This is a genomic window from Arthrobacter sp. Y81 (genome assembly GCF_002929335.1).
Classification (GTDB): domain Bacteria; phylum Actinomycetota; class Actinomycetes; order Actinomycetales; family Micrococcaceae; genus Arthrobacter.
Map to the genome: position 1 here is coordinate 1 of NZ_PJIL01000006.1, position 115343 is coordinate 115343.

The following is a 115343-nucleotide window of genomic DNA, read 5'->3' on the forward strand; positions in this document are numbered from 1 at the left end:
CAAGCCCCACTCCACTCGGAGGTCTTCTTTTTGTCACCTAACCACGCCGCACGTTCCTAACGTCCGTGGACAATACACCTAGGCTTTTAGCTGGCGTTGTCCGCGGGAAGGGGGCGGCGCCGTCGTTCTCCTGACGATCAGCTGGTGCGGCGCTACCGTCGAGTGGACCGAACCGATGGCACCGTCAAGCTCATCCAGCAGCATCTTGGTGCCGAGTTCAGCCTGTTCGTCAGGCCGCTGCCGCACGGTGGTCAGTCCCATGGCGTCCGAGAAATCGTGGTCGTCGATCCCGATGACGGACAGGTCTTCGGGCACGCGGACGCCCACTTTGTAGGCTTCGAAGATCACGCCCATGGCCATCTCGTCCGACGCACAGAAGATTGCGGTGGGTTTCGGCCCGGGCCGGGCCCACATCCGGGTGAACGCATCCTGCCCGCTGCGGACCGTGAAGTCGCCCCACTCATCCCATTCCGGCCGTACCGTCAGCCCGGATCCGGCCATGACGTCCTGGAACGCCTTGATGCGGACACGGGGAACGTCGAAGTTCAGGTCGGTTTCGTCGTCGCCATGCAGGAGGGCGATGTCCTTGTGGCCCAGGCTGATCAGGTGCCGCACGGCGGTGGACGCAGCAGCGTAGTCATCGATGCCGATGTAGGGGCACTCCTCCACGTGGCCGCCGACCACCACCAAGGGAATGTCGATTTTTTGCAGGTGCTCGATTTCGTCGTGCGTCAGCGCCATACAAAGCACCAGGAGGGCATCGATCTGCTTGTAGACCATGGTCTTGCTGAAGAGCCGCTCACGGTTGCTGCCGTGCCCGCCCAGATTGAACAGCGAGAGGTTGTACTGGCGGGCGTGCAATTCCCGGTCCGCGCCCTCGATGGCCTTCGAGAAGAACCAGCGGCTCACGAACGGCGCCAGCACACCGATGGTCTTGGTCCGCCCGGTGGCCAGCCCCGAGGCGGACGAGGATGCCACGTAGCCCAAGGCACCGGCCACCTCGAGAATTTTTTCCCGGGTGGCCGGTGAAACCCTGGGCAGTCCGCGGACTGCGCGCGAGACGGTGGCGGTGGAAACCCCGGCGGCTGCGGCAACATCCTCAATGCTGACGCCGGAATGGCCGCCCCGTTGAGCCCTGTCAGATGTGCGTGCCACGGTATTTCCCCTTGTCAGCTGTCCGCAGAGTCTTGCTACCTGGTGTTCTGCGGCAACAAACCAGTCTATTCCGCTCAGCCGTTGAGCTCTTGATCAGCTCCTATTTCTTACGCGTAGCGGTCCTGGCGGGCAGCCTGCGGCGAACCCGTACCATCCCGTATAGCGCCAGCAGCGTGGCCAAGAGGCCCAGCGCCCAGCCGAGGGCCGGCTGGGCGGTCACCTCCATCCAGACGGTAACCACCAGCAGGACGACGGCCCAGAACCCCAGGAATCCGATGATGATGTCGAAATCTTCCCCGGAGCGGGCCCGCTTGTGTTCACTGCGGACCCGTCCGTGGTTCTGTTCCGCGCCCATAGCCGTACCTGTCACTTGACGGATCACTTGACGGCGCCGGCGGTGAGGCCGGCAACAATCTTGCGCTGGAAGACCAGGACCAGGATCACCAAGGGAATGGTGACGATGGTTCCGGCGGCCATGATGGCCGTGTACGGAATCTGGTTCGGTTGTGCCCCGGCGAAGCTCGCGATGGCCACCGTCACCGGCTGGGTCGCGTCGCTGGAGAGCTGGCTGGCGATCAGGAACTCATTCCAAGAGGAAATGAACGCCAGAATGGCCGTGGTGAAGATGGCCGGCGCCGCCAAAGGCATGATCACCTTCCGGAACGCCTGCCCCTGGGTGCAGCCGTCCACGCGGGCCGATTCCTCCAGCTCCCACGGCATTTCGCGGAAGAAGGACGTCATGGTGTACACGGTCAGCGGCAGCACGAACGAGATGTTCGGGATGATCAGCGCCTGGTAGGTGCCCATCCAGCCGATGTTGGTGAACAGCTGGAAGAGCGGGGTGATGAGCGCGACGCCCGGGAACATGGATGCGCCCAGGATGAAGCCCAGCACCAGGTACTTGAACCGGAAGTTCAGGCGCGCCAGGGCGTAAGCGGCGAACACGCCGATCAGCAGCGAGATGACCGTCACCGTGACGCCGATGAAAATGCTGTTGATCAGCGCCTGGCCGAACCTGTTGCCAAAGGAGGTGTCGAACGCGGTGATGAAGTTGTCCAGCGTGACGTGGGTTGGCAGCAGCGAGGTGTCGTAGGTAAAGCCCACTTCCCTGAACGCTGTCACCACCATCCAGTACGCGGGCGCCAGGCACCAGATCAGGATCACGGCGGCGCTGATGTACGTGCGCCCCTGTGCCCATTTTTCGCGGTTCTGGGAGGCCTTGCGGCCCCTGTCCTGTTCGGCACGGAGGGCTGTCCCGGTGCTCATTTCTTCCCCTTACCCGTGGCGCCGCTTTGTTCCACAACATTGGCGCCCAGGAAGCGGACGAAAATGAAGGCGACGATGAAGATGATGATGAACGTGATGGTGGATAGCGCCGCGGCCGCGTTGAACCCTTGCCTGATCTGGTTGATCACCAGGATGGACAGTGTGGTGGTGTTGTTCGCACCGCCCGTCAGGATGTAGGGCAGGTCGAACATGCGCAAAGCGTCCAGGGTACGGAACAGGACGGCCACCATCAGGGCAGGCTTTACCAGCGGGAGCGTGATCAGCCGGAACCGCTGCCAGGCAGTGGCGCCGTCCACCTTGGCCGCTTCATAGACCTCGGCCGGGATCATCTGCAGGCCGGCCAGGATCAGCAGCGCCATGAAGGGCGTGGTTTTCCACGTATCGGCAATGATCACCGCCCATTTGGCCGGCCATTCGCTGCCGGTCCAGAGGATGCTGGCGTTGAACAGGTTGTTGGCGATGCCCTCGAAGGCGAAGATGAACAGCCACAGCTGCGCGGTGACGGCGGTGGGGATGGCCCACGGCACCAGGACAGCCGCACGGACCAGGCTGCGGCCCTTGAACGTGCGGGCCATGATCATGGCCATCCAGAAGCCAAGGATTGTCTCGAACGTCACCGTGATGACAGTAAAGAGGAACGTGGTTGCCGTTGCCGACCAGAACTGTGCACCGAGGGTTCCGGGAGGACAAGCGACAGTTCCGCCGCCGGGAGCCGCACACTGCTGCGCGATCCAGTTGACATAGTTTTGGACGCCCGCCGGACCGCCGGCGGTGAACAGCCCAGTGACGGGATCCAGTCCGGCGTCCTTCTGGAAGGACATCACGATGGCACTGATGATCGGGTAAACGATCACCATTGCCAAGGCAATGACGGTGGGGGCAAGGAGCCAGGAAGCCCATTTGCCCTGGCTCAGGATCTTGTTGTCCTCGCCCACGCCCTTGGGGCCGTGGTGGACCGGGGTACCGCCCGACGCCGGTGACTTGACCGGCGTCGGGCCCAATTCGGTTGCCATGGCTAAACTACGATCCCGCACCGGCGGTTTCGATGGACTTCTGCATGTCAGACAGAGCCTGTTCCACCGACTTTTCGCCCTTGAGTGCTGCGTAGGAGTTTTCCTGGATGGCCTGGGTGACGGCCGGGTAGAACGGCGTAACCGGACGCGGCACGGCGTTCTCGATGGAGGTCTTCAGCACCGGCAGGTACGGCAGCTTGGCCACGAGTTCCTTGTCCTCGTACAGGTCGCCGAGCACGGGGGCCAGCGAGCCCTGGGTGGCGAAGAACTTCTGCTGCTCTTCCTCGACCAGGAACTTCACGAAGTCATGGGCCGTGGCCTTGTTCTTCGAGTACACGCTGATGGCTGCGCTGTGTCCGCCCAGTGACGAGGCGCCGGGGCCGTCCTTGCCCGGGAGCGCTGTCATGCCGAGGACGTCCTTGACCTTGGACGATCCTTCAGTGGTGGCCAGGTTGTAGACGTACGGCCAGTTGCGGTGGAACAGCAGGTTGCCGTCCTGGAACGCGCGGCGGCTTTCCTCTTCCTGGTAGGTGATGGCTTCCTTCGGGATGTTGCCGTCGGCGAAGGCCTTCACCAGGTTCTCAAGGCCTTCCTTGGCCTCGGGCGTGTTGAGGCTGGGCTTGCCGTCCTTGTCCAGGACAGAGCCGCCGAAAGAGTTGATGGCCTCGGACGCGTTGACCGTAAGGCCTTCGTACTGCTTGTACTGGCCCGAGTAGCAGCCGATGTTGTTCGCCTTGGCGATGGAGCACATCTCCATCATTTCGGCCCATGTGGTGGGCGCCGTAGGAACAAGGTCCTTGCGGTAATAGAGGATGCCACCGTCGGAGGAAACCGGTGCCGCGTACAGGGTGCCCTTGTAGGAACCGGCTTCAACAGTGGGAGCCAGCATGCCCGCCGTGTCCACTGCCATCTTGTCCTTGAGCGGCTGGAGCCAGCCCTTGGCAGCGAATTCAGCAGTCCACACAACGTCGACACTGGCGACGTCGTAGTTGGCGTTCTTCGCCTGGTAGTTCTGGACCAGGTCATCGTGCTGCTGGTCGGCCTGGTCGGTCTGCTCCTTGAAAGTGACCTTCTCATTCGGGTGGGCCGCATTCCACTTTTCGACCAGCGGACGGACAACATTGCTGTTGTCCTTGCCCTGGACGTACGTGATGGGGCCGCGGCCGTCGAGGCCCTGTTCGGCGTCGCCGCCGCCTCCGCCGCCCGTGGTGCCGCCTCCGCCACCGCAGGCGGAGAGGGTTAACGCCAGTACGCCGGCGGCAGCGGCCGGCAAAAGGAACTTAGGGGATTTCATAAAAAGAGACTCCTCGCTGAGTGTCGAGCAAGATCGGGGGTGCGGTTGAAGTGGTGCCCATCACACTAGTAACGTTGCGGTGAGAAATGCAAGCGTTTACACCGAAGTTTATGGAAAGGATATCTGTGGCATACAGCCCAGTCCCCACTGCCGGCTCCTCGATCAAGGCTTGGTGGGCCAGCGCCGTTGTTTACCAGGTCTACCCCCGGTCCTTCGCCGACGCGAACGGGGACGGGATGGGCGATCTCCGCGGTGTTACGGCGCATTTGGACCATTTGCACAAGCTCGGGGTTGATGCCGTCTGGCTGTCCCCCTTCTACAAGTCACCGCAGGCCGATGCCGGGTACGACGTCGCCGACTACCGCGAAGTGGACCCGCTGTTCGGCACCCTGGCGGACTTCGACGAAATGTTGCAGAAAGCTCACGGCCTGGGGCTCAAGGTGATCGTTGATCTGGTCCCCAACCACACCTCGGACGAACACGCCTGGTTCCAGGAGGCCCTTGCAGCGGCCCCGGGGTCCCGTGAACGGGACCGGTACATGTTCCGGCCCGGCAAGGATTCAGTTCCCGGTTCCGGCGACGGCGACCTGGCACCGAACAACTGGAAGTCCATCTTTGGCGGCCCGGCCTGGACCCGCGTGACGGAGGCCGACGGCGCGCCCGGCGAATGGTACCTGCACCTGTTCGACACCAAGCAGCCGGACCTGAACTGGGAAAACGCCGAGGTCAAGGAGGAAATGCGCTCGGTGCTGCGGTTCTGGCTGGACCGCGGCGTGGACGGGTTCCGCGTGGACGTGGCCCACGGCATGGTCAAGGAAGCGGGACTGCCCGATTGGGAAGGCTCCGCGGCCATGGTGGAAGGGGCCACCGAACTACCCGGCGATGCCCACGGCGGCCATACCGAAGCGGAGGAACCGCACCGCGCCCACGCTGCTGCCGCCGGTAGCACTGCCCCTGCCGCTGCCGGCGGCGCCGCCGTCACCGCAGCCACAGCCGGCGAAGGTGACGGGCACCAGCCGGTCTCGCCGCTCTATCCGCCGTCGCCGTTCTTTGACCAGGACGGCGTCCACGACATCTACCGTGACTGGAACCGGGTGCTGGCCGAATACGACGGCGACCGCATGCTGGTGGCCGAGGCCTGGGTGGAGCCGGCCGAGCGGCTGGCCCGGTATGTCCGGCCGGATGAAATGCAGCAGGCATTCAACTTCGACTTCCTGCTGGCCGGCTGGGATGCCGCACGGACTGCCGTGGCCATTGAGGCTTCACTGCGCGCTGCCGCCACCGTGGGTGCCACCACCACGTGGGTGCTCAGCAACCACGACACCGTCCGGCATAGCACACGCTTCGGGCTCAAGGACCCCACCACGTTCCCGAAGGGCATTGCCGCCGAGGATGAGCAGCCCGACGCCGGACTGGGCCTGGCACGTGCCCGGGCCGCCACCATGGTTTCGCTGGCCCTCCCGGGTTCGGCCTACCTGTACCAGGGCGAGGAACTGGGCCTACCCGAGCACACCGCCGTCCCGGCCGAAGCCCGCCAGGACCCCACGTTCTTCCGGACCAACGGCGTGGAACGCGGCCGCGACGGCTGCCGTGTCCCGCTTCCGTGGAAGTCCGGGGAACCGGGCTACGGGTTCGCGTCGGCAGCCGGAACAGGAACAGGAGCCGGAACAGGAGCAGCCAACGCGCCGGCCGCCCCCTGGCTCCCCCAGCCCGAGTCGTTCGGTGTATTGGCCGCGGACCGTCAGGACGGCGTCGCCGGTTCCACCCTGGAGCTGTACCGTGCGGCACTGGCCCTCCGCCGCGAACACCGGCTGGGCGCCGGGAGCTTCGTCTGGGCAGCTTCGCACGAGCCCGCCGACGGTGTCCTCGCCTTCCGCAACGGGGACGTCCTGGTGATCGCCAACATGGGCATTGCCGCAGCCCCGCTGCCGGACGGATACCGGGTCGCCCTGGCCAGCATGCCGGATGCTGTGACGGGTGGCGACGCCGAAGCGAAGACGGACCTGGCCGGCGCACGGAAGCTGGCACCGAACTCCGCCGCGTACCTCCTCGCCGGCTAAAGCACACGGCTCAAGCACACAGCTCCCGCACAAGGCAGCAGGGGCTCCCTTCCGGAACGGAGCCCCTGCTGCGTTCGGGCTTTTCGCGCTTGGGCCCTGCCGGGCTTGGGCCCTGCGGCCGGGCCCGCGTGTCAGCGGACGCGTTCGGCCCGGCTGAACCGTGAACGGGCACCCGCACTTATGTGGATCAGCACTGGCGTGCGTTTGCCGACGACGGCGTCCAGCGCCTCCACGAGGGCGGAAACATCCGCGGCAAGGAGGTGCGGGGCCACACCGTGGCGCGGCTGCAGCCGGATCTTCAACGCGGGCTCGCCGCGGATCTCGTAGGTGGCTACCATGGCGCCGGCGAGGTCCTGCCGTTCGGCCAATGCCGCCCGCAGCGCCTGTTCGGCCACGCCGCCGCCGATCCGCACGTTGCCGGGGAAATCGCCGGCGTCGTCCTCGGCGACAATCAGGCCGGAGCGGCCTTTGCCCTGCTGAGCCACCCACGCGATCATCGCGGCAATGACCCCGACCAACAGCAGTGCGAGCACGGCCCACAGCCAGCTTTCCTCACGGCCCGGAACTCCGGTGTGCTGGAAGAGCTGGCTCATTCCGCTCCACACGCCGGCGGACCACTGCTGCCACCACGGTCCCGCGGCCGGCACGGTGGCCAGCGTGACCAGGAGCAGTCCGATGACCAGCAGTTTCAGGCCCAGGATTCCGATCAGGATCCGGTTAAGTACTCTGGGGGTGTTGTTCATGCCCCGATCACCCCGGACGTGGCCACGCTGACGCGTACTTCGGGCATGGGAGCGGGGGCCATCTCCCGCAGTTCCTCCAGCACCGACGCCAGGACGGCGTTTTCGCTGACCGGCACCCCGGACGTGGGACGCACGCTGACGGTTACCTGCCGCTGCGAAACTACCACCATCACCTGTTCCGGGGTGACGTTCGCGGCCAGGCGGGCACGGCGGGCAAGCGCGGAGGCGATCACTTCGTCGTCAACCACCACTCCGGCGCGGGGATCCGAGAGCAGGTGCCTGGCCCGCCGTCCGGGCAGCACCGCATTGAGGAAGAAGAACAGCCCCACCATGGCCGTGACGGCTCCGATGACACCGAGCAGCAGGGGTGGTATGCCCTGCGGGAGGGCGACGATGCGCTCCGCCGCAGTCTCCGGATCGATGAGCCACGGCGGCTGCCCGATGGCGCGCACCGCAGCTTCGAGGAGACCGTAACCGCACAGGAGCACCACCAGGACCGCGGCGATGCCGGACACTCCGGCCCGGGAAGAGCGCGTTTCGCGGTCCAGGATCCGCCGCATTCCGGTGCCGCGGGAATCCGCGGCAGGGCCAGCGGAGGCGGTATCCGCGCCGTGACCCGCGGAGTGGCTGCCCTTTGGGCGGACGTCCGTTGCGTCGTTCACTGGACCCTTCCCCCTTCGCTGATGGCGGCGCCGCTGATCCGGATGTCGACCCGGCTCAACTGCGCCCCGCTAAGTTCCGCAACGCGGTGCAGGATGACGGCTTTGGCCGCAACGGCGCGCTCCCAGATGGATCCGCCGAATCCGGCGACGCGGCCCGGATCGCGCAGGACCGTTGTTAATGGCGGGATCCTGATAGGCAGGACGAGCGACAAGGCCAGCAGGCCGTCGTCGTCGGACCAGTCAGCCCGGACGTCGTGCGCCGGGACCCCCAGGGCCTCAGCGGCAGCCGCCCTGGCAAGGCTGGTGAGCGCCTGCGTACTGATGCGGTTGTGTCCGGCCATCACGGAGCCACCGGCCACGGTTCCGGCCGCGCTGCTCATGAGGACGAGCGCCGGCCAGTGATGGCATCGAACACGCTGCGCAGGTCAAGTTTCCCTTCCGCGGCGCGGCCAAGAAGGGCACCGATCCCCATGAACAGCAGCGAAACCAGGAAGCCCCAGACGCCGAACTGGAACGACATAAAGGCCACGAAGGCGCCCACTGCAATTCCCACCACGGTCAGGTTCACTGGATGGCCTCCTTTTCAGTCCGGGCTTCCACGGGCAGGCCGGGCTTTGCCGGACCTGCCACGTAGACGTCGTTGATCTCCACGTTGACCTCGATGACCTGCAGGCCCACGAGCTCTTCCACGGCGGTATAGACGGCGGCGCGGACCTGGTCCGCCAGGGAGTGTAACGGCGTCCCGTAGACGGCAACGAGGTTGATGTCCACTGCCACCTGCGTCTCGCCGACTTCCGCGTGGACTCCGGCGGCGTGGTCCGAGCTGCCCACGGCGTCCCGGATGGCTCCGAGGGCACGGGACGGTCCGGTGCCGAGCGAATAGACGCCCGGCACGGCGCGGGCGGCGATGCCGGCTACCTTGGCAACTGCCGTTTCGGAAATGACGGTACGTCCGGTGCCGGCCGGCAGGGCACTGCCTGGTTCAGCGTGGGCCCCCGGCGCGGGATGTGGATTCTGGTATTCCATCAGGCACTCCCCTTCTCTTGAACACCACCCTATCCCTTGGCCGGGGGAAGCGGCTGAACGCCAGTGGAAATTGCTGAGCCGAAATCCGCTACTTGCAGTTGGCGGCGAGCCAGGCCGTAACCGGGGTCATGGCGGCGTCGAACTTTCCGCTCGAGTACACCGTCTGGTCGCTCAACCCGGCGACGGCTACATCGTTGAGGTTGGCGAAATCGGCTTTGAGCTCGTCCGGAACCCGTTCGGCGGTTTCGCTGAGCTCAGCCTTGAGCTGCTCCAGTTCCGCCGTTTTGCCCTGGGCGGCCGAGAGCGGGAACAGTGAGGCGCCGGTGGCCTGCTGGGAGATGGTGGTGCACGCCTCCGCTGCGGAAGGGAAGTCCCCGTACGGCCCGGAACTCTTGCTGGGTGTCGCCGTTGCCGTGGCGGTTGCGGGAGCGGACGACGACGGCGCGCTGCCGGCTTCGGGTGCGGAGCATGCGGTGAGTGCCAGTGCGGCAAAGAGGGCGGCTGCGGTCAGAGGGCGTGCAAGGTTTTTCAAAAGTCACTTTTCTGGTTGAGATTGCGCCGCCCGCTCCGTTCCGGCAGCTGGCGGCATTGGCGTTCTGTCCCCGGCGTGCGAGTCTAGCCCGGATGACGTGCGGGATTCCATGCGGGACTGCTGACGCTTCCCCTTGAACGAGGCAGGCTTCCCGTTTTCGGCCGCAGATGCATCCGTATATAAGAGGTACAAAATAAGAGGCACAAAAAGGAACAGGGGCGTCCGGATAATTCCGGACGCCCCTGCTGCTGCGGGTGTGAAGCTACCCGGCGGTGTTACTTGTAGAGACCTTCGCCGCCAACCTTGAGGTTGGTGGGCAGGTAGCCGAACGGGCCGAGGCCGTTCTTGCCAAAGCTGCGGTCCACCTGGGACACGCCGTCACGGAAGTTGATCTTCACGGTGGGCGAGAGTGAGCCGCCGCGGACGCCGTTCACGTTGTCGATGAAGGACTGCACCAGGCCGCCCGGCTGTACGTAGTGCGAGTAGGCCTGGAACTGGCGGCCGTTCTGGTTCGGGGTGGGAGCCTCCGGGGACTCGGACGGGAGGTTGAGGTCCGTCGGTGAGCCCAGGGCCAGGCCGCTGTTGTTCATCGGCTGGTAGTCGGAACGGACGCCGTCGCCGACGAAGCCGTAGACACCGTCCGGTCCACGCATGCCGGCTGCGTAGGTGAACTGGTGGCTGATGGTGAACAGGTAGTACTTGTTCTTTCCGCCTTCGTTCTGGATGAAGATCTGCGGACGCTCAGTCTGGTCGTTCACGCAGTTGGCGGAGAGAACCGGCGGCAGGAAGGACCACTTGGTCAGGTCCTTGTTGTCCGCCACGGCCAGCCCGACGTTGGCGGTCTGGTAGTAGGCGCCGCTGCTGTTGACCTCGTTGAGGTTCTCGGCGTTGGGGTCGCCCGGCTTGTAGCCCAGGTCCTCGGGCTTGCACTCGTATTCGCCGCGCTTACCGCCGGTGTTGCCTTCGAAGACCATGAAGGTCTTGCCCGGGTGGGCCGGGTCCGCGAACGTGTAGGGGTCGCGGAAGGCGAAGCCCGGGTTCTGTGCCTTGTTCTGGTACATCTTGCCGTCCGGCTCAAGCAGCTTGGTGTGCTGGAAGCCGTCGAACGTGACGCCGTTCTTGTCGGCGTGGATGTTGCCCAGCGCCTTGGCGATGGCTGCGTCCGGCGCGATGCCGCCGCCGCCGGCGTTCCGCTCGGCCACGTCGTAGAACGTGGTGGCGGTGTAGAACACGTTGACGTGGTTGCCCTGCATCAGGCGGGTGGAGCCGGACCATTCGGTGTTGCCGATGGAGGTGTTGTCCAGGAACAGGTGTCCGCCGTAGTTCCACTTGTCCTTGGCCGGGTCGGCGTTGGTCTTGCGGAAGAAGTAACCGATCCGGGCGTTCCAGTGGCGCTGGTCGAAACCGTAGCCGGCGTGCCGGTCGGCGACCAGGGAGAAGATGACGTCGTAGCCCTTGTAGCTGATCTGGTTGGCGTTCTCGTCAGTCAGGGACCAGGTGTCCCAGACCCAGACGTCGTCATTCATGGCGGGGAAATCCTCGGGGATTTCCGGCATGGTGACGTCGGGGCTCATGGAGTTCTGGCCGGGCGTCACTGTGGAATCGCTCTGCGCCATGATCTGCTTGGCGTCGGCGCGGGTCCACTTCGAGGTGAAGTCCGCCGCCGGGTCGTAGGCCTTCTGGCTGTGATCGGTGGGCAGCGGGAAGCCGGGGGTGGGGGCAGGCATCTGCTCAGCGGCGGGCGGGTCCGCGGGTTCGTTGGCCTGGGCCGACGGAACCGCAAGGAAGGCAGAGGCCGCCACGGCCGCTGCCAGTGCTGCGGCGGCGGGGCGCCACCGCAGCATCCGGGGTGTGTTGGGGTGCTTGTGCATTTTTTGCTCTTCTCGCGGAGTAAGACCATTCGTGGAAGACGGGCATATGCCCTTTTCCCGAAACTCCGGCGTTCCCGACAACGCGCAGGCGTCATCGAGGACGCCTTTGTGTCGAGGGGTACGGGGCTTGGGTAGTGCCCCGCGAGGCGACCCGGAAGATGATCTCTTCCGGCGCCGGTTTCCACGCTAGGCGGGCCGCGGCCTGCTTATCAAACCGTGTTTCGGGCCGCCCAAAACCGAGTTTCGCTCCATTTGTGCAAGCGCTTACATTGCCCATTGCGCGCGCGTGCCACAGGAAATTTTCCACGTCAAATGTTGCATCTTAAATCAGATTTAGTGTGAAATGTCACCCTCCGGCCACCAGCGGTTCACCTTCCTCCACGGCTTGGAGCACGCTTATCCGGAGCCTGTCACCAGCACATCCTGATACGCTGCCCGGCCGTCGAACACGTTCAGGCCCACCCTTCCGGATGCCAGCGAAGCGTCATCGACGGCCAGGATTTCGGCGCCGTCGAGCGTCACGGTCAGCCGCTCCCCCGCGGCCCGGGCCTCCAGGCTGTAGCTGACGCCGTGGTTCAGCAGCAGCGGGACACTGGCAAGGACGCTGTTGGCGGGATTGAAAACGCCGTCCTGGAGCTTGAAGATCCGCGCCAGCCGCAGGTTCGGGTCCAGGTTGACGTAATACGCTGTGGAGCCGTCGGCCGAGGCACGCAGGAGCACCGAACCGGCGCCGCCGTAACCGTGGCCGGGCACCTGGTCGCTGTTACGCATGGCTCCGGCGTAGGGCACACCGCCGAACCGCACGGTCGCCGCCACCCGGACGTCCGAGTAGGTGGCCGCACTCATGGCTGTGGAGTCTTTGTCGAACATGCCGGCCAGCCCCGCTCCCGTGCTTTCCCAACGGCCGCCTGGAACCATCGAGTAGGAGCCGAGGTTGTGCCTCGCGGTGCCGGTTGCTGCGGGAAGGACGGCCGACGGCGGCGCTCCGGTGAGGCGCGCGGTGTCCGCCAGCTGGTGGACTTTCGCGGAGACCAGCCTGGCGTTGCCGCCGCTTGTGCTGAAGGTCAGCCCCGTGGAGGCCGGGTCCGGGAAGACCAGGGTTGTTATGGCTGCCGTGCCGTCTCCGCCGAAGACTTCAACCGAGGATGAATCCACCAGCGCCCTCAGCTTCACGCGGCGCTCGGTGCCGCCCCCGGAAGCTGCCACGGTTTCGGAACTCCACGCCGTGCTGGAGTTGTCCGCCGCCGCACCCGCGAAATATCGGGTGAAGTCCGCCCTGCCGGACTGTCCGCGGTCTAGCGTCATGGTGCCGGCTCCCGTCCCAGCGCCGGTGGCATAGCGGAGCAGCGTTTCCTGGACGGTGCCGCCTGCCGGGCCTTTCCGGAGCCCGAAAGTGAAAGCCGAGGCGCCGCCGGAGGAGGGGATCGCCACTTCGGCTTCCAGTTCGAAGGACCGGCCGGAGGCGGCCGCGAGCGGGTTGGCTGATGTTGGTGTGACGGTGACCTCGGACGCCTGCCACGTGGACGTCCGCAGGCCGGCCAGTTCGGCCACCGGTTCCTGCCCAAGCCGGAGTCCGGCGCCGGGAACATCCTTCAGGCTGAGCTGCCGCGGGACGCTCAGCTGCCCGTTCCACCGGCCGGTGGGCGGGCTGAAGGCATAGTCCCAGTTGCTCATCCAGCCCAGCATGATGCGCCGGCCGTCCGGGACACCGAAGAAGCTCATGGCCGCGTAGTAGTCGCGGCCGGAATCGGCCTGCAGGACCTGCTCCGGACCGGTGTCCGCGGTGAATGCGGTCCCGTTCCACGTCCCGGTGACGTATTGCGCGGCGGAGCCGTTGGTTGGCCTGACGGCACCCGTGCTCCACCACAGCACCCAGCGTTTGACGCCGGGCTGTCCTTCCACCGGCAGTTCAAAGAAGTCCGGACATTCCCAGACCCCGCCGCGGACCCAGTCGCCGTAGCCGAACGCGCTGGTGAACGTCCAGTGGACCAGATCCGTGGACGTGTGGAAGCGCAGGTGGTCGCCGCCGGCCACCACCATGATCCACTTGCCGCCCGCCGCGTCCCAGGTGACCTTGGGGTCCCGGAAGTCCCAGCCGCCATCCGGACCACCGGGGTTTTCCACGACGGGCGCGGCTTGCACCAGCGCCCAGGTGCGGCCGTGGTCCTTGCTGTACACGGCGCGCACGGACTGGTTTCCGTTGGCGGCGTCGTGGTTGAAGCTCGTGTAGAACGCCACGAGCCCCTGGCCGCCGTCGAACAGCCCGCTGGCATTGGTGGCGTCCACCACGGCGGAACCGGACCACGACTCGCCGGCCGCCAGGTGCGGCAACGCGATGGGCAGCTGTGTCCAATGCAGCAGGTCGGTGCTGACGGCGTGCGCCCAGCGGCCGCGGTCCTGGTGGAAGAGGTGGTATTCGCCGTCGAAATAGACCAGTCCGTTGGGGTCGGAGCTGTTGCCGGAATTCTGGCTGTAGTGGTATCCGGGCTGGTAGAGGCCGTTCATGTAGCTGGCAACATCGTCTGCCCGGACATTTTGGAAGTAGGCTCCGCCGCCGCTGACGCGCAGCCCGAAGCCGCTGCCCGTTCCCGTCCCGGCCGGCCCGGAGACGGCCTGGACGCCATTGATCAGGACTGTTGCCTGCGTGCCCCGGACCGTGAGCTGGACGCGGTTGAACTGGCCCGCGGCAAAGCTGTCCCGCGGAACGGCCCCGCTGGCCAGGACGGATCCCGTGGTGCGGTCTTTCAGGAGCACCGTTCCTGCGCCGGGGTCCACCCGGAGTTCGGTGCCGCCGGTGCCGTCGGCTGCGCTCCGGACCACGACGGCGGCCGTTGCCGGTGCGGCGACGTCGAGGTCGAGGGAGGCGACGACGTCGGACGCTGCCGCCGGAACGAAGCGTGCGGCTTCCGTACCGGCCGGCAGGCCGTCCGTTGCGCCGCGGATGCCGCGGGCATCCGGCTCCCAGCTGCCGGACGAGGTGTGCCAGCCCTGCAGGGACGTGTCGAGGCCCTTGAGGTCCATCCCCTGGAACACGGTGGCGCCGTTGAAGGTGAGCAGACCAACGTGGCCGGAGCCGTGCGCGGTGTCAGTAGCCGTGATCACCGGGGCATAGCCGTTCGGGTCCAACAGGTCCGTCTGCCAGCGCACGGCGAGCTGCCCGCCGTCGGCCGTCACCCGCAGCCGGTACACAGTGTTGACGGTGACGCCCGTGGCGTAGCTGCCGAGGGTGGCGTTGTCCTCGAGCCGGTACAGCCGCAGCCGGCCCGCGTTGGCGTCCACTTCGGCCGCGTAGCCGGCGGTTCCGGCAGCGTTGGAGCGGAACAGGACTGCACCCACGGCATGCGCCGACGTCACCTGGAGGTCGGCGGTGAAGTCCGTGACCTGCGGGGACTGGCCGGTGGCGACGGCCCTGATGTTGGCGCCGCCGGGAGCAGCACCCCGGAAACCGGTGGCGGTGGCAGTCCAGCCGGAAGCGTCGGCCAGCCAGCCGCTGACGTTGGCGTCGATGGTGCGGACCTGGGGCTGGCTGAAGTTCACTGCGCCGTTGTAGGCGTGGAGCCCCACATGGCCGTCCTGGTACCGCTGGTCCGAGGTGTCGATCCGGGCCACGCCGTCCACTGCCACGTAGATCCGCGGTCCGTCCACGTGGACGTCCACGGAGTAGCTCCGCCCGGTATCCAGCGTGACTGCCGCGGACGGCGCCACATCCTCGCCGGTGGCCAGATCGAAAAGCCGGACCCGGTCAAGGTTCGGATCGATGGTGGCCGCGTAGCCGCTGCTGGCATCGGCCGCGCCGCGGAACACCAGCGCTCCCACGGCGTGGGGGCTGCCCGGGTCCACGGACACTTCGGCCGTATACCTCGCGGTCCCGCTGATGCGCTGCTCACTGATGGCAGCGGCGTTCTGGTCCGGCGGGGCGACGGCGGTCTGGCCGCCGCCGGACGTCCGGGTCCAGCTTCCGCTGACGGGCACCACGTCGGGCATGGGGCTGGTGCTGCTGCCCAGCGTGATGGGCCCTGTTCCCGGAACAGCACGGGCGGGCGGGGCCATCATGGCCGGGGCCAGAACGGAACCCGCAGCCAGGGTGCCAAGGCCGAGCGCGGCCACGGTAAAACCTGCAACGAACCTTTTGGACATTCAGATCGCCTTTGATCTTGGAAAATGCTCAGGATGGGGGTGTTTTAGGGCCATCGATTGCTCCGTAACGGCCCTTATGAAGCCCCAAAAGGGCCGTTACGGAGCAACCGACGATGGCAGGGCTAGGGGAACAACGGGCGCGGGCCGCCGAAGACTCCCTCCATGCGCCAGGCGTCCAGCTGCTGCAGCCGGACCGTTCCAGCCGCCGACAGCCGGACGGCCTCCCCGCCGAGGGTTGGATACGCCCGGGCCGTCAGCGGCTTCCCGTTGGCGAAGATCTCCAGCGCCGAGCGGTCCACCAGGACACGCAGGTGCAGCTTGCCGCCGGGCAAATGCACCGGGCCGGATTTCTCCTCGGCATCCACGGTCCGGTCCAGGCTGCTGTGCTCGCGGTCCAGGAGCACATAGGACTGCGGGAAGCCGCCGCTGCCGACGTCGTATCCGACCTCGATGACTGTTTCCTCGGCCCCGGTAGCCAGGATCCCCAGCCGGAAGACACTCCCGGGCTCCATTTCGAGGTCCAGTTCAAGGTCCAGCTGGTGTCCCGCAACTCCGGCGAGCACCTCGCTCGCGCCAACGGTGCGGGGACCGATCCGGACATGGTCACGCCGCAGCGACGCCACCTCAGGCACCGGCGCGAAAGACAGTTCCCCGTCCGGGTCGAGGGTGGCCACCCGGGGCAGGCTCATCACGCCCGACCAGCCGGCCTCCACCATGGCGGCCTCCGTCCGGCCCTCCTGCAGCCAACCGAACATGACCCGGCGGCCGGATCCGTCGGCAAAGGACTGCGGGGCGTAGAAGTAGCGTCCGCCGTAGTCGAGCCGGTGAAGTTCCCGGGGCGTGTACGAATCCCCGGCGTAGCGGCCCGTCCAGTAGAGCGGGTGGCGGGTGTCGCCGTCGTGCCAGGCTGAGAAGACGAACACGTCGGTGCCGGGTGTCCGGTCACCCAAAGCGCCGGCCCCCAGGGTCCCCCCGCCCGCGCGGAACAGGTCCACGCACTCCCACATGGTGCCCTGCCAGTCCGCGGCTGCCTGGTCGCCGGAGGCGGCATCGCCGATGAACAGCGGACCGATGTACTCCCAGCGGCGGAGGTCGGCGGACTCATACAGGAAGGCCGTGCCCCCGCGGCCGCGGATTCCGGATCCCACGAGCTGGCGCCAGACTGTGCCCTGCCGCCAGACGCAGTGGTCACGGTAGGCGGTGATGTCCACACCGGCCGGCGGCGCCGGAATCACCGGGTTTTCGGGTGCTTTGGTCCAGGCCAGGAGGTCCGGCGAGCCGACCGCCACGCAGGGCAGTTCGCGCTCCCCGAGCCGGCCGGAGTACACCAGGGTGGGCGTGCCGCCGTCGTTCACCAGCACACCGGACCAGCAGCCGTCGGCGTCCGGCCCGTCGGAAGGCTCCAACGCCACGGGTTGGTCGGCCCAGTTGACCAGGTCCGGGCTGGTGGCGTGGCCCCACAGGATGCGGTGGTGGAAGGCGCCCTCCGGGTTGTACTGGTAGAAGAGGTGGTAGGTTCCGTTCCACTGGCTCACGCCGTTGGGATCGTTGAGCCAGCCTGCGGGTGAGACGAAGTGGAAGCGCGGCCGGTGCGGGTCTGCCTCGGCCCGTGCCACGAGCTCATCCCGTGGCACGGTGGCCAGGGGGTGGGTCAGTTCGGTCATGCGGAAGCCTTGTTTTCTGTGCGGGAGTCGTCGGTTGGCGACGCGTCCGGGGATTCGAGGGGCTCGGCGGACAGGGCATGGCTGGCTGCCGTTGCCGGTGGCCGGTACAGGTGGCAGCGGACCCAGTGCTCGTTGGCGGGATCGCCCACGCGGTGCCGGACGGGTTCGGTGGCGGAACAGCGCTGCTCCGCGTCGCCGTCGAACGCGCACGACGCCGACTCCATCACCGCGGCGCGCAGCGCCGCACGCTCGTGCGGGTCATAGGACCCGGTGCGGGCGGGATCCGGCACGGCCGAGACCAGCAGCCGGGTGTAGGGGTGGGCCGGGTTGGCCAGCAGGTCCAGCGATTCGCCTTCCTCTACGAGTTCCCCGGCGAACATCACGGCGATCCGGTCCGCCAGGTAGCGGGCGGAGGCGAGGTCGTGGGTGATGTAGAGCATCGAGATGCCTTGCTTGTCCCGCAGCTGGCGCATCAGGTTCAGGATGCCGATCCGCACGGAGACGTCCAGCATCGAGGTGGGTTCATCCGCGAGGATCACCTCGGGTTCAACGGCGAGCGCCCGGGCGATGGCCACGCGCTGCCGCTGCCCGCCGGAGAGTTCGTGCGGGTAGGAGTTGAGCATGTCCGGGGTGAGTCCCACCGTCGTCATCAGCTCATCCAGGCGGCGGCGCAGCTGATCCGGTGTCCCTGCCTTTCCGTGCAGCGTCAGGGAGCGGGTGAGGAAGTGTTCGATCCGGTGGACCGGGTTGAGCGAGCCGAACGGATCCTGGAACACCATCTGCAGCCGGGACCGGTATTCCCTGGATGCCTGGAACCGGTCGCGTTTGAGGACGTCCGTTCCGTCGATCAGGATCTGGCCGGCGGTGGGCTTCTCCAGCCGCGCGATGCAGCGGGCCAGGGTGCTCTTGCCTGAGCCGGACTCCCCCACGAGCGCCACGATCTCGCCTTTCCTGATGGCGAGGTCCACGCCGCCGAGCGCCCGGACCGAGGCCCGTGAGAACAGGCCGCCGCTGTGGAAGTCCTTGACCAGGCCTTTCACTTCGAGGGCGGGAGCTCCCGTTTGGGTGAGGTCCTGCTCCTTGGCTGCCGGTGCCGGCCGTGCTGAAACCGGGGTGCTCATGGCTGTGCTCCTTGGAGGGCGGGAAGGGGGGACACGAAGTGCGCGGGCGACACTTCCTGGAGATCGGCGATGTTGCTGAACTTCACGCCGTCGGCCAGGCCCGTCAGGGGAACACGGGGTCCGGTAAGCGGCGGGAACGCCCCCATCAGTGCCTGCGTGTAGGGGTGGAGCGGGGCGGCGTGGATGTCCTTGGCTTTGGCAGTCTCCACGATCCGGCCGCCGTACATCACTGCCATCCGGTGCGAGAGCTCCACCATGAGGGACATGTCGTGCGTGATGAACAGGACGGAGAAGCCCAGTTCGCGCTGCAGCTCCTTGATCTGGGCCATGATCTCCTGCTGCACCACCACGTCCAGCGCGGTGGTGGGCTCGTCCAGGATCAGCAGTGAGGGCTTGAGCGCGACGGCCATCGCAATCACGGCGCGTTGCCGCATGCCGCCCGAGAGCTGGTGTGGGTAGGACTTCAGCCGCGCGGGGTCGATCCGGACGAGTTCGAGCAGTTCAGCTGCCCGCCGCAGCGACTCCTTCCGGGTGTAGCCGGCATGGGTGGTGTAGATATCCACGATCTGGTCGCCGATGGTCATCACCGGGTTCAGCGAGTTCATGGCGGATTGGAAGACCATGGCCACGTCCTGCCAGCGGAAGCGGCGCAGCTCTTCCGGCCTCATGGCAAGGACGTCCTTGCCGCCGAAGCGGATGCTGCCGCCGGAGATTTCCGCCGGGTCCCGCAGCAGCCGCATGATGGCGTTGGCAATGGTGGATTTACCGCAGCCGGATTCGCCGGCCAGGCCGAAGATTTCGCCGACGCCGATGCTGAAGGAGACGCGGTCGACGGCGGTGGTGGAGCGGGTGTCGCCGCGGTACTTCACGGTGAGGTCCTTGATTTCCAGGACCGGTTCGTGGGAACCGAAGGAGGTCTGGGAGACGGTCATGCCGATGCTCGCTTTCCGGGTTTTGCCGGCTTGGGCTTGCGGATCTTCCTGAGGCGGGGATTCGTGACCTCGTCCACCGCGTAGTTGACCAGGGACAGCGAGAACGCCACCAGCGCGATGCACAGGCCGGAGGGCACAAAGACCCACCAGCTGCCGGTGAGCAGGGCGCCCTCGTTGCCGGCCCAGTAGAGGTTGTTGCCCCAGGAGACCGTGCTGACGTCACCAAGCCCCAGGAACTCAAGGCCCGCCTGGGCGCCGATCCCGTAGATGATGCAGGCCAAAAGCGTGCCCATCACGATGGAGGCCATGTTGGGCAGGATCTCGCGGAACATGATCCGCAGGGGCCGTTCACCCGTGACCACGGCAGCGGCCACGAAGTCCTTGGAACGGATGGACAGTGCCTGCGAGCGGAGCACCCGGGCGGAGCCGGCCCAGCCGGTGACCACGAGGACCAGGATCACGGTGCCCAGGCCCGGCGGCAGGAACGCGGCCAGGATCACCAGGAGCGGCAGCCCCGGCAGGAGCAGGAACACGTTGGTGGTGAGGGACAGGGCCTCGTCGATGAACTTGCCGAAGTAAGCCGAGGCCAGGCCCACGAGGATGCCGATGAACGTCGAGGCGAAGCCCACGGTCAGGCCCACGAACAGGGAGCTGCGTGCGCCGTGGATGGTCAGGGCCAGGACGTCCTGGCCCTTGGCGGTGGTGCCCAGCCAGAACTCGGCATCGGGCTCCTGGGACGCCATGCCGGTGATTTTGGAGGGATTGTCCGGGTAGAGGACGGGGGCCAGGAGCGCCAGGGCGATGAAAACGAACAGGATGGCCGCGCCCGTCATGGCCTTCTTGTTGGTCAGCAGGCCGTGCAGCAGGCTGCGGTTGGGCCTGCGGACGGAGGCTCCGGGCGGGAGTCCGGCGCCGCCGTCGGGCGTTCCTGCCGTGTTTCCGGCCAGGGTGCCCGGCGGAGTGCCGCCGGCGAGGGTCTCCCCCGACACGGTGGAGGCGGTGGTTGCGATGGAAGAGGTCACGGTCCGTCCTTCCTAGTTGGCGCGCACGCGCGGGTCGAGGCGGACGTAAAGGATGTCCACGAGGAAGTTGGCCAGCAGCACGGCGGCCGTGATGGTCAGGAAGAGCCCCTGCATCAGCGGGTAGTCGAGGCCCTGCACGGCGTTGAGGAGCTGGTAGCCCACGCCGGGGTAGGCGAACACCACCTCGGTCAGCAGCGCACCGCCCACCACGAAGCCCAGGCTCATGCCGAAGCTGGTGACGGACGGCAGCATGGCGTTGCGGGCGGCGTAGCGGAACATGATCCGGCCCGGGCGCAGGCCCTTCGCCTCGGCCATGGTGATGTAGTCCTCGGCGTTGGTGGCGATCATCGTGTTGCGCATGCCCAGCATCCAGCCGCCCACCGAGACCAGCACGATGGTGAGGGCCGGCAGCACCAGGTGCATGCCGACGTCGGACATGAACTCCCAGCTGAAGCTGGGCTCAATGGTGTCGCTGAACGCGTGGCGGATGGGGAACCAGCCCAGCGTGACGCCGAACAGATAGAGGGCACCCATCGCGAGCCAGAAGTACGGGAAGGACCCGATGAAGATCAGGAAGGGTGGCAGTGCCGAGTCGATGGCTCCGCCGCGCCGCCAGGCGGCCAGGATGCCGAGCAGGTTGCCCACGACGGCGGCAATCACCAGCGCGGTCCCGCCCAGCAGGAGCGTCCAGCCCACCTGCGAGGCGATGACTTCGGTGACCGGGGTGGGGAAGCGGGAGATGGAGACGCCCATCTGCCCGGTGACCATGTTGTGCATGTAGCCGACGTACTGCTCCCAGATGGGGCGGTCGTCGACGCCGAGCAGCTTGCGCAGGGCCTCGATCTGTTCGGGCTGCATGCGGTCCTGGGTGCGGGCGAACATGCGGGATACGGGGTCCCCCGGCATAAAGCGCGGGAGGAGGAAATTCAAAGTGATGGACACCCAGAAGGCGATCAGGTAGAAACCCAGGCGGCGCAGGATAAAGCGCACGGTTTCCCTCCATTCGGGAATTGCGGAAGTGGGGCGGCGTGCCCGGTGCCGTGGCTTGGTGCCGGGCACGCCGATGCTGCTGGTGGGGCGGTGGGCCTGCCGGGCCCTGGTGGACCCTGGCTTACTTGGCCGGTTCCAGCGAGGTCAGGACCAGCACCGTGGTGGGTGCCCGGACCGAGAGGGTGGCGTACGGGTTTTCTTCCGTGGGCCAGCCGGTGAAGCGCGTGTTGTTGTAGGCGCCCCATTCCGGTCCTGCGAACAGCGGGATGGCGGGGGCAACGGCGCTGTACTCCTCCTGGAGCTTGTCCGCGATCTCGTGCTGCTTGTCCTGGTCGGCGGCCGCCGCGAATTCGGTCAGCAGGGCGTCGGCCTTGGCGTCGCCGAAGCGGTGGTAGTTCTCGAACGTCTTCTCCCCCACCGGCTTGACCGTGGCGGTGCCCATCATGCCCGCGAAGTACTTGTACGGGCTGGGATCGTTGGCGCTCCAGACGATGCCGGAATCGAAGTCACCGGTCTCATAGCCTGCAACCACGGCTGCCCAGTCCGGGGAATCAACCTTGGCCGTGACGCCCACCTCGGCGAGGTTCTGTGCGATCACGTTGGCCACGGAGAGCCAGTCGGAGGACGCGGCGCCCACGGAGATCTTGAACTCGAAGGGCTTGCCGTCCTTCAGCGTGCGCTTGCCGTCCGCGCCCTTGGGGTAGCCGGCCTTGTCCAGGAGTTTGTTGGCCTCATCAACGTTGAGCTTCGTCCAGTCGCAGTCGTCCTGGACTTCCTTGTTCTTCCAGGTTTCGTAGTTTCCGGACAGGCCGGTGCAGTCCGCCGGCTGGGTGTAGCCGCTCATGCCGATCTTGGTGACCTGCTCACGGTCCACGGCCATGGAGAGGGCTTTGCGGACGTCCGTGTCGTTGAACGGGGCCTTGGTGGTGTTGAGCTGCCAGTTGATCATGGAACCCGTGGGCGGGAACCAGTACTTTCGGTGGTCCGGGTCCTTGGAAATGAACGTCTTCTCGATGTTGGGCATGTACTGCGGGGCCCAGTCCACGTCGCCATTCGCCGCGGCGAGGTTGGCGCCGTCGTTCCCGGCGAAGGCGAGCATCTTGATGCCGGCGATCTTCTGCTTTTCCGGCTGCCAGTAGTTGGGGTTCTTCTTGAGCACAAACGACTGGGCCTGGAAGGTGTCCACTTCGGTGTACGGGCCGGTGCCCACGGGCTTTTCGTTGGCGTCCTTCTCGGGGTCCGCAATCTTGGACCAGACATGGTCCGGCAGGATGCTCAGCTGGCCGAGGTCGAACAGTGCCGGGGACCAGGCGGTCTTGAAGCTGAACTTGACCTGGTTGGTGCCTTCGGCCGTGACCGTGTCCAGGTAGTCGTAACCGCCCTTGATTTTCTTCTGCAGCGCGAACGTGGTGACCACGTCGGCCGGGACCAGGGGCTGGCCGTCGGACCACTTCACGCCGTCGCGGAGGGTGAAGATGATGGACTTGCCGTCCTCGGCTGCCTTCCATTCGCTGGCCAGCCACGGGGTGGTTTCACCCTTGGCCGGGTTGTAGACCAGCAGGGATTCGTAGATGGCCTGCTGGGTCATGGGGGCCACGGTGGGGGCGAACGGGTTGAAGTTCCGGACGAATGTGCCCATGTCCTCGCGGGGAATGGTCAGGAGCGCGCTTTGGGCTGAGGCGTCAGCCTTCGCGGAGCCGGAGTTGCCCGCATTGGCGGAGCACCCGGTGAGCACCAGGGCACCCATGGCCAGGCCGGCCGCCGCAATGCGGGCAGACCTCAGGAATCGTGCTTGTGTCATGATGGATATCTCTTTCCTCGTCTTCGCTGTCGAAGGTGAAGGTGTGGTTGGGGTTGCTGTTCAGTAGTTGATTTGCCGTCAGACTGAATAGCGTTCTAGCAGCGGACAGTCGACCATTTGCTGATGTGCAGTGATCGGCTGTCCGGCTGTAAGGCTTGCGAGTGTCTGGACACCCAGCGCACCCATCTCCTCGAAGGGCAACGCAACCGTGGTCAGCTTGGGCCTGAGGTAGGCCGCGATGAGTTCCTGGTTGTCGAAGCCGATCACGGCGATGTCTTGGGGGATGGCGAGCCCGCGCTCCTTGATGGCGTCGTAGGCGCCCATAGCCATCCGGTCGTTGAGGCAGAACAGCGCGGTTGGCCTGCCCGCCCCGGCGGGATATTTGTCAAGAATTTGGCAGGCTGCTTCGTAGCCGCCGTCCGCCGTCGCGTATCCCGGGACTACAAGATCAGGATCGAGTTCCAGCCCTGCCCCGGCGAGTGCTTCGCGGCAACCGTCCAAGCGCCCGATGGCGGCGGGGATGTTCGGATCCAGGTTGATGACACCGATCCTGGAGTGGCCTGCCTGGAGCAAACGCTCGACGGCGACGCGGCCACCGGCACGCTCGTCCGGGACAATCGAGGGCAGCTTCCCGTCCGCGTCGAAGCAGTTGATGAGGACTGTGGGCACCTCGTTGGCGCTTTTCGGAACATGCACGGCCCGGTGGAAGGTGGCCGCATACAGAAGTCCTTCCACCCTCTGCTCCAGCAGCTTTTCAAATGCTGCATCCTCCATCCCCTGGTTGGGTCCTACGGCATCGGCCTGGTCTGAAGGGGCGATGAGCAGGAACCGGCGGGAGAGCCAGGCTTGGTCCTGCGCGCCCTTGATGATGTCGACGGCGAACGGTGCCGTGACGATCTCTGTGACGATGCCGTACCAGTCGCTCCGTTGGGAAGCCAGGGCCCTGGCGCCGGCATTGGGGCGGTAGCCGAGGGCCTGGACGGCTTCGAGGATGCGGTGCTTGGTTTCCTCCGAAATGCTGGCGTTTTCCCGGTTGCTGAGGACGAAGGACACCGCGGTACGGGAGACGCCGGCAGCCTTGGCCACGTCCGCCATGGTGACGCCGCGGTGGCCGGGGGCCGACGGAGTCGCCTCCGCCGCAGTGGGTGTGCTGTTCGCCATTGAATGCTCCGGGTATCTTGCCAACGCTGGCCGTCGTGGCCAGCTGAATCTTCTTTAGTAACGCGCGTTACTTCGAGCGTGTGATTTAGGTTACGCGCGTTACTTGGATCCTGTCAACGGGTTTCGTGGGGATTTTCCTGGCCTCGCGCTCTGGGCCGCTAACAGCCACGCTCCCGCCGGACTCTGTGGTCGACGGGGCGCGGCCGGGAGCTTCACGACGCGCAAACCGCCCGGCGACGCGCAAATGCCCCGGCGACACCCGAATACGGGGGTCGCGGGGACATTCGCGCGTCGAAACTGCAACGGCGGGCGGGCCGGCCGGGCTCCGTCATGGTGAGGACGAGCCGTGGGACCCTGCTCATGACGCGGGAATTGCGCAGAGACACGGTAAATCCATGGCGACACGCGAATCCGCGCATCCTGCGACCATTTGCGAGCCCCAACACCACTTGCGCATCCCTGGACCTGCTGCGCCTCAGAGGCAGGTCGGGAGTGGCTGGTTAAAGAAGAAAAGCACCAGTTCCGAAGAACTGGTGCTTCCCAGTGGTGGCTCCGACCGGCGTCGATCCGGTGACCTTTCGATTTTCAGTCGAACGCTCTACCAACTGAGCTACAGAGCCTAGGTGACATGTCACCTTGACGGCCGGAATTTCTTCTGGCAATCAGAGCGACCCTGACGGGACTTGAACCCGCGACCTCCGCCGTGACAGGGCGGCGCGCTAACCAACTGCGCTACAGGGCCTTGCTTGTTTACTGCTTGTACTGCGTGTTTCTTGCTTCCTGCAGTATCGCTACTGCAATTTTTCAAGGCCTTTAGCCTACCAGACTTTTCGGTCCGGTTTGACCACTTCCTTGCGTACCCCCAACGGGATTCGAACCCGTGCCGCCGCCGTGAAAGGGCGGTGTCCTAGGCCGCTAGACGATGGGGGCCTGAACTCAATCCGGCTCATTCAGGGCAAAAATAAAGGGCCGAAGCCTTTCGTTTTTGTCCTTTCGAGTTGCTCCGAACTGGACCTCTAAAACTATAGAGCCTACTTCCGGAATATCCAAAATCGGCCCCGCACGGGTGCAGGATTCGGCGCCCGTCGGGTGCAAGATGGACTGATGGACGCCGTTGATGCCCTCAATGAGATCGCCTTCTGGCTCGAACGCGAGCTGGCCCCGACGTTCAAGATCCAGGCGTTCCGAAAGGCGGCCGGGATCATCGGGGCCCTGGACCCGGACGAGGTGGCAGCCCGGGCACGCAACGGCCGACTGAAGAGCATGAAGGGCATCGGGGACAGAACCTTTGAAGTCATCCGGCAGGCGGTCGACGGCGGCGTCCCCGACTATCTCGAGGGCCTGCGGCAGCGTGGGCAGCAGCCACTGGCAAAAGGCGGCGCCGAACTGCGCTCCGCCCTCCGCGGTGACCTGCACAGCCACAGCGACTGGTCCGACGGCGGGTCCCCGATCGAGCTCATGGCTGAGGCCGCCCGGACGCTGGGCCGGGACTACCTCGCCCTGACGGACCACTCGCCCAACCTCAAGATCGCCAACGGACTAAGCGCCGAACGCCTGACGGAGCAGCTGGACGTTGTTGCGGGGATCAACGACGACGACGGCAGCAACTTCCGCCTGCTGGCCGGCATCGAAGTGGACATCCTGGAGGACGGCACCCTGGACCAGTCGCCGGACATGCTGGACCGGCTGGACATCGTGGTGGCGAGCGTCCACTCGAAACTCCGGTCCGACCGGCGCACCATGACCGACAGGATGCTCGGCGCCATCAACGATCCGCACATGAATGTCCTTGGCCACTGCACCGGGCGCCTGCTGCAGGGGTCGAGGGGAACCCGGCCCCAGTCCGAGTTCGACGCCAGGCGGGTATTCGCCGCGTGTGCCGAGCAGGATGTCGCCGTCGAAATCAATTCCCGTCCCGAGCGGCAGGATCCCCCGGACGAGTTAATCCAACTGGCCCTCGACACCGGCTGCCTCTTCAGTATCGACAGTGACGCCCATGCGCCCGGGCAGCTGGATTTCCTGCAGTATGGCGCCGAGCGCGCGGCCTCGAACGGGGTGCCCGCCGAACGGATCGTCACCACATGGCCGCTGGACCGGCTGCTGGCGTGGGCCGGCCGCGGAAAGTAGCGGCCAGCCCGCCGGCGGCCCACGTGTACTGCGACTAGCCCCGGGGTGACTCCGGACCCTCCGGGCGCCACGGCGTGAGCCTGGGCAGCCAGCGCGGGACGTTGCGGCGGTACTCGTCGTATTCCGCACCGAACTTCCGGGTCAGCACCGGTTCCTCGTACAGCCGGACGAACGCCACCACCGGGACCGCGCCGATGGCCAGTGCCAGAAAGAGCTTCGGCTGCCCAAGCAATAGCCCTTGCCCGGCGACGGCCGCCGCTATGGACACGTACATCGGATTCCGCACATACCGGTAGAGCCCGCCCACCACCAGATGCTTGGGAGGCGCAAAAGGCGCGGGGGTCCCGAGGCCCTCCACCGCGAAATGCACGAAGGAGTTCGCAATCGCTGCCGCGCCCGCTCCGATCAACAGTGCGCCGGTGACCTGCGCCGGCACACCCCCGGGGACAGGTGCCGCCACGTCCCAGCGGGTGAGGAGCCACGGAACCACGCCGGCCACTGTTGCAGGGGCAACTGCGAAGGCCGCCGTGCCGATGGCTGCGCGCCTTCTGTCGCGGGCCGAAGCTGCGGATGCTGTCATACCAGCAATCGTGATCCCGCCCCCTTGAGCGGGCAAGTGCCGACCGGCCCTGTCCTTCCGGCGGGACGGGGCGGGCGGCACTCAGGCGACCAGCGAGATGGCCATCGTCACCATGACGGCGGCGATGACGGCATCGAGGACGCGCCACGCGCTCCGGCGCCGGAAGACCGGGGCCAGGAATCGTGCGCCGACGCCCAGTGCCGTGAACCAGGCGATGCTGGCCAGACCCGCCCCGGCAGCAAACCACCAGCGGCCGTCCGGGCCGTGCGTGCTGGCCAGTGACCCGAGCAGCAGGACCGTGTCCAGGTACACATGCGGGTTCAGCCACGTAAAGGCCAGGCCCGTTCCCAGGACGGCGACCCAGCTGACAGCCTGCCCTGTCCCGAGCTGTCCGAGCGCCTGCCCGCGGATGGCCCGCCAGGCGGCGAAGGCACCATAAGCAGCCAGGAAAGCAGCCCCGGCCCAGCGCACCGCCTCGAGCGCTGCCGGAGCCTGTTCAATCACGACGCCGATGCCCGCTACGCCCAACAGGATCAGCACCAGGTCCGAGACAGCGCAGACGGCGATGACCAGGGCGACATGCGAGCGCTGGAGGCCGTGGCGGAGGACGAAGGCGTTCTGGGCACCGATGGCCACGATGAGGGACAGGCCGCTGGCCAGGCCTGAGAGCAAGGGAAGGATCACCCTCCCAACGGTAGGAGGATCGTCATCATGAAACCAGTTAAACATTCTGCTCGTAGATAAGATGAGCTAATGATAGACATTCATCCGGACCAGGCCCGGACGCTGGCGGCAATCGTCACGCAGGGCAGCTTCGATGCGGCGGCCAGCCACCTGTCGGTTACCGCCTCCGCCGTCAGCCAGCGCATCCGCGCCCTCGAAGTTGCCGTGGGCCGCCCTGTCCTGCGGAGGACACGTCCGATTGAACTCACCGAGTCCGGCCAGGCAGTGGTGCGGTTCGCCCGGCAGCTCGAAATGCTTTCCGCCGACCTCGCCGATGAACTGCAGCCCGGCAACCCCCACCCGGACACCCGACTGACACTCGTGATCAACAGCGACTCGCTGCACACCTGGGCGCTGGCCGGGCTGGCTGCAGTGGCCGGCACGGTCCAGCTGGAAATCCTGCGCGAGGACCAGGATTATTCGCTGGAGCTCCTCCGCAGCGGCGCGGCGGCAGCGGCCATCACGGCCACGGCCAAACCGGCCCCGGGCTGCACCTCCAGGCGGCTCGGCGTCATGCGCTACCTGCCGGTCTGCACGCCGGCCTTCGCAGAAACCTGGTTCGACGGCGGCGCGACGGCGGGTGCCTTTGCGAAGGCGCCGGTCATCATCTTCGACCGCAAGGACGACCTGCAGGACCGCTACCTGCGGCGGTTCAGCCGCAAGGCCCTCCAGCCGCCGTGCCACTACGTGCCCGCAGCCCACGAGTTCGGCGAGGCCATCCGGCTGGGCATGGGATGGGGCCTGCTTCCCGAGATCGAACTAGGCGACGACCTGGACCGGCGGACACTGCAGACCCTGGCCGCCAAGTCCTTCGTCGACGTCCCGCTTCACTGGCAGCAGTGGCGCTACGGATCGGCCGTACTGGACGGCGTGGCGGCTGCTATCCAGGAAGCGGCCCGCGTGCTGAGGTGAGCGCGGGGCCCCGGCCCCCGGCCAGCCGCCCTCCGGCCGGCCCCTTGGGGGGCGGCCGAGCCCGGCCGGATCCAATAACACCCCGAATGACAGCTTAGTAAAAGTGATTGACAAATTACGGTGACATCGGTTGAGTGGACCTCGCGTGCACGCCGTCGGCGAAACGACATTACAGTCGGCGATCCGGACGGCAGTGCGGGAACAGGCCCAACACACGGGGAGCAGCCATGGCCGGACGCACTTCAAACCTTTCGCGGCGGACCCTGCTCACGGGAGCCCTGGCGGCGCCTGTGGCAGGAAGCATCGCCCTCGCCGGGGCACCGGTCGCAGCAAGTTCCCAAGGGCCGGCTGCGGCCAGTGTGCTCCTTCAACGGAGGGACTGGCTGATGCGGAGGGTGGAGCGGCTCGAGCGGGAGTTCTCCGCGAGAGTTGGGCTGTTTGTGGCAGACGGACTCACCGGCGCGGAGTTCGGGCACCGGGCCGACGAGCGGTTCGCCATGTGCTCCACGTTCAAGGTCTACGCCGCGGCAGCTGTGCTGGAACGCGCCCGGGAAGGACTGACGGACCTCAACCGGGGCATCCGCATCGATCCCGCCGGCGTGGTGGTGAATTCACCCGAATGCGCCGACTTTGCCGGGAGCACCCTGCCGCTGAAATGGTTCTGCAAAGTGGCGCTGACACACAGCGACAACACGGCGGGAAACCAGCTGCTGGAGGAACTGGGAGGACCGGCTGCGATCGGCGCCTACGCCCGGTCACTTGGCGACACCGAAACACGGCTTGACCGCTGGGAGCCCGAGCTCAACAACGCCGAGCGCGGTGATCCGCGGGACACTTCCACGCCGCGGGCCCTCGCGCAGGGGTACCGGAAACTGCTGCTGGGTGACGCCCTCAGCCCGGAAACGCAGACCCGGCTGACAGGCTGGATGCTGGCCAACGTCACGTCGGGAACGCGGATCCGGGCGGGCCTGCCGGGCGGATGGACATCCGCGGACAAGACCGGCGCCGGGCTGTTCGGCACCGTGAACGACGTCGGCATCATCCGGAATCCCGCCGGCGAGCCGCTGGTTCTCGCCATCCTCACTGACTCCGCCACCGGCGTGGCCGACACACCGGGGAGCAACGAACTGGTCGCGGCCGTTACCCGCGCGGTGACCAGCGGAAAGTAACCCGCGGATTTGACCGGCGAAGAGTGACGGCCGCAAGCGCCGGGCTGTCAGCGGGGAAACTTTGGCAGGATCTCGACTAGACGTGACCGATTTCCGCCAGCCGCAAGGATGCGGCGAGGGCTAGATTGGCAGCATGGCTACTACCGCCGCACCCGGCCCCACTCCGTCCGCAGGCCCCCACGAAGGGTCCCCGCACGCTGCCCCCGAACCCGCCCCGCAGCCCGCGCCAGCCACGCCGGGACGGGGACCGGTCAACAAACTCGGAGTGGCCGCCGTCGCCGTCACGGTGGTCCTGTGGGCCTCCGCCTTCGTGGGCATCCGCGCGGTGGGCCCAAGCTTCTCCCCCGGCTCCCTGACCCTGGGACGGCTGGCGATTGCCGCCGTCGTCCTCGGTGTGGTGGTGCTGCCCAAGCTGCGGAACCTGCCGCAGGGGCGTGAGTGGTGGCCCATCCTGGCATACGGCGTGATGTGGTTCGGTGGCTACAACGTGGCCCTCAACGCCGCCGAGCACATGCTGGACGCCGGCACCGCCGCCCTGCTGATCAACGTCAACCCCATCCTGATCGCCGTGATGGCCGGGGTGATCCTCAAAGAGGGATTCCCGCGCTGGCTGATCATCGGCAGCCTGATAGCCTTCGCGGGCGTGGCTGTCATTGCGCTGGGTTCCGGCCAACGGTCGACGGCGGACGTGCTGGGCGTGCTGCTTTGCCTCCTGGCCGCCGTGCTCGCCGCCGTCAGCGTCATCGTCCAGAAGCCGGTGTTGAGGAAATTCCCCGCGGCACAGGCCACCTGGTTCGGCATCATGATCGGTGCCGTCTGCTGCCTGCCGTTCAGCGGCCAGCTGGTGGGCGAACTGCAGCAGGCCCCGCTGCCGGCCACCCTTGGGCTTGTCTACCTGGGGATCTTCCCGACGGCGATTGCGTTCACCACGTGGGCGTACGCACTGTCCCTCATCGACGCCGGAAAACTGGCCGCCACCACGTATCTGGTCCCCGGCACCACCATCCTCATCTCCTGGCTGGTGCTCGGCGAAGTGCCCACCGTGTGGGGCCTGGTGGGCGGCGTGATCTGCCTGGTGGGAGTGGGGCTGACCCGGCGAAAGTCCCGCTAGAGTCTTGGTATGCCCGCCAACCTGCCGCCAGGTCTCCCCATCGTCCCGGACGGCGCCGAGAACGACGCGCCATTCCCCATGACCGAGGAAGACTTCGAGTCGGCCGTCAGCGACGCCCTGGAGCGCATCCCGCCGGACGTGGCGCAGGCCATGGACAACGTTGCCGTGTTCATCGAGGACGATTACGTCCCGCAGCCCGGCGAGGACCCTGACACCGTGCTGCTAGGCCTCTACGAGGGTGTCCCGCTGACCGAGCGGGATGCCTGGTGGGGCGCGGGCTCGCTCCCGGACCGCATCACCATCTACCGCCAGCCGATCCTGGACATCTGCTCGTCACGGGAAGAGGTCATCCAGGAGGTGGCCATTACCGTGACGCATGAGATTGCGCACCACTTCGGCATCAGCGACGAACGGCTGCACGAACTCGGCTGGGACTAGCTAGCCTTGTAGGCATGGGACACGACCACAGCCACTCACACGGCATCTCTGCCACTGGCACGGGCACTGCCAAGCACCGCAAACGCCTGATCGCCGTCCTCAGCATCACCCTGGCTGTGGTCCTGATCCAGATCATCGGCGCCGCGATCTCCGGATCCCTGGCGCTGCTGGCCGATGCCGGCCACATGCTGTCCGACGCCGCCGGTGTGTTCATCGCCCTGCTGGCCGCCTGGATCGCCACCCGGCCCGCGAGCGACCTGCGGACCTACGGGTACCAGCGCGCCGAGGTCCTCGCCGCGCTCGCCAACGCGCTGGTGCTGATCGTGATCTCCGTGGTGATCTTCACTGAAGCCGTGCGGCGGATCGGTTCGGCACCCGAAGTGCAGACCGACGTGATGCTGTACGCCGCCGTCCTGGGCGCCATAGCCAACCTGGTCTCGCTGCTGATCCTGCGCAGCGCGCGGAAGGAAAGCCTGAACGTGCGCGGCGCCTACCTTGAAGTCCTCGGGGACCTGCTGGGTTCGTTCGCCGTTATCGCAGCGGCCGTGGTCATCATGGTGACCGGGTTCCAGGCGGCGGACACCATTGCCTCCATGGTCATCGCCGTGATGATCCTCCCCCGGGCGTGGCACCTGCTCCGCGATGTGGTGGACGTGCTCCTGGAGGCCACCCCCAAGGGCGTTGAAGTCCAGATGATCCGCGAACACATCCTGTCCGTGGACGGTGTGGTGTCCGTGCACGACATCCACATCTGGACCATCACCTCCGGCGTGCCGGTCTTCTCCGCCCACGTGGTGGTGGAGGACGCAGTGCTGAGTGCCCGCGGTGCCGACCAGGTGCTGGACAAGCTCACCACCTGCCTGGGCTCCCACTTCGACACCGAGCACTGCACGTTCCAGCTGGAGCCCGAGAGCCACTCCGAGCACGAGTCCCACCAGCACGCCTGAGCGGCACTAGGGAATCCACGGCTGTTCGTCCAGGCCCCTCAGTCCCTGTGCCGTTCTTACGGAGAACTCGTCGAGGATGGTTAGGTGCGTGTCGAGTCCTACCGGCCGATCGGTTGGACGGCCCAGGAGGTAGCCCTGTCCGGCGATGACAGGCTGGTGCCTTGCAGCGGCAACGCCGCGTTGCAGCAGCGAGTTGAGCATGCCGGGTTCTTCGATTCCCTCGGCTATGATCCATCCTCCGGCCTGCTGGACGAAGGTGACGGCGGCCGCCAGGGTGGCCACCGCAGAGGGGTCGGTGTCGAGGCGGGAGATGACGTCCCCATCAATTTTGATGATGTCGAACCGGACCAGCCTGAGGGAATGCAGGCCCGCGTTGCTCTTGCCCATGTCATCCAGGGCCAGCCGGAGGCCCCGGTCCTGGGCATGCCTGAGCGTGCGGATCGAGTCAGGATGGTTCAGCCCGGCCTGCTCCGTGACCTCCAGGACGACGTCTTCTGGCTCCAGTCCCGCTCCGGCCAGCTCGGCGACCAGATGGTCAAGATCGAAGCCTGGCAATCCGTCCGGGTGCACGTTCAGGAACAGCAGCCCCTCCCAGTGCTGGCTGCCGACAGCCGCCAGCACCGCTGACCGCGCCCGGGCGTCCAGCGCCGCAGCAATGCCGAGGCGTTCGGCAAGTTCGAACGCCTCCTGCGGTCCGTTGATTCTTGAGCCTGCCGGCAGGCGCAACAGGGCCTCGTGGGCGAGCACCACGCCACGGCGCAGGTCCCAGATGGGCTGGAACGCCACGTTGAGCGGCTTATTGCTTGAGATCAGGAACGTCAGCTCGTCGATTTTCTCGGCGCTGACAATGTGGCCCTCCGCCATGGATTTGAACGAGACGCTTTGACGCCGGCCCAGGCGCTTCGCCTCGTAGAGCGCCGCGTCGCTGCGCTCCCACAGTTCGGTCAGAGTCAGCGACTCCCCTGCACTTGAGGCGATGCCCGCGCTGAACGTCACGCCCGGGAACCGCCGGGCAAGGGCCGCACGGACCCGGTCGAGTGCTTCGGTTGCCCGGTCTTCGTCGCTGCCGGGCAGGATGACTGCGAACTCGTCGCCGCCGAGGCGGAACGGAGTGTCGGTCGCCGGAAGTACCTGGAAGGAGTCGGCGAGGGCCTGCAGGACGCGGTCGCCGTGGCTGTGCCCCAGCCGGTCGTTGATCTGTTTGAATCCATCAATGTCGAGCAGAACCAGGGTGGTGGTGGCTAACCTTGTATCCGCCAGCGTCGCCTCAAGTGACGGCTGGAACGGCCGGCGCCCCGCCACGCCGGTCAGCGGGTCCCCGTCAGCCTGCTGCTGCGTTCGCATCTGGTGGCGCTGCAGGGAGCGTCCCCCGAAGACATACGACAACGGTATGGCGACCAGGATCGCAGTGGACAGCCCTAGGATCTTGTGCGGCCCAAGGTCCCCGATCAATTCCGTGATGATGTCCGCGTGCTGGTCAATCTCCAGTATCAGGGTTCCTTCCGGCGCGGACACAGGCACCAGGAACTCGTACCGGGTGATGCCCTTACCCCCGATTTCGGCTTCGGTTTCGACTGTGGTTTCGCCGGTGGACAGCACCTCGGCAAAACGGGAGGCTTCAGTATGGTCGGATGCGCCGCCGTCCTCGCCGCTACGTACGATCAGCGTCCCCGCCGCGTCAAACAAGCCAACATACACCGTGCCTTGGCTGTGCTGCAGATGGCGGACCTCCGCCGCAACCCCCTGGTCACGTTTCAGCGGGTCCGTCTCGTCTGAGAGGACCTGCTCAAGCCTTCCGGCCAGTGCCTCGTAGTTCCGCCGGGAATCCTCCAGTCCGCGGTCGATGATGTGCTGGCGGGCGACGCCGTACTCAATAAAACCTGCAACCAGCATCGCGGCCGACACCGCGAACACCCAGCGAACCATGAAGGACAGCCCTTCAGCATTGAAGCCGCGGCGCCTTCCAAGCCGTGCGGACCTTCGGCGTCCGGGCCTTCGGGACGGTCCACTGTCAGGTCCGCCATCCGCCCATAAGTGGTGCCCACGATTTTCCACAACGCCCCCGTCGCAAGGAAGAACGGATTACCCTGCGCGAGCAGGGAGCCGATTAGGGGCCACGATAGTGCAACAGGCCTGTTGTCCGACAGGGAATCACCCGCTGCGCCGGTTTTACCGACACGCCGGAATCAATGTGACGAAATCACATCATTGTTGTTTATGTTATTGATGTGACCAGTGTTGCCAAAGTTGTTGCTGGCACGTAGCCTCGGGTGTGCTGGATCTCCGCAGCGGGGCATTTACTTGTGAAAATCACGCGTGAAAAATTCAAACTCCTCGCTCATTCCAGCCCTGACTGCTGCGAGGTTTATTGATGGGTTTGACCGGATCCGGCCGCAAAGCGGCTGTGCTGTGCATCGCCGTCGTACTCCTTGGATCCCTTACCCTGCCCGCCCAGGCCGCACCGTTCCCGGGCACAACCGTGCCCGCTGTGACGGTTCCGGCGTCGCCGGAGATTCCGTCCCCGGAAGAGATCGCGGCAGCCAAAGCCAGTGAAAGCGCGACGGTGGACCAGGTCACCCGGATAGACCGCCTCCTGGCGGACGCCGCGGCAGCCCAGGAAGCCAGCTTCGCGGCGGCCATGCAGGCCAACAATGCCTACGGTGATGCCCTGGTCACGCTCGAGATCCGCCGGGATGCTGCCACGCTCGCCTCGGCGAAGGCCGTGTCCGCCGAGGCCGAACAGGCGAAGACCCGCAGGCAGGTGGGACAGCTGGCCGGGGACCTCTACCGGAATGGCGGGCTCAATCCCGCACTGAGCACTTTTGTCAGTGGAAATGGCGATGCACTGCAGCAGGCCGCCACCCTTGAAGCCATCTCTGCCAGCCGCAGCCGGGCCTTCGAAGCCGCCGAAAACGCCGCCTCGGCAGCAAAGTCGCTCACCGCCGCGGCGGAAGACGCCAACCGGGCCGCCGACGATGCCGCCAAGTCGGCCGAGGACCGCAAGGTTGATGCGGAACGCGCCAACGCGGCCCGGGCCAAGGCGGTGTCCGAGGCAAAGGCCCAGCGGACCGTGCTGGTGGACCAGCTCGCAAGCCTCAGGAACACCACCGTGGCGCTCGAGTCCGCCCGGGTGGACGCCCTGGACCGCCAGCGTGCGCAGGACCGGCTGGCGGCTGTCACCGCAGCCGCTGCTTCCCAGGCGGCGGACCAGGCCGCACCGGCTCCTGCCGCACCACAGAACCGGCCGGCGGCGCAGGCCCCGGCCGCACCGGCTCCTGCCGCCCCGGCCGCTCCCTCGGCGCCGGCTCCGGCGGCGCCCGCTGCACCCGCTCCTGTGGCGCCCGCTCCCGTCCGTCCCGAACCGGTCACCCCTCCGCCGGCCGTTCCGGCTCCGGCCCCCGCACCGACTCCGGCCCCGTCGCCGGGCGGCTCAAACCAGACCGCCATCTCGGCAGCGTTGGCCAAGGTGGGGTCCCCCTATTTCTACAAGTACGGCGGTTCCGGACCGCTTGGCTTCGACTGTTCGGGACTGGTGCAGAACGCCTTCGCCGCGGCCGGCAAATACCTACCGCGCACGGCAGCCCAACAGTATGCGCAGGCACCCGTGCACGTGCCGCTCTCCCAGGCACAGCCCGGCGATCTCCTGGTCTGGGGATCGGCCCCCGATTTCTACCACGTGGGGATCTACCTTGGCGGCGGGCGCGTGGTCCAGGCCCTCAACCCTGAGGACGGCATCACGGTGACGGATCTGGCCTGGATGGCCGGAATGCAGCTGCACCCCACCGTGGCCCGCTACTAGGAGCACACGGGACCTGCTCCGGCAGCTAGGACAGAATGTCCTTCGTGACGAACCGGCCGTAGGCGAGCGCCCCGAAGACTGCGATGTATCCGGCCTGCAGCAGCGCATTGTTGCCGAAGGAATCCCAGGCAATCGGCTGGCGCAGCAGGTCGGCAAAACCGAACCAATAGTGGCTGAACAGCCAAGGGTGCAGCCACTCCAGCTGGGGCAGTTCACCCAGCACCTGGGACACCACCGAGGCCACGATGGTGGCGGCCATGGCGCCCACCGGCACATCCGTCAGGGTGGACAGGAAGAGCCCGACGGCGGAGAGCCCCAGCAGTGACACGGTCAGGTAGGCGGCCACGAGCACCAGACGCACCACCGCCTCCTCCGGAGTGATCACGTCTCCGGACAGCAGTGTCACCGGACCCACCGGAAACAGCGCAGCGCCAATGCCGGCTCCCGCCAGTGCCACCACCAGTGGGGCAACAATGCAGAACGCGGCAGCCCCCGCATATTTGACCAGCAGCAGCCGCACCCGTCCGGCCGGAGCCACCAGAAGATACCGCAATGTCCCCAAGCCGGCCTCGCCGGCAATCGTGTCGCCAGCCACCACCCCCACGGTGAGCGGCAGGAAAAGCGGCACGCAGACCAGCATCGCCGTCACGCCCACAAACAGCCCGTTCTGGGTGATCCTGTCCAGGAAGGCGGGTCCCCGGCCGGGCGGTACGGCCGACGAGGCCCGGACGGCGATTGCCATCAGCACCGGCACGGCGGCGAGCGCAAGCATCATGGCCCAGGTCCGGCGTCGGCGAAACAGGACGGTCAGTTCGGAGGCCAGCAGCGGCCACCCGGAGGATGGCCTTCCCGACGGCGGTTCGGCCGCGCGAACGTCGACGGCACCGTCCGTACTGGTCACTTCCCTCCTAGGCACTTCTCCAATGGGCACTTCTCCAATGGGCACTTCTCCAATGGGCACTTCTCCAATGGGCACTTCTTTATTGGGCAATGTCGAACCCCTCCCCCGTCAGCGCCACAAAGCGGTCCTCCAGGCTGCCCTGCTCCACAGCGAACCCGCGGACCCGCACCCCGGCCGCCACCAGGGCGGCCACTATGGCCTCCGGCTCCACTTCGCCGCCCGCGGGCGCGGCACCGTCAGTACGCCCGCCAGGACCGGCCTTCTGGCCGGGCCCTGCCTGCACGCCCGCCTCGCCAACCGAGGCGGAATACACCAGTGCTCCGTTGCTCCGGCCGCCCACGGGAGTCATGCCCAACCGGGCGAAGACATCCTCGGCAAGGCCGGCGTCGGGCGTTACCAGGCGGATCCGCGCCTTGCCCGCGTCGCGCAGCTCCGGGAGCGTTCCCTGCGCCACCAGCCGCCCGGCGCTCATCACGGCCGCGTGGGTGCAGATCTGCTCCACTTCGGCAAGCAGGTGGCTCGAGACGAAAACCGTGGCGCCGTCCGCCGCAAGTGACCGCACCAGCGAGCGGACCTCGCGCGTTCCCTGCGGGTCCAGCCCGTTGGTTGGCTCGTCGAGCACCAGCAGTTCCCGGGGTGAAAGGAGCGCGTTGGCGATGCCCAGGCGCTGTTTCATGCCCAAGGAGTAAGCGCGGACCTTCTTCCCGGCGGCGTGTGTCAGGCCCACGCGTTCCAGCGCGGCATCCACCCGGGCACGCCGTGTGGAGGCTTCCGCATGGGGGTCCGCGGCATCGAGGCGCCGAAGGTTGGCCGCCCCCGAGAGGAACGGGTAGAACGCCGGGCCCTCCACCAGGGCGCCTACCCTTGGGAGGACCTCGCGGAACCTGTCCGGCATCTCCAGCCCCAGCACGCTGACGGAGCCGTCGGTGGCCCCGGCGAGGCCCAGCAGCATGCGGATGGTGGTGGTTTTTCCGGAGCCGTTGGGACCCAGGAAACCAAAGACAGACCCCTTCGGAACGGACAGGTCAACTCCGTCCACGGCCAGCTGATGGCCGAACCGCTTGCTGAGACCGTGCGTCTCTATGGCGAGTTCTCCGCCTCGGCCCGCGGCTGTCACCTCGCGGCAGCAGCGGTTAGCAGGCGATCCGCAGGAACAGACCCGGCGAAGACTCGGCCGTCATCGGTGAACAGCACATTCACGACCGCGGTGCTGAAGAGCCGTCCGCCAGGCACTGCGACGGCCGCCTGCTGAAGCAGCGGATCACCGGACACCATCGCACCGGCTTCCGCGGACGCCGGGCTGGCGGGGAATTCAACTACTGTCTCCCAGCCGGTACCGGTCACTGTCGGTCGGGGCAGCCCGCCATTGGGATTCCGATAGTCCGGGCGTACTGCATCGGGCGGAATTGTGCCAGGCTCCACAGCGTCGGGCGGTACTGCATCGGGCGGAACGGCGCCCGGATCAACGGCATCAGGGACTACGCCGCTTTCCGTTCCGTGCATAGGCCGGTGCCCTTTCCCCAAGGGTCCTGTCCCGTGGGCCGGGACTTGAATTTCCTTGACGGTGGCGCCCGGAGGCGGGCTGAAGGCGAACAGGGAAGCGTCCGGCGCTTCGAGTGTCAGGCTGGTGAACGCCAGCTTGAAGGCCGGCTCCTCCTGTCCGCGGGCCTTCAGTTCGACGCTGAGCGGCAGGCCGCTCTGGCCATCAACCGCAATGGAAACCGAACCGATCAGGGTGCCTTCGGTCCGGGGTGTGATCACCAGGTTGTAAGCAGCCCGGCCTGCAACGTTGACCTCCGGAAGCACGGCAACTTCAGTGGTGGCATCGGCGGCGGCAAGCAGCCGCTCTGCCAGTTCCTCCGGCGTCGGCATCACACCATGCATCCCGGCGTCCGGATGCTTGTACTGGCCGAAATCCCTGGAGTGGCCGGCGCCGGCGGGCAGCGTCAGGTGCGTGGCGGTGTTGTCCTTGGAGCTGTAGAGCCATACCTGGTCACCGCTCCGCACCGCATTGCGTTCAGCGAGGCGGTCCAGCACCTGGACTCGTACGTTGCTGGGTCCGTCCAGGAAGACCCGTGCTGTGTGCGGCCCGCTCAACAGCTCCAGGACGGAGGCGGCGCCGCTCCCGGACGATGCACCTGCCTGGGGCAGCTCGGGAAGGCCGATCTGGGAGGTCTGTTCGAGGGTCCCGGAGAGGGACGGAGCAGTGTGCTGTGCCACCAGGGCCAGGACCTCGGCCGGGGTTTTGGCGGGCAGCGGGTCCCCGGCGCTTGCAGGCAGGGAGCCAGCCAGCGCAGCGGCGGCAATTACGGCAGGCACGGCAACGGCGGGCATCCACCGCAGCCACTTTCTGGTCATGATAACTCCGCTCCGAGATCGCAGCCTATTGATTCCAGAGTACGCCTCGGGCCCGCCCGCTACACCCCTTGGGAGAGCTTCCGGGCTGCCTGTTTGGCCGGCGGTTCGGCTGGCGCGTCAGTCCGCGGTCAGCCCGCTGACGGCGCGACTGTGCCGGCCCCGCCGTCGAGCGTGATGACCTGGCCGGTGCTGATGGCGGAGGTGGCGTCCGGGACGCCCACGACAGCGGGAATGCCGTACTCCCGGGCGACCACTGCGCCGTGGGAGTTGGGGCCGCCCATTTCCATCACCAGTCCGCCGGCGGTGAGGAACAGCGGCGTCCAGCCCGGATCCGTTGACGGGGCCACCAGGATTTCGCCTGGTTCCAGCCGGGCGCCATGCGGGTCCAGGATGACGCGTGCCTTGGCGGTGACGGTTCCGGCCGAGGCCGGTGTGCCGGACAGGACTCCGGGCCCGGCTCCCGTTCCGCCGCGGGCCTGCACCGCTTCGGGCTCTGTCCCGTCGGACAGCAGCACCCGCGGGATGCGGCGGCGGCCCAGCTCGGCATCGTAGGCCTCCCGGCGCTCCGCCACGAGTGCCCGCATGGACGCCCCTGCCAGGCCCCGGTGCGCTTCGGCGAAGTCGAGGAAGAAGATGTCGCCGGCTTCGGCGATGCGGCCGGCGGCGGCGAGTTCCGCTCCTACCGCCGAGAGCTGCTGCCGTACCGAGCCCAGGCCCTCGACGAGGTGGTATTTCGGCAGTTCGCGCAGCCCGGCAAACAGCCTCGTCCGTTTCAGGGCGCCCCGGACCAGGCGGGCGCGGAGCCTGCCCGCCGGGCCGCCGCGGCTCCCTGCGGCCCATGCGAGCCGCTCGATCCGGTCCTCCGCCTCGCGGGCGGCATTGGCGAACTGCCGGTCCGGCGCCAGCGCGGGATCGTCGAGCTTGAGGTAGTTCGCGAGGACGCCGAGGATATGCCCGGGGTCGTCGGACCAGCGGGGCATGCCGAGATCGATTTCCGCGACGGCGCGGTGCCCGTACCGTCCGAGGAAACCCGCCAGTCCGGACTGAACGACGGCGGGCAGCTCACCTGCGCGGTACCGCCGGGCCAGTTCCGGCGGCGAAGACTCCTCAAAGGCTGCGGCGGCTCCGGCGTGGGCACGGATGTCTGTGGCGAGCTGCCAAAGGGCAAGGTCCATCTCCGTGGTCACGTTGTTGGGCAACCCGCGCAGCACAGGCTGCAGGGCACCGGGCACCGCGCCCTGGCCTGAGATCTTCCCTGCGAGGCCCAGCAGCGCAAACCCCAATGCCGGCAGCGGGAGCACGGCCGGGACGATCGCGAAGAGCTCCTCGCCGAGGATGCGTTCAGCGTGGTTCAGCCGTTCCGCCGCCGTGGCATTGGCCGGCACCACGAGGGCAGCCCTGAGCCGCTCGCCGAGACCATCCACGCGCCGGAGCGCCGCTTCCGGGCGGAAAAGTGCACGGAGCAGCGTCTCCGGAATCCGGACCTTGGCCGCCACCGGGCCAACGTGCCGGACCAGCCGCCACGGCGTCCTGAGCGTGACGGAGAACCGGGGATCGGCAAAGAGTCCGCGCAGGACGGCGGCGGACCGGGCTTCCATGACGTCGAAGACGCGGGGCACGATCGCTCGGCCCACGCTGCTGCGGACAACAGGAGTGAGGTCGAAAAAGAGGCGCTGCCCTGCCTGCCTGAACGGGGCCGGCCCGTTGCGCGGCACCGGCACGTCAAAGCCGGCTGCGCGTGCAACGGAGGACGCAATCAGTTTGAGGCCTGCCATCCCCATCGGCGTGAGCGGCCTGGTCAGGCCCTGGGCAAGGCTGAAGCAGAGGTACACGCGTGTTCCCTCCCGTTCCGGCAGGTCAGGACGGGGAGCGGGAAGAGGGTACAGCGTGGTGATGGGCCGGGATTGCGTCAGCCAGAGCTTGTCCGCGCCGTCGATGGCCCATTCGATGTCCTGCGGGGAACTGTAGTGCCGCTCCACGCGGCTGCCAAGCGCGGCAAGCGCCCGGACCTGGACATCGGTCAAGGAAGGGGCGGAATCCGGCGCCAGCGTGACCCGCTCGGTACCGCCTCCCGGCACCGGCCGGATAGCGATCCCCTTGTCCCCTGGCCGCCGTTCCAGGATCGCCCTTGAGTCCGCGTCCACGACAAAGTGGTCAGGGTTCACGGCTCCGGAAACCACCGCCTCGCCCAGCCCCGGACTGGCATCGATCACGGCTTCATGGCGCCTGCCTGTCACCGGGTTCGCGGTGAACAGGACCCCGGCAACGGCGGCATCCACCATGCGCTGGACCACCACCGCGAGCGCCACTGTGGAGGGGCTGATCCCGTGCGTGGCCCGGTAGGTCACCGCCCGGTCGGTCCACAGCGAGGCCCAGCACTGCCGGACCGCCGCCAGCACGGCGTCGGCGCCCACGACGTTGAGGTAGGTGTCCTGCTGCCCGGCGAAGCTGGCAAAGGGAAGGTCCTCGGCTGTCGCCGAGGACCTTACGGCCACAGGGACGTCGGTCCCCAGTGCCGCATAGGATTCCCGGACGGCCTCTGCAATCTCCGCCGGAATCTCCACGCCAAGGATGAGTTCCCGCGCCCGGGCCGCCAGCCCGGCCAGAGCGTCAAGGTCATTCATCCCGGCGGCGGCCAGCGCGCTGTGCACCCCTTCGAGTCCCGCGGGACCCACTGCGTTCCGGTACGCGTCCGTGGTCAGGCAGAATCCGGGCGGAACGGGCAGCCCGGCACCGATGGTTTCGCCGAGATTGGCGGCCTTGCCGCCCACCCGCGCCAGCATTCCGGCATTGGTCAGCTCCAGGCCCAGCACCACGCCATCCACCGACGCATCAGGGGTGTTGAGCTGGTTCACTGCTGGCCTCCTGGTGTGTGCGCTGGGCGGACGGGCTGGGAAGTCCGGCTAGGCTGCTCCGAGCATGGGCCCGAAGCTGGCCCGGTCCGCAAGCCGCGGATCGTCCCTGTCCGGAACCACCAGCACCGGTCCCTTGGCATGGTGAAGGATGCCGTCCGACGTCGACCCCAGCAGCATTCCGGTGAAGCCGCCGCGGCCGCGGGTGCCCACAACCACCAGTTCCACATGCCTGCTCGCGTCAACAAGCACATCCACGGGTGAACCGTCCACAAGCTGGGTCTCCACCGTCAACTTGGGATAGTGGCTCTTCAGCCAGGCCACTCCGGCATCGAGCTGGACGCGGATGTCCGCGAACAATGCTTCCCGGTCCATGGGCGCCGGAACCCATGCCAGCGAACCGCTGTATTGCGGCACAGCGCAGACCACGCGAAGCGGCGCGCCGAGCCGTTCGGCCTGGTCCGCGGCCTCCAGCACAGCCACGCGGGCCTGCTCGGAGCCGTCAACGCCGACTACCACCACGTGCTCGACCGGCTGGTGGCCGGACTTGGCCTGCTCGGCCTTGATGTGCTTGTCGTCAGTGGTTTCGCCCAGGCGGTCGGCGCAGATCAGCGGCACAGTGACAGTGGGGCACTTTGCATGAGCCGGCAGGGCGCTGCTGACCGAGCCCAGGAGCCTGCCCACGAAGCCGCCCCTGCCGCGGGTGCCGAACACCAGGAGTTCAGCGGTTTCGGACATTTCCAGCAACACACCGGAGGCGTCGCCGTTCTCCACGGAGGCGTCAACGTCGATGTCATAGGGGGCCACTTTGTCCATGGCCTGCTTGAGGATGGCCTCGGCGCCCTCACGGATTACCGAGTCGTCCACGGTGGCATAGCCGCCGTCCAGGCCGGACGCCGCGAAGATCGGCACGGAGTAGGCAGTCACGATATGGAGCGGGCGGCGGCGGCGTTCGGCTTCCCGGGCGGCCCACACGAGTGCGCACTGGCTATGGTCGGAACCGTCCACGCCCACAACGATCCCCTCGGGGGCGGCAGAACCGCCGTCGTCATCCCTTGACGGGTGCACCTGATCTCGGCCCATGGGGTCCGCCTCCTCGCGATACTGCCTGATGTTGCCGCTATTCTGCCAGAAGTATCCGCCCGCGGCGGGACCCGTGAGCCAGGTACTGCTCTGGGCTGAAAATTAGCTCTTGCTGATAACTATTCTCGGTTGCTGAACTCTAAGCAAGCGCTCCTAATCCGCGGCATACGAAGGCTCCGGAGACCCAAGCTGGCTCCCACTTTTTACAGCGCGGAAACAAAGAGATCCCACCTCCGATGAGGAAAATTACAGGTGTGAGATTGTTGGGGTAGCCAATGTCCGGCAAGGGCTATCCAGAGGTCGAAAAGTTCTGTAGTGTCGAGGCGTTGCGAATCTGAGATATGTGTTTCAGAACACAATCCAGCTTCATGCGCGGCGGCCGGACTTTGGGGGTTACGGAAAGTGCAGGAGGGATCTGCACAGTGAACCATTCGAGGAGGAAGCAGCAGTGTCGAGCATGCCAAATTATGGCGGAACCGAGCAGACCACCACGGTGATCATCGGCTCAGGGCTGCCGGGCCTGGCAATTGCCAGCGAGCTCCGGCGGCGCGGCGTGGATTCCATCACCGTGGATGCGCTCGAAACCCTGGGCGGAATCCAATCCGCCAAAACCGTCTCCCTGCCCCGGTGCGACGCACCGAATTCAGCCACCATGCAGGAGCGCAACGAAATCCTCCGGCACCTGCGGAACTACGCCAGCAGCCACAACCTGGATATCCGCAATAACACCCGGGCCGTTCAATTGAACCTGCTGGGCACCGGGCTCGCCGAGCCGTCCACACACCAGTGGGCTGTCCACACACCTGACGGCGTCCTGCTGGCCCACCACATCGTCCTGACCCGCGGCGCACACAGTCAGCTGCGCCGCATGCTTGCCGACCTCGGGCTGGCCCTGGGGCAGAACCTGGCGGCCGCCATGCGCGCCATCGGCATGTACCTCGTCGGGGTTGGGGAACTCATCACACCGACGCCCAAGGAAGTGCTCCGCCAGGCAAAGGTTGTTGGGCAGGCGATTTCCGCCAAGGTTTATCCGGACAGTGTCCCGTCAGTGCTTACGGGAAGCTTCGCCGCACTGCAGGCCCGGGCCTAGCCCGGACTCCTGCCCGGGCCGGACCTACTGCCAGGCCGGACCTACTGCTCCTCGCCGGCGTCGCCGTCCGGGGTTTTGAGGTTGCGTTTTGCCAGCACGGCCAGTGCCACGAGGATACCCAGGGCCGTTCCGGCAAAGAGCACCAGGCTCCACGGGAACGGCTCGGCAGCGTCCGGCGCAGGCTCCGGCGCCGTTGTGGTGCCGGGCTGGGCGGTGCCCGCCGTAGGAGCCTTCGCAGGTGTCGTCGAGCTGCCCGGACCCGCAGTCCCGGAACCCGCCGCCCCGGCGGTGGCCGTAAACGTGAAGGTGCCCTCGATCGGGTGCGAATCGGAACTGACCACTCGCCACGCCACGGTGTACTGCCCTGCCGGAGCGCCGGCCCGGAGTTTCTGCGAGGCCACGTTGTCCACGATTTCCACGTCGCCTTCAGCCCAGCTGGTGCCTGCCGCGTCCTTCACCTGGATCTGCGATCCGAGTGCCAGCGGGTCGTTGTTGAACGTGACGGACACCTTCTCCGGAGGTGTGGCCACGGTGGCGCCCTGGGCCGGGCTGCTCGATTCGGCGGCGTCGTGGGCTGAGGCCGGCGCCGCCGCAGACAGCACGGCGGCCGCGAATAACAGTGCCCCGAGAAGGGCGCTCAGCAAGTGGCGGATGGGACGCATGGGGGGCTACTCCTGTGTGTTGGCTTCCTTACAGACTAGGCGAAATCACGGGGCTGCAACCCGCCCAGCTACTAGGATTCAAGTAATCCCCACCACTCTCCCCGGAGGACTAATGCTTAAGCAGGGCTCTGCACTGGACCGGTACTTCAAGATATCCGAGCGGGGGTCCAACTTCTCCCGCGAGATCCGCGGAGGCTTTGCCACGTTCTTCGCCATGAGCTACATCGTGGTGTTGAATCCCCTGATCCTCTCCGTGGCCGACTCCAGCGGCGCAACCCTGGGCTTCCCGGCCGTCGCAGCAGTGACCGCCTTCGTGGCAGGCATCCTGACCATCCTCATGGGCGCCTGGGCAAAGCACCCGTTCGCCTTGGCCACCGGGCTGGGCGTCAACGCCTTCGTGGCCGTGACCGTGGCAACGAATCCGGGCCTGACCTGGCCGGACATGATGGGCCTCGTGGTGCTCTCCGGCGTCACCATGCTGATCCTGGTCCTCACCGGGTTCCGCACCGCGGTGTTCAAAGCCGTTCCGGATGGGCTCAAGACGGCCATCGTGGTGGGCATCGGCCTGTTCATCGCCCTGATCGGGCTGGTCAACGCAGGTTTTGTCCGCCGCATCCCGGATGCCGCCGGCACCACGGTACCGGTGGGGCTGGGCTTCGACGGAAAGCTCCTGGGCTGGCCCACCCTGGTGTTCGTGTTCGGCCTGATCCTGACCATCGCCCTGGTGGTCCGCAAGGTCAGGGGCGCCATCCTGATCGGCATCGTGGCCTCCACCGTGCTCGCCGTGATCCTGGAATTCACCCTGCACATCGGCCCGAGCTTCTCCCCGGGCAAGCCGTTCAACCCGCAAGGCTGGTCCCTGGTGGCCCCGACCTTCACCGAGTGGGCCGCGCCCGACCTGTCACTGATCGGCAAGGCCAACCCCATCGGAGCCTTCGAGCACCTGGGCTTCGTAGCGGCAACACTGCTGGCATTCGTGATCCTGCTGAGCATCTTCTTCGACGCCATGGGCACCATGGTGGGCCTGGCCAACGAGGCCGGAACCGTGGACAAGGACGGCAACATCCCCGACGTGGACCGCGTGCTGCAGATCGACGCGCTCGGCGCAATCGTGGGTGGAGGCGCCTCCGTCTCCTCCAACCAGATCTATGTGGAATCCGGTGCCGGCATCGGCGAAGGCGCACGGACGGGCCTGGCCTCGATCGTCACCGGCCTGCTGTTCCTCGTGGCCATGTTCTTCACCCCGCTGATCAACCTGGTGCCGTTCGAGGCCGTGGCCCCGGCACTGGTGGTGGTGGGCTTCCTGATGGTCTCCCAGGTGGGCAAGATCGACTGGCAGGACTGGGGCATCGGGATTCCCGCGTTCCTGACCTTCAGCCTGATGCCGTTCACCTACTCGATCGCCAACGGCCTGGGCGCCGGATTCATCGCCTACGTCCTGATCCGCACCTTCCAGGGCCGAGCGCGCGACGTCCACCCGCTCATGTGGGCCGTGGCGGCCGCGTTCCTGCTCTTCTTCGCCGTCGGCCCCATCGAGCAGGCGCTGGGCATCCACTAGCGCCCAGCAGGCGGCTCTTGGGGTGTGTCCGGGATTTGGGACAGCCAGAGGGCGGCGGGGCTGGTTTTGGGGGCACTGCTGCGGTGAGCTTGGAGTATGCCTCACACAGCCCTAACAGTCGACATCCCGCCGCTCACCTGGAGGGGCCGTTTCGACGGCGACGGCGCCGAGCACCGCCGCTGGTGGCAGGCCGTCAAGCCGTATCGCCACGAGCCTGCCGCTCCCCTGCCCGAACACGCAGGACCCGGCAGCCGACCCGCCGTCATTCTCGGCTTCAGCAGCGACGCGGGCGTGCTGCGCAACAAGGGCCGGGTGGGCGCCGCTGCGGCCCCCGGCGCCATCCGGGCCGCCCTCGGTCCGCTCGCGTTCCACCTCCCGCGCGAGGTGTTCGACGCCGGTGATGTGACCGTCATGGACAATGCGCTGGAGGCCGGCCAAGCGCGCGCCGGGCTGGCAGTCGCTGAAATGCTCGACGCCGGCAACCTCACCGTTGTGCTGGGCGGCGGCCACGAGACCGCGTTCGCCAGCTACCTTGGCGTGGCCGGTTCCGAAGCCGTCCGCGGCGGGAAGCGGCTGGGCGTGCTGAACCTGGACGCGCACTTCGACCTCCGCGACGCGCCGGAGCCGTCCTCCGGCACACCCTTCCTGCAGATGGCCCGGGCGGAGGAGGCCGCCGAACGCAAACTGAACTACGCCGTCGTCGGGATTTCCGAGCCCAATAACACCCGGGCCCTGTTCAGGACCGCCGAACGGCTGGGCGTGAAGTACCTGCTGGATGAGGAGTCCTCCGCGGAGGCCACCCGGAAGTTCGTGGCCGACTTCCTGGATAGCGTGGATGTCCTCTACCTGACGATCGACCTGGATGTGCTGCCCGCCGCCGTGGCACCGGGAGTCAGTGCCCCGGCCTCGTTCGGGGTGCCCCTGGCCGTGATCAGCGCCGTGTGCCGGCAGGTGGCTGCCAGCGGGAAACTGCTGCACCTGGACGTCGCCGAGCTGAACCCGGAATTCGACATCGACCAGCGCACGGCCAAAGTGGCCGCGCGGCTGGTCAACACGCTGCTGGGCTAGAGGCCGCAAGAGTTCCCTCCGGCCGCGCCGGCATGGTTCAGCTGCAACGGCAGGGAGACCTAGACAACCCGGTTGAGGCCCGGTCCCATGCCGACCTTCTGCACCGTGCTGGTGAAGCTTGCGTAAGGAAGGACGGGGTCGACGGCGGTCCAGGACTTCTGCGCGATCACCGGGAAGGTCGCCTCAATGAGTTGATGGACATCCAATTCCGTGTACGGAGTACCGACCAGGTCATTCCAGACGGCAAACATGGCGCCCATGACGGACTCCGGCTCAACGGTCTGGCCTGCGGCCTCATTGGGGGTCCAGTTCTGGTACAGCGACTGTGAAGCTGCCCCAGGCGCTCGGCTTTTTGCCGAGCGTACGCAGGTGGGCCGCAATATTGTTGTAGTAGTTGCGGAAATATTCGGTGAACGCCTCGGGGTACTCGTCGGCGCCGAAGTTGACGTCTTCGCTGCGGAACCACGGAGTGAACTCGGCAAAGATGTCCTTCAGCGCCTGCGGGCGGCAGCACGTGATTTCTGACGTAATGTGCACATTTTGGCCCGGCTTCTTTCATGAATACGCACATTATAAGCATGTCTGTGATTTGATGTTCCGTGATTGGTCGGTGCGACCGGGATTGCAAAACGTCGGATCCGCGAACGCGAGGACAGCCGATGACACCGACAAAACAGCCCAATTCTCAGGCGATTGGCAGGCGCAGGAACAGCCGGCCGCTGGCGGCCGCCAGCGGCGACCCCGTTATACAGAGTGTCTAGGATCAAGTATGCAAACTTCGGCGCCCGTGGAGACCAGCACCAGCGCGCCTTACCTTCTTTTGGGGACCGTAGTCACGGACGGACGCGTCCTTGGCGATTGGGCAGTGGCCGTACGTAACGACCGGATTGTCTACGCGGGGCCACGCGGGGATCTCAACACCGACGAATTGCATGGCGCTGAGGTGATCGCCGTTCCTCCGAACGGTTTCATAGTTCCGGGGCTAGTCGATCTGCATTGCCATGGGGCTGTCGGTGGCGATTTTCCTGCCGGGGAAAATGCAGGATCCAGGGCAGCAGTTGACTTCCTGCACGCACACGGCACCACAACGCTGCTTGCAAGCCTTGTCACGGCTCCAAGCACGGATTTGCTGGCGGCGATAACAACTTTAAAGCCCATGGTGGCTGAAGGGCTCGTCGCCGGAATTCATGTGGAAGGACCCTTCCTGTCCCATGCCCGATGCGGCGCACAAAACCCCCAGTGGCTTCGGGAACCTGATCTTGAGCTGCTCAGCGAGTTGCTGCGGGCCGCTGGTGGAGCCCTAAAGTCCATGACTTACGCTGCGGAGCTGGAAGGGGCGGATGAATTGGTCGACATGTTGGCAAAGCATGGGGTGGTGCCGTCCTTTGGCCATTCGGATTCTGACGCCGAAACGGCTGCCGCCTCGCTGCAACGCGCAGCTGGAAGCCTGGCATCGTCCAGCCTCCACCGATCAGGGGTCCGCCCCACAGTGACACACCTTTTTAATGGGATGGCTCCCATGCACCACCGGAACCCGGGTCCTGTGGCGGCCTGCCTCCGGCTGGCGCGGGCAGGCACCGTGGCCGTGGAATTGATAGGCGACGGTGTACATCTCGATCCGCAGACGGTGCGGATGGTTTTCGAGCTGGTCGGGCCGGGGAACGTCGTTCTGGTCACCGATTCGATGGCAGCGACAGGGTTGCCGGACGGTGACTACGTCCTGGGCCCGTCTGCGGTTTCGGTCCGCAACGGCGTGGCAACGTTGCGGAGCACCGGATCGCTCGCCGGTGGTACGGCAACATTGTTGGACGTTGTCAGACAGACCATCGCGGCAGGCGTCAGTCCCGGTGATGCCGTCGCGTCAGCCACTTCTGTGCCGGCACAGATTCTCGGACTTGGGGCCGAGGTTGGCAGCCTGCGCACGGGAATGAAGGCTGACGTTGTCGTTGTGGATGAAGACTTTGGGCTTCTGTCGGTCCTGCGCGGCGGCGCAAGAATTCCCCGAAAGTCTCCCTCGCCGGATGCCGCCTGAAGGCGCATGCCGATAGGTACTGCCGGCCGACGCTAGCCGCGCCGCAGCGGGTATCGGCAACCCAGTCGCAACGGTTTTTCAGGCTGCGAACGCGACGGCGCAGTGACTCTTGTTAGATTGTTTATGATTGTTTAGACTGATTAACAATCAATAAACGTCATCGGTTGGTCCGGGGACGATCCGCGGCACGCACGGCGCCGTGATAACCAAAAGGAGCAGACGCAATGACTGAGGCCATTCCCGGTGCGCACATGGATCATGAGCTCACCTCGCAGCCGGACGTCTGGACGCGCGCCATTGCCCAGGCGCAGGCAGAGCACTTCCTGCCGGCGGACGGGCAGCGGGTCGCGGTGATCGGATGCGGCACGTCCTGGTTTATGGCGCAGAGCTACTCCGCCGCCCGCGAGGGGGCAGGCAAGGGCCTGACGGATCCGTTTGCGGCGTCGGAGGCATTCCTCAACAGCAACAGCGTCGCCCGTGACTACGACGCAGTCGTCGCCATCACGCGTTCCGGAACCACGACGGAAGTGCTGGAACAGCTGACAGCCCTTAAGGGAAAGGTGCCCACCGTGGCACTGCTCGGAGACGTCGACTCACCGGCAGCGGCGCTTGCGGACTCAGTAATCGGGCTCCCGTACGCGGACGAGAAGTCGGTGGTGCAGACGCGGTTCGCCACGGCTGCACTGGTGTACCTCCTGACGAGCCTTGGAACGGACCTCTCCGGCGCCGTTGAAGAAGCCCGCCACGCAGTGGCGGATACGGTTCCGCTGGAGCTCCTCGAGGCTGAACAGTTCACGTTCCTCGGGCAGGGCTGGACTGTGGGCCTGGCTCACGAGGCCGGATTGAAAATGCGCGAAGCCGTCCAGGGCTGGACCGAGTCCTACCCGGCCATGGAGTACCGGCACGGCCCCATCTCAATTGCCGCGCCAGGACGAGTCACCTGGCTCTTCGGCGAGCAGCCCGCAGGGCTGGACGATGACATGGCTAAGACCGGTGCACTCTATCTCAACACCGGCCGGCACCCCCTCGCAGAGCTGGCCCGGGTGCACAAGGTGGCGCTGGAACGCGCCAGGGCCCGCGGCCTGGACCCCGACCTGCCCCGCAACCTCACCCGTTCAGTTATCCTCGACGTCGCCGCACCCTAGGACAGAACGTATGCCCACCGCACCGGCCGCAACTGACGGCCCAAACCTCGGCCCGGCACCCGCGGCCGTATTTGCCTTCGATGTCGGCGGCACTGATTTGAAGGCCGCCTTGATTGACGCGTCCGGCACCATCAAGGGACTGCGTCGCAGCCGGACGCCTCTGGACAAGAGCCGCCCTGCCGAGGCCGTGCTGGACCGTGTGGAAGATTTGGCGGGTCAACTTTCGAGGGACTTTCCCGGGATGCGGCCAGAAGCAGCCGGATTGGTCGTGCCGGGCCTGGTGGATCCTCGCACAGGGACCGGCATCCTGTCGGCGAACCTGGGCTGGCGGGACTATCCGTTCGCCGCTGTAGCGGAACGCCGGCTGGGGCTGCCCGTTGCTTTCGGGCACGACGTCGGATCCGCCGGCTATGCCGAGGCGCAATTGGGAGCAGCCCGGGGCCTCAGCGACGTCGTTGTGATGATCCTTGGCACCGGGATCGCCGGAACCGTTCTTACGGACGGCAGAGTAGTGACAGCGGGCGGCTATGCGGGAGAACTGGGACATGCCCTGGTGCCTGCGCCGAATGGCCAGGCCAGCTGCATCCTGGAGTCCGTGGCCTCCGCCGGCGCCATTGCCCGACGTTACACACAGCTCAGCGGCAACACAGTGCACGGCGCCCGCGCGGTCCTGGAACTGTCCCGGGCACAGGACGGGATCGCCCGGCAGGTATGGGCCGATGCCGTCAACGCCCTGGCCTTCAGCGTCGCCCAATTCGTCAGCATTCTCGGCACCGAAGCCATCGTCATCGGCGGCGGGCTGTCCGAAGCCGGCGAGGAACTGCTGGCTCCGCTGCGCCTCAGGGTCGATGACCTCCTGAGCTTCCAACGGCGCCCTCTGATTGTGACGTCACAGCTAGGCCAGAACGGCGGGCTTATCGGCGCAGCCCTGAAGGCCCGGACGCTCCTGGCGCCTCTTGGGCTGTCCACGTGAAGCGCATCATCACCGTTACCCCCAACCCTGCGGTGGACGTCACCTACGCCGTCAAGGGCGTCAGCATCGGCGGAAGCAACCGCGTGGCGGCGCCCCTGGTCCGGGCCGGAGGCAAGGGCGTCAACGTCGCCAGAGTTGCCCATCAGCTGAACGTCCCCGTCCTCGCCATCGCCACAGCCGGAGGCGCCTCCGGCGCGGCATTCGCCGCCGAGCTCCAGGCCAGCGCGCTTCCTCACAGGCTCGTGTCCACCGCGGTGGAAACCCGCCGCAGCATTGCCCTTGTGGATACCGTGAACGGCGAAACCTCCATTTTCAACGAGCATGGGAGGTCGCTCGAGCCTGCAGCGTGGCTGGCCCTGAAGAGAGCAGTGCGGGAGAGCCTCCGCGCCGCGGATGTACCGCCGCCGGGGGTAATAGTGGGCTCGGGAAGCCTTCCGGAAGGGGGGCATCCCGGCTTCTACGCGGAGCTGGTTTCCCTGGCTCATGGCGCGGGCGTCCCGGCCATTGTCGACACCTCCGGTCCCGGGATGCTGGCTGCGGCCGAAGCCGGTGCGGATCTGCTCAAGCCCAACAATCATGAGCTGGTTGAGGCCACCGGAGAGCGTGACGTAGTCGCCGGTGCCGTCAGGCTCATGGCCTTGGGAGCCCGCCGGGTGCTGGTCAGCGCAGGCGCCGACGGCATGATGGCTTTCGACGCCGGGCAACCGGATCGCTACTGGCATGCGCGCCTGCCCTTCGCCTTCTGCGGCAATCCCACCGGAGCCGGCGATGCCTCGGTGGCCGCTGCCGCCGTCGCCTTGTGCAACGGCCGCACCGAAATCGAACACATTCTCCGGGCAGCCACATCATGGTCGGCGGCTGCCGTACTCATGCCCGGTGCGGGCGAAATTTCGCCCAGACATGAGGAACTGGCCACCATGCTCATTGTTACCCAAAAGGAGCTGCCATGACCTTGGCCAAAACCCGGGATCTGATGAATCGCGCCTTGGAGCGGGGCGTGGGGCAGGCGGCTTTCAACATTGTTCACTTGGAAACCCTGGAAGGACTCGTGGGCGGCGCTGAAGAGGCCGGACTTCCGGTGATCCTGCAGATATCGGAGAACTGCGCCCACTTCCACGGCGGGCTGGAACCGTTGGCCCGCGCTGCCTTGGCCGCGGCCCGGCAAGCGTCGGTTCCCGTTTCCATCCACCTGGATCACGCCGAATCCGAAGACCTCGCACTGGAGGCCATCGAGCTGGGCTTTGGTTCCGTGATGTACGACGGCGCCCACCTGCCTTACGACCTCAACGTTGCCGCCACGCGGCGGGTCACCGAACACGCGCATAGGGCAGGCGTCTACGTGGAAGCCGAACTTGGCAAGGTGGGGGGCAAAGACGGCGCCCACGCGCCCGGAGCCAGGACCGATCCATGCGAAGCAGCCGCCTTCGTCGCCGCTACCGGCGTAGACGCGCTGGCCGTTGCGGTCGGATCGTCCCACGCCATGACGGAGCGCAAGGCAGTCCTGGATCTGCCACTGATCGCCCGGCTGAAGTCCGCCCTGGACGTGCCGCTCGTGCTGCACGGAAGCTCTGGCGTGGCAGACGACGCAATCGTCGCCGCTATCGGCTCCGGCATGACTAAGATAAATGTTTCCACCCATTTAAACGGATTCTTCACCCGTGCGGTCCGGGACTACCTGGCGGCCAACCCTGCCGTGGTGGATTCCCGCAAGTACGTGAAGGCCGGCCGCGAAGCCCTGGTTCCCGAGGTGTCGCGGCTCCTGGCCCTGTTCGCCAGGGCAACGTAGTACCACTTGAGAGGTATGTTCATGACCCGCACCGATCGACTGGCAGCGATCCTTGACCTGCTCGCTGACACAGGGCAGATCGAGGTGGAGGACATCGTCGCAAAATTGGGTGTTTCACCTGCCACCGCCCGCAGGGACCTGGACAGTCTCGCAAAGCAACGGTTACTCAGCCGCACCAGGGGCGGTGCCACCACCGGCTCGGTGGCTTATGACCTCCCCAGCCGGTACAACCGCGATGACCATGCCGAAGCCAAGAATCTCATAGCGGAAGAGGCGTCAAGGCTCATAAAGCCCGGTGCCGTAATCGGCCTCAGCGGCGGCACCACCACAACGGCGCTGGCCCATGTGCTGTCTACGCGGGAAGACCTGAACACTCCATCGGACCGGCCCACCCTGACCGTGGTCACTAACGCCATCAATATCGCTGCCCAGCTGGCCGTTCGGCCCAACATCAAGATCATGGTCACCGGGGGCATCCTGAACCCCCGCTCCTACGAGCTCGTCGGACCGTACACGGACATCGTCATGCAGAAGGTCGCCCTCGACTTCGCTTTCATCGGTGTCAATGGAATCGACGCGGAGGTGGGGCCGACCATCACCGACGAAGGCGAGGCATCGGTCAACACCCTCATGGCCCGGCGCGCCGCCATATCCTATGTGCTGGCGGACTCCTCGAAGGTGGGGCGTCGCGCCTTCGCCACCATGGCCGGTTATCCCTTTCTCAGGCTGATTACGGATTCCGGGATCTCGCAGAAGGACAAGGCCGCTTTTGAGGCGAATGGAACGGAAGTGATCGTGGCGATGGGCGCTGCTGCCGGCGCCCCGCAGTCCTGAATTGCCCTTCAGCGCTACGACCGGCGTGCGGGTGCCCTCCGTCACCGGTCATGGACGCGCGGTCTGTCCAAGCTCGGGCTCGGTGCGCAGCTCTATTGAGGTGCTCCACTTCTCCAGCTCCAGGATCTTGATCGAGTTGCTGCCGGGCCGGATCAGCGGGGCCGGTACGTAGAGTGTGGACTGGGGCCCCACCTCCCAATAGCGGCCGAGCAGGAAGCCGTTGATCCAGACGAATCCCTTACCGAAGCCGGGGAATGCCAGAAAGGTGTCCGCGGCGGAATCCGTCCGGAAGCTGGCTGAAGCAAGGTGTTCAAGTTCCTGAGCTCCCCAGTCGCTGAGCGAGTGGGGGGTCTGCGTCCAGTTGAAGGTGTGGCGCTGGTTTACCAGGACTCCCCCCAGAATGCCTTTCCCCTGGCCCGTCAAAGGTCCGAAATTAATCCGCCCCTGGTTTTCCACGAGGATGTCCAGCCTCACGGGGGCTCCGGTTCCCTGGACCCTCAATCCCTCCCCTGCGCTGGATCCATCCAATATCCCGGCGTGACGGCCGTCGATCCAAAGGTGGGCGCGGTCATGGAGTTCCATAACCCGGATCCGCGATTCGGTCGGGGCGTGAGGGAGCCCTGGCAGCGTTACCTCAGCGCTGTACAGCATCAGGCCCGAGTCGAGATCCATCTCCTCAAAGGTAAGAGGCCGCACGCTGGATCGCTGCCGCGTCCCGGCACGGAGCAGTTCCAGCAGCTCGACTCCGGGATCGACATCAAGGGTTCGGCCGGGCAAAACCGGGGCAGGTGCCAACAGCGCCGGATCCAGCTCGGGAGGTTCCACAATGCCCTGCGCATGGAAGAATGCCCTTCGGAGAGCATGGTACTTGGGCGTTAGGTCGCCGTTCTCCGCGATCGGGGCATCGGAGTCATAGCTGGTAACCGTTGGCTGGAGCTTTTCACCATCGTGGTTGCTGCCGGACCAAAGCCCAAAGTTCGTACCTCCATGGGCCATATAGATGCACACTGAGCCGTCCAGATCCAGGATTTTGGAGACTTCGGCCGCCGTCTCCTCCGTGTTCCGGACGTGGTGATCCTCATGCCAGTGATCGAACCAGCCGCCCCAAAACTCGACATTGAAAAACGGCTCGTCCGGCCTGCGTCGCCGCCACGTTGCCACGGATTCCTCCCCGCGGCTCCCCAGGGTGGCCGCAGCCAAAGTTCCGTCCAGGGCGCCGCCGTCGAGGTAGAAATCGGTCCCACCGTCCGCGGTGAACAGAAGCTCCGAGATGCCCCGGTCAAGGAGCGCCTGGCGGTTCCAGCGCAAATACGCCTTGTCGTCGCCGTAGCTGCCGTATTCGTTCTCGATCTGTACCGCCACCACCGGCCCGCCCCGGGCTGCCTGGCGCGTTGCGATGATGGGCAGGAGCTCGTCGAACCATTCCTCGACTGCGTCCGTGAAGACCGGATCGGAACAGCGCAGACCGATCCCCGGCGTGCCGGTCAGCCAAGCCGGGATCCCGCCGTTGTCCCATTCCGCACATATGTACGGCCCGGGACGAACGATCACATCCAGGTCTTGGGCTGCGGCCAGGTCGATGAAGCGGCCAAGATCCCGCCACTGCGTGAAATTGGGGCGCTGCCCGCGCGTCGGCTGGTGGAAGTTCCAGGCAACATACGTGTCGACCGTGTTGGCCCCCATGGCCCGCAACTTGGCCAGGCGGTCCTCCCACTGACTTGGGTGCACGCGGAAGTAGTGAATGGCACCAGCCAGGATGCGGTGCTGTTTTCCTGAACGGTAAAAAGCATTGCCCCCGTAGCTCAGGACGGGTGGCTGCGGTTCAGATGCAAGATGGCCTGTTCCAGCCGATTGGTGGGCCGTTTGTCCGGGCGGTCTCAGGTCCATGCATTGTCCATTCGTGATGTGCTGGTCATGTTCAAGGGTTTCGGTTCGTTCGTAGTCAACAGTGGCTTGAGTCACGGGCAGGCTGGCCGGCTTCAAAATACTCGACCAGGTCCGCGGGCAATGCCGGGACTTCGCGTGCCGAACCGTCACCGCGCAGGGATTCTGTGGCCAGTACACCAGCCGCCACCGACTGGCGGGCGGCGACAGGGCTGGTACGGGTCTGCCCGCCGCGGGCGGCGAACTCCAGGAACTCGTCGATCAGGCGCGGATCTGAACCGCCGTGGCCGCCGTCGCCGTCGGGAATCCCGATCTCCCGGTCCGGCTCAGCGAAACCGGTGGCTGTCCTTGACGTCCAGACGCTGATCTTGCCGCCCGGGCCGTCGCCGAAGTTCTCGATCCTGCCCTTGGTGCCGATCACCGTGTAGTTCCGCCAGTAGTCGGGAGTGAAATGACACTGCTGGTAGGAAGCCAGCACACCGTTGTCCAGCACCATCTGCATCATGGAAATGTCTTCCACGTCGATCAGCGGACTGAGCGCGGTTTGCGCCGTGGGCGGCCAGTTGTCCAGCGAGAACCAGTCCCCCATCCGGCGGCCGGCGTTGTCCCGGCGGTCCTGGACGTCACCGTATACGGCCAGGTCCCCAATGGCGGACACCCGCTTGGTGTAGCCGTTCGCCAGCCAGTGGATGACGTCGATGTCGTGGGCACCCTTCTGGAGCAGCAGCGACGTGACGTTCTTGCGTTCGGAGTGCCAGTCCTTAAAGTAATAGTCGCCCCCGTTGCCCACAAAGTGCCTGCACCAGATCGCTTTGACGTCGCCGATCACACCGTCTTCTATCAGTTCGCGCATTTGCACCACCACCGGCATGTGGCGCATGTTGTGCCCCACATACAGACGCGTTCCGGTTTCGTAAGCCGTCTGCAGGATCAGATCCGCTGCCTCGAGCGTGACGTCCAACGGTTTCTCGCAGAAGGTGGGAATGCCGGCCCTGAGCGTCTCGACGGCCACCAATGCATGCTGGTTGTCCGGCGTGAGAACCAGGACTGCGTCAATGCCGCTGGCGAGCAGCTCATTGAGATCCGCCGTGACGCGGGCCGTCGGGATCTTTTCGGCGGCGTCCGCCCGGCCGCGCGCGCTGGTATCGCACACAATGGTTACCTCGGATCCCTGACCCGGGTTGTGGACGTGCTTCCACAGACTCGCCCGCAGACCGAATCCGACCAGACCGACCTTCATATCTACAGTTCCCATTACTACGCCATTCCTCCTGCTTGGTTGCAGCCCTTAGGCCGTCGTGCAGCCGTACGCCCCCCGGATTCCCGGAGGCCGCGCAGCACCGCAATTGCTTCAAAAATCTAGTGTTTTGCTTTCTTCGCCGGTGCCGATTCACGGACGAACAGTTCCCAAGGGAAGTCCAGGACGCCGGGGTCCTCCTCGGATCCCAGGGCACGGTCCATCAGCTTCCTCGCCAGGCTGTCAAAGAAGCCCACCGGGCCCACACTGCTCAGCGACGGGGACATCCGTTCACCCTCGACGGTGTTTCCCACACCGATAATGTCGATGTCTGTGCCGACTCCGAGCCCCATTCGCTGCGCCGCGTTGATGGCGCTGACGGCCGCATAGTCCGTAGTGGCAAAGATGGCCGTTGGCGGATCTTCCAGGGAAAGGAGCCGCGTAGCGGCAGCGTAGGCGCCTGCCGAAGTTCCATCGAAAGTCCCCACATAGTCGTCCCGGACCGCCAGCCCGGCCGATTTATGGGCGTCTGTGTATGCCTTGAACCGCGGCCCCGCAAGGGAGCCGCCAGCGGTAACGCACGCTATCTTCGTATGACTTGCCAACAGATGTTCCACCGCCAGAACACAGCCGGGTCCTGCAACGGACCGTACGACGTCAAAGCCCTCCGGCTCCAAGGACTCGTGGAAGACCACCAGCCGTGACCCCCGGCCTGCCAACTCATGCAGTGTCTGTTCGTTGTGCTCCCGGACAGCGTCCACGAAGACTGCGTCGGCACTGTGGCTCTGGAGGACTCTGGCCCAGTCAGCATCGGCAAGGATCATGGGCGTGATGCCCAAGGGAGCCGCCGCACGCTGGACCGCCTCGATTACTGCAAGCGCCCACGGGTCCGAAAGCATGGTCAAGGACAGGATCACGGTGTTCGTGCGCCCCGTCCGGATGGCACGCGCCGCCTGGTTGGGCCTGTAGCCGAGCCGTTCCGCAGCAGCCCGTACCCTGCTCACAGTGGCTTCCGAGCAACCCGGACCGGCTTCACCCCGCCGGCCGGACAAAACGTAGGAAACAGTTGCCGTCGACACACCGGCCTCCGCCGCGACCATCCTGATGGTCGGACGCTGTGCCCTGCGATTTGTCACCGTCATGAAATCTCCTCCGTGGACCTGGCCGCCGTCCTGCGACTGTCGCCAGCTGGTTGCTGAAAGTCAGGCTGTGGCGACGGTGCGCATGCCCCCGCCGCCACAACCGTCTTACTACGTGGTGAAGATCGGTACGCCCGCGGGCAAGGCCGCCTGATACTCTTCACGGATCTTGTTGCCGCCCTCTGACTGCCACCGCTTCACAGCGTCCTTGAGGACTCCCACCTTCTCCCGGCCGGTGATGACGTCAATGACCTTGTCGCGCAGCTGCTTGGTGACCTTTGCACCCACCTTGGCGTTGGTGTCCGAGTAGCTGCCGTTGGTCGGGTTACGCCAGGCCAGTTCGAGTAGCTTCTTCTGCTGCTCGTTGATGTACCGGGTGTCATCGTCGTAGCCCGGGTTGAAAACCACGTTCTCCGGGCTGGACATAATGTTCAGGGCCGAAGCGAGGCCGGGGATATTGGTGGCACCGGATTCACTGAGAACCGGGTTGCCGGCACCGTCCAGGGTGTAGTCCTGCCCGGTCTCGCCGTAGTTCTTCTGCATGTACTCCGCCGTGCCGAAAGGGGCCGACAGGTAGTTGATCAGCGCCAGCAGCTCGCGGATCCTGCCTTCGTCGGCTTTTTTGAACGGTGTGAAGCCGACTGTGCCATAGCCCATGTCGTAGACCGGCTTGATCTTGCCGTCGGCGCTGAAGGGGACCAGAAGGTCGAACTTGTCAGTCTTGTTCAGGCCGCGAAAGCTGCGGATGTCGTGCGGACCTACCAGAACCTGTGCGGCAACAGTGCCATTGGCCACACGGGTGCGGATGTCGGACGCCTTGCTGTCCGGGTAAAACACTCCGGCTGCAAACATCTTGGCAGTGAACTCCACACCGGCAGCGTACTCGTCAGTCTCGAAGAGGTGCGTCAGGGTACGGTCCTTGTTCACGGCCCAGCCGTTGGGGGCGCCATACCATTCGGTGACCATGTGGAGAATGTTTGTGTAGGCCGGTTCCAGCGCATACTTCTGCTCACCCGGGCGGGTCAGTTCCTTGGCTTTTTCGAGGAATTCATCGGCGCTGGCAGCATTCAGCCCGTCAACTGCCGCCCAGATGTCCCTTCGGCCGGACAAGACCTGACCGAAAGGCGTGCTGGGGATGGGTGCTCCCCAGATCCTGCCGTTGACGACGGCGGTCTTCCAGGAATCCGGCTTCAGCGCGGCCAGGTTGGGGTACTCGAGCACCGCGTCACCGGAGAGGTACGGTGTCAGGTCCTGAAATTTGGCTTCCAGCATGGGACCGATGTTGGGGATGCCCTGGTTCGGCGGAACCCACATCATGTCCGGGAGATCGTTGCTGGCAAGGACAGTGGCGAACTTCGCCGGGTAGCCATCTCCAATGTCCTCGGCAATCTGGAGATCCAGCTCGCCGCCCAGTTTGGCATTCAGACGCTGCCAGAAGGGGTTGTCCTTCATGGCCGGGCTCATGGTGTCGAAGGTTTCCGAAAGACCGGTCACCTTCCCCTTGAGCGGCGCGCTCTTGACGGACTTTACGGCTTCGGGGAGCTTGAAGAAGGCCGCCTGCAGTCCCTTTTCATTACCGGGAATGTCCGCGGCGAAGCCGGTAAATTCCTTGTAGGTGGGCAGCTTGAGTGCCGAGGAGGCGGCGGCGCCCCCACTGCTGGCGCCGCCGGTGCCGCAGGCGGCCAGGCCGGCAGTGGCGACGGTAAGGCCTGCAAGGCCGAGGAAGCCGCGTCGGCTGAATCCGGCCTGGCCGGAAGTAGCGTTCGTCATGGGCGTAAACCTTTCTAGTTTTGCTTGAGGAGTTGCCTGAAAGTGGGGAAGGAAAGGCAGGGTCAGCCTTTGACCGCGCCGGTGATAACGCCCTTTGCGAAGTGCTTCTGCAGGAACGGGTAGACCATGAGGATCGGGACGAGGGCAACTACCACGACTGCCATCTGGATTGATTGTGGCGGCGGGGTGGTGGTGATCCCGAGCCCGTCGGCCGCGCCGCTCCCCTGGACCACAAAGTTGCGCAGGAGGAGCTGGATTGGCCATTTACTGTGGTCGTTGATGTACAGGAGGGCGTTGAAGAAGGAGTTCCAAAAACCCACCGCGTAGAACAGACCCACCACTGCCACCACAGCTTTGGAAAGCGGCAGGACGATCTTCCAGAGAATCTGCCAGTCGCTCGCTCCGTCAATCCGGGCACTCTCAATCAACTCTCCGGGGATGTTCATGAAGAAGGAACGCATCACCACGAAGTTGAACGCACCGAAGATGCCCGGCAGGATCAAGGACCACAGGGAGTCCAGCAGATGGAGTTCGCGAATCAGGAGGAAAGAGGGAATGAGCCCGGGGGCAAACAGCAGCGTGAACAAGACAGCCAGGATCACGGGACGGCCAAAAATCACCGACCGACTGGTGGCATAGGCCATGGTGATAGTCACAAACAGCGCCAGCAGCGTGCCCACCACGGTGATGAAGAGACTGACTCCGAGCGATTGCAGAACCATGGGTCCACGAAAGATGGTCTGGTAGGCCTCCAGCGTCGGCCGCTCCGGCCACATGACGAACCCGCCAGCGGCCACGAGTTGTTCGTTGTCGGCCAGCGAAGTGGACACCACAAGGAGCATGGGAGCCAGGATGGAGATGCTGAAGAGCACCAGGACAACCGCTTTGATGCTCTGATAAAACAGCGAGGGTTTCTCTTTCCAGACGGGACGCTTGGAATCGCTCGCCAGCCCGGAAGCTTTCTTGGTAAACAGGGGTGTAGCCATGTGAGTCTCCTTTGCGGCGGCCGTTCCGGCTAGCCGACCTTTTTCGCAAAAATTCCGTCTTCGCCGAACTTGTGGGCAAGTTTGTTGGCCCCCCAGATCAGCACCAGACTGACCACGCCTTTGGCCAGGCCGGCGGCTGCACCCGAGCTCCAGCCACCGCCAACGACACCGGTGTAGTAAGTGAACGTGTCAAGGACTTCCGCGGCGCCTGCCCCCACAGCATCGCGTTGAAGGATGAACTGCTCAAAGCCAACGGACAGGATGTCTCCGATCCGGAGGATCAGCAGCAGGACGATGACGGGGCGCAGCCCGGGCAGTGTGATGTGCCAGACCCTTCGCCAGCGGCCGGCTCCGTCGGCGGCGGCAGCCTCGTAGAGGGATGCGTCAATGCTGGCGAGGGCGGCCAGGAAGATGATCATGGCCCACCCGGCGTCCTTCCAGATCATCTGGACAACCACCAGCACCGGGAAGGTGTCGGGATTGGTCATGAACGGGATGGTGTCCATGCCCATGTCCCGCAGCGAGTTATTGATGAACCCGGCGCCACCCAGCATCTGCTGGAAGAAGGCAATGACCAGGACCCAGGAGAGGAAGTGCGGCAGGTAGGCGATGCTCTGGAAGACCTTGCGGATGCGCGGGCTCATCAGCGAATCCACGATGAGGGCCAGGACGAGCGGCACCGGGAAGAGGAACACCAACTGCCAGCCGGCAAGATACAGCGTATTCCAAAACGCGTTGACGAAATCCGGATTGATAAACAGATCCGAAAAATTCTGCCAGCCCACCCAGAGGCTATCGCCGATGCCCAGATATGGCTGGTAGTCCTGGAAGGCGATCACGTTGCCAAGGATGGGTATGTAGAAAAATACGAGTAGAAACAGCACCCCCGGCAACATCATGACCAGCATTTGCTTGTCGCGACGCAGCCGGCTCATGAGGCTCTTGCGTTCTCCAGGTGTCCTCCCTGAGCTGCGCCGATCAGCGGCCCCGTTCGGATCCACTGGCGTGGTGGGCCCTCCTTCTCTGCCCCCCGCATCCTGCACGTGCTGTTGTGCCGGCGATGCCGTCACTTTCTCGGTAGTCGGGTTCACACTTTTCCTCCATGCAGACGCTCGTAATCCGTTTAGGTCATATAGCAGTCATGTGACGTGCACCACCTCTTTAACCGTTTAACAGATAGTAGAGCCCGGATCGGCTTTTTGCAAGAAGTTGATCGTTTGAGTGCAAAAACGCGCTCATTTATTCATTGAGACTTGTCCGGGGTGTGGCCGCGAAGATCGCCTTCACGGGATTTGCGTTCCTCACAAAAATGCAACAACCAGCGTGCGAAACTCCTAACGCCAAAGCCCAACCCGCCATCATGCTGGAGTCATGATCACTTCGAACGGGTATGTCCTTGACCAGTCCCCCGCACGGTTCGGGTATCTCCCTCCGGTGCCAGCGACTGAGCGCACCGACAAGGACGCACTGTGGCGGCGGCTGCGCAAAGACGGCTACCTCTATCTCAGCAACCACCTTGATCCCGGTGTGGTGAACAGTTTCCGGGAGTACTACTTCACGAAGTTGGCCGAGACGGGGCTGGTCCGCGTCGGGACCGAGCCTTCCTTGGGAGTGGGGGATGCGGGTGACTTAGACCGCGCGTCCCTTCGCCGCATACTTTTCGATGAGATAGTTCCTGGTGTTGCGTATGAGGGATTGACGGCACACCCGGACATCAAGGACTGGTTCGCCTGGTTGCTGGATGATGAGGTTCATCTGCACAAAAGGAAAATCATCCGGCACATTCGTCCCGGCGAGGCGGGCATCGGGACTGCAACGCAAGCCCACTACGACCTCGTGTATTTGAGGGAAGGCAGCGAACATGTCCTCTCGATGTGGATCCCGCTTGGCGATACACCGATCGAAATGGGCGGCCTGGCCTATCTGGAAGGAAGCCATCATTGGGCGTTAGCCGCCGAGCGGAATGGCACCCGGAAGCACCCGGCCGCTTCCATGACAGCCGACCTACCGGGGCTGGCTGACACCCATGATGCACGGTGGCTACTCAGCGATTTCCACGCCGGCGACGTCATGGTGCACTCCGCCTACACCGTCCACGCTGCAACGGACAATGTGGACCCGGAAAACAGGATCCGGCTCTCCACCGATATCCGCTACCAGCGGGCCGGCGAACCCATCGACTGGCGCTGGCAAGAGCATTGGTCCGATCAGGACGGACTATGACGAATGTGGCGCGAGGGGCCGTTGCTTCGGACCCCAGCCGCCCGGTTCTTCCCCTAGTCCGCGTCGCTGGGTTTCACTTCAGGGGACCGCCTCCGCCCGAGCGGCGGTGCTGGAGGCGGAAATGTGAAGGGGATAGCCCGACGCGCTGGGAGAACAACCTGCTGAAGTACGCGCCGTCGTCGTAGCCGGTCAGCCGTGCAACGCGTCCAATCGGATAGTCGGTGTCGGCCAGCAGTGACTGCGCCCGCGAAATCCGCAGCTGCAGGACAAATTCCTTGGGGCCTACCCCGGCTGCGGCCTGGACGATTTCCCGCAGACCTTGCGGGGTGAATCCGAGCCGTGCGGCTTGCTGGCCGGCGCCGAGGGGCAGATAGGCCAGTTCGCGCAGCCTGGCCAGAGTTGCCTCGGCCGCTCCGGCACTCACCTGACGGCCTTGCAGGGCAGCGCCCACGATGATCTGCTGGGCCGCCACCGACGAATCAAGGTCGCCACGCGGACCCTCCACGGCGAGCGCGTGCCGCAGGTCGGCGAACCGGACCAGCATCCCGCCCTCGCCCTGCAGGGTGACCAGCGGCCGGCCGCGGCTGAAGCAGCCAAGTTCCTCGAATGCCCGCGCACTGGCACCGGCAAAAAGCACCCAATGCTCCCGCCAGCCTGATGTGCCCGGACCGTAGCCGTGCTCAACTCCGGGAAAAATCCAAATCAACGACGGCGCTGTGACAGGAACGTTCTTCCCCGCGTAATTGAGCCACCCGGTTCCTTGCGACACGACGACGAGTGCATGGCACGACAGGGTACGGCGGGAAACCGGTGGGAGCACCCCTTCCTGCTCGCCGGCACCGAGACACGCCAGGCCCAGCTCACGCAGCGGCGGTGAGGCGCGGCGGTAACGTGTCCACGTTTCCATCTAGAGCACGACGGGCCGGGCGGCGTTGGCTGATTCGGCGGGGTAATGGAGCGGTCTTACCAGGGTGGCCGTCACCACATCACCTTCCTGGAGCTGGACCTCGAAGTTTTCACCAAGTTTCAGTACACCTGAAACAGACCATGCAGGTTCCCGGCCACCGAAGTTGTCGCGGATTCTAACGGCTCCGTCCTTGCCCGCCACCACCGCAAATGATGTCGTGGCATTGTTTTCCCGCCGGGCCGACACCCGGTGTCCCCCTTCGGCTCTTAGGTCGTCAAAGCTGACGTCATGCCAGCGCCAGGGCACGGCAGGGAACAATCGGATGACCTCGGTGTCAGTCCTGCCGGGTGTTGGACTCCAGCTTTGCAAGAGCATTTCCTGTGCAACCTGCATGGCGGCAAAGTTGCCTTCCAAGGTGAACGGGCGGTACGTGAAATCAGAAAAGCCCAGACCGGATTGATCGCCGTTGATATGGAAACCGTTGCGCGAAACGAAGGCGCGGGTGAAAACATCCAACTGGCGGACAGCTTCCTCACCATCGCCAACACGGGCCCGCAGACACCCCATCCACGCCCACGAGTAGCCGCACCATTGCCCGGTGCCCAGCTTGTCCCATGCCCTGATGGAGCCTTGAATGCGTTCGTTGTCCTTCGCCCCGCCGTCAACGGAGATCAGGTTGAAGGGGAAGATTCCGATCAAATTGGACAGGTGGCGGTGACTTTCGCGTAGCGGAGTTTCGCTGTCGAGCAAGAGTTCGCCGTCCCCGGATGTGTGAAAATCTCCCAGTCCTGCGGCCAAGAGTGCCCATTTCCGGGCATCGGCCGCCATGTTCTGGGCGGTCGCCATTTCCTGAAGGGAAAAGAAGAGCATCTTCATGCACATAAGGTCATAGTTGCTGTTGGGTCTAAGCCAAGCTTGATTGCTGTTGTCGAAGATTTCCGGCGATGACGATCTTGGCAAGACCAGAACGCCACCTTCATCATCTGCGAGCAGTTCTTCCATGCACTGGCCAACCCCGCTGCACCACGGATATGCGCGTTCCGCCAGGAAAGTGCGGTCTCCGGTGTAACGCCAGTGCAGGTAGAACAGATGCGCATTCCAGGCGCTCATGGTAGGAGACATGGCATATTGGCTCCAGCCACCCAGGGGCTGGCCGGCCAATGACATGACACCCGGGGATGCGAGGCCGCCTGTCCCATAGAAATCCTGGGCGAACTGGCGGAAAGCCGGTGTCAGGCTCCACAGAATATCCAGATAGCTCTCGCCGGCCTCAAAGTTGCCGGCTTCCTGGTAGGCGGAGTAGGTCAGCTGTGTATTGAGGTCATTGTGGTAGTCACCCTTCCATGGCGGCAGACCGCCATCGTCGGCAGTCCACACGCCTTGCAGGGGCATTGGCGGGGCCCCTTTGCGCGAACCGGCACCGTAAAGGTAGCGGGTGAACTGGTAGTTCCGTTGAATATGGGGCTCAGGTATCTCGATCGATGACTGTGCCCAGAAGCAGCGCCACCAAGAGACATGGTCCGCAAGCACTCCCGCGTAGTCCTTGTCCAATGCCCGGCCGCATCGAGACTTGGCCAGGGCCAGTAGATCTTGTCCGGGCTCGCAGTCATTCGTAGAAGTGACTGCTATGGCCAGGAGTGTCTCATTTTCGGAGCGCTGGATGGTGATGCAGGCGCAGTATTCGAAGCCGTCGGCAGCATCCTGAACGAACCATTGCATTTCCGTGGATTCTCCGGACGTTGCTGGCGAATACCCGAGCGCGGCAATTGCTTCGGCGTCGGCCAGGTTCAATTCGAAGGAATTGATGCTCTGCGCCGGATCGAGCCTTAGTTCCAGCCTGCCGGCAGGCAGCTTGGTCGGAGTAAGTCCCTCATAGTATTTGCCCCAGGGATCGGCCTCGCCCCGCGTGCTTTGCCACGGATGCTTCTTCCACCATTCGGTTTCGCCGGTGGTTCGCTCGTCCCAGAGATCGCCGCGGTCAAGGGACAGGCGCAGGGTATTCCCCTCGCCCCACAGGAGCCCTCCCATCAGGCCGTTGCCGAGTGGAATGGCGTCCTCCCACGAGGTGATGGGTGCGATAAGTCGCAGGTTGTCCTTCGTCTCCGGTGGCCTGTTCGTCGGCGCCGCCAGCGACCGGCGCAAAGACGGGCTAGTAGGTGGCTGTGGTTTCATCACGTTCCCTCAGACCTATCTTCGGTAGACCTATCAACGACCGACGGGTCCTGTCCACGGCCGTTCCACGATTTCATTCTATGCTTCTTTTTGATTCAAAAAGATATTTTTTGATCAACTATTGTCATTTTGTCGGCGCATGGGGCACTCTTGAACTCGTCCGCAAGAACATGGCTGATATCCCCAAGGAAGAGGATTCCCCTATGGCAATGAACACGCGAATGCGCGGAGGGCTGGCCCTGCTGACCGCCGCGGCCCTGGTCAGCGGAACAGCGGCGGCGTCCGCAGACCTCGGCAGCTCGGATGGAAACTCAAGCGGTTCCGTGGCCGCGGCCTTCAATAACGTGGGCATCACAGACGCATCCACCCTTGCCAAGGGCCAGCTGGACGCCGCGCGGAGTTCCTTCAGCGCCGCCGGACTGACTGCCGCTGGCTACCCGCCCGGCGCCACCGTAACTGCCGCCGGCATCGACTTCACCATGCCGGACACCGCACCCGGAGAACCGGACAACATCGCACCCAACGCGGAACCCAGCAGGATCAAGCTCCGCGGCCAGGGCAACGCCGTCGCGTTCCTCGCCACCACCACCAGCGGCAGCCGCCCCTTCAACGTCACGGTGACGTACAAGGACAAGAGCACGCTCCAGACCTTCGCGCTGACCAACACCTGGACTACGGCCACACCAGATCCGCTGGAGCTTGTCCACGATGCTTTCCGCGTTTCCGGCCGCAACACTCCTGCCGGCGCAGACGTGGACACTTCCAAGCAGTACGGCATGTTTGTCAGCGGAATAAACATCGATCCCGCCAAGGAAGTCAAGGAAATCGCCGTTAGCGGCAACGGCCTGGTGCATATCTTCGATGCCCGGATCGTCACCGTGCCGGCACCGTTCAAGGTTGACTCCCGTGGCGGACGCACCCCGCAACCCAACAGCTGCGACCCCCTGGTGTCGGGACAGGGAATCTGTGACGCGCAGGCCGCGGGGATCTTTGAGAAGGCTGATCCCTCGGCCCACCTGAGGTACACCACACAAAACGGCGTGCTCCCGGCGGATGCCAACGCCTTCTACAACGAGGTCACGCCACTCAGCAGTGCTCCCGCGAGCTATTTTATGACCAACGGTTTCAACGGCGGCTACTTCGGTATCCAGGAGCTGGAGGACCGTTCGAAAATCGCTATCTTCTCCATCTTCGGTCCGCAAAAGGGACAGGTGCCGGATGGCAGACTCTCCTCAAAGGTTCTTTACACCATCCCCGGCGGCAGCCTGGTGATCCACGGCGAGTATGCCGGCGGCCCCAGCATCCGCATTCCGTTCAACTGGGAGCCCGGTAAGAACTACGCCACCATGATCACCGAGCAGACGGATACCTCGGACGGCCACGCCAAGATCGTCACCGCCTGGATCAACCTGAAGCCCACCGACGAGGCGCCGGAGTGGACCCGCCTGATGACTGTCCGCACCGAACGCCCCGCGGCGCAGACCAACCTCAGCGGCCTGTACTCCTTCATCGAGGACTTCAAGCGGGACAACCTGTTTACCGCCGGACGCGCCCGCACGGCGTCCTACGGCAACGCGTACACCTTCTCCCCCGCCAAGGATTCCTGGGTTCCGCTGAACAAGGTCTCTTTCACTGGCCAGATGTCCCGGCTCTTCACCATCCAGAATGATGCCTTCCCCACCGCAGGCCAGCCCTGCAAGGTGACGGAAACCGTCACCGGAAGCAGCATCCCGTTCCGGGAGGCCCGCTCCAACGTGAACTCCATCTGGAACACGGCGTCCAAATCCTGCCGGAATCCGGGTAACGCGGCGCCCATCGCCGCCGCGAAAAGAGATGCCCCGCTATACGTCCAGGAGACCTTCGCCAGCATCACGGCAACCGTCAGCGGCACCGCCCTGGCCGTCACCGGGTCCCCCTATGCCAACGACGAACCCCTGGACGTCTCCGTCGACGGCGCGTCCGTGGCCACCACCGCAACGGCCACCGCGGACGGAAAACTGGCCAACACGGCCATCACGCTGACTGCACCACTAGCCGCCGGCGCCCACAAGGTAACCGTGACAGGCAAAAGCAGCGGACTGAGCGGCACTGCCACGGTCACTGTTCCGTAGCGGCAAAACTCAGGGGCACAAAGACGGCGGTCCGGTCACCTACAGGTGACCGGGCCGCCGTCCGGTCTCGCGGAAGAAGGGCCGGCCGGTCAGTCCCCGAAGGTGACGACGGCGGTGGACCACGGTCCCAGCGTTACCGCGGTGGCGCCGTCGTCCGCGGGATCCGCCACCGCGGTGGCGCCGGCCGCGGCCCCGATCACCGTCACCTCTGCCGCCGCATTGGCGCCGCCCGGCAGGGACAGCACCGCTGTGGCTTCGCGCGGGCTGAGGTTGCCCAGGAACACCTGCAGGCCGGCGGCTGACTGCACCGGGTAGACCGTCACCAGGGTCTGCCCGGCGGCCCGTTGAACCGGCTGCCGGGTGGCGGCCAGCACCGGTTCCCCCTTGCACGCGGCAAGCTTTTGCAGCAGCTCTCCGGCGGGATTGAGGGTGCCGTCTGCTGCAGCGATGCCCCGCGGAGATCCGGCCTCGAAGTACGTTACGGAGGCCACGCCCTCGAAGGTCAGGGCGTGGAGGCTGGCCAGGGTCCACGCTGCGGTGAAGCTGTGGTCCTGGAGCTCATCGCCGTCGGCGTGCTGGCCAGGGGCGTGGAACCGGGGCTTGAGGGTAATGGGGCCCACGTGGACAGGGCGCCCTTCCCCGAGCCTTACGGCATTGGCCGCGGCGACCCCATGGATGGGTACGGTCTCCGCGATGTGGGGAATCTCCGTGCTGTGGACCTGCGGCGTGAGGCTGAAGGCGAGGGCATCGGCGTCCTGCGGGACTGGGCTGCCGCCGCCGGCAATCCACCGGTTAAGTTCGGTGAAATTCGAGCGAGTGCCGGCCAGGAGCTGCCCGCTGAATCCTGCGAGCTGCAGCGGCTCCTTCAGCGCGGTCCACGCCGCCGGATCCGTGCACTGCGTTTCAGGGTGGAACAGTCCCAGGCGAACGATCCGCGACAACTGCCCGCCGAGGGCTCCGCTGAGGGCTTCCGCCACGCCGTCCGCGGACGCCGAAACGACCCGTACATCCAGCGCCGCGCCGTGGCGGTCGGCCTCCCGGGCTGCTGCGGCAAGCTTGGCCGGCCAGAACTCCCGGGGTTCGTACAGTTCCACCAGGACGGCGTCGAGGCCGGGAAGCTGTGCTCCCTCCCCGGCGTTTGCGGCAGCCGCTCCGGCCGGGTCCACGCCCGCCGGGTCCACGCCCGCCGAGTCCACGCCGGCCGGGTCCACGGAGAGCGCCAGCGCCGGGACAGTGCCCACCGGCTCGCCCACCGTGAAGGCCACGCGGTCGTAGCCGCCGGGGGCGGGGTTGTCCGGCGTCTCGATGCTGAGGGCCTCAATGCTGACCGACTGGGTCACGGTGTCACCCGCGGCCACGTCCACCGGGATGGGCAGTGCGGACGGGGTGCTGTAGGTCTTGAAGGACCCGTCGCTCCAGTTCCGCTGGTCCTCGGTTTCGAAGATGTCCCCGGAAAAGCCAAGGTCGAAGGCGGTCCCCGCGTCGGCCCACTCCAGCGAGGAGATGTCCGTGAAAACCAGGTCCGGCCTGATATCCGTGGGGAAGGCCCCGGCGGTTACGTTGCCGTCCGGCGACACCACGCTGACGTCCCGTCCGGCTTCGCTGGTGGGATGGAGGACCACCAGGCCGATCCTGTTCCGCCGGAACGCTGTCTTCGCCCGGCCCGAGAACGATACCTCCACTGTGGCCGGAGTGATCCGGAGCATCAGCATGGCTTCGAAGGCGGGGGCAGCGGCGTCCGCCGAGCCGGGTGCCGCATAGTCTACGTGGAGACGGAGGCTGACGCCGTCATCGTCCTTCAGGTCCGTAAGGTCCCGTACCGACGGCGCAAAAGTACGCCATTCGTGGTCCCGCACCACCGCTTTGATGGCACGAAGCACGGGCCTGCCGCCATAGCTGATGTTCGCCAGTTCGTCCCCCACCAGCTCCGCCGTCCAGACGCCCACGGCGAGCTTGCGGATCTGCGGATCAAGGCGCCGTTCGAGCGCGGGGCGCTGGTCGGATACCGACTGGGCGGACAATGTTGCGGAGTGCAGTGTTGCGGAGTGCTCGGTAGTCACGGAAGGCTGCTCTCTGGTGGCTGGTGACTGCACCCAGCTGACCCAGGGCGGTCCTGTCGCCTTGACGATATCGGATGGGGCGCGGCGGCTCAATGGCCGTCCGCCAGTGGTTACTGCGCGGCGTCGTACCCGGCCAGCAGGCGGCGCGAGGCTGTAGTCATGTGGGAGGCCATGGCCTTCGTGACTGCTTCGGCATCGTGCGATTCGAGCGCTTCGAAAATGGCCCGGTGCTCTGCGAGCGCGGCGGCAGCGTGCCCTTCATCAGTCAGTGCACGGTCAACCCAGATCCGCAGCAGCGAGCGGATGCTCTGCAGAAGCTCCTGCAGTACCTGGTTTCCGGAGCTCGTGGCGATTTCCTTGTGGAAGGCGGCGTCGGCTTCCACGAATGCTGCCAGATGGTCCAGGTTCTTTTCCATGGCGTCGAGGTTGGCGCGCATGCGCCCCAGTGCCTCGTCGGTGATCCTGGCTGCCGCAAGCTGCCCGGCCTGGACCTCGAGGCCGCTCCGCAGCTCAACCAGCTCACGCGTCCTCGGCTCACCCAGCATGAGTCCCCAGCTGAGGGTCCGCGGCAGGAGTTCGGAGACGCCGTCGCGCAGGTACGTCCCCGACCCCGGGCGGACGATCACGATGCCCAGGATTTCCAGGGCGGCCAGCGCTTCGCGGACCGCCGAGCGGCCCACCCCGAGCGAAGCAGCCAGCTGGCGCTCGGCAGGAAGGCGGGTTCCGGCGGCGATGTCACCGCTGGTGAAGTAGGCCATCAGCCTCTCGGCAACCTCGGAGACGACAGAACCCTGCCCCATGGAACCGAGCGCGGCGCTGATTTTGGCCGTCGAGGCGGCGGAGTTTGCTGACACAGTCTCAGCGTAGCAACCGGACGCGGTCATGCAGGGTGTCCAAGCCTCTCGGAAAATAAACCAGTCAACCGGTTGACCAATTTATCGATTCTGGCTTATGGTGGAAGTCACAGGCCTAGCCCCCCACCTTGATATGCACACCCGGCGCTAAGCCTCGAAACCAGCCCCACGCCTCCAGCGCAGGATGCGGCCGGGACACCAACATCTAGGAGTCAACGTGGACACCACACAATCGGTGGTCGAAAAATCTGCAATCAGGAAAGTGGCGATCCGGCTGGTGCCGTTCGTTGCCCTGATGTTCTTCATCAACTACCTGGACCGGACGGCCATTTCGTTCGCCGGCCCTAACGGCATGAACACTGACCTGGCCCTCTCGGCAGCCCAGTTCGGCTTCGCGTCCGGCGTCTTCTTCATCGGCTACATCCTGCTCGAGATACCCAGCAACCTGGCACTGCACAAGTTCGGCGCCCGCCGCTGGCTGGCCCGGATCATGGTCAGCTGGGGCATCGTGTCCCTGCTGTTCACCTGGGTGGGCAGCGTGGAGCACCTCTACATCCTGCGCTTCATCCTGGGCGTGGCCGAGGCCGGCTTCTTCCCCGGCGCCATCCTCTTCCTCAGCCTCTGGGTTCCGTCCCGGCACCGCAGCAAGATCCTCGCCCTGTTCTACTTGGCGCAGCCGCTGACCACCGTCATTGGTGCCCCGCTGGCCGGCCTCCTCATCCAGCAGCACGGCCTCTTCGGCCTCTCCGGCTGGCGCGTAATGTTCCTCGGCGTAGCGCTTCCGGCCATCATCGTCGGCGTCATCGCCTGGTTCTACCTCGCTGACTCCCCCGCGAAAGCCAAGTGGCTCACCGCCGAGGAAAAGACCTGGCTGACCGGCGCCCTGGAGACCGAAAAGAAGGCGACCACCGCCAGCAACAAGCACGTCAGCGTCCGCACCGTCTTCGGCAACGGCAGGGTCTGGATGCTCTCGGCCATCTACTTCGGCTTCATCTACGGCCTGTATGCCCTCGGATTCTTCCTGCCGACCATCATCGCCGGTTTCGAAGGCATCTACGGCACCAAGTTCGATGTGCTCCAGAAGGGCCTCATCACCGCCATCCCGTACCTGCCGGCGGCCTTTGCCCTGTACTTCTGGTCCAAGGACGCCACCAAGCGCGGCGTCAAGACCTGGCACATCGCCCTTCCGGCCCTCATCGGCGGCCTGAGCATCCCGCTGGCACTGTTCGCCGGCTCGCCGGCCGCCACGATCGCCGTCATCACCATCACGGCCATGTCCATTTTCGCCGCACTGCCCAACTTCTGGACCGTGCCCACCCAGTTCCTCACCGGCGCAGCAGCTGCTGCCGGCATCGCCCTGATCAACACCGTGGGCAACCTGGCCGGCTTCAGCGCCGGCTACGTCACCGGCTGGCTCAAGGACCTGACCGGCGGGTACACGGTGCCGATGTTCGTCGTCGGCGGCTTCATGCTCCTGTCCTCCATCCTCATGGTGGCGCTGAGCCGCTCCGGCAAGGTCAGCGAAGGCATCCCGGCTGAAGCCCTGGACCCTGCGGGGGCCGGACACCACGCAGAGCCGTAGCAGACCCGGGGGCGTCCCCCTTACCCGGGGACGCCTCCGCACCAACCCCACCCCGTACCACCCGAACCGACTTCCCCGTAGTTAGGCCCAGGAGCTTTCCCATGACCCGCCTGTTCAATGAACCTTCAGCCTTCGCTGACGAGATGATCGAAGGCTTTGCCGCCTCCCACGGCCGCTGGGTGAAGCGCGTCTCCGGCGGCGTCGTCCGCAACACCAAGAGCACCCCGGACACGGTGGCCCTGGTGATCGGCGGGGGCTCCGGCCACTACCCGGCGTTCGCCGGCCTGGTGGGACAGGGCCTTGCGCACGGCGCCGCGATGGGCAACCTTTTCGCGTCCCCCTCCGCGCAGCAGGTCTACAACGTAGCGAAGGCCGCCAACAACGGGGCCGGTGTGCTGCTGGGCTACGGCAACTACGCCGGCGACGTCCTGCACTTCAACCAGGCCCAGGACCGCCTCCGCAAGGAAGGCATCGACTGCCGCAGCATCGCCGTCACCGACGACGTCTCCTCCGCCCCGCTCGCCGAGCGCGCCAAGCGCCGCGGCATCGCCGGGGACCTGACCGTCTTCAAGGTGGCCGCCGCGGCCGCAGAGGCCGGCCACTCCATGGACCGGATCATGGACATCGCCGAGCGCGCCAACGACCGCACCCGCTCTTTCGGCGTGGCCTTCACCGGCTGCACCCTGCCGGGCGCCGACCACCCGCTGTTCTCCGTCCCCGAGGGCCGGATGGCCGTCGGCATGGGCATCCACGGCGAGCCAGGCATCGGCGAGACGGACATCCCGACGGCGGACGAACTCGCCGAACTCCTCGTTTCCAAGCTCCTCACCGAAGTCCCCGAGGGCCTGGAAACCAAGGGGGCGCGGGTGGTCCCGATCCTCAACGGCCTGGGCAGCATCAAGTACGAGGAGCTGTTCGTCGTCTACCGCCGCGTCGCCCAGCTCCTGGCCGGGGCCGGCCTGGAACCCGTGGACCCGCAGGTGGGCGAACTCGTGACCAGCTTCGACATGGCCGGTACCTCCCTCACCCTCTTCTGGCTCGACGACGAACTCGAGACACTCTGGAACGCCCCCGCCGACGCCCCGGCCTTCCGCCGCGGCGCAGTCGCCGCCGAAGCCCTGGACGCGTCCGACGGCAGCGAGCTTGCCGACGTCGAACTCTCCATTCCTGACGCAACGGAGGAGTCCCGCGCCGGCGCCGTCCGGGTCCTCGCCGCGCTGGGCGCCGCGAAGGCCGTGGTGGACGCCAACGCCGACGAGCTCGGCCGGATCGATGCCATCGCCGGCGACGGCGACCACGGCATCGGCATGGAACGCGGCGTCCGCGCCGCCGTCGACGCAGCCCGCGACGCCGTCGCCCGCGGCGCCGGGGCCGCCACCACGCTGCACTTCGCCGCAGACGCCTGGGCCGACAAGGCCGGCGGCACCTCCGGTGCCCTCTGGGGCATGGCCCTGCGGGCCGTCGGTGACGCCGTGGGCGACACCGAAGCCCCCGACGCCGGGGCTGTCGCCGCCGGAGTCGCCGGCGCCGCGGCCGCGATCATGGACTTCGGCAAGGCCAAGCCCGGGGACAAGACCCTGGTGGACGTCCTGGTCCCGTTCCGCGACGCCCTGGCAGCAGGGGTCGAGGCAGGCAAGTCCCTCACTGACGCGTGGGGCGCCGCCGCAACCGTTGCGCAGCAGGCCGCCGAAGACACCGCCGCGCTGCTGCCCCTGATGGGCCGCGCCCGCCCGCACGCGGAGAAGAGCCTCGGCACCGCGGACGCGGGAGCGGTGTCCATGGCACTGATCGTCCGGGCCGTCCACAACACCCTCATCGAACAGACAGCTATTAAGGAGAAAGCATGAGCGCCAAACTGCGCCTGGTCATCGGAGCCGACGACGCCGGATTCGAATACAAGGAAGCCCTGAAGGCTGACCTGGAGGCATCCGATCTGGTCGAATCCGTGACCGACGTCGGGGTGGATGCCACCAGCCACACCCCCTACCCATCCGTGGCCATCGCCGCCGCCGAACTCATCGCCGCCGGAAAGGCCGACCGCGCCCTGCTGGTCTGCGGCACCGGGCTCGGCGTGGCCATCGCCGCGAACAAGGTCCCCGGCGTCCGCGCCGTCACCGCGCACGACAGTTTCTCGGTGGAACGCTCCGTGCTGAGCAACAACGCCCAGGTCCTCACCTTCGGCCAGCGCGTCGTCGGACTGGAACTGGCCCGCCGGCTCGCCCGCGAATGGCTTACCTACGCCTTTGACGAGACCTCCGCATCGGCCGAAAAGGTCACCCTGATTAAGGACTATGAAGGTGTCACTTCCTGCTAAACACTCCGGCCCTCAGCGCCCCAGTGCAGTGATCGGCGTCAGCCTCAAGATGTACTTCGGCTACGAACGCACGCTCGAATACTGCCGCGAAGTTGCCACCATTGCGTTCGCGCATCCGGCGGTCCAGAGCGGCGACATCGAACTGTTCGTGCTGCCCACCCTGCCGGTACTGCCCGAAGCGGCCCGCATCCTCGGAACCGCAGGGGCAGCCGCCGGCGCCCAGGACATCTTCTGGGAAGACGAAGGACCCTACACCGGCGAGGTCGGCGGCAAGACCGTTGCCGAACTCGGCGGCAAGTACGCAGAAGTGGGCCATGCCGAACGCCGCCGGATCTTCGGCGAGGACGACAGGATCATCGGGCTGAAGACCGCTGCGGCGTACCGCAACGGCCTGACCCCCGTCCTGTGCGTCGGCGAACTGGTGCAGGGCTCCGTGGAGGAGGCCGTTACCCTCTGCAGCGCCGAGATCGACGCGGCCCTGGTGCGGGCCCAGTCCCTCGGACCCGCCGGCCGGACCATCGTGGCCTACGAGCCGCAGTGGGCCATCGGCGCACCCGAACCTGCCACCCCGCAGTACATCAGCGCCGTCATCGCGGGGCTGGACGCGCACCTGCGCTCCCTGCCCGGCCAGGCGGACAGCCGGGTCATTTACGGCGGCAGCGCCGGCCCCGGCCTGATCAGCCAGCTCGAGATGCCCGTCGCCGGGCTGTTCCTGGGCCGCTTCGCCCACGATCCGAAGGCGCTCAAGGCCATCCTGGACGAGACTGCTGCGCGGCTTGCCGCGAACAAGGTGGCCGCATGAGCCGCCTCGGCCAGGGCTCAAGAATTGAATTGGGCTCACGGATTGGATTGAGCAGCTACGCGTTCTTCTGGCAGCTCTCGGACCAGGTCTCCGAGCCGCTCAGTATCCACCAGGCACTGGAGCGGACGGCGGCCCTGGGCGTGGAGCTCTTCCAGATCTGCGACTACGCCCCGCTGGAATCCATGACCGAGACGGAACTCGAAGCCGTGCGGGCCACCGCGGACCGCCTCGGCGTCGCGCTGGAACTGGGCACCAAGGGCATCCGCCCGGAGCACCTGCGCAAGTTCCTGCACATCGCCGGGATCCTCGGATCTCCCCTGCTGCGGACCATGTTCAACGTCCCGGGCCACACCCCGACGGCGGACGAGGCGGCAGCGATCTTCACCGAGGTCCTGCCGGAATTCGAGGCAGCCGGGGTGAAGATCGCGGTGGAGACCTACGAACAGGTCCCCACCTCACGGATCCTGGACGTGATCCGCCGCGTGGATAGCCCCTACCTGGGCATCTGCAGCGATCCGGCCAACACGGTCGCGGCGCTGGAGATGCCGCGTGAGGTGATTGACGCCGTCGCGCCTTACGTCCTCAACATGCACATCAAGGACTTTGCGTTCAGCCGCAAGGAGGGGTGGGTCGGGTTCACGTACTCCGGCGCTCCCCTCGGCGAAGGCCTTCTCGACTATGACTACATGGCCGGGAAGTTTCAGCCCAAAGAAAGAAACATCAACCAGATCGTCGAACACTGGCTGCCGTGGCAGGACTCCGAGGCGGAAACCATCCGCCTCGAAAACCAGTGGACCCAGCAAAGCATCGATTTCCTAAGGAGCAAGTGAAATGTCAGCAGAACAATTGACCGTCGCCGTCATCGGAGCCGGTGGCAAAATGGGGATGCGCGTTTCCCGGAACCTCCAGAAGAGCGCCCACACCGTCTTCTACAGCGAGAACTCCCCCGCAGGCCAGGACCGCGTCCGCACCGAGGGCCGCGAGCTCACCTCCACCGACGACGCCGTCAAGGGCGCCGACGTGGTGATCCTCGCCGTCCCGGACACCGTCCTGGGCGTTGTGTCCGAGGGCGTTGTCCCCCTGATGAAGGCCGGCGCCATCCTGCTCACCCTGGACCCGGCCGCCGCCTACGCCGGGCTGCTGGCCAAGCGCGACGACGTGGTCCAGGCCGTGGCGCACCCGTGCCACCCGTCCGTGTTCCTGGAGCGCACCACCAAGGAAGAATGGGCCGACACCTTCGGCGGCGAAGGCGCCCCGCAGAACGTGGTTGCCGCCATCGACGAGGACGCACCGGCAACGACCCGCGACTCGGCCGAGGCCGTCATCCGCACCATCTACGCCCCCGTCATCGACGTGCACTGGGTCACCGTGAAGCAGCTTGCCATCCTCGAACCCACCCTGGTGGAAACCGTGGCCTGCATGATCGGCACCCTGCTCAACGAGGCGCTGCACGAGACCGTGCACACCGCCGGCGTCCCGGAGGAAGCGGCCAAGGCCATGCTGTTCGGCCACGTGCAGATCGCCCTGACCAACGCCCTCCGCGGTTCCAACCCGTTCTCCGAGGCCTGCGAAATCGCCATCCAGTACGGCAAGGACACCATCATCAAGGACGACTGGAAGAAGATCTTCGACGACTCCGAGCTCGACGGCGTCATCGCCAAGATGCTCAAGCTCGACGCCGTCAAACGCTAGGCGATTTGGCCCCGCCAGGGGCCGCCGCCCCGCTCCGGGGAGGCTTAAAACAAGCTGTCCCGCAGGGGTTCGGTGAACCCGAAACCCTGCGGGACAAATGCCTGACATCTTACGTTTTTTGACACCGCCGGTAGACTGGTCTGTGGCCAACCGGCAATCAGTATAGAGAAAGTCCTGCAATGAGCTCAGCCATCATGGAATCCCAGACCAGCAATGTCCGATCGATCCGCCTGACGTTTGCGACCGCCGAAGAGCTACACGACGGCCTGGAGAACGCCGTCCAGGAACTCATCGAAGCCGCCGTCGAGGACGGTAACTGCGGTATCCGCGTTACCCGCCACGAGCCCGGCACCTTCACTGTGGCCCTGGACGATTCCGTGCCGTTCGGTGAGACCTACGAGGACATCGCCGCTTAACTCCTGCGGCTTATGTCCTGCGGACGTGGACGCCGTCGGACTTCATAAAGAGCTGGGATTCCGACGGGCCCGAGGGCACCAGCCAAAGCACGTTTCCGCTTACGGAAACTTCCTCAACTTCACCTGTGGCCACCACATGCGCATGCTTGAGGATTTCGACCCGTTCGCCTGCTTTGAGGGTTCTCCAGTCGGAAATCGTGGCAGCAAATGCCATCCGCCTGGACAGAACCGTCCCCCGTGCTTTCATTGAACTTCTACCCCTTTGTATATGTTCTTTTGCCACAACATCATTGGTGTGGGCTTCATCACTACATCTTTAGTTCTACTACAATTCCCGGGCCCCCGCCCGTTGTGTCGCAAAGTATTTCGGGGGCGCCGGGAATTTGTCATTTGTGATGCACAATATTCATTTTTAGGCCAGAATTCCGACGGCGGATTCGGCTGCCGCACGGACCTCGCCTGACGCGACGAGCCGGTCTGCGGCCTCCAGTTCCGGCGACAGGAACCTGTCTGTCCCCGGACCGTCCACCACGTTGCGAAGTGCCGCGATGACCGCAATGCCGGCCGGTCCCGGAGTCAACTCCCCTCCGGACAGCTGGGTCCGCATGTCGATGGCCCGTGCCGAGGTCACCAGCTCGATGGCCAGGACGCGGCGCAGGTTCTCCACGGCCTTCCTCAGCTTGCGCGCTGCGTGCCAGCCCATGGACACGTGGTCCTCCTGCATGGCGGAGCTCGGGATGGAATCCACCGAGGCAGGTACAGCGAGCCGCTTGTTGTCCGAGACGAGCCCGGCCTGCGTGTACTGGGCGATCATCAGGCCGGAGTCCACCCCGGGATCCGCGGCCAGGAAGGCCGGCAGCCCGTGTGAACGCGCCGGGTCCAGCATGCGGTCCGTGCGGCGTTCCGCGATGGAGCTCAAATCCGCCACGGTGATCGCCAGGAAGTCCAGGACATACGCCACGGGGGCGCCGTGGAAATTGCCGTTGGAGCTGACCCGGCCGTCCGGCAGGACCACGGGGTTGTCGATGGCTGCGGCGAGTTCACGCGAGGCGACGAGCGCCGCATGGTCCACCGTGTCGCGGACGGCACCGGCCACCTGGGGTGCGCAGCGCAGCGAGTAGGCGTCCTGGACCTTGGTGTCGTTGATCCGGTGCGAGGCCACGATCGGTGAGTTGGACAGCACGCGCAGCATGTTGTCGGCGGAGGCGGCCTGGCCCGGGTGCGGGCGCAGCGCTGCGTGCAGCTCGGGCAGGAACACCTGGTCGGTGCCGAGCAGCGCCTCGACACTGAGCGCGGCCGTGATGTCCGCCGTCGTGAGCAGCTGGCGGATGTCCGCGATGGCCATCAGCAGCATGCCCAGCATGCCCTCAGTGCCGTTGACGAGCGCCAGTCCTTCCTTCTCCGCGAGCGTGACGGGTTCGATCCCGTGCTCGGCCAGGAGCTCGGACACAGGACGCGTACCGGCAGCGCCGTAGAGAGTGCCGTCCGGACCGGTGGCTTCACCCTCACCCATCAGCACCAGGGCGCAATGGGACAGCGGGGCGAGGTCGCCGGAGCAGCCGAGCGAGCCGAATTCGCGGACCACCGGCGTGATGCCGGCGTTGAGCACGTCCACCATGGTCTGCAGGACGACGGGCCGGACACCGGTGCGGCCGGAGGCGAGGGTCTTGGCGCGCAGGAACATGATGCAGCGGACCACTTCACGCTCCACGGCCGGGCCCATTCCGGCGGCGTGGCTGCGGATCAGCGACTTCTGCAGCTGGGTGCGCAGCTCGTTGGGGATGTGCCGGTTGGCCAGGGCCCCGAAGCCGGTGGAGATGCCGTAGGCGGGAACCTCGCTGTGGGCGAGGTCGTCGATGTGGGCACGGACCTTTGCAACCGTGTCCAGCGCTTCCTGGGAGATGGTCACCTTTGCGTCGTGGCGGGCGACGGCGACAACGTCCTCGGGGGTCACGCCGCTGGAGCCGAGGGTAACGGTGAGCGGTGCTTGCGTTATTACAGTCACTTTGCAGTTCCTTCGTTCATGGGGATGCGGACGCCGCGTTCTTTGGCGACGTCGAGGGCGCGGTCGTAGCCGGCGTCGGCGTGGCGGATGACGCCCATGCCGGGGTCGTTGGTGAGGAGGCGTTCGAGTTTTTGCGCGGCGAGGTCGGTGCCGTCGGCGACGGAGACCTGGCCGGCGTGGATGGAGCGGCCGATGCCGACGCCGCCGCCGTGGTGGATGGAGACCCAGGTGGCGCCGGAGGCGGTGTTGAGCAGGGCGTTCAGCAGCGGCCAGTCAGCGATCGCGTCGGAGCCGTCGGCCATGGATTCGGTCTCCCGGTACGGGGAAGCGACCGAGCCGGAGTCGAGGTGGTCCCGGCCGATCACGATGGGGGCCTTGACTTTGCCTTCCTTGACGAGCTGGTTGAAGAGCAGCCCGGCTTTGGCGCGTTCGCCGTAGCCGAGCCAGCAGATCCTCGCCGGCAGGCCCTCGAATTCCACGCGCTCGGCGGCGGCGTCGAGCCACTTGTGCAGGTGCGTGTTCTCCGGGAAGAGCTCCTTGATCGCCTTGTCGGTCACGGCGATGTCTTCGGGGTCCCCGGAGAGCGCGACCCAGCGGAACGGGCCCAGGCCCTCGCAGAACAGCGGCCGGATGTAGGCCGGGACGAAGCCGGGGAACTCGAAGGCGCGCTCGTAGCCACCCGTGCGGGCTTCGTCGCGGATGGAGTTCCCGTAGTCGAAGACCTCGGCCCCGGCGTCCTGGAACTCGACCATGGCCTGGACCTGCCGGGCCATGGAGGCCTGGGCCTTCTTGGTGAACCCTTCGGGGTCCGCGGCAGCCTCGGTGTGCCATTCGGAAACGGTGATGCCCTCGGGCAGGTAGGAGAGCGGGTCGTGCGCACTGGTCTGGTCGGTGACGACGTCGATGCTCAGCTCGCCGGCGTTGTGGCGGCGCAGGAGTTCGGGGAAGACCTCCGCGGCGTTGCCCACGTAGCCCACGGACCAGCCGCGGCGCTCGTCCTTGGCCTTCTGGACCTTGGCGATGGCGGTGTCGAGGTCGGTTTCGACCTCGTCGAGGTAGCGTTTGCCGACGCGGCGGCGCAGCCGGGTCTCGTCGACGTCCACGATCAGGCAGGCGCCGTCGTTCAGGGTCACCGCGAGCGGCTGCGCGCCGCCCATGCCGCCGCAGCCGCCGGTCAGGGTCAGGGTCCCGGCGAGGGGTCCTTCGGTTCCCGTGCTGGGAGCCATGCGGCCTTCGCCCTGGAGCTTGCGCCCGACCGCGGCAAAGGTTTCGTAGGTGCCCTGCAGGATGCCCTGGGTGCCGATGTAGATCCAGGACCCGGCAGTCATCTGCCCGTACATCATCAGGCCCTCGGCCTCGAGCCGGCGGAACTCGGGCCAGTTCGCCCAGTCCCCGACGAGGTTCGAGTTCGCCAGCAGCACCCGCGGCGCCCACTCGTTGGTGCGGAACACACCCACGGGCTTGCCGGACTGGACCAGCAGGGTCTCGTCCTTCTCCATCGTCTCCAGGGTGCGGGTGATGGCGTCGAACGCCGCCCAGGAGCGGACGGCGCGGCCGGTGCCGCCGTAGACCACTAGGTCATCGGGACGCTCGGCGACCTCGGGGTCCAGGTTGTTCATCAGCATCCGCAGCGGGGCTTCGGTCTGCCAGGACTTGGCGGTGAGCTCGGTACCGCGGGCTGCTTTGACCGGGCGGGCACCGGTAGTGAAATCGGCGGGTGCCATGAGGGGCTCCTTCGTGTGCTTGGTGATTGGTGATGGTGGTTCGGGAGGAATGAGGTTCTGTATCCACTAAAGCCTGTCCGGACGGGCGGAAACAGGCCCTGCCGGCGAGTGCTGTCCGGGATTCCAGACGCGCCCGCCCGCCCCCAACTAGCTCGCAGTTAACGTCGCGAAAAGCCGGTTTGACAACGTTAAGTGCCAGTCAGTTGGGCCGGAATTACTGGGCGGGGCGGCCGTGGATGCGCACGGAGAGTTCGTCGGCCACTTTCCGGATGCGGGCGGCGAGGGCGGGCCACTGGTCCGCCGGGAGCTTGTCCTCGAGGAAGGTCACGGCGACCGCTGCCGTCGGCCATCCGACGTGGTCCGTCACCGCGGCCGCAATCGAGCCGAAGCCCGGGGTCACCTCGCCGTGTTCGGTGGCGTAGCCGCGCTGCCGGACCTGGTCCAGGTGCGAGGACAGCGCCGAGTACTTCATGATGGCGCCTTCCACCTCATGCCGGGCCGTGAAGGCGGCAGCGTTCGGGTACAGCGCCCGGACCTGCGACTTGGGCAGCGCCGCGAGGATGGCCCGCCCGCTGGCGGTGAGATGACTGGGCAGCCGGACGCCGACGTCGGTCACCAGGGACGGCCGGTTCTTGGCGCGCTCCTCCACGATGTACAGCACGTCACGGCCATGGAGCACCGCCAGGTGCGCGCTTTCACCAATGACGTCCACCAGCGAGGCGAGCATCGGCCGGCCAATCCTGGACAGCGGCTCCTGGCGCGAATAGGCGGAGCTGAGTTCGAAGGCGCTGATGCCCAGCCCGTACCGCTGCTCCTCATGCAGGTGCATCACGAAGCCGTTTGCCTCCATGACCCCCAGCAGGTGGTAGACGCTTGAGCGCGGCAGGCCCAGCGCGGTGGCAATGTTCGACGCCGCCATGGGACCGCGCTTGGAGGCCAGCAGTTTGAGGATGCGCAGGGTGTTTTCTGCCGCCGGGACTTTCGACGTCACCTTTGCTGCCGTCCTTGACGCCACCCGTACGGGCGCCTCGTCATCGGCCATGCTGTCCTCCATCGTTCGCGGGCGGACCCTCCGACTGATGATGGGCAGGTGTCCGGTATCCCGTACTTAAGCGTGCGCCCTGGCCGGGCCTCCCGACACGCCATCGAACCACATAGCTGTCCGGGATACCAGACGTTTGCCCAGGGAAGGCGCGTCCGGTGCTTCGATGGAGGTCACGGACCGCCGCCGCCGTGGCGGCCAGGCATAAGGGTGGGGATCGCAGCTATGACCAAACCGTTGGCAGGAAAAGTCGCCCTGGTCGCCGGGGCCACCCGCGGAGCAGGACGCGGCACCGCCGTCGCGCTCGGCGAAGCCGGGGCCACCGTGTACTGCACCGGCCGCAGCACGCAGGGCCAAAGGTCAGATTACGGCCGGCCGGAGACCATCGAGGACACTGCGGTGCAGGTCACGGCCGCCGGCGGGGTGGGCATCGCCGTCGGCGTGGACCACCTGGATCCGGCGGCGGTGGAGTCGCTCGCGCAGCGGATCGACGACGAACAGGGGCGCCTGGACATCCTGGTGAACGACATCTGGGGCGGGGAAAACCTCATCGAATGGGACACTCCGGTGTGGTCGCACAACCTCGGCTCCGGCCTGCGGATGCTGCATACCGCTGTCGATACGCACCTGATCACCAGCCACTTCGCGCTGCCGCTGCTGATCCGGAATCCCGGCGGCCTGGTGGTGGAAATGACCGACGGCACCCGCGAATACAACGCGGACCATTACCGGGTCTCGACGTTCTACGACCAGGCCAAGAACGCAGTGCTGCGGCTTGCTTTCAGCCAGGCGGAGGAACTGAAACCGTTCGGCAGCACCGCGGTGGCGCTGACGCCGGGCTGGATGCGCTCCGAACTGATGCTGGAGCATTTCGGCGTCACGGAGGCCAACTGGCAGGACGCCGCGGCAAGGCAGCCCCACTTCGCCGCGATCTCCGAGAGCCCGCGCTTTGTGGGCCGCGCCGTGGCGGCCCTGGCGGCTGACCCGGACGTGATCCGGCGCACCGGCGGCTCCTTCTCCTCTGGCGGCCTGGCGCCGGAGTACGGCTTCACCGACACCGACGGCTCGCGGCCGGACTGCTGGCGTTATCTGGTAGAGGTCCAAGAGGCCGGACGCCCTGCTGACGCCAACGGCTACCGCTGAGGCTCCGTCAAGCCGCTGCCCGTGCGGGCGCGGCGCAATCCTGGGAGTCCTCGCGGGTCTCGGAGGTCAGCATGAGCCACAAGTCCGCAAATGGGTCTTCGGCCACTGCGTCGTCGTGGGGTTGGCGTGGCAAGTCCCAATCCGGCAACCGGCCTTCCGGCAGCAGATTTTCGAGAACTGCCAAGTCACGGCCTCGATCCCGGTTAGGCGGCGAGCCCTCGGGAATCGCAGTGTCAAAGCTATTAGTCATGGCCAGGAGCTGGTCTGGCCAACGTGGTGGTTCCCAGTCGGGTTGTTCGCTGGTGTAGCGGCGGCCTGAGGGTGAGGTCCAGCCGGGCGGTTCGTTGGCGCTGGCACCGATAGGTGTCCAGGCGGTGGCGTGTCGGAGCCGGTGGTGCTTGGGGCAGGGTTGGCCGAGGTTGCTGATCCCGGTGGTCCCGCCGTGCGCCCAGGCGAGGAGGTGATCGGCGTCGTTGTCCAGGGAATGGTTGCTGCAGCCAGGGAACGGGCACTTCCCGTCCCTGAGCCGCAGCCATTGCCGCAACGCCTTGGAAATCCGGTAGCTGGTCCGGCCGATCTCCAGCGGCGCACCATCCCGCGGGTCAATCAGCACCCGCAGGAAGGACGACGCCCCGTCGGCCACCAGGGCACGGCCCACGGACGGCGGCACCGGCCCGTACCCGTCCAACATGGCCGGTTCCTCGGTCAGACCCAGCAGCGAGAACACCGGAACAGTAATCAGGACCTGCGCTGCCGGTGAGGGAATCTCACTCAACGGCACAAGGCCGTCCCGGTCCACGCCGTTGCCGCCGGCAACACCGTTCGCGGTGCTGTCCGGTGTTCGTTCACGGCCGGCTGTGAGGAGCCAAGTGGCGGTGATGTCGGCGCGGAGCTGGGTAAGGGTCCTAGCCTCGTCCGCTCCCTGGAGGGCCCTTGCGGCGGCAGTGGTACGGTCCCAGATCCCGGCGGCCTGGCCGGCGGGCAGGTAGGCGGAAAGCCAGGCCATGCCATCGCGGTCCGGGGTGAACTCCACCCGCCGGTCGGCAGCGCTGCGGGCGTGGCGTTTTTCGATACTGACCGGGTGGTGCCGTTCCCGCCAGGTACGGGCCTTCGCCCGGAACCGGGCGGGGACGAGGTCCCCTGCCTGGCAGCCGCGCGCCAGGGTGGGGGCGTCCGGATCCAGGAAATGCGCTTCCAAAGTCGCTGCCCCTGCCTTATCGAGGTTCATGGTTTCGTCGACCATCACCCGGGCATGCTGCCACGTGATGTCCCCGGCCTGCAGCGCGGACAACGTCAGCGGCAGAGTAGTGGTCAGTGTGTGGGCTTCGGCCAGGAAGGCACCGGCACTGCGTTCGCTGACCGTTAGGACGCACGCGACCTCAGCGGTCACGGCCATGTCCTGGGCAGTATGTTCCTGCGGGGACACGGCCGGTGCCGCCATCGCCGCGGCGGCATCGGCGTACCCGTTGGCCAAGTGCACCTTCAGGGCAGCCATTCCGGCTTCCACCCGAGCCAGCCGGGCCAGCCCGTCCAAACACGCATCCGCCTGGTCCCGAAGAGGGTCAGCACCGGTCGAGCCCGGACCATCAGAACCGCCGCGGAGCCCACCAGCCAACGCCGCGACGGAAGCCTCCACGGCCTCCAACGCCCCCACCACGGCTCTGCTTTCCATACCCACAGCATCCCAGGAGGCACCGACATTATTCATGCGGCGCCGGGGCCGCAACTGTCCGTCCGCGCAAGGATTCCGGAACCGAACAGTCTGGAATGAAAGACACCAAGAGCCCGTGAGGCTGATCACAGCCGCCCCGAACATGGTCTGCTGGATAGCGATCCCCCTCCCAATGACGAGAAGGTATTCGCATGCAACAAGCCCAGACAGAAGCCAAAACGGGGGCGCCCGAAAACAGCGCCAGCACCGGCGGCACGGTCCGCGCCGCCGCGGGCGCCGCCGTCGACACCGTCCTGAACCGCGGACTCAATGTCCGGCACATCCGCTTCATGGCCCTCGGCTCGGCCATCGGCACGGGGCTCTTCTATGGATCGGCCTCCGCCATCCAGAAGGCCGGCCCGGCGGTACTCCTCGCGTACATGATCGGCGGCGCGGCCGTGTTCATGGTGATGCGGGCACTCGGCGAGATGGCCGTACGGCACCCCGTTTCCGGTTCCTTTGGCCAGTACGCCAGCCGCTACCTTGGCCCGCTTGCCGGCTTCGTGACCGGCTGGACGTATGTCTTCGAGATGGCGATCGTCGCCATCGCGGACGTCACCGCCTTCAGCATCTATATGGGGTTCTGGTTCCCGGAAGTGGAGCGGTGGATCTGGGTCCTGGCCATCATCTTCTTCCTGGCGGCGCTGAACCTGCTCAGCGTCAAGGTCTTCGGCGAGCTCGAGTTCTGGTTCTCGCTGATCAAGGTGGTGGCCATCATCGCCATGATCGCCGGCGGCGCCGCCATCATCATCTTCGGCTTCCAGGCAGGCGGGGCAACAGTGGCCCCGGGTATCGGCAACCTCGTGGAGCACGGGGGCATGTTCCCCAACGGCTTCGAAGGGCTCCTGGCCTCGTTCGCCGTCGTGATGTTCGCCTTTGGCGGGATCGAGACCATCGGCGTCACGGCCGGCGAAGCGGCCGATCCCAAGAAGGTCATTCCCAAGGCAGTCAACACCGTGCCCGTGCGCGTGCTGCTGTTCTACGTTCTGACCCTGGCCGTACTGATGAGCCTGTTCCCGTGGAACGAAGTGGGCACCAACGGCAGCCCGTTCGTCCAGATCTTCAGCGGCCTCGGCATTCCGGCCGCCCCGCACATCCTCAACGCTGTGGTGATTACCGCGGCCCTGTCCGCCATCAACAGCGACATCTTCGGTGCCGGACGCATCCTCTTCGGGCTGGCCCGGCAGGGCCACGCCCCCGCCAGCTTCGGCAAGGTCTCCCGCCACGGGGTGCCGTGGATGACGGTAGTGATGATGGCAGTCGTCCTGTTGGTGGGCGTGGTCCTGAATGCTGTGATGCCAAAGGACGTGTTCCTGCTGATCGCCTCGATCGCGACCTTCGCCACCGTCTGGGTGTGGGTAATGATCCTGGCGTCCCATGTGGCAATGAAGCGGGAGATAGCACGCAAGGGCCTGCCGGCGTCGGAATTCCCGGCGCCCTGGTGGCCGGCGGCATCCGTCCTGACCATCGCGTTCATGGCCATGGTGATCGTCATCCTGGGCGCCTTTGAAGACTCCCGGGTTGCCCTCTACGTGGGCGCTGTGTGGCTGGGAGTGCTCGTGCTGGCATACCGGCTGTGGGTCCGCGGCCACGGCCGTTCCCGTGCCGAGCTGGTGGATGAGACGGCGTCGATCCCCGTGGTGGAATCCCGCCGCTGACACGTGCCGGGCCGCAACACCTGATGGGTCACCCGGCCGGAAGCCAGTCGACGTGCGAATCGTAGTCATAGACACGGCACACCCGCCGGTCAGTCTGGGCCGGCCCGTCCACGGGCTGTGTGGTGACGGAGAGCTCGACGTCGTAGGACTCCAGGCCGGGACCCGCCGTTGACCGGTGCGGGGTTCCGGCATACTCCACGGAAACCAGCGAATAGGGCCGCGGCACAACAGTTCCACTGACAATCCCGGAATTGGCCGCGTCGCTCTGCAGGCGGCGGCTGCAGCTGTCCGTAACACGCTGGACTGCCTGCGCATCGGGGGCGGCGCCGGCCGGTTCGCTCGGGGGCGGCTGCCCGGACGACGGCGGTGCAACGGGCGGTGCGGCAGCGGACGACGGCGGCTGGCCGCCCGGCGGTTGGCCCACCGTCGGGGTGGCGGCCGACCCCGGAGCGGTCGCCGCGGGGTCCGCCGTAGCCGGCGCCGGGGAGCCCGACACCTGACCCTGCGGCGCCGCACCGTTCGGCTCCTGACCATTGGAACGCGCCGGGGAGCCCGGCGCGGCAGCAGCCGGCGGCTGACCAGCTGGCGCCTCGGCAGTTGTCGCCTGAGCTGCGGGCGGGGTGAGCGGAGCAGCGCCGCCTGCAGCCGTCCCGGCTCCGCCGGGGATCTGGGCCAGGCCCACCACAACGGCCACCATGGCGACGGTGGCAGCGGCAACTCCCACCTGCCCGGGAATCTGCCTGCCGGATGAATTTTTTCGCACAGCCGCCCCTAACGACGTCGCGGGCCGTAGTCCCCGAGCCTAGGGCCGCGGCGGCGTGCCCGCACGGGTGCGCCCTACCTGTCTTTGCGGGCAGTCACTCAGGCTGCCGCCCGGTTGCCACCTGCCCTCCCGTCACGAAACGGGCCAAGTAGTCCGGTAAAAATTTCGAGTGTCGGACGGTACAGAAGGGGTAGGAGTTACGCGTGCGACGCGTGGGGTTGGGCTTTTAGGGTGGTCAGCAGGCGCAGACCGGACGATTTGAACCCATTACCGCAGCATCCGGGCCGCCTGCGAGTCCTGCTGGTCCAGGCACTGCAAAGGAGTGGTTTCGATGAAGGATCTTCGAGTCTCCCGGCCCGCCCTCCCCCGCGACAGGCGCCGCCTGATCTGCTGGCTCAACGACGCGGCCGAGAAGGTACGCACGGCCTCGGTGCCGTTCAAGATCGGGGACGTTGTCCTCGGCGATGACCCCTTCAACGGCCGCCGGCTCGGCGTGGTGGCTGTGATCCGCGGTACGTCACTTGGCCTGCGGACGGCAGCCGACGCCCACCCCGACCTCGTTCCCGAGTTCGTCTACTACGACTACCGCCAGGTGAGGCGGCCGGACTAGCATCCGATCCGACAGACCGGCGGCGCTAGAATCAAGCATGGTTCCACTGAGCAATCTGCTGACGTTTGCCCTGGCCGCCGCCGTTCTGATCGCCGTTCCCGGGCCCAGCGTGCTGTTTGTGATCGGACGCAGCCTGGCCTTGGGCCGCAAGGGCGGCCTGCTGAGCGTCCTGGGAAACGCGCTCGGCATGATTCCCCAGATCGTTGCGGTGGCGCTCGGCGTCGGGGTTGCGCTGGCGCAGTCCGTGCTGCTCTTCACGATCGTGAAGTTCGCCGGCGCCGCGTACCTCGTGTTCCTCGGCATCCAGGCCATCAGGCACCGCGGGAGAAGCACGACGGCGGCCGATCCTTCGCGTTCCGCCTCCACTTTCCGGGTTCTCCGGGAAGGGTTCATTGTGGGTGCCACCAACCCGAAGTCACTCGTGTTTTTCGTGGCCGTGCTGCCGCAGTTCGTGGAATACACCTCCGGCGCAATCCCGCTGCAGCTGGCCATCCTGGGGGCGGTTTTCCTGCTGATCGCCCTGGTCTCCGACAGCATCTGGGCCCTCGTGGCAGGCACAGCCCGCCAGTGGTTCGCCCGCTCCCCCAGGCGCATCTCGACGCTCGGCACCACCGGCGGCGCCATGATGATCGCCCTGGGCGGGACCCTCGCTTTGACGGGCTCCAAAAACTAACTCGGGACGCGCCCATCCCCGATCCAAGGGGGTTCCCTGCTTCAGCCGCCGGACCGGAAGCCGGTTAGCGCGCCGACCAGCCGCCGTCCATGGTGTAGCTGGCGCCGGTGACCATGCCGGCGTCGTTCGAGGCGAGCCAGGCGACCAGCGAGGCGACTTCCTCCGGCTCCACCAGCCGCTTGATGGCGGACTCGGTGAGCATGATCCGGGCCAGGACCTCGGACTCGGGGATGCCGTGGACCTTGGCCTGGTCTGCAATCTGCGCCTCGACCAGCGGCGTGCGGACGTAGCCGGGGTTGATGCAGTTGGACGTAACCCCGTGCTCCCCGCCCTCAAGCGCCGTCACCTTGCTCAGCCCTTCCAGGCCGTGCTTGGCGGAAACATACGCGCTTTTGAACGGGGAGGCACGGATTCCGTGCACCGAGGACAGGTTGATGATGCGGCCGAACCCGTTGGCATACATGTGGGGCAATGCCGCCCGGACCAGCAGGAACGGCGCCTCGAGCATCAGCGTGAGGATGCGCCTGAAGTCCGCGGGGTCGAAGTCCTGGATGGGGCTGATGCGCTGGATCCCGGCGTTGTTGACCAGGATGTCGCAGTCCAGGCTGAGGGTTCCCAATGCCTCGACATCCAGCAGGTCCACGGCCCAGGCGGTGCCGCCGACCTCGTCGGCCAGGGCCGTGGCGCCGGCTTCGTCAATATCCGCCACCACCACCTTCGCGCCCCGTGCTGCCAGTGCTCGGACGCTCGCAGCGCCGATCCCGCTGGCGCCGCCAGTGACGAGGGCCTTGCGGCCGTTCAGAGCGTTTTCCATAATTCCAGCCCTACATTCCAGAAATTCGATAGTCCAGCAAGGATCAGTCCAGTGACATCAGTCGGGACCCGGTTGGCTTAGCGGACGCCCGCGCCAACCAGGCCTTCGCGCTCGGCATCGGCCCGGTCCACGTCCTCGAGGGCGATGCCCTTGGTTTCCTTGAGGCTCAACACTGCCACCGTGGTGATGGCACACGCCACTACCAGGTAGATAGCGGTGGGCATCCATGATCCGGTGTCCTTGAGCCATTGGGTGGCCAGGAGCGGTGCCAGCGAACCGGCGAAGATCGAGGTGACCTGCGAGCCCAGCGACACACCGGCGTAGCGCATCCTGGTGGGGAAGAGCTCAGCCATGATGGCCGGCTGGCCGGCGTACATGAACGCGTGCAGGCACAGGCCAATCGTCACGGCGAGGACGATGACCACGGCGTTCTTCGTATCAAACATGGGGAAGGCGAAGAACGGCCAGGTTGCACCGGTGATGGCGCCGATGAGGTAGACGGGCTTCCGGCCCCAGCTGTCCACCAGCCGCCCCACCTGCGGAATGACCAGGAAGTGGATGACGTGGGCGATCAGCAGCGCCAGCAGGAGCGAGGACGTATCGTACTTGTGGACGCTTTTGAGGTAAACGATCGCGAAGCTGACCACGAGGTAGTACATGATGTTTTCGGCGAACCGGAGGCCCATGGCCTGCAGGATGCCCTTGGGGTACTTGCGGATGACCTCGAAGACGCCGTAGCTGACGGCCTGCTCCTGCTCCAGCTGCGCCTTCGCTTCCAGGAAGATGGGCGACTCGGAGACGTTGGTGCGGATGTAGTAGCCGACGAATACGATCACTGCGGAGAGCCAGAATGCCACGCGCCAGCCCCAGCTGAGGAAGTCGGAGCTGCTCAGGACGTTGGACATGATGAACAGGACCAGGGTGGCCAGCAGGTTGCCCACCGGGACCGCGGACTGGGGCCAGCTGGACCAGAAGCCGCGGGACTTGTTGGGGCTGTGTTCCGCGACAAGCAGCACGGCGCCGCCCCATTCGCCGCCCAGCGCGAATCCCTGGATGAAGCGCAGGAATACCAGCAGTGCCGGTGCGAGGTAGCCGATGTCGGCGAAGCCGGGGAGGCAGCCCATCAGGAAGGTGGACACGCCGATGATCACGATGGTGAGCTGCAGCGTGGGCTTGCGGCCGAGCTTGTCGCCGATCTGGCCGAAGACGATGCCGCCGAGCGGGCGGGCCACGAAGCCCACGGCGTAGGTGATGAAGGCCTGGATGATGCCGTCCAGCTCATTGCCGGTGGCGGGGAAGAAGTACTTTCCGAACACCAGGGTTGCTGCGGTGGCGTAGAGGAAGAATTCGTACCATTCCACTACGGTGCCAACCATGGAGGCGGCGACGATTTTCTTGAGGCCGGCGCCCTTTGGGGCGGAAGCGGCGGGTGTTGCAGAGCGTTGTTCTACGCTCATCTTGGTTCTCCTTAGTGTCCACGTCGACACGTGCTGTGATCCACAGCACTGAATGGGCTCAAATGAGTATTGCCGCACAAACTCTGCGATTCAATGGCCAAACGGGCACCCCTTGTGTGCAGAATTGCAGATATGGATACTAATCCCGATGACCTGCTGGTCCTGCTGGCCGTCTCGCGGTCAGCCAAATTCACGACGGCGGCGCAGGCCCTCGGTCTGAACCACACCACTGTGTCGCGCCGGATAGCTGCCCTGGAGAAGACCCTGGGCGGACGCGTCCTCTCTCGGGCGGCCGGCGGCTGGGAGCTGACGGAACTCGGGGCGGAGGCCGTGCTGGTGGCCGAGCAGGTGGAAAATGCGGTGCGCAGCCTCGGCCAGCCGGGCCGTGCGCCGGATCCCATCACGGGCGTGGTCCGCATGACGGCCACGGACGGCTTCAGCGCCTACGTCGCCGCGCCTGCCGTCGCACGGCTGCGGCGCAAGCATCCCGGGCTCAGCGTGGAGATCGTGACCGTGACCCGGCGGGCCCTGCAGCAACGGTCCGGCCTGGACATCGAGGTGGTGGTGGGCGAGCCCCAGGTGCACCGCGCCGAGGCCTTCAAACTGGGCGAGTATGTGCTGGGCATGTACGCCTCGCAGGCCTATCTGGCCGAAAACGGGACCCCTGCCACGGTGGAGGAACTGACGGAACATCCGCTGGTGTATTTCGTGGACTCCATGCTCCAGGTGGATGACCTCGACGCCCCTCGCAGGCTTGTTCCCGCCATGAAGGACGGTCTGAGTTCCACCAACGTGTTTGTCCATGTGGAGGCTACGCGCGCCGGCGCTGGCATCGGCTTCCTGCCGTGCTTCATGGGCGATCTGCACCAGGACCTGGTCCGGCTGCTTCCGGACGCATTCTCCGAGCGGCTCCCCTACTGGATGGTCCTGCGTCCGGACTCCATGCGGAGGCCGGCCGTGGCGGCGGTGGTGCAGGCACTTCGTGACCAGACCGTGGAGCACCGCGAAGCCCTCCTGGGCCGGCGCTGATGGTCAGCGGCCGGGCGGTATATATTCGGACGGCCATACGGCGTAGTGTCGAAGGTAGGAGATGTCGGAGACCCTTCGCTGGTGTGAGCGCGTCGAATCTGTGTGCGTCCACCATCACGGCTGCGGACGATCGAGAGTCCGCGGCCCCCGCCCGGTCTCGAGGGACCGGGCATTGAAGGATCGAGGCCGTCATGGATCCCGGCACCAGCAGCGCTCCGACCCCCGAACAACTGCAGGACCTGTTGCTGGAAAGCCCGGGTCTCGCGGAGTTCCTTCTGGGACTGACCACCATCACTGCCTCCCGTCTGGGCGGGCGCGATCCGATGCTGTGCGCCATCACCGTTGAGCGGAACGGCACTCCGGCTACGGTGGCCAGCAGCGGCGAGGATGCGCGGCGGATGGACGAGAAGCAGTATGACTTCGACGACGGCCCGTGCCTGACAGCCCTCCGGCAGCAGCACACCGTGCTGGTCCAGGACCTGGGAAGGGACAGCAGGTGGTATCGCTATGCGGAGGCCGTATCGGGAGAAGCGATCCGCTCCGTCCTGGCCGTACCCATCGGTACCGAACACGGGGCGGCCGCGGCCCTGAACTGTTACGCCCATGATGTCGACGCGTTCGACGCCGCCACCATCGCCTCCGTCGAGGAGCACGCGGACTCCATTTCCCGGATCCTCCGCCTGGCGTTGCGCCTCCATCCGCCGGAGAACTATCCCGAGCACCTCCGGTCGGCCCTCAAATCGAGGGCGGTCATCGACGCAGCCGTTTCGCTGATCATGGTCCAGAACCGCTGCAGCCGGGATCAGGCGATGGAGCTCCTGCACCTGGCGGCACGTGCCACTGACACCAGGCTGCACACCATTGCCACGGACATCCTGTCCGGCGCCGAACTTCCCGGTGGGGGCGTCCGGCCAGAATGAAGAAACCCCCGCGCGAGTCCTGGGGACTCAAGCGCGGGGGCTTCTTTGCCCTCCGGTCTTGGGGGAAAGCGGAGAGCTTCCACAAACTTACAGCGGGCGCAGGGCCCACAGGGACAAAAGTGGTCCTGAAAGCCCTTTCTTGAGGCAACTTTGTTCCTGCCGGGACTTTTGTTGCGGCGGCCTTGCGCCATTATTGCGGGAAAGGACTCGGCGGCTAGTCCCCGGAGGCGGAATCCGGTGGCGCCGGATCATGGCGGACGGGCGCGCCGGCAGCAAAGGCGCGCACCTTCGCGTCATCCCAGATGTGGGCGGGGACACCTCCGCCCAGGAGCCTGCGGGCCAACCGGGGATCGCCGTCGAACGGCTGGTCGCTGCCGGCCATCACCATGTTGCCGTAGCGCCGGCCCTTGAGCATGGCGGGATCGGCGATGATAAGCGTGTGTTCGAACGTGGCCACGATGCCGGCGGCGTCCTCGCGGGCGTTTTTCAGGTCCGGGGCATCGCCGGAGTTCACCACATAGATGCCGCCGGGTGCCAGCACGCGCCTGGCATGCTCATTGAATTCCGCGGTGGTCAGCGGCCGGGGCGTCAGTGCGCCGGCAAACACATCGCGGATGATCAGGTCGCGGGTCTGCGGGGTCAGGGACTCGGTGACCTCGCGCGCTTCCCCGACGCGCAGCCGCAGCAGCGGCGCCTTGGGCAGGTCGAACCAGCCGCGGACGTACTCGGCGAGCTTGCCGTCCAGTTCCACCACCACCTGGCGCGCCTCCGGGTAGGCGGTGTGGAAATAGCGGGCCAGCGAGCATGCTCCGCCGCCAAGGTGCAGGGCGCGCAGCTTGGGCCTGGTCTCCCGCGGCCACCGCGATTCCACCAGCGCGGACATCCACCGCATGTACTCGAAGTCGAGGAAGAGCGGGTCTGCCAGGTCGATGTGCGAGCTCATCACGCCGTTGATGCGCAGGAGCCAGCCGTTTGAATTGTCCTGGTCCGCGATCAGCTCGCAGTCCCCGGTGTCGATGTAGTAGACGCCCTCAACCGGCCCGTCAGGGCGGGTTCCCTTCGGCACTTCCACCACTCCCGGCGTCGAACGTTCAGCGTTCCTGCCGGCAGCCCGGCCCTTACGCGCCACTTAGCCAGCCACCGTATTGCTCATGCCTCAACCCTAGTTGACCGGCGCCCGCAGCCGGCCCGCAGGTGACAGGAAAACCGTCAGCTTGCTTGTCAACCAATGGCCACTAGCGCTAAACCGGAACCAGGAGGCAGGGCACGCCATTGGCCAGAGGGTATGCCGGTGGCTTCCTGCCTCTTGGAAGCTCTCGGAAGGGTGGTCCGGCATGCGGGTAGCAATCGTTGGCGCGAGCGGAAATGTGGGCACAGCCGTGCTGCGGCGCCTCCAGCAACAGCGCACGGAGCAGCCGGACGCGCTTGAACTCGTGGGAATCAGCAGGCGCCTGCCGGACCAGTCGGCGGCGCCTTATGGCGGCGTCGAATGGCACGCGGTGGACATTACCGACGACGACGGCGGGCGGCTGCGCGCCGCGCTCGCCGGAGTGGATGCCGTGGTGCACCTCGCGTGGATTCTCCAGCCGAACCACGACATGGCGGCACTTCACCGCACCAACGTCACGGGAACCGCGAATGTCCTCCGGGCCGCAAGGGAGGCCGGCGTGGGTCACGTGGTGTGCGCCTCCTCGGTGGGTGCCTACAGCAGCTCAGCCAAGGAACCCCGGAGGACCGAGGACTGGCCGGCCACCGGTATCCGGGAATCGCACTACAGCAGGCACAAGGCTGAACAGGAAGCCCTCCTGGACCGGTTCGAGGCGGAAAACCCGGCCACCGCAGTCGCGCGGCTGCGCACAGCGCTCATTTTCCAGGGTGACGCCGGGAGCGAGATCGGCAGGTATTTCCTGGGGCCACTGATCCCCAGGCTGCTGCCGGGCAAAATCAGGCTCCCCCTCCTGCCGTTCCCAGCGGAACTTGCCTTCCAGGCCGTGCATGCGGACGACGCCGCCGACGCGTACTGGAGGGTCCTCGACCGCCGCGCCGCCGGCGCGTTCAACGTAGCCGCCGAACCGGTAATCACTCCGCCGGAACTGGCCAGGCTGTTCCACGCGCGGCGCTGGCTTCCGATTCCCCTCGGCCTCCTCCGCGCGGCCGTGGATCTGAGCTGGAGGCTCCGCCTGCAGCCAACGGACGCGGGCTGGATCGCCATGGCTGAAGGCGCTCCGATCATGGCCACCGGACGCGCCCGCGAAGTGCTCGGCTGGGAGCCGCGGACTTCATCCCTGGACGCTGTGCGCGAAGTGCTCGAAGGGCTGGGAACCGGACGCGGGACGGCAGGTTCCCCCGCACTGAATCCACGAACCCGGCCCAGCCGATAACACCAGCCGGTAACACGCGGACTGCTAGGGACGCCGGCCCCGCAGCTGGCCCCGAAAAGTAATACAGCAAGGGTACTTACTATTTATAGTAATCATGCTTACTATTTTAAGGCCAGTAATTGCTGGTTCTTGATCAGCAGCCGACCTTTTGGAAGAGAGCGCGAAGATGACGGAGAACCAATGGCCTCAGGACGGGAGCTACGGCACCGCTGGGGTCGCACAGCAAACGGCCGTCCCGGCGGCGCCGGAAGCAAACGGCTACCGGACCCCTCAAGGCACAACGTCGAAGTCGGAGACCGCCAAGCAGGAGGCCGGAGATGTTGCCCACCAGGCGACAGACTCCGCCCAGCACGTGGCGGAAACCGCCAAGGCCGAGGCCGCCAACGTGGCAGGAGAGGTTAAAGCCAATGCCAAAGACCTGCTCTACCAGGCAAAGACGGACCTCACCGACCAGGCCGGGGCGCAGCAGCAGAAAGTAGCCCATGGCCTTCATTCCATTTCCGGTGAACTCCGCACGATGGCTGACGCGTCCGAGCAGCCCGGCGTGGCTACTGACCTGATCCGTCAGGCAGCCGACCGGTCCGCCTCCGTGGCGTCGTGGCTGGAAGGCAGGGACCCTGGCTCGCTGCTCAACGAGGTGAAGACCTTCGCACGGCAGCGCCCGGGCACGTTCCTGCTGCTGGCCGCCGGCGCGGGAATCCTGGCGGGCCGGCTGACACGCAGCCTCAGCGAGGGTGCCCCGAACTCCGCTGGCAGTGTTGCAGGCGGACCTGCCGCACGTGCGCCGATTTCCAGTGTGCCGGGTAGCGGCAACCCCGGTTCCTATGTTCCCGATACGGGCATGGCAGTTCCGCCCCCGCCGGTACAGATGCCGGCTCCGAACGTCACCACGGCGGGCATGGCAGGAGCGGGAGTGGGTGCCGGAACTTATGCCGGTACGGGCGCGTACACGGACGAGGCGGACGCCAACTACGCTGCCGACGCCAACTACCAGGCGGACACCTACCCGCCCAACCCGCTGGCTGACGAAGGAACGGCGCAGGACCAGTGGGCCGATGATCCGCTGACCGGCGACCGCGTCCCGGAATTCCCCCCGGCCGGCGACCTCGCGGAAGACGATCCGTACCGTGACGATCCCCTCCGTGGCGGTCAGCGATGAGTCACCAATTTCCGGAACCACCAGCCTCGGCCGCACACGTGAAGGCGGAGACGACGTCCCTTGGTGACCTGCTCGGCGACGTGACCCGGGACATCTCCACGCTGATGCGCCAGGAGGTGGAACTCGCGAAGGCAGAGCTGAAGCAGTCGGCCACCCGTGCGGGCAAAGGCGGCGGAATGCTGGCCGGCGCCGGCGTGGCTGGACACTTCGTGCTCCTGTTCCTGTCCCTGGCGCTCTGGTGGGCGCTGGGGACGGTGATGGGGCTGGGCTGGTCCGCCGTCGTCCTCGCCGTGATCTGGGGCGTCATCGCCGCAGTCCTGGCCGCCGTCGGCCGCAAGCAGCTCAACGCGGTCAAGGGCATGCCCCAGACCGCGGAGACGCTCCAGGAAATACCGCCCACCCTCAAACCCAGCCACTAGAGCAAGGTACAGACGATGACTGAAAACCCGGACGCCATCCGCGCCGACATCGAAGCAACCCGTGCACGGCTCGGCACCAACGTCGACGCCGTGGCGGACAAGGTCACCCCGTCGCACATAGTCCAGCGGCAGACGGACAAAGTTAAGGACGCCGTGTTCGGCGTGAAGGAGAAAGTCATGGGAGCAGCTGAGCACACCACCGACCGGGTCCATTCAGCGGCCCAAGCAGGCACCGGCAGCGCCGGCGCGCACCTCTCCGACGCCGGCGCGGCGATCGGCGACGCCCCGCACCAGGTCAAGGCCAGGACCCAGGGCAACCCGCTGGCCGCCGGGCTGATCGCGTTCAGCGCCGGCATGTTGTTGTCGTCGCTGATCCCCGCCAGTGAGAAGGAACGTGAAGCCGCCGAGGCGCTCAAAGTCAAGGCCGAGCCGCTCACCACCGAACTGACCGAAGCCGCCAAGGACATCGCCGAAGGCCTGAAGGCACCCGCGCAGGACGCCATGGAAAACGTCAAGGCCACTGCCGCGGAAGCCACAGACCACGTCAAGGCCGAAGGCCAGACCGCCGTGGACGACGTGAAGTACCGCGCCGCGGACGCCAAGGACAACGTCCAGCAGGCGTAACTACGCCGATACGCGTCAGGCCTGCCCCGCCGTTCCGCGGGGCAGGCCTGACCGGCAGATGTGAGGAAATTTCCCATGGCTAAGAACCCCGCCAACGCAGCCAGCGCCAACGCCGACGCTGAAACCGATGAAAGCAGCACGGCGAAGGCGCGGACGGCCCCGGCCCCGGACGATTCCCGCAAACCGGACAGCCCCACCGACGTCTCCAAGCCCTCCTGGAAGTACATCGCCAAGAAGACTTTCCGGGAATTCACCAAGGACCAGTGCGGAGACCTTGCCGCCGCCCTGACCTACTACGGCGTCCTCTCCTTGTTCCCTGCACTCCTGGCCCTCGTTTCGCTGCTCGGCATCTTCGGGCAGGCGGAAAAGACCACCGCGGCAATGCTGGAGATCGTCCAGGGTATTGCACCCGGTGCCGCGATGGACGTCGTCAAGCAGCCCATCCAGGAGCTGGCCAGCTCATCCACCGCCGGCTTCACCCTGATTCTCGGCATTGTGACCGCACTCTGGTCCGCCTCCGGCTACGTCGGAGCCTTCGGCCGGGCGATGAACCGTATTTACGAAGTGGACGAAGGCCGCCCCTTCATCAAGCTCCGGGGCGCCATGCTGGCAGTCACCCTCACCACCGTGATCATTGTGGCGTTGACGGCGGCCATGCTGGTGCTCAGCGGCCCCGTCGCCGAGGCAGTGGGAAATGCGATCGGCCTGGGCGGGGTCTTCCTGACTGCCTGGAACATCCTCAAATGGCCGGTGGTGGTACTGCTGGTCATCGCGGTCATCGCCATCCTCTACTACGCCACACCCAACGTAAAGCAGCCCAAATTCCGCTGGATGAGCCTCGGCTCCTTTATCGCCCTGATGATTTTCGTGCTCGCTTCCCTGGGCTTCGGTTTCTACGTGGCCAATTTCGGCAGCTACAACAAGACCTACGGTGCGATCGGCGGCGTCATTGTGATGCTGCTGTGGCTCTGGATCCTGAACATGTCCCTGCTCTTCGGCGCCGAGTTCGACGCCGAGATGGAGCGCGGCCGCCAACTCCAGGCCGGCATCGAAGCCGAGGAGACCATCCAGCTGCCGCCGCGCGACACCAAGCAGAGCGACAAATTGCAGGTCCGGGAGGAAGAGGACATCCGGCGGGGCCGCGACCTGCGCGAACGCCACGACCGCGAGCGCCGAGACCAGGAAGGCCGGGACCGGGAGCACCGGGAACCGGACCGCCGGGGCTGAAGCCGGGACCAAAGCCCCTAGCGCAAACTGCCGGCCCGGACTCTACTGAGTGGACATTGCCCCGGCACCGCCTGGGAGGGGAGGTTCCATGCCGGCTACATCAGGAAATCCGGACGGCCCCATCGTGGTGGGCTACGACGGGTCCGAGCCGTCCGAGCTTGCAGTCCGCTGGGCCACCGGATACGCCGCCGCCACGAAACGGAAGCTGAAAGTCATCCATGCGTGGGTATGGCCTGTCTTCACCAAGAATCTGGGCCCCGTCAAAGGGATTTCGGGCAGTGGCCTGCGCCATGCTGCCGAGGCCACCCTGGCGGAAGGCCTGGACCTCGCCCGGTCGGTTTCGGCCGACCTCGACGCCGAGCTGGACATCGACGGCGTCATCGAGCCGGGCCTTCCCAGCCAGGTTCTCCGGCCGGCCGCAGAAGGAGCGAGCGTCCTCGCCATCGGCCACCGTGGCATGGGCCGCCTACTTGGCCAGCTTGTCGGTTCGGCCTGCCTCGACCTGGCCGTCCACGCGCCGTGCCCCCTGATGGTGGTCCGCTACCCGAACCGTCCTGGCCAGCCGATAGCTGCCGGAATCGACGAAAAACCCCGGAACCAGGCCGTGGTGGCGGACGCGGCCCGCATGGCAGCGGTGTTGAACGTACCTCTGCAGCTGATCCACGTGGCCGGGGAGCACGGCCACGCAGCGCACGGGCGCCACGCACCGCTCTACGGCAAGGAACTGCTGGACCATGCAGTGGAACAGGCCCGGGGACTCGCTCCCGACATACCTGTGGAGGGCATCCTGCTGGAGAGGCACCCGGTCTCAAAGGAACTCCTGGCCGCTGCCGCCCAGGCCGACGTCCTGGTACTGGGAGCGCATCACCGGGAGGGCCACCCGGGAAGCACGGTGTCCTCAGCGTTGGAGCGGGCCCTTTGCAATGTGCTGATCACGCGGTGAGGCGCGTTCAGGGATAACTGGTTGCTCCCCGGATCCGCCAGAGAACACGAAACAGAACAGGAAGTGTGCCGTGCGTGCTTGGTGGGTGGGCAAACCGGGTCCCGTGGCCGGGCATCCGCTGGTGTTCGGCGACCACCCCGATCCCAGCCCCGGGCCAGGCGAGGTCCTGCTTTCCGTGCGCGTATGCGGAGTGTGCCGCACGGACCTCCACCTGGCCGAAGGCGACCTCCCGCCCCGCCTGCCAGGGATTATTCCCGGCCATGAAGTAGTGGGGGAAGTGGCGGCGCTCGGCGACGGCGCCGCGAGGTTCCGGATCGGGGAACGCGTGGGGGTGGCCTGGCTGGGCGGCACCTGCGGCCGCTGCCGCTTCTGCCAACGCTCGGAGGAGAACCTCTGCCTGTCACCCATTTTCACAGGGTGGGACCGGGACGGCGGCTACGCGGACCGTGTGACGGTCAATGAGGACTATGCCTACCGGATACCGGAAGCTTTTTCGGACGAGCAGGCCGCGCCGCTGCTCTGCGCGGGCATCATCGGCTACCGGGCGTTGAACCGGGCCGAGGTTCCGGACGGCGGCCGCCTCGGCATCTACGGCTTCGGCGGCTCGGCGCACCTGGCCGCCCAGGTGGCCATCCACCGCGGAGCCAGCGTGTACGTCATGACCCGTTCGAAGGAGGCCCGCCACCTGGCCCTGGAGCTCGGGGCAGTTTTCGCCGGAGACGCCGACGACGAACCTCCCGTGCCGCTCGATTCGGCCATCCTGTTCGCGCCGACAGGCTGGCTGGTGCCGCAGGCGCTGCGCGCCCTGGACCGCGGGGGCACGCTGGCCGTGGCAGGAATCCACCTGAGCGACATTCCGCCGCTGCACTACGGGTCCGAGCTGTTCCAGGAACGCCAGCTGCGCAGCGTCACCGCAAATACCAGGACCGACGGCGAAGAGTTCCTCCGCGTCGCAGCGGAAATTCCGCTCCGCCCCACCACCGTGCCCTACCGTATGGAGGCGGCAGGGCAGGCCCTCCAGGACCTCGCGGAGGACCGCATCACCGGAGCTGCGGTCCTGCATATGGCCTAATCGCGCCATGGCTTACGCGCTGTTGGGCTTAGACGGTGTTTGGCTTGGGCGCCGGCGGTCCGGTTTCGGGCCCTAGGTTCCGCTGCCGAGCCGGAATTCGTGATCCTGCCCGGCGTGGAGCAGGACCTCTTGGGTCCCCAGCCGGACCAGCACCGGGGAGGCGTCCCCGGGGGTCGCGGTAACCCGCAGCCGGCCCTCTTCCAGGGACACCAACAGCAGCTGGTCCCGGTACCGCACGTTGAACGTGACCCTGCGGAGTTCCTTGGGGAGGCTGGGCGAGAAATCCAAGGCGTCCCTCGTGATGCGCAAACCGGCGAAACTGCGCTGGACCACGTCGATGGATCCGGCCATGGCGCCCAGGTGGATGCCCGCACGGGTGGTGCCGCCCTGGGTATCATCCAGATCGGCGTCGAGGGCCTCGCGGAACGTGTCCCACGCCCGTTCCGGATCGATCTGGGCGAGCACCGAGGCGTGCGCCACCCTGCTCAGGGTGGATCCGTGCGCGGTCCGGGCCAGGTAGAAGTCAACGGTCCTGGCGATCTGCCCGGCTGTCACCGCGTATCCGAGCCGGTCCAGGAAGGCGATGAGCTGGTCTTCGCCGAGGACGTAGAGCAACATCAGGACATCCGCTTGTTTGGCCAGCCGGTAGTGGTTGGCGCTGGTGCCCTCGGCTTCGAGGATGAGGTCCAGTCGCTCAACGTTCCGGTACGTGCGGCGGTAATGCTCCCAGTCCAGCTCCCGGAGATTTTCATACCCGGCGAACTGGCTGATGACGCCGTCGGCGTGAAACGGCACAAACACCCTGCGTGCGAGCCGCGTCCAGCCGTCGATTTCGCTGTCCGTGACTCGCAGGCGTTTCCGGAAATCGTCCATGTCGAAGCCGCGCACGGAGCTCATGATCCACACCGCCTGGTCGCATACCCAGGCCGCCATGACATTGGTGTAGGCGTTGTCGTCCAGGCCGCCACCGGGGTTGTCGGGGTAGCCGGTGTGGTACTCGTCGGGACCGACGACAGCCCGGATATGGAACCTGTCTTCGGCGGGGTCGTGCTCGGCCATAGACACGAACAACCGGGCCACCTCCACAATGATCTCCGCACCGTGGTGCGTCAGCCAGGCCCGGTCCTGGGTGGCTTCGAAATATTGCCAGGCGTTGTAAGCCACTGTGAGCCCCGAGTGGCGTTGCAGGTGGGAGTAGTCCGGCATCCAGCGGCCGGAGCGTGAGTTGAACAGCAGTTTGGGCGTTTCCTCCCGGCCGTCGCTGCCGCTTTGCCACGGAATCAGGGCTCCCTTGAGCCCGGCCTCCCGGGCCGCATCCCGGGCAGTCCCCAGCCTGCGCCACCGGTAGTCAAGGAGCGCCCGCGTCACGGCGGGAAGCCGGGAGGTCAGGAGGGGCAGTACGAAGAGTTCATCCCAGAAGATGTGGCCCCGGTAGCCTTCGCCGTGCAGGCCGCGGGCGGGGACACCGGCATCCAGCTCGGCGGTGTGCGCGGAAATGGTCTGGAGGAGGTGGAAGACGTGCAGATTCATGATCAGCTCGGCCTGGGTGGACGCGTCGAACTCGATGATGAAGGGCGTGAGCAGTCCCATCCATGCCGTCTCGTGACTGGCCAGCAGCACCCCGAAGCCGCCCCTGGCGCGGTTCAGGACACTAAGGGCGGCGGTCCGGGGGGAGGAAATGGCATGGTCGCGGGATGTCACCACTGCGACGGTTTTGGTGACAGTTGCCGGTTCGCCGCGCCGCAGCGCCACGTCAAAGCGGTGCACGAACAGTCCGCCAAGCTCTTCGGGCCGCGCCGGATGCAGGCTGGCGGGCACTTCGGTCCGAATCGCCAGTGCGATGCCGATCCTGCTCTGGCTCGTCCGGACCAGGACCACCTGGGTGGCGGCTCCTGGCCCGTCGTCGGCCCCGGAGACCGTGACACCGGCCAGGTGCCGGTTGGACAGGAGGGCTTCCACCGGCACGTTCGAGTTGGTGATGTCCGTGTCACAGCCGCTGCGGATGCTGACCTGGCCGTCCCACCCGATGGCGGTCAGCGTCATCTCGAGCGCAGCGAGGTGCGGTTCCGCCATGGAAACCAGCCGACGCTGCACCACATTAAGTTTCCGCCCGGCGTCGTCTTCCAGCACCGCTTCCCGCGTCAGCAGGGCGCGCTTCAGGTCCAGGGTGCGCCGCTCGCTGCGGAGCCGTAAACCGCCGTCGGACCACCACCGGCCGCCCTTCACGCACAGGTCCAGCGGCAACCAGTCCGGCATGTTGACCATGTGCTCGTCCTCGGTCTCCTGCCCCTCGATCACACTGGTGAGCCGGTTGTAGACACCGGCCAGGTAGGTGCCCGGATAGTGCACACCGTCCTTGCGGTGTTCAGGGGCCGCCCCACGCGTGGCCATGTAGCCGTTACCCAGCGTGGTCAGGGCCTCCCGATGGCCTTCGTGCGCGGGGTCGAATCCCTCATAGACCAGTTGCCAAGGGTCCGCGATGACCAGGCCGAGGTCCAGTTCACTGACGTCTTCAAGGACGACGTCGGCGCCCGCGGCTTCCAGCTCGGCCCGGTGCCCGGCCCGGTCAATTCCCACCACCAGGCCGAAGCCGCCGCGGCGGCCCGCCGCCACGCCGGCCACGGCATCCTCGATGACCACCGCCCGTTCCGGCTCCACCTCGAGTTCCGTGATGGCGTGGAGGAACAGGGCCGGGTCGGGTTTGCCGGCGAGTCCCAGCTGCGCCGCGGTGTTCCCGTCGACTACGACGTCGAAGGCGTCCTCGAGGCCCGCGGCTGCCAGCACCGCGCGGGCGTTCCGGCTGGCAGTCGCGAGCGCCACCGGTACCTTCCCTGCCCTGAGCCGTTCCAGCAGGGCCTGTGTCCCGGGGAAAACGGGGACAGGCCTGCGGCCCAGCAGTTTTTCGAAAATCCTGTTCTTGCGTGCCCCCAGCCCCACCGCTGTCCACTCTGCCGGGCCATCCGCGGGCCCGCCTGCCGGCAGTGTCACCCCGCGCGAGTGCAGGAAAGCCGCCACTCCGTCTTCCCTGGTGCGGCCGTCCACATAGCGTAGGTAGTCGGCGTCCGTGAAAGGATCGCGCCGGGCGGACTGCGGAATCCGGGGGTCCTGGAGGACGGCGTCGAACAGTTCCTTCCATGCGGCGGCGTGCAGTTCCGCAGTGTCCGTGACTACGCCGTCAAGGTCGAAGACCACGGCGTCAACCGGAGCCAGCGCGGCGGCAGCGGTCGGCGACTCAGTCATGGCTCAGTCCTACCAGCGTTGGCCCGGCCTGCCCAGTGACATTGGACCCGTCTTGCGGCCGGCTGTCCTGCGGGCTATCCGGCTGGCTATCCTGCGAGCAGGCGGTCCAGCGTGACGAAGCCGTAGCCGGCCTGGCGCATCCTCTCGATCATCTGGGGCAGGGCGTCACCGTCCAGGGTTGAGCCGTCGTCCGGGTTGGAGCCGATGTGCATCAGCACGATTTCGCCGGGCTGCAGGGCGGACAGTGCACGGTCCGCCACTTGCTGCGCCGTGACGCCGCCGCTGGTTCCTTTCCAGCCGAGCGTGTCAACGGACCAACGCACCGGGACATAGCCGAGGTTGTTCACGGCAGCGATGGTGCGCGCGTCACGGGCACCGAACGGGAACCGGAAGAGCGGACGGGGATCAGCTCCGGCGGCCATGATTGCCTGCTCCGCCCCACGGACCTGGTCCCCGATCCCGGTGTCCGGCAGGCCGGTGAAATCCGGGTGGTTCTGGGAGTGGTTGCCCACACGGTGGCCGCCGGCCACGATGGCAGCCACCCCGGCAGGATTGGCCGAGGCCCACGCGCCGGTCAGGAAAAACGTCCCGTGGACTCCGGCGCCCGCAAGGGTCTGCAGGATCGAGGGGAGGGCCGCCGAGTTGGCGCCGGCATCGAACGTCAGGGCAACGGACGGCCCGGCGCCGGGAACCGCCTCCACGTCCTTGCCGGCCAGGCCAACAGGAAACGGGGCAGCCGGCGGAGGGTCCTGCGGAGCGGGCAGGGTTTCCGGCGGCGGCGTGGGGCCGGGTGCAACAGGAGCCGGGCCGGTCGCCTCGCCCGGTGTTCCAGGGGCCGCGGAGGGCTGGCTTTCTGACGGTGCCGGTACTGCCGACGTCGAAGGCGGCGAAGCGGAGGTGGCGGGGGACAACCGGGTTTGCGTCGGCTGGCCGCTTTGCGGGTCCGCTTCGCGCGGCGCACCGGCCAGGACCACGGCCAGGACAACAGCGGTGATGGCTGCAGCCGCCACGAGGGTCGCCGCCGCCAGTTGGCGGCGTTTGCGCGGATCACGCTTGCCCGGTTCATCAAAGGGCTCCCCTGCCATGTTCAACCATGACAGCAGCGGCGCGGCCCCTGCAAGGGCTGAAAGGCCCGAGCCTGAGGCCCGCGGCATATCAGGGACCTATTCCCCTAGCTCCGCAGCCCGGGTTGAATGGAGTGTTAGCCATAGGTGTGCCCTGCCGGGGTGCCCAAGAGCATTAACTAACCAGCGTGCCAGCTAACCAGATGGAGGCGGGTCTGCCTGTGAAACTTGCGCTCCGGTATCCGCTCGTAATGGGGACGGTACTGGCCCTTATGGCTGTCGCCGTTCTGCTCATGTCCGGCCAGCCGGCGATCGCGAAGCTTGCGGCGAGCGGCTATGCCCTCGCAGTGGCGGCGTACCTGTCCGTCGGAATGGTTCGAAGGCTGCGCACCGGGCACTGGGGCATCGACATCCTGGCCGTGACGGCGATTGTCAGCACGGTGCTGGTGGGCGAGTTCATTGCGTCCATGATCATCGTGCTCATGCTGGCCGGCGGCACCGCGCTCGAGGACTACGCGGCCGGCCGGGCGAAGGGCGAACTCAGCGCCCTGCTGGAGCGCGTACCGCAGACCGCCCACCGGGAGCGGACCGGCGCAGTTACTAACGGCGCAGTTACTAACGGCGCCGACACTAATGCTGTCCCGAACGGTACTGCCACTAGTGGGGGTATCCCCAACGGCGGCGGGGATAACGGTGCCCACGAAGACGTTGCCGCCACGGACGTCCGGGTGGGCGACATCCTGCTGGTCAAACCCGGCGAGGTGGTGCCGCTGGACGGCGTGCTGCTTTCCGATGCCGGCACGTTCGACGAATCGTCCCTCACCGGTGAAAGCCTGCCGGTAGAACGCTCGGCCGGCGAGGGCATCATGAGCGGCACCGTCAACGGCGAAGCCGCCGTCCGGATACGCGTCACTGCCGTGCTGGAGGATTCGCAGTACAGCCGGATCGTGGCGCTCGTAAAGGAGGCCTCGGAGAGCCGCGCCCCCATGGTGCGCCTGGCCGACCGCTACGCCATCCCCTTCACCGCCTTCGCCTACGCGCTGGGCGCCATCGCCTGGATCGTCAGCGGCAGTCCCACCCGTTTCGCCGAAGTCCTGGTGGTGGCCACCCCCTGCCCGCTGCTCATCGCCGCACCGGTGGCGTTCCTGGGCGGCATGAGCCAGGCGGCCAAGTCCGGCATCATCGTCAAATACGCGGGGGTCCTGGAGCAGCTCGGCAAGGTGCGCACCGCGGCCTTCGACAAGACCGGGACGCTCACCTATGGACGGCCCTCGCTGGTGGCCGTCGTGACAACGGATGCCATGGGCCAGGACGAACTGCTACGGCTTGCGGGCTCTGCGGAGCAGTACTCCTCCCATGTCCTGGCTGCTTCCGTGATGGAGGCCGCCACCTCCCGCGACCTCCGCTTCGAGACGGCCAGTGAGGCGCTGGAGCATGCGACGCACGGGGTCCGCGCCGTGTTCGACGGGCTGGAAGTGGTGGTGGGCAAGCCCTCCTTCGTGGCCGAATATGCGCCCGGCGTAGTGGAAACGGACCTGCACAGCGGCCAGCTGGCCATCTACGTCGGAGTCGGCGGAGTATACGTCGGAGCCCTGGTCATGAGCGACCCCCTGCGCGCCGAAGCCCGCCGGACATTGGCTGAGCTGTCGGCGCTCGGTGTCACCGAAACGGTGATGCTGACCGGCGACGCCCTCGCCACGGCCAGGCACATCGCGGCTGAAGTGGGGCTCACGGACGTCCGTGCCGAATGCCTGCCGCCGGACAAGGTGGAGGCGGTGAGGTCCCTGAAGCGCCGTCCCGTGATGATGGTGGGCGACGGCGTCAACGACGCCCCCGTCCTGGCGGTGGCGGACGTCGGAATCGCCATGGGTGCACGCGGTTCCACCGCGGCGGGCGAGTCTGCCGACGTCGTGATCATCCTTGACGACCTGTCCAAGGCGGCGCAGGCGGTGCGGATCGGGCAGCGCACCGTCCGGGTGGCGATGCAAAGCATCTGGATCGGCATCGTGCTGAGCGTGGGGCTCATGGTCGCGGCGGCGGCGGGCTACGTGCCGGCCATCGCCGGCGCACTGTCTCAGGAGCTCGTGGACCTGGCCACCATCCTCAATGCGCTGCGTTCCCTGAGCCCGGGCCGGCACACGGCACCGCCCGCAGGTCAGGAGGAGCCCTCCACGTCCGCGATCACCCGCACGGTCTTGAGGTAGCTGTCCGGGTTGAGCGAGATGGAATCGATGCCTTGGCCCACCAGGAAGGCCGCGAAGTCCGGATGGTTGCTCGGCCCCTGGCCGCAGATTCCAATCTTTATTCCCGCCGCGTGCGCCTTGCGGATGGCTTCGCTGATCATGGCCGTGACGGCCTCGTCGCGTTCGTCGAACAAGGCGGCCAGCTGCTCGGAATCCCGGTCCACGCCCAGGACCAGCTGCGTAAGGTCGTTGGAGCCGATGGAGAAGCCGTCGAACTTGGGGGCGAACTTCTCGGCCAGCACCACATTGGAGGGGACCTCGCACATCATGTACACCTGCAGGCCGTTTTCGCCGCGCACCAGGCCGTTCGCCGCCATGACGGCCAGCACGCGGTCGGCTTCGTCCGGGGTGCGGCAGAACGGGATCATAACAATGACGTTGCTGAAGCCGATGGTTTCCCGCACCCGTTTGAGGGCGGCGCACTCCAGCGCGAAACCCTCCCGGTAGCGCTCGTCGTAGTAGCGCGACGCGCCGCGGAAGCCCAGCATGGGGTTCTCTTCAGGCTGTTCGAAGAAGCCTCCGCCGATCAGGTGCGCATACTCGTTGGTCTTGAAATCGCTGAGCCTGACGATCACCGGGTGCGGGTGGTACGGTGCGGCGATCTTGGCGATGCCCAGCGCCAGCGCCTCCACGAAGTACTCCCGCGGGTCCGCGTAGCCGCTGGTCAGCTCCTTGATCTGCCGGGCCTCGTCTGCGTCCGTGACCCTTTCCGGATGAACCAGCGCCATCGGATGGACCCGGATCAGGTTGCTGATGATGAATTCCATCCGGGCCAGGCCCACCCCGGCCGCGGGCAGCCGCCACCACTGGAACGCGGCTCCCGGGCTGGCGATGTTCACCATCATGGCCGTGCGGGTGGCGGGCAGGGCGCCCAGGTCCACGTCCTCGGTGTCGAACGGGACCGTGCCCTCGTACACCCGGCCCTGGTCCCCTTCCGCGCAACTCAGTGTCACGGCCTGGCCTTCGCCCAGAACGCTGGTTCCGTTCCCGGTTCCGACGACGGCGGGAACGCCCAGTTCCCGGCTCACGATGGCCGCGTGGCTGGTGGTCCCGCCGTGGTCGGTGACGATCCCTGCGGCCCGTTTCATGACCGGGACCCAGTCCGGATCCGTCATCTCGGTGACCAGGATGGCGCCGTCGCGGAAGGCGTCGATGTCCCGGGTGCTCCTGATGACGCACGCCGTGCCCTGCGCGATCGAATCCCCGATCGCTGCGCCGGAGGCCAGGACTTTGCCCGTGCCGCGGAGGTGGTGGATGGTGAAGCGCGTCCCGCTCTTGAGCGCCTGCACGGTTTCGGGCCGGGCCTGCACCATGAACAGCTCGCCGGTGGCGCCGTCGCGGGCCCACTCCATGTCCATGGGGCGGCCGTAGTGGTCCTCCACCGTCACCGCCCAGCGCGCCAGGTCCAGGATTTCGGCGTCGCCCAGCACGAACGAGCTCCGCTCCTCCATGGACGTTTCCACCGTCCGGGTCCGCGCGTGGCCGCCCCGGCTGTAGACCATTTTGCGGGCTTTGGAGCCGAGGGTCTTCTCGATGATCGGGGCCAGGCCCTTGTCCGCCAGGAGCGGCTTGAACACCACGTATTTGTCCGGGTTGATGCTGCCCTGGACCACGGTTTCGCCGAGCCCCCAGGCGGCGCTGATCACGGCCGCGCGGGGGAAGCCGGAATCGGTGTCGATGGAAAACATCACACCGGAGGCACCGACGTCGGACCTCACCATCCGCTGCACCCCGATGGAAAGTGCCACGTCCAGGTGGTCGAATCCCTTGACCTCCCGGTAGCTGATGGCGCGGTCCGTGAAGAGCGATGCGTAGCAGCGCCGGCAGGCGTCCAGGAGTTCGCGTTCACCGGAAATGTTCAGGAACGTCTCCTGCTGCCCGGCGAAGCTGGCGTCCGGGAGGTCCTCAGCCGTGGCACTGCTGCGGACGGCAACGGAGAGCCGGTCCAGTCCCGCCCGTTCGGCGAGCGTGCGGTAGTGGCTGCGGATGGACTCGGCGATGCCTTCCGGGAATTCGCTGTCCAGGAACAGCTCCCGGATGGCCTCGCCGGCCGCCCGCAGCGACGTCTCGCCGGCCCGGTACTCCGCGATCCGGGCGCGCATGGCGGCGTCAATGCCGTTGGCCTCGATGAACGTGCGGTAGGCGGCCGCCGTGGTGGCGAAGCCGTCCGGCACCCGCACTCCGCGGGACTTGAGCGAGCGCGTCATCTCCCCCAGAGACGCGTTCTTGCCGCCCACCTGGGGAACATGCTCCATCCCGATCTCGTCGAACCACACCACATGGCTTTCAGTCATGGCTGCTCCCGCTGCTTGCTCCTCCATGGATTGATCCTCGTTTGCCGGACTCCTGCGGGTCAGAGGCTTTGGACCTCACCTGCCGCTGCGACGCCGGACCAGCTTGTAGATCCAGTCCGCCACAATGACGGCGGGCATGGCGGCGAGCGCCACGGCCAGGCCCCCGGGCGACGGCGGCGCGTGGCCCAGCAGTGCGGCGACGGGACCAATGAACAGGAACACAGCCAGCAGTCCCAGCTCCGCCAGGACGGCCCAGAGCAGCAGCCGGTTGCTGAACCAGCCCAGCCGCCACGGCGGCGCGGAGGCGCTGCGGCAGGCGAAGGCGTTGGCAAGCTGTGCCAGGACCACGGTGGTGAACGCGGCGCCCGAGGCGGCCATCAGCACATCAGACGCCGGCAGTTCCGCGCCCGGGCGCCACCCCGCACCCAGGAGCACGGCGGTGTACGCGGTCATCTCGAAGAGGGCCTCCACCGGGCCCAGGAGCCCGAACACCCTAAACATCAGGGCCCGGTCCATCAGGTGCCTCCGCTCCGGCGGCCGTTTGAGCGCACCCTTGCTGGGGGCCTCGCTGCCCAGGGCCAACGCCGGGAGCAGGTCGGTGCCGATGTCCAGGGCCAGGATTTGCAGCACGCTCAGCGCAAGCGGGAAGCGGCCGCCGGAGAGCGCCCAAATAACGAAGGGGGTGAGCTCGGCGACGTTGTCCGTCAGGTGGTACGTCAGGAACCGCCGGATATTCGCGTAGGTGGCGCGGCCCTGCTCCACTGCGGCGATGATGGTGGCGAAGTCGTCATCCAGGAGCACGAGGTCCGCCGCCTCGCGGGCGACGTCCGTGCCGCTGAGCCCCATGGCCACGCCGATGTCCGCCTGCTGGAGGGCCGGGCCGTCGTTGACGCCGTCGCCGGTCATCGCCACCACGTGGCCCCTGCGCTGGAGCAGGCGGGCCACCCGGAGTTTCTGTTCAGGCGTGACCCGGCTGACCACCACACCGTCGCGGTCCAGCAGGGCGGTCAGCACGGCGTCGTCCTCCGGCAGGGCGTGTCCCTCCAGCACCAGCTCGGGTGATCCGATCAGCCCGGTTTCCCGGGCGATGGCGGCGGCAGTGAAGGCGTGGTCGCCGGTGACCATGGCCACCTTGATTCCCGCGTCGCGGGCGGCCTCGAGTGCCAGTCGGACCTCGGCCCGGGGCGGGTCATGCAGGCCGATCAGGCCCAAGAGTGCCAGATCCTGCTCAACTGCCTCCAGCTTGAAGCTGGCGCCGGGGAGGCCGGGCAGGGGCCGCTCCGCCACGGCCAGGACCCGCAGGCCGTGGGAGGCCATCCGGTCGACCATCTGCCGGGCCCGGTCCGCGCCTTCTAGCCCGCACAGGGGAATCACGGACTCCGGGGCGCCCTTGACATACAGGGTGGTGCCCACGATGGCGGACTCCCGCAGACGGCGGGGATCGAAGGCAAAGCGGTGCGAAACTTCGGGCTCGCCGGGGTCGTGCCCGGGACCTGCCAGCCGGCTGGCCAGCGCGTGGATGGCGGCCTCCATGGGGTCGCCCTCGGCGATCCATTTGCCTTCGTGGAGCACCGCCCGGCCTACGGAGGCGGCCAGCGCCGCGGTGCTGAGGTGCCGGGCTTCCGCGGCTCCGCTCCCGGTGACCTCGGCCTCGGGCCCGTAACCTGCGCCGATGACGCTGAGCACCCCCTCCGGGGTCCAGACCTCGACGGCGTTCATCCGGTTCTGGGTCAGGGTGCCGGTCTTGTCCGTGCAAATGAAAGTGGTGGAGCCGAGGGTTTCCACGGCTTCCAGGTTCCGGACCAGGGCGTTGCGCTGCGCCATCCGCTGTGCCCCGACTGCCAGGGACAGCGTGACCGTGGGCAGCAGGCCTTCGGGCACGAGCGCCACGGCCACCCCGATCGCGAACAGGAACGCGTCCCGCCAGGAGATGCCGACCAGCAGTGAGAGCACAAAAAACAGCACGCCAATGCCCAGGGCCATCGTGGCGGTGATCCGGACAATGCGCTGCAGTTCCAGGGCCAGCGGGGTGGGCGGCGCCTTGACCTGTCCGGTGAGGGCGGCGATTTCCGCGAGCCGGGTGTCCCCGCCGGTGACCATGACGATGCCCTCTGCCTCGCCGTTGACCAGGAAGGTCCCGCCGAACACGGTGTCCCCCGGAGCCTTGGCCAGGGGTTCGCTCTCTCCGGTGAGCATCGACTCGTCCACAGAACACCCTGCGGCCAGCGCCAGCCGGAGATCCGCCGGGACCCGGTCCCCGGCCACCAGCACCACGGCATCGTCCGGCACCAGTTCGGTGGTGTGGACCTTGATGATGCGGTTGTCGCGGCGGACCGAGACCATGGAGGGCAGCAGCTCGCGGAGCTTGGAGGCGGCATGCTGTGCCCGTTCCTGCTGGATGTAGGCGAACACCCCGTTCACAACGACCACCACCACGATCGCCACGGCCAGCTGCGGCATTCCGGCGACGTAGGCCAGCACAGCTGCGCACCAGAGCATGATGGCGAAGAAGTGGGTCATCTCGGCCAGCAGCCTGCGCCAGCTCGGGACGGTGCGGGCCGGCGGCAGCCGGTTGGGCCCCACCGTCCGCAGCCGGAGGGCGACCTCCTCGGAGCTGAGGCCGGCGCTCAGCGGCAACGCACCAGTTCCGGAGCCGGCGCCCGGGATCACGGCTGCGGCCCGCTGTTCACGGGCAGCGCCAGGCAGACGAAACCACGGCCATGATGGGGAACCCCATGGATCGAGGATGCGGTCTGGAAGTTCAGGCTCCTAGGGTCAAAGGTCACCACTGCCCTGGTCCAGTACGGGCAAGTCCAGCACCGGCACGTCCAGCGCGAGTGCCCGGAGGTGGGCGGCGAACCCCTGCGGGGCGCGGGCATGGGTGCGGCCCGACGTCAGTACCCGGATGGTGTCGGTGGCCAGCACCGTATAGGCATGCTTCCGCAGGTTCTCCACGAGGGTCCGGTCCTCGTGAGCGCGCATCCGGGGAAATCCGCCGGCGGCGAGGTAGGCGGAGGCACGGACGCCAAAGTTGGCACCGTAGATATGCGGATGGTCCTCCCTGAACGGGTGCCGCTCCCGCCACCGGCGCAGGACCGCTGGATCGGTTCCGGCAGGATCCGGCTCCACGGATCCCAGGACGGCGTCAGCCCCGGCATCGGCCAGTTCAACCTGGCGCACCAGCCAATGCTCCGGAACAGCGGAATCGGCGTCGGTATTGGCCAGCCAGACGCGGCCGGCCCACATCCCGGCGGCAGCCATGACGGCGGCGCCGGGGGCCGGCATGGTGATTCCGGCAGCCCGGACCCCGGCCGCGCGGCTGGCCCCGGTGCTTCCCAGCCGGACCTGCACTGCCGCGAACCGCCGGTCCAAGGCAACGTAGCCGGCGGCGATGTCCGCTGAACGGTCGGTGCAGCTGTCCAGCACCACGGTGATGGCCGTCTCCACCTCTGGCCGTTCCCGTTGCAGCGTGTCGGCGGCGGCACGGACCGCAGCCAGGGCCCGGTCCAGGTGCTGGTCCTCGTTGTGGGCGGGCATCACCACCGCCACCCGGTCGATACGCTGTCCGGCCAGGGCCTCCCCGGCAGGAAAACCGGCTGCCCGTTCCGTCATTTCGCCGGTCACCTCACTGCTGGATTCCGGGCGGGGCAAGAAAGACTTCCAGGACGAAGTCCTTTTCCCGGTGGAGCCCTTCCGTGGGCCAGCGGAGCTGCTGGCGTGCCATTGCGTGGACTGTGTCGCCATCGAGTTCCCAGCCTGCGACCGGGTGCCGCCAGTGGCAGAGGACCAGCGTTCCGCCGGGGTTCATTGAGGCTTCCACCTGGGTGAACAGTTCGGCCAGTTCGCCGGGCGTCAGGTAATACCCCACCTCCGATACTGCCACCAGGTCGAACGTGCCCCCGGGCCACTGCTGCGGAACGGTGAGGTGGAGGGTGCGCGCGGAGGCATGGCCGGACAGCCGTTCCGCGGCCTGGACCAGCGCGGTATTGCTTGCGTCAACCGCCACGAATTCGCGGCAACGGGCAGCGAGCTCCACGCTGAGTGTCCCGATGGAACAGCCGATTTCCAGTCCGGCACCGTATTCGGCCTCCGGCAGGATGGCGAGGGTGAGCGCCCGCTTGCGCCGTTCATACCAGCTGCTGGTGTAGCCCCACGGGTCGGCGCTCCCGCCGTGCACGGCGTCAAAGATCCGTTCGGCGTCACCTGCGCTGTTGGTTCCGCCCGCGGGTCCGTGCCAGGCGAACGTTTCCCAAGGCCGGGAAAAGTGCTTCAGGAACGCCTCGGAAAGGAGCGCCTCGTCGCCGGGCTGTCCGGACAGCGGTTGTGTCTGTGAGGCGTGGGCTTGCATGGCCGCGGCTTT

General features: G+C 66.4%; 96 protein-coding genes, 3 tRNA genes and 1 pseudogene (1 of these 100 running past the window's edge). 40 read left to right on the forward strand and 60 right to left on the reverse strand.

The genetic code is table 11. The features are described 5' to 3' along the window. Window positions 1–78: 78 nt before the first annotated feature. The 5 genes from CXQ91_RS09530 to CXQ91_RS09550 form a co-directional block, all read right to left on the reverse strand. Window positions 79–1155, reverse strand: coding sequence for a LacI family DNA-binding transcriptional regulator (locus CXQ91_RS09530; RefSeq protein WP_104173692.1), 1077 nt, complete (start codon window positions 1153–1155; stop codon window positions 79–81). A 100-nt stretch (window positions 1156–1255) separates the two neighbouring features. Next, the gene (locus CXQ91_RS09535) at window positions 1256–1510 is read right to left on the reverse strand and encodes a hypothetical protein (protein WP_104173693.1); all 255 of its coding nucleotides are present in this window, start codon (window positions 1508–1510) and stop codon (window positions 1256–1258) included. A gap of 23 nt (window positions 1511–1533) precedes the next feature. After that, entirely contained in the window at window positions 1534–2421 is an 888-nt protein-coding gene (locus CXQ91_RS09540) for a carbohydrate ABC transporter permease (RefSeq protein WP_104173694.1), read from the reverse strand. After that, entirely contained in the window at window positions 2418–3455 is a 1038-nt protein-coding gene (locus CXQ91_RS09545) for a carbohydrate ABC transporter permease (RefSeq protein ID WP_104173695.1), read from the reverse strand. The genes CXQ91_RS09540 and CXQ91_RS09545 overlap by 4 nt, the downstream gene beginning before the upstream one ends. A 7-nt stretch (window positions 3456–3462) precedes the next feature. Next, window positions 3463–4749, reverse strand: a complete 1287-nt coding sequence (locus CXQ91_RS09550) for an ABC transporter substrate-binding protein (protein ID WP_104173696.1) — start codon at window positions 4747–4749, stop codon at window positions 3463–3465. 110 nt (window positions 4750–4859) lie between these two features. Here CXQ91_RS09550 and CXQ91_RS09555 point away from each other — a divergent pair, with 110 nt between their 5' ends. Then, a complete protein-coding gene (locus CXQ91_RS09555) occupies window positions 4860–6809 on the forward strand; it encodes a glycoside hydrolase family 13 protein (RefSeq protein ID WP_374953644.1) in 1950 nt (649 codons plus the stop codon). 131 nt (window positions 6810–6940) lie between these two features. Here CXQ91_RS09555 and CXQ91_RS09560 read toward each other — a convergent pair whose 3' ends face one another. The 18 genes from CXQ91_RS09560 to CXQ91_RS09645 form a co-directional block, all read right to left on the reverse strand. After that, window positions 6941–7552 (reverse strand): hypothetical protein, encoded by a 612-nt coding sequence (locus CXQ91_RS09560; RefSeq protein WP_104173698.1) that lies wholly within the window; start codon window positions 7550–7552, stop codon window positions 6941–6943. After that, window positions 7549–8214: a DUF6286 domain-containing protein gene (locus CXQ91_RS09565; protein WP_104173699.1), complete on the reverse strand. Its 666-nt coding sequence runs from the start codon at window positions 8212–8214 to the stop codon at window positions 7549–7551. The genes CXQ91_RS09560 and CXQ91_RS09565 overlap by 4 nt, the downstream gene beginning before the upstream one ends. Continuing rightward, window positions 8211–8594 carry a hypothetical protein gene (locus CXQ91_RS09570; protein WP_104173700.1) on the reverse strand — a complete coding sequence of 128 codons (384 nt, stop codon included), beginning with the start codon at window positions 8592–8594 and terminating at the stop codon, window positions 8211–8213. Before CXQ91_RS09570 ends, CXQ91_RS09565 begins: the two co-directional genes overlap by 4 nt. Further along, the gene (locus CXQ91_RS09575; protein WP_104173701.1) at window positions 8591–8782 is read right to left on the reverse strand and encodes a hypothetical protein; all 192 of its coding nucleotides are present in this window, start codon (window positions 8780–8782) and stop codon (window positions 8591–8593) included. Before CXQ91_RS09575 ends, CXQ91_RS09570 begins: the two co-directional genes overlap by 4 nt. Further along, on the reverse strand, window positions 8779–9240 hold the full coding sequence (locus tag CXQ91_RS09580) for an Asp23/Gls24 family envelope stress response protein (RefSeq protein ID WP_104173702.1): 462 nt from the start codon (window positions 9238–9240) through the stop codon (window positions 8779–8781). The genes CXQ91_RS09575 and CXQ91_RS09580 overlap by 4 nt, the downstream gene beginning before the upstream one ends. A gap of 88 nt (window positions 9241–9328) precedes the next feature. Continuing rightward, window positions 9329–9772, reverse strand: coding sequence for a hypothetical protein (locus CXQ91_RS09585; RefSeq protein WP_104173703.1), 444 nt, complete (start codon window positions 9770–9772; stop codon window positions 9329–9331). A gap of 275 nt (window positions 9773–10047) precedes the next feature. Continuing rightward, window positions 10048–11643, reverse strand: a complete 1596-nt coding sequence (locus CXQ91_RS09590; RefSeq protein ID WP_104173704.1) for a glycoside hydrolase family 68 protein — start codon at window positions 11641–11643, stop codon at window positions 10048–10050. A gap of 396 nt (window positions 11644–12039) precedes the next feature. Then, complete coding sequence (locus tag CXQ91_RS09595) at window positions 12040–15780, reverse strand: GH32 C-terminal domain-containing protein (RefSeq protein ID WP_104173705.1); 3741 nt, start codon at window positions 15778–15780, stop codon at window positions 12040–12042. 122 nt (window positions 15781–15902) lie between these two features. Then, window positions 15903–17444: a glycoside hydrolase family 32 protein gene (locus CXQ91_RS09600; RefSeq protein ID WP_104173706.1), complete on the reverse strand. Its 1542-nt coding sequence runs from the start codon at window positions 17442–17444 to the stop codon at window positions 15903–15905. After that, window positions 17441–18565: an ABC transporter ATP-binding protein gene (locus CXQ91_RS09605; protein ID WP_104173707.1), complete on the reverse strand. Its 1125-nt coding sequence runs from the start codon at window positions 18563–18565 to the stop codon at window positions 17441–17443. Before CXQ91_RS09605 ends, CXQ91_RS09600 begins: the two co-directional genes overlap by 4 nt. Further along, window positions 18562–19497 carry an ABC transporter ATP-binding protein gene (locus CXQ91_RS09610; protein WP_104173708.1) on the reverse strand — a complete coding sequence of 312 codons (936 nt, stop codon included), beginning with the start codon at window positions 19495–19497 and terminating at the stop codon, window positions 18562–18564. Before CXQ91_RS09610 ends, CXQ91_RS09605 begins: the two co-directional genes overlap by 4 nt. Continuing rightward, window positions 19494–20444, reverse strand: coding sequence for an ABC transporter permease (locus CXQ91_RS09615; RefSeq protein WP_104173902.1), 951 nt, complete (start codon window positions 20442–20444; stop codon window positions 19494–19496). Before CXQ91_RS09615 ends, CXQ91_RS09610 begins: the two co-directional genes overlap by 4 nt. A gap of 87 nt (window positions 20445–20531) precedes the next feature. After that, the gene (locus CXQ91_RS09620) at window positions 20532–21509 is read right to left on the reverse strand and encodes an ABC transporter permease (RefSeq protein ID WP_104173709.1); all 978 of its coding nucleotides are present in this window, start codon (window positions 21507–21509) and stop codon (window positions 20532–20534) included. A gap of 121 nt (window positions 21510–21630) precedes the next feature. After that, complete coding sequence (locus CXQ91_RS09625) at window positions 21631–23310, reverse strand: ABC transporter substrate-binding protein (protein ID WP_104173710.1); 1680 nt, start codon at window positions 23308–23310, stop codon at window positions 21631–21633. Window positions 23311–23388: 78 nt separating this feature from the next. Continuing rightward, window positions 23389–24471, reverse strand: coding sequence for a LacI family DNA-binding transcriptional regulator (locus CXQ91_RS09630; protein ID WP_104173711.1), 1083 nt, complete (start codon window positions 24469–24471; stop codon window positions 23389–23391). Window positions 24472–25015: 544 nt separating this feature from the next. Continuing rightward, window positions 25016–25091: transfer RNA gene (locus CXQ91_RS09635), tRNA-Phe, on the reverse strand. 48 nt (window positions 25092–25139) lie between these two features. Further along, a tRNA-Asp gene (locus CXQ91_RS09640) sits at window positions 25140–25213 on the reverse strand. Window positions 25214–25328: 115 nt separating this feature from the next. Next, window positions 25329–25401, reverse strand: a tRNA-Glu gene (locus CXQ91_RS09645). A 174-nt stretch (window positions 25402–25575) separates the two neighbouring features. Here CXQ91_RS09645 and CXQ91_RS09650 point away from each other — a divergent pair. Then, window positions 25576–26598 carry a PHP domain-containing protein gene (locus CXQ91_RS09650; RefSeq protein ID WP_104173712.1) on the forward strand — a complete coding sequence of 341 codons (1023 nt, stop codon included), beginning with the start codon at window positions 25576–25578 and terminating at the stop codon, window positions 26596–26598. Between the two features lie 34 nt (window positions 26599–26632). Here CXQ91_RS09650 and CXQ91_RS09655 read toward each other — a convergent pair whose 3' ends face one another. Together CXQ91_RS09655 and CXQ91_RS09660 are read right to left on the reverse strand one after the other, a co-directional pair. Further along, complete coding sequence (locus tag CXQ91_RS09655) at window positions 26633–27178, reverse strand: isoprenylcysteine carboxylmethyltransferase family protein (protein ID WP_104173713.1); 546 nt, start codon at window positions 27176–27178, stop codon at window positions 26633–26635. A gap of 81 nt (window positions 27179–27259) precedes the next feature. Beyond that, complete coding sequence (locus CXQ91_RS09660; RefSeq protein WP_258073918.1) at window positions 27260–27862, reverse strand: LysE/ArgO family amino acid transporter; 603 nt, start codon at window positions 27860–27862, stop codon at window positions 27260–27262. A 69-nt stretch (window positions 27863–27931) separates the two neighbouring features. Here CXQ91_RS09660 and CXQ91_RS09665 point away from each other — a divergent pair, with 69 nt between their 5' ends. The 5 genes from CXQ91_RS09665 to CXQ91_RS09685 all read left to right on the forward strand — a co-directional run bounded on the left by CXQ91_RS09665 (window position 27932) and on the right by CXQ91_RS09685 (window position 32478). After that, a complete protein-coding gene (locus CXQ91_RS09665) occupies window positions 27932–28813 on the forward strand; it encodes an ArgP/LysG family DNA-binding transcriptional regulator (RefSeq protein ID WP_104173715.1) in 882 nt (293 codons plus the stop codon). Between the two features lie 227 nt (window positions 28814–29040). After that, the gene (gene bla / locus CXQ91_RS09670) at window positions 29041–29982 is read left to right on the forward strand and encodes a class A beta-lactamase (RefSeq protein WP_104173716.1); all 942 of its coding nucleotides are present in this window, start codon (window positions 29041–29043) and stop codon (window positions 29980–29982) included. A 133-nt stretch (window positions 29983–30115) separates the two neighbouring features. Beyond that, window positions 30116–31093, forward strand: a complete 978-nt coding sequence (locus CXQ91_RS09675; RefSeq protein ID WP_104173717.1) for a DMT family transporter — start codon at window positions 30116–30118, stop codon at window positions 31091–31093. A gap of 9 nt (window positions 31094–31102) precedes the next feature. Then, window positions 31103–31531 carry a metallopeptidase family protein gene (locus tag CXQ91_RS09680; RefSeq protein ID WP_104173718.1) on the forward strand — a complete coding sequence of 143 codons (429 nt, stop codon included), beginning with the start codon at window positions 31103–31105 and terminating at the stop codon, window positions 31529–31531. Window positions 31532–31545: 14 nt separating this feature from the next. Next, window positions 31546–32478 (forward strand): cation diffusion facilitator family transporter, encoded by a 933-nt coding sequence (locus CXQ91_RS09685; protein ID WP_104173719.1) that lies wholly within the window; start codon window positions 31546–31548, stop codon window positions 32476–32478. Window positions 32479–32484: 6 nt separating this feature from the next. On the opposite strand, the gene CXQ91_RS09690 is transcribed toward CXQ91_RS09685, so the two are convergent. Beyond that, window positions 32485–34404, reverse strand: a complete 1920-nt coding sequence (locus tag CXQ91_RS09690) for a diguanylate cyclase (RefSeq protein ID WP_104173720.1) — start codon at window positions 34402–34404, stop codon at window positions 32485–32487. A 445-nt stretch (window positions 34405–34849) separates the two neighbouring features. On the opposite strand from CXQ91_RS09690, the gene CXQ91_RS09695 reads away from it, so the two are divergent. Continuing rightward, window positions 34850–36277: a C40 family peptidase gene (locus tag CXQ91_RS09695; RefSeq protein ID WP_104173721.1), complete on the forward strand. Its 1428-nt coding sequence runs from the start codon at window positions 34850–34852 to the stop codon at window positions 36275–36277. 25 nt (window positions 36278–36302) lie between these two features. Here the strand turns inward: CXQ91_RS09695 and CXQ91_RS09700 are convergent, their stop codons facing one another. From CXQ91_RS09700 to CXQ91_RS09720, 6 genes and pseudogenes are all read right to left on the reverse strand, one after another. Further along, the gene (locus tag CXQ91_RS09700; RefSeq protein ID WP_258073919.1) at window positions 36303–37178 is read right to left on the reverse strand and encodes an ABC transporter permease; all 876 of its coding nucleotides are present in this window, start codon (window positions 37176–37178) and stop codon (window positions 36303–36305) included. Further along, window positions 37175–37273, reverse strand: a pseudogene (locus CXQ91_RS25725) (hypothetical protein); the annotation flags it as partial. The pseudogene CXQ91_RS25725 and the gene CXQ91_RS09700, both read right to left, overlap by 4 nt. Continuing rightward, window positions 37258–38295, reverse strand: coding sequence for an ABC transporter ATP-binding protein (locus CXQ91_RS09705; RefSeq protein ID WP_104173722.1), 1038 nt, complete (start codon window positions 38293–38295; stop codon window positions 37258–37260). The pseudogene CXQ91_RS25725 and the gene CXQ91_RS09705, both read right to left, overlap by 16 nt. Next, entirely contained in the window at window positions 38292–39536 is a 1245-nt protein-coding gene (locus CXQ91_RS09710) for a hypothetical protein (RefSeq protein ID WP_104173723.1), read from the reverse strand. Before CXQ91_RS09710 ends, CXQ91_RS09705 begins: the two co-directional genes overlap by 4 nt. 128 nt (window positions 39537–39664) lie before the next feature. Further along, window positions 39665–42391, reverse strand: coding sequence for a PEP/pyruvate-binding domain-containing protein (locus CXQ91_RS09715; protein ID WP_104173724.1), 2727 nt, complete (start codon window positions 42389–42391; stop codon window positions 39665–39667). 48 nt (window positions 42392–42439) lie between these two features. Further along, complete coding sequence (locus CXQ91_RS09720) at window positions 42440–43471, reverse strand: universal stress protein (protein ID WP_104173725.1); 1032 nt, start codon at window positions 43469–43471, stop codon at window positions 42440–42442. 457 nt (window positions 43472–43928) lie between these two features. On the opposite strand from CXQ91_RS09720, the gene CXQ91_RS09725 reads away from it, so the two are divergent. After that, on the forward strand, window positions 43929–44561 hold the full coding sequence (locus tag CXQ91_RS09725) for an FAD-dependent monooxygenase (RefSeq protein WP_181038849.1): 633 nt from the start codon (window positions 43929–43931) through the stop codon (window positions 44559–44561). Window positions 44562–44602: 41 nt separating this feature from the next. Here CXQ91_RS09725 and CXQ91_RS09730 read toward each other — a convergent pair whose 3' ends face one another. Beyond that, window positions 44603–45223 (reverse strand): copper resistance CopC family protein, encoded by a 621-nt coding sequence (locus tag CXQ91_RS09730; RefSeq protein WP_104173727.1) that lies wholly within the window; start codon window positions 45221–45223, stop codon window positions 44603–44605. A gap of 112 nt (window positions 45224–45335) precedes the next feature. Between CXQ91_RS09730 and CXQ91_RS09735 the strand changes: the two genes are divergently transcribed. Continuing rightward, on the forward strand, window positions 45336–46781 hold the full coding sequence (locus CXQ91_RS09735; RefSeq protein ID WP_104173728.1) for an NCS2 family permease: 1446 nt from the start codon (window positions 45336–45338) through the stop codon (window positions 46779–46781). Between the two features lie 96 nt (window positions 46782–46877). After that, on the forward strand, window positions 46878–47849 hold the full coding sequence (gene hutG, locus CXQ91_RS09740) for a formimidoylglutamase (RefSeq protein ID WP_104173729.1): 972 nt from the start codon (window positions 46878–46880) through the stop codon (window positions 47847–47849). A 59-nt stretch (window positions 47850–47908) separates the two neighbouring features. Here hutG and CXQ91_RS09745 read toward each other — a convergent pair whose 3' ends face one another. Then, a complete protein-coding gene (locus CXQ91_RS09745; protein WP_104173730.1) occupies window positions 47909–48109 on the reverse strand; it encodes a hypothetical protein in 201 nt (66 codons plus the stop codon). 34 nt (window positions 48110–48143) lie between these two features. Continuing rightward, on the reverse strand, window positions 48144–48386 hold the full coding sequence (locus CXQ91_RS09750; RefSeq protein WP_104173731.1) for a hypothetical protein: 243 nt from the start codon (window positions 48384–48386) through the stop codon (window positions 48144–48146). Between the two features lie 232 nt (window positions 48387–48618). On the opposite strand from CXQ91_RS09750, the gene nagA reads away from it, so the two are divergent. The 6 genes from nagA to CXQ91_RS09780 all read left to right on the forward strand — a co-directional run bounded on the left by nagA (window position 48619) and on the right by CXQ91_RS09780 (window position 54619). After that, complete coding sequence (gene nagA / locus CXQ91_RS09755; RefSeq protein ID WP_104173732.1) at window positions 48619–49881, forward strand: N-acetylglucosamine-6-phosphate deacetylase; 1263 nt, start codon at window positions 48619–48621, stop codon at window positions 49879–49881. 224 nt (window positions 49882–50105) lie between these two features. Further along, window positions 50106–51026 carry an SIS domain-containing protein gene (locus tag CXQ91_RS09760; RefSeq protein WP_104173733.1) on the forward strand — a complete coding sequence of 307 codons (921 nt, stop codon included), beginning with the start codon at window positions 50106–50108 and terminating at the stop codon, window positions 51024–51026. A gap of 10 nt (window positions 51027–51036) precedes the next feature. After that, the gene (locus CXQ91_RS09765) at window positions 51037–51999 is read left to right on the forward strand and encodes an ROK family protein (RefSeq protein ID WP_104173734.1); all 963 of its coding nucleotides are present in this window, start codon (window positions 51037–51039) and stop codon (window positions 51997–51999) included. Further along, window positions 51996–52949 carry a 1-phosphofructokinase family hexose kinase gene (locus tag CXQ91_RS09770; RefSeq protein ID WP_104173735.1) on the forward strand — a complete coding sequence of 318 codons (954 nt, stop codon included), beginning with the start codon at window positions 51996–51998 and terminating at the stop codon, window positions 52947–52949. The genes CXQ91_RS09765 and CXQ91_RS09770 overlap by 4 nt, the downstream gene beginning before the upstream one ends. Continuing rightward, window positions 52946–53785 carry a class II fructose-bisphosphate aldolase gene (locus CXQ91_RS09775; protein WP_104173736.1) on the forward strand — a complete coding sequence of 280 codons (840 nt, stop codon included), beginning with the start codon at window positions 52946–52948 and terminating at the stop codon, window positions 53783–53785. Before CXQ91_RS09770 ends, CXQ91_RS09775 begins: the two co-directional genes overlap by 4 nt. 21 nt (window positions 53786–53806) lie before the next feature. Continuing rightward, a complete protein-coding gene (locus tag CXQ91_RS09780; RefSeq protein ID WP_104173904.1) occupies window positions 53807–54619 on the forward strand; it encodes a DeoR/GlpR family DNA-binding transcription regulator in 813 nt (270 codons plus the stop codon). Window positions 54620–54667: 48 nt separating this feature from the next. Here the strand turns inward: CXQ91_RS09780 and CXQ91_RS09785 are convergent, their stop codons facing one another. From CXQ91_RS09785 to CXQ91_RS09810, 6 genes are all read right to left on the reverse strand, one after another. Further along, complete coding sequence (locus CXQ91_RS09785) at window positions 54668–56506, reverse strand: beta-galactosidase family protein (protein WP_104173737.1); 1839 nt, start codon at window positions 56504–56506, stop codon at window positions 54668–54670. Between the two features lie 55 nt (window positions 56507–56561). After that, window positions 56562–57758 (reverse strand): Gfo/Idh/MocA family protein, encoded by a 1197-nt coding sequence (locus CXQ91_RS09790; RefSeq protein WP_104173738.1) that lies wholly within the window; start codon window positions 57756–57758, stop codon window positions 56562–56564. Window positions 57759–57862: 104 nt separating this feature from the next. Next, window positions 57863–58882 carry a LacI family DNA-binding transcriptional regulator gene (locus CXQ91_RS09795; protein ID WP_258073920.1) on the reverse strand — a complete coding sequence of 340 codons (1020 nt, stop codon included), beginning with the start codon at window positions 58880–58882 and terminating at the stop codon, window positions 57863–57865. Between the two features lie 108 nt (window positions 58883–58990). Continuing rightward, window positions 58991–60649 carry a sugar ABC transporter substrate-binding protein gene (locus tag CXQ91_RS09800; protein ID WP_104173739.1) on the reverse strand — a complete coding sequence of 553 codons (1659 nt, stop codon included), beginning with the start codon at window positions 60647–60649 and terminating at the stop codon, window positions 58991–58993. A 62-nt stretch (window positions 60650–60711) separates the two neighbouring features. Further along, a complete protein-coding gene (locus CXQ91_RS09805) occupies window positions 60712–61635 on the reverse strand; it encodes a carbohydrate ABC transporter permease (RefSeq protein WP_104173740.1) in 924 nt (307 codons plus the stop codon). Window positions 61636–61664: 29 nt separating this feature from the next. After that, window positions 61665–62726, reverse strand: coding sequence for an ABC transporter permease (locus CXQ91_RS09810; protein WP_374953645.1), 1062 nt, complete (start codon window positions 62724–62726; stop codon window positions 61665–61667). 280 nt (window positions 62727–63006) lie between these two features. On the opposite strand from CXQ91_RS09810, the gene CXQ91_RS09815 reads away from it, so the two are divergent. Continuing rightward, complete coding sequence (locus CXQ91_RS09815; protein ID WP_104173742.1) at window positions 63007–63858, forward strand: phytanoyl-CoA dioxygenase family protein; 852 nt, start codon at window positions 63007–63009, stop codon at window positions 63856–63858. Between the two features lie 73 nt (window positions 63859–63931). Here the strand turns inward: CXQ91_RS09815 and CXQ91_RS09820 are convergent, their stop codons facing one another. Then, window positions 63932–64765, reverse strand: coding sequence for an AraC family transcriptional regulator (locus tag CXQ91_RS09820; protein ID WP_104173743.1), 834 nt, complete (start codon window positions 64763–64765; stop codon window positions 63932–63934). Next, complete coding sequence (locus tag CXQ91_RS09825) at window positions 64766–66937, reverse strand: glycoside hydrolase family 95-like protein (RefSeq protein ID WP_146072317.1); 2172 nt, start codon at window positions 66935–66937, stop codon at window positions 64766–64768. A gap of 203 nt (window positions 66938–67140) precedes the next feature. On the opposite strand from CXQ91_RS09825, the gene CXQ91_RS09830 reads away from it, so the two are divergent. After that, a complete protein-coding gene (locus tag CXQ91_RS09830) occupies window positions 67141–69048 on the forward strand; it encodes a DUF3472 domain-containing protein (RefSeq protein ID WP_146072318.1) in 1908 nt (635 codons plus the stop codon). 89 nt (window positions 69049–69137) lie between these two features. On the opposite strand, the gene CXQ91_RS09835 is transcribed toward CXQ91_RS09830, so the two are convergent. Further along, window positions 69138–71108 (reverse strand): hypothetical protein, encoded by a 1971-nt coding sequence (locus CXQ91_RS09835; protein ID WP_146072319.1) that lies wholly within the window; start codon window positions 71106–71108, stop codon window positions 69138–69140. A gap of 110 nt (window positions 71109–71218) precedes the next feature. Beyond that, window positions 71219–71962: a FadR/GntR family transcriptional regulator gene (locus CXQ91_RS09840; RefSeq protein ID WP_104173906.1), complete on the reverse strand. Its 744-nt coding sequence runs from the start codon at window positions 71960–71962 to the stop codon at window positions 71219–71221. 217 nt (window positions 71963–72179) lie between these two features. On the opposite strand from CXQ91_RS09840, the gene CXQ91_RS09845 reads away from it, so the two are divergent. The 7 genes from CXQ91_RS09845 to CXQ91_RS09875 all read left to right on the forward strand — a co-directional run bounded on the left by CXQ91_RS09845 (window position 72180) and on the right by CXQ91_RS09875 (window position 78768). Next, entirely contained in the window at window positions 72180–73544 is a 1365-nt protein-coding gene (locus CXQ91_RS09845; RefSeq protein WP_214954396.1) for an MFS transporter, read from the forward strand. Between the two features lie 101 nt (window positions 73545–73645). Then, on the forward strand, window positions 73646–75391 hold the full coding sequence (locus CXQ91_RS09850) for a dihydroxyacetone kinase family protein (protein WP_104173748.1): 1746 nt from the start codon (window positions 73646–73648) through the stop codon (window positions 75389–75391). Then, on the forward strand, window positions 75388–75858 hold the full coding sequence (locus tag CXQ91_RS09855; RefSeq protein WP_104173749.1) for a ribose-5-phosphate isomerase: 471 nt from the start codon (window positions 75388–75390) through the stop codon (window positions 75856–75858). The genes CXQ91_RS09850 and CXQ91_RS09855 overlap by 4 nt, the downstream gene beginning before the upstream one ends. After that, window positions 75842–76660 carry a triose-phosphate isomerase family protein gene (locus CXQ91_RS09860; RefSeq protein WP_258073921.1) on the forward strand — a complete coding sequence of 273 codons (819 nt, stop codon included), beginning with the start codon at window positions 75842–75844 and terminating at the stop codon, window positions 76658–76660. Before CXQ91_RS09855 ends, CXQ91_RS09860 begins: the two co-directional genes overlap by 17 nt. Next, complete coding sequence (locus CXQ91_RS09865; protein WP_104173751.1) at window positions 76657–77490, forward strand: sugar phosphate isomerase/epimerase; 834 nt, start codon at window positions 76657–76659, stop codon at window positions 77488–77490. Before CXQ91_RS09860 ends, CXQ91_RS09865 begins: the two co-directional genes overlap by 4 nt. A gap of 1 nt (window position 77491) precedes the next feature. Continuing rightward, window positions 77492–78352, forward strand: a complete 861-nt coding sequence (locus CXQ91_RS09870) for a phosphogluconate dehydrogenase C-terminal domain-containing protein (protein ID WP_104173752.1) — start codon at window positions 77492–77494, stop codon at window positions 78350–78352. A gap of 179 nt (window positions 78353–78531) precedes the next feature. After that, complete coding sequence (locus CXQ91_RS09875; RefSeq protein WP_104173753.1) at window positions 78532–78768, forward strand: hypothetical protein; 237 nt, start codon at window positions 78532–78534, stop codon at window positions 78766–78768. Window positions 78769–78778: 10 nt separating this feature from the next. Here CXQ91_RS09875 and CXQ91_RS09880 read toward each other — a convergent pair whose 3' ends face one another. The 4 genes from CXQ91_RS09880 to CXQ91_RS09895 all read right to left on the reverse strand — a co-directional run bounded on the left by CXQ91_RS09880 (window position 78779) and on the right by CXQ91_RS09895 (window position 83539). Continuing rightward, on the reverse strand, window positions 78779–79015 hold the full coding sequence (locus CXQ91_RS09880; protein ID WP_104173754.1) for a hypothetical protein: 237 nt from the start codon (window positions 79013–79015) through the stop codon (window positions 78779–78781). Between the two features lie 165 nt (window positions 79016–79180). Further along, entirely contained in the window at window positions 79181–80773 is a 1593-nt protein-coding gene (gene hutH / locus CXQ91_RS09885; protein ID WP_104173755.1) for a histidine ammonia-lyase, read from the reverse strand. After that, entirely contained in the window at window positions 80770–82497 is a 1728-nt protein-coding gene (locus CXQ91_RS09890) for a urocanate hydratase (protein WP_104173756.1), read from the reverse strand. The genes hutH and CXQ91_RS09890 overlap by 4 nt, the downstream gene beginning before the upstream one ends. A gap of 214 nt (window positions 82498–82711) precedes the next feature. Continuing rightward, window positions 82712–83539, reverse strand: a complete 828-nt coding sequence (locus CXQ91_RS09895) for an IclR family transcriptional regulator (protein WP_104173757.1) — start codon at window positions 83537–83539, stop codon at window positions 82712–82714. A gap of 225 nt (window positions 83540–83764) precedes the next feature. On the opposite strand from CXQ91_RS09895, the gene CXQ91_RS09900 reads away from it, so the two are divergent. Next, window positions 83765–84682 carry an SDR family oxidoreductase gene (locus tag CXQ91_RS09900; RefSeq protein ID WP_104173758.1) on the forward strand — a complete coding sequence of 306 codons (918 nt, stop codon included), beginning with the start codon at window positions 83765–83767 and terminating at the stop codon, window positions 84680–84682. 7 nt (window positions 84683–84689) lie between these two features. Here CXQ91_RS09900 and CXQ91_RS09905 read toward each other — a convergent pair whose 3' ends face one another. Then, on the reverse strand, window positions 84690–86354 hold the full coding sequence (locus tag CXQ91_RS09905) for an HNH endonuclease signature motif containing protein (RefSeq protein ID WP_104173759.1): 1665 nt from the start codon (window positions 86352–86354) through the stop codon (window positions 84690–84692). Window positions 86355–86545: 191 nt separating this feature from the next. On the opposite strand from CXQ91_RS09905, the gene CXQ91_RS09910 reads away from it, so the two are divergent. After that, a complete protein-coding gene (locus tag CXQ91_RS09910; protein ID WP_181038844.1) occupies window positions 86546–88051 on the forward strand; it encodes an amino acid permease in 1506 nt (501 codons plus the stop codon). 28 nt (window positions 88052–88079) lie between these two features. Here CXQ91_RS09910 and CXQ91_RS09915 read toward each other — a convergent pair whose 3' ends face one another. Then, entirely contained in the window at window positions 88080–88814 is a 735-nt protein-coding gene (locus CXQ91_RS09915) for a hypothetical protein (protein WP_146072320.1), read from the reverse strand. Between the two features lie 331 nt (window positions 88815–89145). On the opposite strand from CXQ91_RS09915, the gene CXQ91_RS09920 reads away from it, so the two are divergent. Both CXQ91_RS09920 and CXQ91_RS09925 read left to right on the forward strand, forming a co-directional pair. Then, complete coding sequence (locus CXQ91_RS09920; protein WP_104173761.1) at window positions 89146–89424, forward strand: hypothetical protein; 279 nt, start codon at window positions 89146–89148, stop codon at window positions 89422–89424. A 37-nt stretch (window positions 89425–89461) separates the two neighbouring features. Next, on the forward strand, window positions 89462–90097 hold the full coding sequence (locus CXQ91_RS09925; protein WP_104173762.1) for a LysE family translocator: 636 nt from the start codon (window positions 89462–89464) through the stop codon (window positions 90095–90097). Between the two features lie 64 nt (window positions 90098–90161). Here CXQ91_RS09925 and CXQ91_RS09930 read toward each other — a convergent pair whose 3' ends face one another. Both CXQ91_RS09930 and CXQ91_RS09935 read right to left on the reverse strand, forming a co-directional pair. Then, window positions 90162–90911 carry a 3-hydroxybutyrate dehydrogenase gene (locus CXQ91_RS09930; protein WP_104173763.1) on the reverse strand — a complete coding sequence of 250 codons (750 nt, stop codon included), beginning with the start codon at window positions 90909–90911 and terminating at the stop codon, window positions 90162–90164. 77 nt (window positions 90912–90988) lie between these two features. Continuing rightward, on the reverse strand, window positions 90989–92368 hold the full coding sequence (locus CXQ91_RS09935; protein WP_104173764.1) for an MFS transporter: 1380 nt from the start codon (window positions 92366–92368) through the stop codon (window positions 90989–90991). 132 nt (window positions 92369–92500) lie between these two features. Here CXQ91_RS09935 and CXQ91_RS09940 point away from each other — a divergent pair, with 132 nt between their 5' ends. Both CXQ91_RS09940 and CXQ91_RS09945 read left to right on the forward strand, forming a co-directional pair. Continuing rightward, entirely contained in the window at window positions 92501–93397 is an 897-nt protein-coding gene (locus tag CXQ91_RS09940; protein ID WP_104173765.1) for a LysR family transcriptional regulator, read from the forward strand. Window positions 93398–93588: 191 nt separating this feature from the next. Continuing rightward, window positions 93589–94317 (forward strand): GAF and ANTAR domain-containing protein, encoded by a 729-nt coding sequence (locus CXQ91_RS09945; protein ID WP_104173766.1) that lies wholly within the window; start codon window positions 93589–93591, stop codon window positions 94315–94317. A gap of 214 nt (window positions 94318–94531) precedes the next feature. Here the strand turns inward: CXQ91_RS09945 and CXQ91_RS09950 are convergent, their stop codons facing one another. After that, window positions 94532–95446, reverse strand: a complete 915-nt coding sequence (locus CXQ91_RS09950) for a spermidine synthase (RefSeq protein ID WP_104173767.1) — start codon at window positions 95444–95446, stop codon at window positions 94532–94534. Between the two features lie 205 nt (window positions 95447–95651). Here CXQ91_RS09950 and CXQ91_RS09955 point away from each other — a divergent pair, with 205 nt between their 5' ends. The 7 genes from CXQ91_RS09955 to CXQ91_RS09985 all read left to right on the forward strand — a co-directional run bounded on the left by CXQ91_RS09955 (window position 95652) and on the right by CXQ91_RS09985 (window position 102142). Next, on the forward strand, window positions 95652–96698 hold the full coding sequence (locus CXQ91_RS09955; protein ID WP_104173768.1) for an NAD-dependent epimerase/dehydratase family protein: 1047 nt from the start codon (window positions 95652–95654) through the stop codon (window positions 96696–96698). A 166-nt stretch (window positions 96699–96864) separates the two neighbouring features. Beyond that, the gene (locus CXQ91_RS09960) at window positions 96865–97857 is read left to right on the forward strand and encodes a hypothetical protein (protein ID WP_104173769.1); all 993 of its coding nucleotides are present in this window, start codon (window positions 96865–96867) and stop codon (window positions 97855–97857) included. Continuing rightward, entirely contained in the window at window positions 97854–98276 is a 423-nt protein-coding gene (locus tag CXQ91_RS09965; protein WP_104173770.1) for a phage holin family protein, read from the forward strand. Before CXQ91_RS09960 ends, CXQ91_RS09965 begins: the two co-directional genes overlap by 4 nt. Before the next feature lie 15 nt (window positions 98277–98291). Then, window positions 98292–98900 carry a DUF3618 domain-containing protein gene (locus CXQ91_RS09970; protein ID WP_104173771.1) on the forward strand — a complete coding sequence of 203 codons (609 nt, stop codon included), beginning with the start codon at window positions 98292–98294 and terminating at the stop codon, window positions 98898–98900. Between the two features lie 75 nt (window positions 98901–98975). Beyond that, window positions 98976–100127, forward strand: coding sequence for a YihY/virulence factor BrkB family protein (locus CXQ91_RS09975; RefSeq protein WP_104173772.1), 1152 nt, complete (start codon window positions 98976–98978; stop codon window positions 100125–100127). Between the two features lie 88 nt (window positions 100128–100215). Then, window positions 100216–101070 carry a universal stress protein gene (locus CXQ91_RS09980; protein WP_104173773.1) on the forward strand — a complete coding sequence of 285 codons (855 nt, stop codon included), beginning with the start codon at window positions 100216–100218 and terminating at the stop codon, window positions 101068–101070. Between the two features lie 70 nt (window positions 101071–101140). Further along, the gene (locus CXQ91_RS09985; RefSeq protein WP_104173774.1) at window positions 101141–102142 is read left to right on the forward strand and encodes a zinc-dependent alcohol dehydrogenase family protein; all 1002 of its coding nucleotides are present in this window, start codon (window positions 101141–101143) and stop codon (window positions 102140–102142) included. A gap of 72 nt (window positions 102143–102214) precedes the next feature. Here the strand turns inward: CXQ91_RS09985 and CXQ91_RS09990 are convergent, their stop codons facing one another. Then, a complete protein-coding gene (locus CXQ91_RS09990; protein ID WP_104173775.1) occupies window positions 102215–105382 on the reverse strand; it encodes a beta-phosphoglucomutase family hydrolase in 3168 nt (1055 codons plus the stop codon). 86 nt (window positions 105383–105468) lie between these two features. Further along, entirely contained in the window at window positions 105469–106467 is a 999-nt protein-coding gene (locus CXQ91_RS09995; protein WP_104173908.1) for a polysaccharide deacetylase family protein, read from the reverse strand. Window positions 106468–106649: 182 nt separating this feature from the next. Between CXQ91_RS09995 and CXQ91_RS10000 the strand changes: the two genes are divergently transcribed. Next, entirely contained in the window at window positions 106650–108650 is a 2001-nt protein-coding gene (locus CXQ91_RS10000) for a heavy metal translocating P-type ATPase (protein WP_181038850.1), read from the forward strand. On the opposite strand, the gene ppsA is transcribed toward CXQ91_RS10000, so the two are convergent. The 4 genes from ppsA to CXQ91_RS10020 all read right to left on the reverse strand — a co-directional run. Then, on the reverse strand, window positions 108602–110983 hold the full coding sequence (ppsA, locus tag CXQ91_RS10005; RefSeq protein ID WP_104173909.1) for a phosphoenolpyruvate synthase: 2382 nt from the start codon (window positions 110981–110983) through the stop codon (window positions 108602–108604). The two genes, CXQ91_RS10000 and ppsA, sit on opposite strands and share 49 nt — an antisense overlap. 75 nt (window positions 110984–111058) lie before the next feature. After that, the gene (locus CXQ91_RS10010) at window positions 111059–113653 is read right to left on the reverse strand and encodes a cation-transporting P-type ATPase (protein ID WP_258073922.1); all 2595 of its coding nucleotides are present in this window, start codon (window positions 113651–113653) and stop codon (window positions 111059–111061) included. A gap of 105 nt (window positions 113654–113758) precedes the next feature. Beyond that, window positions 113759–114595 carry a glycosyltransferase family 2 protein gene (locus tag CXQ91_RS10015; protein WP_181038845.1) on the reverse strand — a complete coding sequence of 279 codons (837 nt, stop codon included), beginning with the start codon at window positions 114593–114595 and terminating at the stop codon, window positions 113759–113761. A gap of 13 nt (window positions 114596–114608) precedes the next feature. Further along, window positions 114609–115343 carry the 3' portion of a bifunctional PIG-L family deacetylase/class I SAM-dependent methyltransferase gene (locus CXQ91_RS10020; protein WP_104173778.1) on the reverse strand. The gene runs 633 nt beyond the window's last position, so the window shows 735 of its 1368 coding nt (coding positions 634–1368); its start codon lies beyond the right edge, outside the window; the stop codon is at window positions 114609–114611.

Coding starts and splice junctions, on each gene's coding strand:
- CXQ91_RS09680 (WP_104173718.1), top strand. CDS start 31,103: ATGCCCGCCAACCTGCCGCCAGGTCTCCCCATCGTCCCGGACGGCGCC.
- CXQ91_RS09590 (WP_104173704.1), bottom strand. CDS start 11,643: ATGCACAAGCACCCCAACACACCCCGGATGCTGCGGTGGCGCCCCGCC.
- CXQ91_RS09695 (WP_104173721.1), top strand. CDS start 34,850: ATGGGTTTGACCGGATCCGGCCGCAAAGCGGCTGTGCTGTGCATCGCC.
- CXQ91_RS09965 (WP_104173770.1), top strand. CDS start 97,854: ATGAGTCACCAATTTCCGGAACCACCAGCCTCGGCCGCACACGTGAAG.
- CXQ91_RS09920 (WP_104173761.1), top strand. CDS start 89,146: ATGAAGGATCTTCGAGTCTCCCGGCCCGCCCTCCCCCGCGACAGGCGC.
- CXQ91_RS09550 (WP_104173696.1), bottom strand. CDS start 4,749: ATGAAATCCCCTAAGTTCCTTTTGCCGGCCGCTGCCGCCGGCGTACTG.
- CXQ91_RS09825 (WP_146072317.1), bottom strand. CDS start 66,937: ATGAAACCACAGCCACCTACTAGCCCGTCTTTGCGCCGGTCGCTGGCG.
- CXQ91_RS09905 (WP_104173759.1), bottom strand. CDS start 86,354: ATGGAAAGCAGAGCCGTGGTGGGGGCGTTGGAGGCCGTGGAGGCTTCC.
- hutG (WP_104173729.1), top strand. CDS start 46,878: ATGCCTCACACAGCCCTAACAGTCGACATCCCGCCGCTCACCTGGAGG.
- CXQ91_RS09925 (WP_104173762.1), top strand. CDS start 89,462: ATGGTTCCACTGAGCAATCTGCTGACGTTTGCCCTGGCCGCCGCCGTT.
- CXQ91_RS09540 (WP_104173694.1), bottom strand. CDS start 2,421: ATGAGCACCGGGACAGCCCTCCGTGCCGAACAGGACAGGGGCCGCAAG.
- CXQ91_RS09720 (WP_104173725.1), bottom strand. CDS start 43,471: ATGGGCCGAGATCAGGTGCACCCGTCAAGGGATGACGACGGCGGTTCT.
- CXQ91_RS09785 (WP_104173737.1), bottom strand. CDS start 56,506: ATGGACCTGAGACCGCCCGGACAAACGGCCCACCAATCGGCTGGAACA.
- CXQ91_RS09890 (WP_104173756.1), bottom strand. CDS start 82,497: ATGGCACCCGCCGATTTCACTACCGGTGCCCGCCCGGTCAAAGCAGCC.
- CXQ91_RS09960 (WP_104173769.1), top strand. CDS start 96,865: ATGACGGAGAACCAATGGCCTCAGGACGGGAGCTACGGCACCGCTGGG.
- CXQ91_RS09795 (WP_258073920.1), bottom strand. CDS start 58,882: ATGACGGTGACAAATCGCAGGGCACAGCGTCCGACCATCAGGATGGTC.
- CXQ91_RS09815 (WP_104173742.1), top strand. CDS start 63,007: ATGATCACTTCGAACGGGTATGTCCTTGACCAGTCCCCCGCACGGTTC.
- CXQ91_RS09880 (WP_104173754.1), bottom strand. CDS start 79,015: ATGAAAGCACGGGGGACGGTTCTGTCCAGGCGGATGGCATTTGCTGCC.
- CXQ91_RS09865 (WP_104173751.1), top strand. CDS start 76,657: ATGAGCCGCCTCGGCCAGGGCTCAAGAATTGAATTGGGCTCACGGATT.
- CXQ91_RS09945 (WP_104173766.1), top strand. CDS start 93,589: ATGGATCCCGGCACCAGCAGCGCTCCGACCCCCGAACAACTGCAGGAC.
- CXQ91_RS09765 (WP_104173734.1), top strand. CDS start 51,037: ATGCCCACCGCACCGGCCGCAACTGACGGCCCAAACCTCGGCCCGGCA.
- CXQ91_RS09580 (WP_104173702.1), bottom strand. CDS start 9,240: ATGGAATACCAGAATCCACATCCCGCGCCGGGGGCCCACGCTGAACCA.
- CXQ91_RS09955 (WP_104173768.1), top strand. CDS start 95,652: ATGCGGGTAGCAATCGTTGGCGCGAGCGGAAATGTGGGCACAGCCGTG.
- CXQ91_RS09710 (WP_104173723.1), bottom strand. CDS start 39,536: ATGACCAGAAAGTGGCTGCGGTGGATGCCCGCCGTTGCCGTGCCTGCC.
- CXQ91_RS09605 (WP_104173707.1), bottom strand. CDS start 18,565: ATGAGCACCCCGGTTTCAGCACGGCCGGCACCGGCAGCCAAGGAGCAG.
- bla (WP_104173716.1), top strand. CDS start 29,041: ATGGCCGGACGCACTTCAAACCTTTCGCGGCGGACCCTGCTCACGGGA.
- CXQ91_RS10015 (WP_181038845.1), bottom strand. CDS start 114,595: ATGACGGAACGGGCAGCCGGTTTTCCTGCCGGGGAGGCCCTGGCCGGA.
- CXQ91_RS09775 (WP_104173736.1), top strand. CDS start 52,946: ATGACCTTGGCCAAAACCCGGGATCTGATGAATCGCGCCTTGGAGCGG.
- CXQ91_RS09820 (WP_104173743.1), bottom strand. CDS start 64,765: ATGGAAACGTGGACACGTTACCGCCGCGCCTCACCGCCGCTGCGTGAG.
- CXQ91_RS10000 (WP_181038850.1), top strand. CDS start 106,650: ATGGAGGCGGGTCTGCCTGTGAAACTTGCGCTCCGGTATCCGCTCGTA.
- CXQ91_RS09675 (WP_104173717.1), top strand. CDS start 30,116: ATGGCTACTACCGCCGCACCCGGCCCCACTCCGTCCGCAGGCCCCCAC.
- CXQ91_RS09655 (WP_104173713.1), bottom strand. CDS start 27,178: ATGACAGCATCCGCAGCTTCGGCCCGCGACAGAAGGCGCGCAGCCATC.
- CXQ91_RS09535 (WP_104173693.1), bottom strand. CDS start 1,510: ATGGGCGCGGAACAGAACCACGGACGGGTCCGCAGTGAACACAAGCGG.
- CXQ91_RS09870 (WP_104173752.1), top strand. CDS start 77,492: ATGTCAGCAGAACAATTGACCGTCGCCGTCATCGGAGCCGGTGGCAAA.
- CXQ91_RS09970 (WP_104173771.1), top strand. CDS start 98,292: ATGACTGAAAACCCGGACGCCATCCGCGCCGACATCGAAGCAACCCGT.
- CXQ91_RS09730 (WP_104173727.1), bottom strand. CDS start 45,223: ATGCGTCCCATCCGCCACTTGCTGAGCGCCCTTCTCGGGGCACTGTTA.
- CXQ91_RS09875 (WP_104173753.1), top strand. CDS start 78,532: ATGAGCTCAGCCATCATGGAATCCCAGACCAGCAATGTCCGATCGATC.
- CXQ91_RS09555 (WP_374953644.1), top strand. CDS start 4,860: ATGGAAAGGATATCTGTGGCATACAGCCCAGTCCCCACTGCCGGCTCC.
- CXQ91_RS09910 (WP_181038844.1), top strand. CDS start 86,546: ATGCAACAAGCCCAGACAGAAGCCAAAACGGGGGCGCCCGAAAACAGC.
- CXQ91_RS09900 (WP_104173758.1), top strand. CDS start 83,765: ATGACCAAACCGTTGGCAGGAAAAGTCGCCCTGGTCGCCGGGGCCACC.
- CXQ91_RS09570 (WP_104173700.1), bottom strand. CDS start 8,594: ATGAGCAGCGCGGCCGGAACCGTGGCCGGTGGCTCCGTGATGGCCGGA.
- CXQ91_RS09665 (WP_104173715.1), top strand. CDS start 27,932: ATGATAGACATTCATCCGGACCAGGCCCGGACGCTGGCGGCAATCGTC.
- CXQ91_RS09780 (WP_104173904.1), top strand. CDS start 53,807: ATGACCCGCACCGATCGACTGGCAGCGATCCTTGACCTGCTCGCTGAC.
- CXQ91_RS09630 (WP_104173711.1), bottom strand. CDS start 24,471: ATGGCGAACAGCACACCCACTGCGGCGGAGGCGACTCCGTCGGCCCCC.
- CXQ91_RS09595 (WP_104173705.1), bottom strand. CDS start 15,780: ATGTCCAAAAGGTTCGTTGCAGGTTTTACCGTGGCCGCGCTCGGCCTT.
- CXQ91_RS09995 (WP_104173908.1), bottom strand. CDS start 106,467: ATGGCAGGGGAGCCCTTTGATGAACCGGGCAAGCGTGATCCGCGCAAA.
- CXQ91_RS09545 (WP_104173695.1), bottom strand. CDS start 3,455: ATGGCAACCGAATTGGGCCCGACGCCGGTCAAGTCACCGGCGTCGGGC.
- CXQ91_RS09560 (WP_104173698.1), bottom strand. CDS start 7,552: ATGAACAACACCCCCAGAGTACTTAACCGGATCCTGATCGGAATCCTG.
- CXQ91_RS09610 (WP_104173708.1), bottom strand. CDS start 19,497: ATGACCGTCTCCCAGACCTCCTTCGGTTCCCACGAACCGGTCCTGGAA.
- CXQ91_RS09980 (WP_104173773.1), top strand. CDS start 100,216: ATGCCGGCTACATCAGGAAATCCGGACGGCCCCATCGTGGTGGGCTAC.
- CXQ91_RS09940 (WP_104173765.1), top strand. CDS start 92,501: ATGGATACTAATCCCGATGACCTGCTGGTCCTGCTGGCCGTCTCGCGG.
- CXQ91_RS09800 (WP_104173739.1), bottom strand. CDS start 60,649: ATGACGAACGCTACTTCCGGCCAGGCCGGATTCAGCCGACGCGGCTTC.
- CXQ91_RS09725 (WP_181038849.1), top strand. CDS start 43,929: ATGCCAAATTATGGCGGAACCGAGCAGACCACCACGGTGATCATCGGC.
- CXQ91_RS09935 (WP_104173764.1), bottom strand. CDS start 92,368: ATGAGCGTAGAACAACGCTCTGCAACACCCGCCGCTTCCGCCCCAAAG.
- CXQ91_RS09735 (WP_104173728.1), top strand. CDS start 45,336: ATGCTTAAGCAGGGCTCTGCACTGGACCGGTACTTCAAGATATCCGAG.
- CXQ91_RS09975 (WP_104173772.1), top strand. CDS start 98,976: ATGGCTAAGAACCCCGCCAACGCAGCCAGCGCCAACGCCGACGCTGAA.
- CXQ91_RS09760 (WP_104173733.1), top strand. CDS start 50,106: ATGACTGAGGCCATTCCCGGTGCGCACATGGATCATGAGCTCACCTCG.
- CXQ91_RS09895 (WP_104173757.1), bottom strand. CDS start 83,539: ATGGCCGATGACGAGGCGCCCGTACGGGTGGCGTCAAGGACGGCAGCA.
- nagA (WP_104173732.1), top strand. CDS start 48,619: ATGCAAACTTCGGCGCCCGTGGAGACCAGCACCAGCGCGCCTTACCTT.
- CXQ91_RS09805 (WP_104173740.1), bottom strand. CDS start 61,635: ATGGCTACACCCCTGTTTACCAAGAAAGCTTCCGGGCTGGCGAGCGAT.
- CXQ91_RS09830 (WP_146072318.1), top strand. CDS start 67,141: ATGGCAATGAACACGCGAATGCGCGGAGGGCTGGCCCTGCTGACCGCC.
- CXQ91_RS09745 (WP_104173730.1), bottom strand. CDS start 48,109: ATGGGCGCCATGTTTGCCGTCTGGAATGACCTGGTCGGTACTCCGTAC.
- CXQ91_RS09855 (WP_104173749.1), top strand. CDS start 75,388: ATGAGCGCCAAACTGCGCCTGGTCATCGGAGCCGACGACGCCGGATTC.
- CXQ91_RS09850 (WP_104173748.1), top strand. CDS start 73,646: ATGACCCGCCTGTTCAATGAACCTTCAGCCTTCGCTGACGAGATGATC.
- CXQ91_RS09690 (WP_104173720.1), bottom strand. CDS start 34,404: ATGGTTCGCTGGGTGTTCGCGGTGTCGGCCGCGATGCTGGTTGCAGGT.
- CXQ91_RS09685 (WP_104173719.1), top strand. CDS start 31,546: ATGGGACACGACCACAGCCACTCACACGGCATCTCTGCCACTGGCACG.
- ppsA (WP_104173909.1), bottom strand. CDS start 110,983: ATGACTGAAAGCCATGTGGTGTGGTTCGACGAGATCGGGATGGAGCAT.
- CXQ91_RS09930 (WP_104173763.1), bottom strand. CDS start 90,911: ATGGAAAACGCTCTGAACGGCCGCAAGGCCCTCGTCACTGGCGGCGCC.
- CXQ91_RS09990 (WP_104173775.1), bottom strand. CDS start 105,382: ATGACTGAGTCGCCGACCGCTGCCGCCGCGCTGGCTCCGGTTGACGCC.
- CXQ91_RS09625 (WP_104173710.1), bottom strand. CDS start 23,310: ATGACACAAGCACGATTCCTGAGGTCTGCCCGCATTGCGGCGGCCGGC.
- CXQ91_RS09650 (WP_104173712.1), top strand. CDS start 25,576: ATGGACGCCGTTGATGCCCTCAATGAGATCGCCTTCTGGCTCGAACGC.
- CXQ91_RS09790 (WP_104173738.1), bottom strand. CDS start 57,758: ATGGGAACTGTAGATATGAAGGTCGGTCTGGTCGGATTCGGTCTGCGG.
- CXQ91_RS09600 (WP_104173706.1), bottom strand. CDS start 17,444: ATGACCGAACTGACCCACCCCCTGGCCACCGTGCCACGGGATGAGCTC.